At 65.1% G+C, this 110556-nt stretch carries 117 protein-coding genes, 1 other RNA gene and 1 riboswitch (2 of these 119 cut by a window edge); of the genes, 60 read left to right on the top strand and 58 right to left on the bottom strand.

The window, feature by feature from the left end; translation table 11 throughout:
• The 9 genes from WN72_RS37695 to WN72_RS37655 form a co-directional block, all read left to right on the top strand.
• Positions 1–97, top strand: the 3' portion of a protein-coding gene (locus WN72_RS37695; RefSeq protein ID WP_027560745.1) for an ABC transporter permease. It extends 779 nt beyond the left edge of the window; the window shows 97 of its 876 coding nt (coding positions 780–876); its start codon lies off the left edge, out of view; its stop codon occupies positions 95–97.
• Positions 98–133: 36 nt separating this feature from the next.
• On the top strand, positions 134–1462 hold the full coding sequence (locus WN72_RS37690; protein WP_092212810.1) for an NAD(P)/FAD-dependent oxidoreductase: 1329 nt from the start codon (positions 134–136) through the stop codon (positions 1460–1462).
• Between the two features lie 8 nt (positions 1463–1470).
• Positions 1471–2397 carry a 2-hydroxyacid dehydrogenase gene (locus tag WN72_RS37685; RefSeq protein WP_027560743.1) on the top strand — a complete coding sequence of 309 codons (927 nt, stop codon included), beginning with the start codon at positions 1471–1473 and terminating at the stop codon, positions 2395–2397.
• Between the two features lie 201 nt (positions 2398–2598).
• Complete coding sequence (locus tag WN72_RS37680; protein ID WP_092212808.1) at positions 2599–4467, top strand: ABC transporter ATP-binding protein; 1869 nt, start codon at positions 2599–2601, stop codon at positions 4465–4467.
• Between the two features lie 340 nt (positions 4468–4807).
• Entirely contained in the window at positions 4808–5323 is a 516-nt protein-coding gene (locus tag WN72_RS37675) for a hypothetical protein (RefSeq protein ID WP_027560741.1), read from the top strand.
• A 301-nt stretch (positions 5324–5624) separates the two neighbouring features.
• Positions 5625–8954: an AAA family ATPase gene (locus tag WN72_RS37670; RefSeq protein WP_092212806.1), complete on the top strand. Its 3330-nt coding sequence runs from the start codon at positions 5625–5627 to the stop codon at positions 8952–8954.
• Positions 8955–9254: 300 nt separating this feature from the next.
• Positions 9255–11522 (top strand): TonB-dependent siderophore receptor, encoded by a 2268-nt coding sequence (locus WN72_RS37665; protein ID WP_167380622.1) that lies wholly within the window; start codon positions 9255–9257, stop codon positions 11520–11522.
• 20 nt (positions 11523–11542) lie between these two features.
• Positions 11543–12691, top strand: coding sequence for a PepSY-associated TM helix domain-containing protein (locus WN72_RS37660; protein WP_092212802.1), 1149 nt, complete (start codon positions 11543–11545; stop codon positions 12689–12691).
• A complete protein-coding gene (locus tag WN72_RS37655) occupies positions 12688–12882 on the top strand; it encodes a hypothetical protein (RefSeq protein WP_092212800.1) in 195 nt (64 codons plus the stop codon). Before WN72_RS37660 ends, WN72_RS37655 begins: the two co-directional genes overlap by 4 nt.
• 21 nt (positions 12883–12903) lie before the next feature.
• Here WN72_RS37655 and WN72_RS37650 read toward each other — a convergent pair whose 3' ends face one another.
• Positions 12904–14127, bottom strand: a complete 1224-nt coding sequence (locus WN72_RS37650) for a polyhydroxyalkanoate depolymerase (RefSeq protein ID WP_027560737.1) — start codon at positions 14125–14127, stop codon at positions 12904–12906.
• 168 nt (positions 14128–14295) lie between these two features.
• On the opposite strand from WN72_RS37650, the gene WN72_RS37645 reads away from it, so the two are divergent.
• Positions 14296–14952, top strand: a complete 657-nt coding sequence (locus WN72_RS37645; RefSeq protein ID WP_027560736.1) for a glutathione S-transferase family protein — start codon at positions 14296–14298, stop codon at positions 14950–14952.
• A gap of 281 nt (positions 14953–15233) precedes the next feature.
• Here the strand turns inward: WN72_RS37645 and WN72_RS37640 are convergent, their stop codons facing one another.
• Entirely contained in the window at positions 15234–15458 is a 225-nt protein-coding gene (locus WN72_RS37640) for a hypothetical protein (protein ID WP_011089440.1), read from the bottom strand.
• A 182-nt stretch (positions 15459–15640) separates the two neighbouring features.
• Here WN72_RS37640 and WN72_RS37635 point away from each other — a divergent pair, with 182 nt between their 5' ends.
• Entirely contained in the window at positions 15641–15997 is a 357-nt protein-coding gene (locus WN72_RS37635; RefSeq protein WP_027560735.1) for a hypothetical protein, read from the top strand.
• A gap of 9 nt (positions 15998–16006) precedes the next feature.
• Here WN72_RS37635 and WN72_RS37630 read toward each other — a convergent pair whose 3' ends face one another.
• Complete coding sequence (locus tag WN72_RS37630) at positions 16007–17110, bottom strand: mandelate racemase/muconate lactonizing enzyme family protein (protein WP_092212798.1); 1104 nt, start codon at positions 17108–17110, stop codon at positions 16007–16009.
• Positions 17111–17279: 169 nt separating this feature from the next.
• Here WN72_RS37630 and WN72_RS37625 point away from each other — a divergent pair, with 169 nt between their 5' ends.
• The 5 genes from WN72_RS37625 to WN72_RS37605 all read left to right on the top strand — a co-directional run bounded on the left by WN72_RS37625 (position 17280) and on the right by WN72_RS37605 (position 22076).
• Entirely contained in the window at positions 17280–18113 is an 834-nt protein-coding gene (locus WN72_RS37625; RefSeq protein WP_092212796.1) for an AraC family transcriptional regulator, read from the top strand.
• A 136-nt stretch (positions 18114–18249) separates the two neighbouring features.
• A complete protein-coding gene (locus tag WN72_RS37620) occupies positions 18250–19176 on the top strand; it encodes an SMP-30/gluconolactonase/LRE family protein (RefSeq protein WP_092212794.1) in 927 nt (308 codons plus the stop codon).
• Between the two features lie 119 nt (positions 19177–19295).
• A complete protein-coding gene (locus WN72_RS37615; protein WP_092212792.1) occupies positions 19296–19889 on the top strand; it encodes a GNAT family N-acetyltransferase in 594 nt (197 codons plus the stop codon).
• A 16-nt stretch (positions 19890–19905) separates the two neighbouring features.
• Positions 19906–21552 (top strand): GMC family oxidoreductase, encoded by a 1647-nt coding sequence (locus WN72_RS37610; RefSeq protein ID WP_092212790.1) that lies wholly within the window; start codon positions 19906–19908, stop codon positions 21550–21552.
• Positions 21553–21695: 143 nt separating this feature from the next.
• The gene (locus WN72_RS37605; protein ID WP_143130532.1) at positions 21696–22076 is read left to right on the top strand and encodes a hypothetical protein; all 381 of its coding nucleotides are present in this window, start codon (positions 21696–21698) and stop codon (positions 22074–22076) included.
• Between the two features lie 907 nt (positions 22077–22983).
• Here WN72_RS37605 and WN72_RS37600 read toward each other — a convergent pair.
• Together WN72_RS37600 and WN72_RS37595 are read right to left on the bottom strand one after the other, a co-directional pair.
• Positions 22984–23826, bottom strand: a complete 843-nt coding sequence (locus WN72_RS37600) for an AAA family ATPase (RefSeq protein ID WP_027560729.1) — start codon at positions 23824–23826, stop codon at positions 22984–22986.
• Between the two features lie 105 nt (positions 23827–23931).
• A complete protein-coding gene (locus tag WN72_RS37595; RefSeq protein ID WP_092212786.1) occupies positions 23932–24213 on the bottom strand; it encodes a GlsB/YeaQ/YmgE family stress response membrane protein in 282 nt (93 codons plus the stop codon).
• A gap of 86 nt (positions 24214–24299) precedes the next feature.
• On the opposite strand from WN72_RS37595, the gene WN72_RS37590 reads away from it, so the two are divergent.
• The 3 genes from WN72_RS37590 to sseA all read left to right on the top strand — a co-directional run bounded on the left by WN72_RS37590 (position 24300) and on the right by sseA (position 27003).
• Positions 24300–25475 (top strand): vWA domain-containing protein, encoded by a 1176-nt coding sequence (locus WN72_RS37590; RefSeq protein WP_027560727.1) that lies wholly within the window; start codon positions 24300–24302, stop codon positions 25473–25475.
• 128 nt (positions 25476–25603) lie between these two features.
• Positions 25604–26017: a rhodanese-like domain-containing protein gene (locus WN72_RS37585; protein ID WP_092212784.1), complete on the top strand. Its 414-nt coding sequence runs from the start codon at positions 25604–25606 to the stop codon at positions 26015–26017.
• 134 nt (positions 26018–26151) lie between these two features.
• Entirely contained in the window at positions 26152–27003 is an 852-nt protein-coding gene (gene sseA / locus WN72_RS37580; protein WP_092212782.1) for a 3-mercaptopyruvate sulfurtransferase, read from the top strand.
• Between the two features lie 175 nt (positions 27004–27178).
• Here sseA and WN72_RS37575 read toward each other — a convergent pair whose 3' ends face one another.
• Positions 27179–27949 (bottom strand): hypothetical protein, encoded by a 771-nt coding sequence (locus WN72_RS37575; protein WP_092212780.1) that lies wholly within the window; start codon positions 27947–27949, stop codon positions 27179–27181.
• Positions 27950–28316: 367 nt separating this feature from the next.
• Between WN72_RS37575 and WN72_RS37570 the strand changes: the two genes are divergently transcribed.
• A complete protein-coding gene (locus WN72_RS37570; protein ID WP_167380621.1) occupies positions 28317–29510 on the top strand; it encodes a L,D-transpeptidase family protein in 1194 nt (397 codons plus the stop codon).
• 58 nt (positions 29511–29568) lie between these two features.
• Here WN72_RS37570 and WN72_RS37565 read toward each other — a convergent pair whose 3' ends face one another.
• Together WN72_RS37565 and WN72_RS37560 are read right to left on the bottom strand one after the other, a co-directional pair.
• Positions 29569–30531: a D-2-hydroxyacid dehydrogenase family protein gene (locus WN72_RS37565; RefSeq protein ID WP_092213083.1), complete on the bottom strand. Its 963-nt coding sequence runs from the start codon at positions 30529–30531 to the stop codon at positions 29569–29571.
• Positions 30532–30663: 132 nt separating this feature from the next.
• Positions 30664–30879 (bottom strand): hypothetical protein, encoded by a 216-nt coding sequence (locus WN72_RS37560; protein WP_092212776.1) that lies wholly within the window; start codon positions 30877–30879, stop codon positions 30664–30666.
• 235 nt (positions 30880–31114) lie between these two features.
• On the opposite strand from WN72_RS37560, the gene ettA reads away from it, so the two are divergent.
• Positions 31115–32764, top strand: a complete 1650-nt coding sequence (gene ettA, locus WN72_RS37555) for an energy-dependent translational throttle protein EttA (RefSeq protein WP_092212774.1) — start codon at positions 31115–31117, stop codon at positions 32762–32764.
• A 7-nt stretch (positions 32765–32771) separates the two neighbouring features.
• Positions 32772–33998 carry a lytic murein transglycosylase gene (locus WN72_RS37550; RefSeq protein ID WP_092212772.1) on the top strand — a complete coding sequence of 409 codons (1227 nt, stop codon included), beginning with the start codon at positions 32772–32774 and terminating at the stop codon, positions 33996–33998.
• 81 nt (positions 33999–34079) lie between these two features.
• Here the strand turns inward: WN72_RS37550 and WN72_RS37545 are convergent, their stop codons facing one another.
• Positions 34080–34364 carry a hypothetical protein gene (locus WN72_RS37545; RefSeq protein ID WP_027560718.1) on the bottom strand — a complete coding sequence of 95 codons (285 nt, stop codon included), beginning with the start codon at positions 34362–34364 and terminating at the stop codon, positions 34080–34082.
• A gap of 222 nt (positions 34365–34586) precedes the next feature.
• On the bottom strand, positions 34587–34910 hold the full coding sequence (locus WN72_RS37540) for a hypothetical protein (RefSeq protein WP_027560717.1): 324 nt from the start codon (positions 34908–34910) through the stop codon (positions 34587–34589).
• Between the two features lie 139 nt (positions 34911–35049).
• On the opposite strand from WN72_RS37540, the gene WN72_RS37535 reads away from it, so the two are divergent.
• The 3 genes from WN72_RS37535 to bfr all read left to right on the top strand — a co-directional run bounded on the left by WN72_RS37535 (position 35050) and on the right by bfr (position 36403).
• A complete protein-coding gene (locus WN72_RS37535; RefSeq protein WP_092213081.1) occupies positions 35050–35358 on the top strand; it encodes a hypothetical protein in 309 nt (102 codons plus the stop codon).
• Positions 35359–35508: 150 nt separating this feature from the next.
• Positions 35509–35781, top strand: a complete 273-nt coding sequence (locus WN72_RS37530; protein ID WP_027560715.1) for a (2Fe-2S)-binding protein — start codon at positions 35509–35511, stop codon at positions 35779–35781.
• A 133-nt stretch (positions 35782–35914) separates the two neighbouring features.
• Positions 35915–36403, top strand: coding sequence for a bacterioferritin (bfr, locus tag WN72_RS37525; RefSeq protein WP_011089420.1), 489 nt, complete (start codon positions 35915–35917; stop codon positions 36401–36403).
• 177 nt (positions 36404–36580) lie between these two features.
• On the opposite strand, the gene WN72_RS37520 is transcribed toward bfr, so the two are convergent.
• From WN72_RS37520 to WN72_RS37505, 4 genes are all read right to left on the bottom strand, one after another.
• Positions 36581–37183 carry a pyridoxamine 5'-phosphate oxidase family protein gene (locus WN72_RS37520; protein ID WP_027560714.1) on the bottom strand — a complete coding sequence of 201 codons (603 nt, stop codon included), beginning with the start codon at positions 37181–37183 and terminating at the stop codon, positions 36581–36583.
• A gap of 76 nt (positions 37184–37259) precedes the next feature.
• Positions 37260–37604 carry a hypothetical protein gene (locus WN72_RS37515; RefSeq protein ID WP_027560713.1) on the bottom strand — a complete coding sequence of 115 codons (345 nt, stop codon included), beginning with the start codon at positions 37602–37604 and terminating at the stop codon, positions 37260–37262.
• Positions 37605–37731: 127 nt separating this feature from the next.
• Entirely contained in the window at positions 37732–38073 is a 342-nt protein-coding gene (locus WN72_RS37510; protein WP_092212770.1) for an MmcQ/YjbR family DNA-binding protein, read from the bottom strand.
• An 18-nt stretch (positions 38074–38091) separates the two neighbouring features.
• On the bottom strand, positions 38092–39153 hold the full coding sequence (locus WN72_RS37505) for an alpha/beta fold hydrolase (RefSeq protein ID WP_092213079.1): 1062 nt from the start codon (positions 39151–39153) through the stop codon (positions 38092–38094).
• 125 nt (positions 39154–39278) lie between these two features.
• Here WN72_RS37505 and WN72_RS37500 point away from each other — a divergent pair, with 125 nt between their 5' ends.
• Both WN72_RS37500 and WN72_RS37495 read left to right on the top strand, forming a co-directional pair.
• Positions 39279–39545, top strand: a complete 267-nt coding sequence (locus WN72_RS37500; RefSeq protein ID WP_027560710.1) for a DUF2277 domain-containing protein — start codon at positions 39279–39281, stop codon at positions 39543–39545.
• 84 nt (positions 39546–39629) lie between these two features.
• The gene (locus WN72_RS37495; protein WP_027560709.1) at positions 39630–39845 is read left to right on the top strand and encodes a hypothetical protein; all 216 of its coding nucleotides are present in this window, start codon (positions 39630–39632) and stop codon (positions 39843–39845) included.
• Between the two features lie 15 nt (positions 39846–39860).
• Here the strand turns inward: WN72_RS37495 and WN72_RS37490 are convergent, their stop codons facing one another.
• Entirely contained in the window at positions 39861–40364 is a 504-nt protein-coding gene (locus tag WN72_RS37490; RefSeq protein ID WP_092212768.1) for a collagen-like protein, read from the bottom strand.
• A 158-nt stretch (positions 40365–40522) separates the two neighbouring features.
• Here WN72_RS37490 and WN72_RS37485 point away from each other — a divergent pair, with 158 nt between their 5' ends.
• Positions 40523–40768: a hypothetical protein gene (locus WN72_RS37485; protein ID WP_027560707.1), complete on the top strand. Its 246-nt coding sequence runs from the start codon at positions 40523–40525 to the stop codon at positions 40766–40768.
• Here the strand turns inward: WN72_RS37485 and WN72_RS37480 are convergent.
• Positions 40765–41010 carry a helix-turn-helix domain-containing protein gene (locus tag WN72_RS37480; protein WP_027560706.1) on the bottom strand — a complete coding sequence of 82 codons (246 nt, stop codon included), beginning with the start codon at positions 41008–41010 and terminating at the stop codon, positions 40765–40767. The genes WN72_RS37485 and WN72_RS37480 overlap by 4 nt on opposite strands.
• A gap of 330 nt (positions 41011–41340) precedes the next feature.
• On the bottom strand, positions 41341–42108 hold the full coding sequence (locus tag WN72_RS37475) for an SDR family NAD(P)-dependent oxidoreductase (protein ID WP_092212766.1): 768 nt from the start codon (positions 42106–42108) through the stop codon (positions 41341–41343).
• 111 nt (positions 42109–42219) lie between these two features.
• Here WN72_RS37475 and WN72_RS37470 point away from each other — a divergent pair, with 111 nt between their 5' ends.
• Complete coding sequence (locus WN72_RS37470; RefSeq protein ID WP_092212764.1) at positions 42220–42705, top strand: molecular chaperone DnaJ; 486 nt, start codon at positions 42220–42222, stop codon at positions 42703–42705.
• Between the two features lie 132 nt (positions 42706–42837).
• On the opposite strand, the gene WN72_RS37465 is transcribed toward WN72_RS37470, so the two are convergent.
• From WN72_RS37465 to WN72_RS37450, 4 genes are all read right to left on the bottom strand, one after another.
• Positions 42838–43473, bottom strand: a complete 636-nt coding sequence (locus tag WN72_RS37465; protein ID WP_092212762.1) for a hypothetical protein — start codon at positions 43471–43473, stop codon at positions 42838–42840.
• A gap of 94 nt (positions 43474–43567) precedes the next feature.
• The gene (locus WN72_RS37460) at positions 43568–43819 is read right to left on the bottom strand and encodes a hypothetical protein (protein ID WP_092212760.1); all 252 of its coding nucleotides are present in this window, start codon (positions 43817–43819) and stop codon (positions 43568–43570) included.
• A 239-nt stretch (positions 43820–44058) separates the two neighbouring features.
• Positions 44059–44319, bottom strand: a complete 261-nt coding sequence (locus tag WN72_RS37455) for a hypothetical protein (protein ID WP_027560701.1) — start codon at positions 44317–44319, stop codon at positions 44059–44061.
• Between the two features lie 156 nt (positions 44320–44475).
• The gene (locus WN72_RS37450; protein WP_027560700.1) at positions 44476–44859 is read right to left on the bottom strand and encodes a RidA family protein; all 384 of its coding nucleotides are present in this window, start codon (positions 44857–44859) and stop codon (positions 44476–44478) included.
• A gap of 425 nt (positions 44860–45284) precedes the next feature.
• On the opposite strand from WN72_RS37450, the gene WN72_RS37445 reads away from it, so the two are divergent.
• Positions 45285–45719 (top strand): hypothetical protein, encoded by a 435-nt coding sequence (locus WN72_RS37445; RefSeq protein WP_092212758.1) that lies wholly within the window; start codon positions 45285–45287, stop codon positions 45717–45719.
• Positions 45720–45846: 127 nt separating this feature from the next.
• Here the strand turns inward: WN72_RS37445 and WN72_RS37440 are convergent, their stop codons facing one another.
• Positions 45847–46539, bottom strand: a complete 693-nt coding sequence (locus WN72_RS37440; protein WP_167380620.1) for a glutathione S-transferase family protein — start codon at positions 46537–46539, stop codon at positions 45847–45849.
• 245 nt (positions 46540–46784) lie between these two features.
• Positions 46785–47435 (bottom strand): glutathione S-transferase family protein, encoded by a 651-nt coding sequence (locus WN72_RS37435; RefSeq protein WP_092212754.1) that lies wholly within the window; start codon positions 47433–47435, stop codon positions 46785–46787.
• A 272-nt stretch (positions 47436–47707) separates the two neighbouring features.
• Here WN72_RS37435 and WN72_RS37430 point away from each other — a divergent pair, with 272 nt between their 5' ends.
• Positions 47708–48145 (top strand): VOC family protein, encoded by a 438-nt coding sequence (locus tag WN72_RS37430; RefSeq protein ID WP_027560696.1) that lies wholly within the window; start codon positions 47708–47710, stop codon positions 48143–48145.
• 135 nt (positions 48146–48280) lie between these two features.
• The gene (locus WN72_RS37425) at positions 48281–49009 is read left to right on the top strand and encodes an SDR family oxidoreductase (RefSeq protein ID WP_027560695.1); all 729 of its coding nucleotides are present in this window, start codon (positions 48281–48283) and stop codon (positions 49007–49009) included.
• Between the two features lie 293 nt (positions 49010–49302).
• Here WN72_RS37425 and WN72_RS37420 read toward each other — a convergent pair whose 3' ends face one another.
• The 8 genes from WN72_RS37420 to WN72_RS37385 form a co-directional block, all read right to left on the bottom strand.
• Positions 49303–49803 (bottom strand): mismatch-specific DNA-glycosylase, encoded by a 501-nt coding sequence (locus WN72_RS37420; RefSeq protein ID WP_092213077.1) that lies wholly within the window; start codon positions 49801–49803, stop codon positions 49303–49305.
• 75 nt (positions 49804–49878) lie between these two features.
• Positions 49879–50823 carry a hypothetical protein gene (locus WN72_RS37415; RefSeq protein WP_027560693.1) on the bottom strand — a complete coding sequence of 315 codons (945 nt, stop codon included), beginning with the start codon at positions 50821–50823 and terminating at the stop codon, positions 49879–49881.
• Between the two features lie 312 nt (positions 50824–51135).
• On the bottom strand, positions 51136–53034 hold the full coding sequence (gene thiC, locus WN72_RS37410) for a phosphomethylpyrimidine synthase ThiC (RefSeq protein WP_092212752.1): 1899 nt from the start codon (positions 53032–53034) through the stop codon (positions 51136–51138).
• Positions 53035–53213: 179 nt separating this feature from the next.
• Positions 53214–53822 carry a thiamine phosphate synthase gene (locus tag WN72_RS37405; RefSeq protein WP_027560691.1) on the bottom strand — a complete coding sequence of 203 codons (609 nt, stop codon included), beginning with the start codon at positions 53820–53822 and terminating at the stop codon, positions 53214–53216.
• Entirely contained in the window at positions 53809–54591 is a 783-nt protein-coding gene (locus WN72_RS37400) for a thiazole synthase (RefSeq protein WP_027560690.1), read from the bottom strand. Before WN72_RS37400 ends, WN72_RS37405 begins: the two co-directional genes overlap by 14 nt.
• A 164-nt stretch (positions 54592–54755) precedes the next feature.
• Positions 54756–54953, bottom strand: coding sequence for a sulfur carrier protein ThiS (thiS, locus tag WN72_RS37395; protein WP_027560689.1), 198 nt, complete (start codon positions 54951–54953; stop codon positions 54756–54758).
• The gene (locus WN72_RS37390) at positions 54944–55969 is read right to left on the bottom strand and encodes an FAD-dependent oxidoreductase (protein ID WP_092212750.1); all 1026 of its coding nucleotides are present in this window, start codon (positions 55967–55969) and stop codon (positions 54944–54946) included. Before WN72_RS37390 ends, thiS begins: the two co-directional genes overlap by 10 nt.
• A riboswitch (TPP riboswitch) is annotated at positions 55957–56101 on the bottom strand. Its footprint overlaps the gene before it by 13 nt.
• 137 nt (positions 56102–56238) lie before the next feature.
• Entirely contained in the window at positions 56239–56784 is a 546-nt protein-coding gene (locus tag WN72_RS37385; RefSeq protein WP_167380619.1) for a lytic transglycosylase domain-containing protein, read from the bottom strand.
• A 240-nt stretch (positions 56785–57024) separates the two neighbouring features.
• Between WN72_RS37385 and WN72_RS37380 the strand changes: the two genes are divergently transcribed.
• Positions 57025–57234 carry a hypothetical protein gene (locus WN72_RS37380; RefSeq protein ID WP_084334516.1) on the top strand — a complete coding sequence of 70 codons (210 nt, stop codon included), beginning with the start codon at positions 57025–57027 and terminating at the stop codon, positions 57232–57234.
• On the opposite strand, the gene WN72_RS37375 is transcribed toward WN72_RS37380, so the two are convergent.
• The gene (locus tag WN72_RS37375) at positions 57168–58631 is read right to left on the bottom strand and encodes an ATP-binding protein (protein WP_244553661.1); all 1464 of its coding nucleotides are present in this window, start codon (positions 58629–58631) and stop codon (positions 57168–57170) included. The two genes, WN72_RS37380 and WN72_RS37375, sit on opposite strands and share 67 nt — an antisense overlap.
• Positions 58632–58645: 14 nt before the next feature.
• Entirely contained in the window at positions 58646–59401 is a 756-nt protein-coding gene (locus tag WN72_RS37370; protein ID WP_027560686.1) for a response regulator, read from the bottom strand.
• Between the two features lie 180 nt (positions 59402–59581).
• Here WN72_RS37370 and WN72_RS37365 point away from each other — a divergent pair, with 180 nt between their 5' ends.
• Both WN72_RS37365 and WN72_RS37360 read left to right on the top strand, forming a co-directional pair.
• Positions 59582–60148, top strand: coding sequence for a hypothetical protein (locus tag WN72_RS37365; protein WP_027560685.1), 567 nt, complete (start codon positions 59582–59584; stop codon positions 60146–60148).
• Between the two features lie 225 nt (positions 60149–60373).
• Positions 60374–60907 (top strand): PRC-barrel domain-containing protein, encoded by a 534-nt coding sequence (locus WN72_RS37360; RefSeq protein ID WP_027560684.1) that lies wholly within the window; start codon positions 60374–60376, stop codon positions 60905–60907.
• A 227-nt stretch (positions 60908–61134) separates the two neighbouring features.
• On the opposite strand, the gene WN72_RS37355 is transcribed toward WN72_RS37360, so the two are convergent.
• From WN72_RS37355 to WN72_RS37325, 7 genes are all read right to left on the bottom strand, one after another.
• Positions 61135–62346, bottom strand: coding sequence for an ABC transporter substrate-binding protein (locus WN72_RS37355; protein ID WP_092212746.1), 1212 nt, complete (start codon positions 62344–62346; stop codon positions 61135–61137).
• 279 nt (positions 62347–62625) lie between these two features.
• On the bottom strand, positions 62626–63456 hold the full coding sequence (locus WN72_RS37350; RefSeq protein ID WP_167380618.1) for an ABC transporter permease: 831 nt from the start codon (positions 63454–63456) through the stop codon (positions 62626–62628).
• Complete coding sequence (locus WN72_RS37345; RefSeq protein ID WP_092212742.1) at positions 63453–64715, bottom strand: ABC transporter permease; 1263 nt, start codon at positions 64713–64715, stop codon at positions 63453–63455. Before WN72_RS37345 ends, WN72_RS37350 begins: the two co-directional genes overlap by 4 nt.
• A 22-nt stretch (positions 64716–64737) precedes the next feature.
• Positions 64738–65796: an ABC transporter substrate-binding protein gene (locus tag WN72_RS37340; protein WP_092212740.1), complete on the bottom strand. Its 1059-nt coding sequence runs from the start codon at positions 65794–65796 to the stop codon at positions 64738–64740.
• A gap of 54 nt (positions 65797–65850) precedes the next feature.
• Positions 65851–66960 (bottom strand): ABC transporter ATP-binding protein, encoded by a 1110-nt coding sequence (locus WN72_RS37335; RefSeq protein WP_092212738.1) that lies wholly within the window; start codon positions 66958–66960, stop codon positions 65851–65853.
• Positions 66961–67058: 98 nt separating this feature from the next.
• On the bottom strand, positions 67059–68627 hold the full coding sequence (locus WN72_RS37330; protein ID WP_092212737.1) for a DUF4403 family protein: 1569 nt from the start codon (positions 68625–68627) through the stop codon (positions 67059–67061).
• A 130-nt stretch (positions 68628–68757) separates the two neighbouring features.
• Positions 68758–70224, bottom strand: coding sequence for a purine-cytosine permease family protein (locus tag WN72_RS37325; RefSeq protein WP_092212735.1), 1467 nt, complete (start codon positions 70222–70224; stop codon positions 68758–68760).
• A 264-nt stretch (positions 70225–70488) separates the two neighbouring features.
• Here WN72_RS37325 and WN72_RS37320 point away from each other — a divergent pair, with 264 nt between their 5' ends.
• Complete coding sequence (locus WN72_RS37320; protein WP_092213071.1) at positions 70489–71160, top strand: FMN-dependent NADH-azoreductase; 672 nt, start codon at positions 70489–70491, stop codon at positions 71158–71160.
• A gap of 21 nt (positions 71161–71181) precedes the next feature.
• Positions 71182–72069, top strand: coding sequence for a polysaccharide deacetylase family protein (locus tag WN72_RS37315; RefSeq protein WP_092212733.1), 888 nt, complete (start codon positions 71182–71184; stop codon positions 72067–72069).
• Here WN72_RS37315 and WN72_RS37310 read toward each other — a convergent pair.
• Both WN72_RS37310 and WN72_RS37305 read right to left on the bottom strand, forming a co-directional pair.
• Positions 72047–72982: a LysR family transcriptional regulator gene (locus WN72_RS37310; protein WP_092212731.1), complete on the bottom strand. Its 936-nt coding sequence runs from the start codon at positions 72980–72982 to the stop codon at positions 72047–72049. The two genes, WN72_RS37315 and WN72_RS37310, sit on opposite strands and share 23 nt — an antisense overlap.
• A 28-nt stretch (positions 72983–73010) precedes the next feature.
• Positions 73011–73625: a DUF1989 domain-containing protein gene (locus WN72_RS37305; RefSeq protein ID WP_092212729.1), complete on the bottom strand. Its 615-nt coding sequence runs from the start codon at positions 73623–73625 to the stop codon at positions 73011–73013.
• Positions 73626–73741: 116 nt separating this feature from the next.
• Here WN72_RS37305 and WN72_RS37300 point away from each other — a divergent pair, with 116 nt between their 5' ends.
• Complete coding sequence (locus WN72_RS37300; RefSeq protein ID WP_027560673.1) at positions 73742–74617, top strand: LysR family transcriptional regulator; 876 nt, start codon at positions 73742–73744, stop codon at positions 74615–74617.
• Here WN72_RS37300 and WN72_RS37295 read toward each other — a convergent pair.
• The gene (locus WN72_RS37295) at positions 74614–75258 is read right to left on the bottom strand and encodes a Vgb family protein (RefSeq protein WP_027560672.1); all 645 of its coding nucleotides are present in this window, start codon (positions 75256–75258) and stop codon (positions 74614–74616) included. The two genes, WN72_RS37300 and WN72_RS37295, sit on opposite strands and share 4 nt — an antisense overlap.
• A gap of 29 nt (positions 75259–75287) precedes the next feature.
• Complete coding sequence (locus WN72_RS37290) at positions 75288–76508, bottom strand: hypothetical protein (protein ID WP_027560671.1); 1221 nt, start codon at positions 76506–76508, stop codon at positions 75288–75290.
• Between the two features lie 138 nt (positions 76509–76646).
• Between WN72_RS37290 and WN72_RS37285 the strand changes: the two genes are divergently transcribed.
• Positions 76647–77426 carry a DUF899 domain-containing protein gene (locus tag WN72_RS37285; protein ID WP_027560670.1) on the top strand — a complete coding sequence of 260 codons (780 nt, stop codon included), beginning with the start codon at positions 76647–76649 and terminating at the stop codon, positions 77424–77426.
• On the top strand, positions 77419–77673 hold the full coding sequence (locus WN72_RS37280) for a hypothetical protein (RefSeq protein WP_092212727.1): 255 nt from the start codon (positions 77419–77421) through the stop codon (positions 77671–77673). The genes WN72_RS37285 and WN72_RS37280 overlap by 8 nt, the downstream gene beginning before the upstream one ends.
• A 35-nt stretch (positions 77674–77708) precedes the next feature.
• Here WN72_RS37280 and WN72_RS37275 read toward each other — a convergent pair whose 3' ends face one another.
• From WN72_RS37275 to WN72_RS37260, 4 genes are all read right to left on the bottom strand, one after another.
• Entirely contained in the window at positions 77709–78230 is a 522-nt protein-coding gene (locus tag WN72_RS37275) for a GNAT family N-acetyltransferase (protein WP_027560668.1), read from the bottom strand.
• A 24-nt stretch (positions 78231–78254) separates the two neighbouring features.
• On the bottom strand, positions 78255–78983 hold the full coding sequence (locus WN72_RS37270) for a dienelactone hydrolase family protein (protein WP_092212725.1): 729 nt from the start codon (positions 78981–78983) through the stop codon (positions 78255–78257).
• 92 nt (positions 78984–79075) lie between these two features.
• A complete protein-coding gene (locus WN72_RS37265) occupies positions 79076–79498 on the bottom strand; it encodes a c-type cytochrome (protein WP_035730888.1) in 423 nt (140 codons plus the stop codon).
• 110 nt (positions 79499–79608) lie between these two features.
• Positions 79609–80325 (bottom strand): L,D-transpeptidase, encoded by a 717-nt coding sequence (locus WN72_RS37260; protein WP_027560665.1) that lies wholly within the window; start codon positions 80323–80325, stop codon positions 79609–79611.
• Positions 80326–80596: 271 nt separating this feature from the next.
• On the opposite strand from WN72_RS37260, the gene WN72_RS37255 reads away from it, so the two are divergent.
• From WN72_RS37255 to WN72_RS37245, 3 genes are all read left to right on the top strand, one after another.
• On the top strand, positions 80597–81649 hold the full coding sequence (locus WN72_RS37255; RefSeq protein ID WP_167380617.1) for a glycosyltransferase family 4 protein: 1053 nt from the start codon (positions 80597–80599) through the stop codon (positions 81647–81649).
• Between the two features lie 33 nt (positions 81650–81682).
• Positions 81683–82372, top strand: a complete 690-nt coding sequence (locus tag WN72_RS37250; protein ID WP_027560663.1) for a class I SAM-dependent methyltransferase — start codon at positions 81683–81685, stop codon at positions 82370–82372.
• A gap of 154 nt (positions 82373–82526) precedes the next feature.
• Positions 82527–83186, top strand: a complete 660-nt coding sequence (locus tag WN72_RS37245) for a hypothetical protein (protein WP_092212721.1) — start codon at positions 82527–82529, stop codon at positions 83184–83186.
• Positions 83187–83523: 337 nt separating this feature from the next.
• On the opposite strand, the gene WN72_RS37240 is transcribed toward WN72_RS37245, so the two are convergent.
• Positions 83524–85188 (bottom strand): aminotransferase class III-fold pyridoxal phosphate-dependent enzyme, encoded by a 1665-nt coding sequence (locus WN72_RS37240; protein WP_092212719.1) that lies wholly within the window; start codon positions 85186–85188, stop codon positions 83524–83526.
• Between the two features lie 35 nt (positions 85189–85223).
• On the opposite strand from WN72_RS37240, the gene asd reads away from it, so the two are divergent.
• Entirely contained in the window at positions 85224–86087 is an 864-nt protein-coding gene (asd, locus tag WN72_RS37235; protein ID WP_092212717.1) for an archaetidylserine decarboxylase, read from the top strand.
• A 68-nt stretch (positions 86088–86155) separates the two neighbouring features.
• The gene (locus WN72_RS37230) at positions 86156–86725 is read left to right on the top strand and encodes an NUDIX hydrolase (protein ID WP_027560659.1); all 570 of its coding nucleotides are present in this window, start codon (positions 86156–86158) and stop codon (positions 86723–86725) included.
• A gap of 234 nt (positions 86726–86959) precedes the next feature.
• Here WN72_RS37230 and WN72_RS37225 read toward each other — a convergent pair whose 3' ends face one another.
• Positions 86960–88471: a FecR domain-containing protein gene (locus tag WN72_RS37225; RefSeq protein ID WP_244553665.1), complete on the bottom strand. Its 1512-nt coding sequence runs from the start codon at positions 88469–88471 to the stop codon at positions 86960–86962.
• A gap of 313 nt (positions 88472–88784) precedes the next feature.
• Positions 88785–89564, bottom strand: a complete 780-nt coding sequence (locus WN72_RS37220) for a DUF2147 domain-containing protein (protein WP_027560657.1) — start codon at positions 89562–89564, stop codon at positions 88785–88787.
• Positions 89565–89758: 194 nt separating this feature from the next.
• Here WN72_RS37220 and WN72_RS37215 point away from each other — a divergent pair, with 194 nt between their 5' ends.
• The 4 genes from WN72_RS37215 to WN72_RS37200 all read left to right on the top strand — a co-directional run bounded on the left by WN72_RS37215 (position 89759) and on the right by WN72_RS37200 (position 93370).
• Positions 89759–90625 (top strand): DUF2147 domain-containing protein, encoded by an 867-nt coding sequence (locus WN72_RS37215; RefSeq protein ID WP_092212713.1) that lies wholly within the window; start codon positions 89759–89761, stop codon positions 90623–90625.
• 271 nt (positions 90626–90896) lie between these two features.
• Entirely contained in the window at positions 90897–91229 is a 333-nt protein-coding gene (locus WN72_RS37210) for a hypothetical protein (RefSeq protein WP_092212711.1), read from the top strand.
• 346 nt (positions 91230–91575) lie between these two features.
• Positions 91576–92784 (top strand): extensin family protein, encoded by a 1209-nt coding sequence (locus WN72_RS37205; RefSeq protein WP_092212709.1) that lies wholly within the window; start codon positions 91576–91578, stop codon positions 92782–92784.
• Between the two features lie 4 nt (positions 92785–92788).
• The gene (locus WN72_RS37200) at positions 92789–93370 is read left to right on the top strand and encodes a histidine phosphatase family protein (protein WP_092212707.1); all 582 of its coding nucleotides are present in this window, start codon (positions 92789–92791) and stop codon (positions 93368–93370) included.
• A gap of 18 nt (positions 93371–93388) precedes the next feature.
• Here WN72_RS37200 and WN72_RS37195 read toward each other — a convergent pair whose 3' ends face one another.
• Positions 93389–93727, bottom strand: coding sequence for a DUF6665 family protein (locus tag WN72_RS37195; RefSeq protein ID WP_027560652.1), 339 nt, complete (start codon positions 93725–93727; stop codon positions 93389–93391).
• Between the two features lie 53 nt (positions 93728–93780).
• Positions 93781–94416 (bottom strand): TetR/AcrR family transcriptional regulator, encoded by a 636-nt coding sequence (locus tag WN72_RS37190; RefSeq protein ID WP_092212705.1) that lies wholly within the window; start codon positions 94414–94416, stop codon positions 93781–93783.
• Positions 94417–94612: 196 nt separating this feature from the next.
• On the opposite strand from WN72_RS37190, the gene WN72_RS37185 reads away from it, so the two are divergent.
• The 4 genes from WN72_RS37185 (at position 94613) to WN72_RS37170 (ending at position 101312) form a co-directional block, all read left to right on the top strand.
• The gene (locus WN72_RS37185) at positions 94613–95923 is read left to right on the top strand and encodes an HlyD family secretion protein (RefSeq protein ID WP_027560650.1); all 1311 of its coding nucleotides are present in this window, start codon (positions 94613–94615) and stop codon (positions 95921–95923) included.
• Positions 95924–95951: 28 nt separating this feature from the next.
• Complete coding sequence (locus tag WN72_RS37180) at positions 95952–97535, top strand: DHA2 family efflux MFS transporter permease subunit (protein ID WP_027560649.1); 1584 nt, start codon at positions 95952–95954, stop codon at positions 97533–97535.
• Between the two features lie 506 nt (positions 97536–98041).
• On the top strand, positions 98042–99841 hold the full coding sequence (locus WN72_RS37175) for an ABC transporter ATP-binding protein (protein WP_167380615.1): 1800 nt from the start codon (positions 98042–98044) through the stop codon (positions 99839–99841).
• Between the two features lie 64 nt (positions 99842–99905).
• On the top strand, positions 99906–101312 hold the full coding sequence (locus WN72_RS37170; protein ID WP_092212701.1) for an MATE family efflux transporter: 1407 nt from the start codon (positions 99906–99908) through the stop codon (positions 101310–101312).
• Positions 101313–101392: 80 nt separating this feature from the next.
• Here WN72_RS37170 and WN72_RS37165 read toward each other — a convergent pair whose 3' ends face one another.
• Positions 101393–102136 carry a sulfite exporter TauE/SafE family protein gene (locus WN72_RS37165; RefSeq protein WP_092212699.1) on the bottom strand — a complete coding sequence of 248 codons (744 nt, stop codon included), beginning with the start codon at positions 102134–102136 and terminating at the stop codon, positions 101393–101395.
• Positions 102137–102364: 228 nt separating this feature from the next.
• Here WN72_RS37165 and WN72_RS37160 point away from each other — a divergent pair, with 228 nt between their 5' ends.
• Positions 102365–102628 (top strand): hypothetical protein, encoded by a 264-nt coding sequence (locus tag WN72_RS37160; protein ID WP_167380614.1) that lies wholly within the window; start codon positions 102365–102367, stop codon positions 102626–102628.
• Positions 102629–102632: 4 nt separating this feature from the next.
• Here the strand turns inward: WN72_RS37160 and WN72_RS37155 are convergent, their stop codons facing one another.
• Positions 102633–104003, bottom strand: coding sequence for an aminotransferase-like domain-containing protein (locus WN72_RS37155; RefSeq protein ID WP_167380613.1), 1371 nt, complete (start codon positions 104001–104003; stop codon positions 102633–102635).
• 79 nt (positions 104004–104082) lie between these two features.
• Here WN72_RS37155 and WN72_RS37150 point away from each other — a divergent pair, with 79 nt between their 5' ends.
• Entirely contained in the window at positions 104083–104514 is a 432-nt protein-coding gene (locus tag WN72_RS37150) for a DUF983 domain-containing protein (protein WP_027560643.1), read from the top strand.
• A gap of 73 nt (positions 104515–104587) precedes the next feature.
• Entirely contained in the window at positions 104588–105301 is a 714-nt protein-coding gene (locus WN72_RS37145; RefSeq protein ID WP_167380612.1) for an alpha/beta fold hydrolase, read from the top strand.
• Positions 105302–105486: 185 nt separating this feature from the next.
• Here the strand turns inward: WN72_RS37145 and rnpB are convergent.
• Positions 105487–105917, bottom strand: an RNA gene (rnpB, locus tag WN72_RS37140) — RNase P RNA component class A.
• A gap of 148 nt (positions 105918–106065) precedes the next feature.
• On the opposite strand from rnpB, the gene WN72_RS37135 reads away from it, so the two are divergent.
• Both WN72_RS37135 and WN72_RS37130 read left to right on the top strand, forming a co-directional pair.
• Positions 106066–106419, top strand: a complete 354-nt coding sequence (locus WN72_RS37135) for a YciI family protein (RefSeq protein ID WP_092212689.1) — start codon at positions 106066–106068, stop codon at positions 106417–106419.
• On the top strand, positions 106416–107651 hold the full coding sequence (locus WN72_RS37130; protein ID WP_092212687.1) for an RNA polymerase sigma factor: 1236 nt from the start codon (positions 106416–106418) through the stop codon (positions 107649–107651). Before WN72_RS37135 ends, WN72_RS37130 begins: the two co-directional genes overlap by 4 nt.
• Here WN72_RS37130 and WN72_RS37125 read toward each other — a convergent pair.
• Complete coding sequence (locus WN72_RS37125; protein WP_244553664.1) at positions 107648–108583, bottom strand: D-cysteine desulfhydrase family protein; 936 nt, start codon at positions 108581–108583, stop codon at positions 107648–107650. The two genes, WN72_RS37130 and WN72_RS37125, sit on opposite strands and share 4 nt — an antisense overlap.
• Here WN72_RS37125 and WN72_RS47250 point away from each other — a divergent pair.
• The gene (locus WN72_RS47250) at positions 108470–108880 is read left to right on the top strand and encodes a hypothetical protein (RefSeq protein WP_244553666.1); all 411 of its coding nucleotides are present in this window, start codon (positions 108470–108472) and stop codon (positions 108878–108880) included. The two genes, WN72_RS37125 and WN72_RS47250, sit on opposite strands and share 114 nt — an antisense overlap.
• Here the strand turns inward: WN72_RS47250 and WN72_RS37120 are convergent.
• Complete coding sequence (locus WN72_RS37120) at positions 108802–109662, bottom strand: N-acetylmuramoyl-L-alanine amidase (RefSeq protein WP_181411701.1); 861 nt, start codon at positions 109660–109662, stop codon at positions 108802–108804. The two genes, WN72_RS47250 and WN72_RS37120, sit on opposite strands and share 79 nt — an antisense overlap.
• 448 nt (positions 109663–110110) lie before the next feature.
• On the opposite strand from WN72_RS37120, the gene rsmH reads away from it, so the two are divergent.
• Positions 110111–110556, top strand: the start of a protein-coding gene (gene rsmH, locus WN72_RS37115) for a 16S rRNA (cytosine(1402)-N(4))-methyltransferase RsmH (RefSeq protein WP_027560637.1). Its footprint extends 544 nt past the window's final position; 446 of the gene's 990 nt are visible here — the first part of the coding sequence; the start codon lies at positions 110111–110113; the stop codon falls past the right edge of the window.

Raw genomic sequence — 110556 nt, 5'->3', positions numbered from 1 at the left:
TGCGCCGGGCGTCGCCATTACGCTGGCCGTGACCAGCTTCAACTTCCTCGGCGACGGGCTGCGCGATGCGCTCGACCCGCGCCTGAACATCCCATGACACGATCTCGATCGAACTGACCTCCAGGAGTGCCCCATGTCCCCGCCGCTCAACCGTATCAACAGCGATGAACGCCTGCCGGCGCAGGCGGACGTCGTCGTCATCGGCGGCGGCGTCATCGGCGTCTCCGCGGCCTATCATCTTGCCAAGAAGGGCCTTTCGGTCGCTCTGGTCGAGAAGGGCCATGTCGGCGGCGAGCAGTCGAGCCGCAATTGGGGCTGGTGCCGCCAGCAGGGCCGCGCGCGCGAGGAGATCCCGCTGGCGCGTGAGGCGCTGCGGCTGTGGGAGGACATGCAGAACGACGCCGGCGTCGATGCCGGCTTCCGCCGCACCGGCGTCTTGTTCCTGACCAAGAGCAAGGACGAGCTCGCCGGCTGGGAGCGCTGGGCCGCGATCGCGCGCGAGCAGCAGGTGCACTCGACCGTGCTGACGCCGGCAGAGGTCGCCGAGCGCATGCCCGGCAATGCGGACCAATGGGTCGGCGGCCTGCACACGCCGAGCGACGGCCGCGCCGAGCCGTCGATGGCCGTGCCCGCACTTGCCACCGCCGCGCGAAAGCACGGCGTCACCATCCATCAGGGCTGCGCCGCGCGCGGACTGGAGACGACAGGCGGGAAGGTCAGCGCCGTTGTCACTGAGAAGGGCACCATCCGCACGCAAGCCGTGCTGCTGTCGGGCGGCGCATGGTCGTCGCTGTTCTGCCGCCGCCACGGCATCGAGCTGCCGATCGGCCTCGTCAACGCCACCGCATGCCGGACCACGCCGGGACCGGAGATCACTTCGGGCGCGCTCGGCACGGATCTCTACTGCATCCGCCGCCGCCTCGACGGCGGCTTTACGCTGGCGCTGCGCAACCGCGGCACGGTCGAGCTGTCGCCCGACCTGTTCCGCTACGCCTGGACCTTCTGGCCGACCTATCAGCATCGCAAGAACGGGCTCAAGCTGTCGTTCGGCAAGCCGTTCTTCGACCAGATCATGCGCGGCACCGGCTGGAGTTTCGACAAGCCCTCGCCGTTCGAGACTGAGCGCGTGCGCGATCCCGCGCCCGACATGTCGCTGGTCAACGCGGCACTGGCCTCGCTGATCAAGTCCAATCCGGAATTGAAGGAGATCAAGATCGCGGAAGCCTGGGGCGGCACGATCGACTGCACGCCCGACACCATTCCGGTGATCTCGCCGGTCGATGCGCTGCCGGGCTTCTTCCTTGCCACCGGCTTCTCCGGCCACGGTTTCGGCATTGGTCCCGCGGCGGGCAAGCTCGCCGCCGACATCGTCACCGGCTCGACGCCGCTGGTCGATCCCGCCGCCTACAGCCACAAGCGCATGATCGACGGCCGGCGCCTCGCGCCGGTCAGCCCGTTCTGAGGGGCGGCATGACGGTCCTCTACAAGGCCAATCTGGTTCGCGGGGCCGAGTGGGCACGCTTCTTCGCGGAGCGCGCGCCTGATGTGCCGTTCCGGCTCTGGCCCGACATCGGTGATCCCAAGGCGGTACGCTACCTAGTCGCCTGGCAGCCGCCGGACAATATCGCGGCGACGTTCCCAAATCTCGAACTGGTGTTCTCGGTCGGCGCCGGCGTCGATCAGTTCGACATCACAAAACTTCCGCCGCATGTTCCGCTGGTCCGCATGATGGAGCCCGGCATTACCGATCGCATGGTCGAATATGCCTGCATGTCCGTGCTGGCGCTGCATCGCGATCTCGTGCAGTTCATCTCCCAGCAGCGCGAGCAGGTCTGGCGTGAGCTCCCCGCGACCTACGCCGGTGAGCGGCGTGTCGGCGTGATGGGACTTGGCCTGCTCGGCCAGGCTGTGCTCGAACGACTCAAATCATTTGGTTTCTCGCTGCTCGGCTGGAACCGTTCGCCGCGGGAAATCGACGGCGTCACCTGTTATGCGGGCGCGGAGGCCTTGCCGGATTTCCTGGGGCAGTCCGACATTCTCGTCTGCCTGCTGCCGCTGACCTCGGAGACACGCGGCATCCTCAACGCGAATCTGTTCGCGCATCTGCCGCGCGGCGCGCGGCTGCTCAATGTCGGGCGAGGCGGGCATCTGGTTGAGGCCGATCTCATCGTGGCGCTCGACAGTGGGATGCTGTCTGCCGCCGTGCTCGACGTCGCCGAGCCCGAGCCGCTGCCGGCGGGCCATCCGTTCTGGAGCCATCCGCGCATTCTGCTGACGCCGCACATTGCCAGTACGACGAAGCCGGAGACGGCGGTCGACTACGTGCTCGACACCATCGCGCGCCACCGCCGGGGCGAGGCCTTGCCGGGGCGTATCGACCGTGATCGCGGTTACTGAAGGCGCGATGGTGATGATGACATCGGTGCAGCCACGGGCTCCTCTCACCTCTCCCGCTTGCGGGAGAGGTCGGCGCGTAGCGCCGGGTGAGGGCTTTCTCCTCTTGGGGGTTCTTGATTGTGGAGGCACCCTCTCCCCAACCCTCCCCCGCAAGCGGGGGAGGGGGCGGACCTTCTTCGCGGCAAGCGCTGGGGGCATTGCATGAGCACCGGTGCAACGAGACCAGATCAAGTTGCCGCCGAAGCGCACACGCCGGTACTGTCGGTCGCCGGCCTCACCACGTCCTTCATGCGCGAACGTGAATGGATCCCCGTCGTCCGCAACATCTCCTTCGACATCGCGCCGCGCGAGACCGTGGCCATCGTCGGTGAGTCCGGCTCGGGCAAGAGCGTCACCGCGCTCTCGATCATGCGGCTCGTGCCGAAAGAGAGTGGCCGGATCGAGGGCCGCGTTACGCTCGCCGGCCGCGATCTGCTGACGATGCCCGAAGCTGATATGAAGGACATCCGCGGCAACGACGTCGCCATGATCTTCCAGGAGCCGATGACGAGCCTCAATCCGGTGCTCACCATCGGCTTCCAGATCGCGGAAGCGCTGATCCAGCATCGCGGCCTGTCACGTGCGGCGGCGGAGGCCGAGACTGTTCGCTTGCTCGATCGCGTCCGCATTCCCGCGGCGAAATCGCGCTTCCATGAGCATCCCCATCGCTTCTCCGGCGGCATGCGCCAGCGCGTGATGATCGCGATGGCGCTGGCCTGCAAGCCGAAGCTTCTGATCGCGGATGAGCCGACCACGGCGCTCGACGTCACCATCCAGGCGCAGATCCTGGAGCTCTTGAAGGAGCTCCAGCAGGAGGAGGGGATGTCGATCCTGTTCATCACCCACGACATGGGCGTGGTCGCCGAGATCGCGGACCGTACCGTGGTGATGTATGGCGGGCAGGCCGTTGAGACCAACGCCACCTCGCGCATCTTCGCAGCACCCGCGCATCCCTACACGCGCGCGCTGCTCGCCGCTGTGCCGCGCCTCGGTTCGATGGACGGGCGCGCGCGGCCGATGCGCTTTCCGATCGTCGACAAGGTGACGGGCACCTCGGACGAGCCGGCCGAGACGCCCGATACGGTCTCGACGGCCGCGCGTCCGCTGCTCGAAGTCTCCGGCCTCACCACGCGCTTTCCGATCCGCTCGGGCCTGTTCGGCAAGGTTTCGGGCCGCGTCCACGCGGTGGAGAATGTCTCCTTCACCTTGCGCGCCGGCGAGACGCTGGCGCTGGTCGGCGAGTCCGGTTGCGGCAAGTCCACCACGGGCCGTTCCATCCTCAAACTGACGGAGCCGGACGCCGGCACCGTCCTGATCGACGGGCAGGACGTGCTCGCCATGAAGGGCCGCACCTTGCGCGACTTCCGCAAGCACATGCAGATCGTGTTCCAGGATCCGTTCGCGAGCCTCAATCCGCGCATGTCGGTGGGCACGGCGACCGCAGCGCCCTTGCTCGCCAACGGGCTCGCCACGGCGGCGCAGGCCCGCGACAAGGTCGCCGACCTGCTGGTGCGGGTCGGTCTCACCGCCGACATGGCTGCGCGCTTCCCGCACGAATTCTCCGGCGGCCAGCGCCAGCGCATCTGCATCGCGCGCGCGCTCGCGCTCGGGCCAAAGCTGATCGTCGCGGACGAGGCGGTCTCCGCGCTCGACGTCTCGGTCAAGGCGCAGGTCGTCAATCTGATGCTCGACCTTCAGGCCAGCATGGGCCTCGCGTACCTGTTCATTTCCCACGACATCGCGGTGGTCGAGCGCATGAGCCATCGCGTCGCGGTGATGTATCTCGGCGAGATCGTCGAGATCGGCCCGCGCGCGGATGTGTTCGGCAATCCCCAGCATCCCTACACCAAGAAGCTGATGGCCGCCGTGCCGGTGCCCGACCCATCGCGCCGCGGCACGAAGCGCGAGGCGTCGAACGACGAGATCAGAAGCCCGGTGCGCGCACCGGATTACCAGCCGCCGGTGCGGCAATATCGCGAGGTCTCACCGGGGCACGTCGTGCAGGTCTGGGGCGAGGAGTGGTCGGCCTGAGGAGTGTGGTTCACACGTCCTCCGGAAATTGTGACCGGATGGAGCGAGGGCGAACAGCGGTCTGTGAACCGCTTCATAGTCCATCCCTCTCGTTTTGAACTATCACTCTCGCAAGAAATTGCCGCACCCGGACCTGTTCGACAACACGGGTGAGTTGCAATACCTGCGCAGCCGCGTGCTCCGCAGCTGTGGATTGGCTCCTCGCCTTCGCGAGCAAGCCAGCCCCATCACTCAGCACAGAACTTTCAGATATTGGGATCAAGGGCATCGAGAAACGCGTCCCGGCAGATTCGATCTGGGGTCGGCCAGTAGGCTGCCAAGTACTCAGAAGGAATCCCCCATGAAGATAAGCAGCGCAATTTTCAGCTCATTTTCCCTCACGCGGTACGTCGGCAGCCTGGGGATTGCCCGTTCCAGTCTGATCAAGTCGGCACACACCCTTGAAAGGATTGGCCTGGCAGCCGTCGGAGCCTCTTGCGGCCTCTATGTGGGTGCGACCCTGTTGCGTCAGAAAGGCGGACTGTTTGAAAGCGGCTGGATCGTGCTGATCACAATGCTCTATGGAGCGCTCAGCTATTATGTCGGAATTGACTTGTCCGGCAACGTCGCAAAGCGGCCGAAATCGAGCATCTCGGAAGAATGGAACGGCTCGGAGTCGGCTGAAATCATGAGTGCGGCCGGAACGTTCGGCGCGGCGATCGCCGCAACTCTGTCCGTCAGCATTCTTGTCCTTGACCAAAGCCTATCAAACGGCCTGATAAGCTTTGTTGCGGGCTTCTGGGCGGTCGGTTCTTCGCTTCAGGTCGCGGCGGGCACGATGGCGCGCAACCAGGAAGCGCCGATGAACGAGCAATGAAGGAATTGCGCTCACGGAAATACCTCCCGCTGGGCATCCTATGCGAGCGCAAGCCGCAGTGCTGGTCGAAGTAAGTCGTGACGACATATCGCAACCCTGCCGTCCAACGCTGCGCACCAGCGATGTTTGGTCGCGCAGCCGTTCGCATCGAGCCGTGTCCCGATCGAAGCGTCATCGGTACCGAGTAACCTAATTTTCGCAAAACAAGACAAGGCGTGCCATCATAGTGCCGTTGGCATATTGTCTCGGCGCGGCCGTGGTCCAAGAGTCTGCTAATCGCCAGCCATGAGATGGGTGAGCCATGCAGATTGCGGAGTGGCTCGAGAAGCTAGGGCTTGGGCAATACGCGGAGCGCTTTGCCCAGAATGGGATCGACGTAAGCGTCCTTCCCGAGCTGATGGATGAGGACTTTGACAAGCTCGGAGTCCTGCTCGGTCATCGCCGCAAGATGTTGCGTGCCATTGCCGACCTCGATCCGGCCGCGTTGATCGCATCGCCGGCTCCTCCTCACGACGCCGAGCGGCGCCACCTCACCGTCATGTTTTGCGATCTGGTCGGCTCGACCGCGCTCTCGGCACGTCTCGATCCCGAGGATATGTGGGAAGTGATCCGGGTCTACCGCGCCGCATGTGCGCGCGTCATTGCCGCCTATGACGGCAGCATAGCCAGGTTCGTCGGCGACGGAATACTCGTCTATTTCGGCTATCCGCGCGCTCACGAAGATGATGCGGAGCGCGCAGTACGCGCGGGCCTCGATATCATCTGCGCCATTCGCCAGCTCAAGACAGGCGCCGGCGAGCGGGTCGAGCTGCGGATCGCAGTTGCGACCGGGCTTGTGGTGGTCGGCGACCTCATCAGTGGAGATGCGTCAGAGGAGCACGCGACCATCGGCGATACGCCAAACCTCGCTGCCCGGCTTCAGAGCCTGGCCGAACCGGGAGTGGTCGTCGTCGCGTCATCGACGCGCCGGCTGCTGGGAGATCTCTTCACTTTTCGCAATCTCGGCCGCCGCGAAGTCAGGGGGATCGACGAACCCATCGCGGTGTGGGCGGTGGAAGGAGCGACCGCATCCGAGAGCCGCTTCGAGGCGGTCCGCGCCGCGCGCTCGATCGGCTTTGTCGGCCGCAAGGATGAGATCGAATTCATTCTCTCGCGCCAGCGCGAGGCATGGCAGGGCCAGGGCCAGATCGTCTTGATTTCCGGCGAAGCGGGCATCGGAAAGTCGCGCATCGTCGCAACGCTGTCCGAAAGTCCCTCGCTGGGGGCGCACCGTCGGGTGCGATATCAGTGTTCGCCCTACCATACCAACAGTGCGCTTCATCCCTTTGTCGCGCAGCTCGAGCGCGCCGCCGGAATCCGCTCGCACGACACGCCAGAACAAAAGCTCGACAAGCTCGAGGCAATGCTGGCGCTAGGAACCCAGCAGGTCGCCCGGGCAACACCGCTCATTGCGGCTCTGCTTTCGATTCCAACCGCTGACCATTGCCCGCCTCTTGGCTTGAGCCCGGCGCAGCAGCGGCGACAGACTTTTGCCGTCCTGCTCGATCAGCTCGAGGGGCTGGCGCGAGATCAGCCTCTGCTGATCGTCTGCGAGGATTTGCATTGGGCCGATGCTACCACGCTCGAGCTGTTCGATCTCGCGGTCGATCGGATCAGGGCATTGCCGATCCTCGTGCTCATGACATCCCGCCCAGAGTTCGAACCGTCCTGGTCGGGCCTTGCCAATGTCGGCCTGGTGCGGCTCGACCGGCTCGATCGGCAGGACACGCGCGCGCTGGTCGAGCAGGTGGTTGTCGGTCGCCAGCTGCCACGCGAGATGATGAAGCAGATCATCGACAAGACGGATGGCGTTCCGCTATTCGTCGAGGAGTTGACCAAGATGGTGCTGGAGTCCGGCCTGCTCGTCGAAGATGCCGGGCGCTTTCGCCTGAATAGTCCGCTCCCGCCGCTTGCCATTCCCGCGACGCTGCAGGATTCGCTGATGGCGCGGCTCGACCGGCTCGCTCCAGTCAAGGAGGTGGCGCAGATCGGCGCTGCCATCGGCCGCGACTTCTCATACGCGCTGCTGAAATACGTGGCGGGACGCGATGATCTGACGCTGAGCGCTGCGCTGGGACAGCTTGAAGAGGCCGAACTGCTGCTTCGCCGTGGGGCTCCGCCCGAAGCAAGCTATAGTTTCAAGCACGCTCTTGTTCAGGAAGCGGCCTACGAGAGTCTGCTCAAGAGCAAACGGCAGCTGCTTCACACGAGAATTGGCGAGGTCCTGCGTGAGAAGTTTCCGGTCGTCGCCGAGACCGAGCCGGAAGTGCTGGCGCATCACTTCACGGAAGCGGGACTGAGCGAGGTCGCCCTCGAATGGTGGCGCAAGGCGGGCCAGCAGGCGCTGAAACGCTCTGCCTATTCCGAGGCGGTCGCGCATCTCGGCAAGGCCGTTGCGACCGTTGACGACCTGCCTGACGAGCCCCGCCTGATGATGAGCAGGCTGCATCTTCAAATCTCATATGGCCGTGCATTGAGGGGCAGCCTCGGGCACAGCGCCCCCGAAACGATCGCGGCATGGACGCGTGCGCGCCAGTTCGCAGCCGACATCGATGATCCCGTCGAACTTGCGCCTGTTCATTCGGGACTGTTCAATGCCTGCCTGACACACGGCGAACTCGCTCCAATGCGGGAGCTGGCGGATGCCATTAGGAGCGCCGCCGACCGGCGACCGGACTCGCCGGTGGCCGCCATCGTTGCCCATTGGACAGGTGGCGTCACCTGCTGGTTCGCGGGCGATTACGTGAACGCGAGAACGCATCTCGAGCAGGCGCTGGCCATCTACGATGCCGAGCCGGATCCCGCGACATTCCGGGCTTCGGCACTGGATCTGCCGTTCGTGATCATGAGATTCCTTGCCCTGGTGCTCTGGCCGCTCGGTATCACCGCTCGCGCGCGCAAGCTCGCCGCCGAAGCGGTGGTTGCTTCCGGAGAAAAACGGGCGCTTTCCCGGGCCAATGCGCTGGTTCATCGCGCCGTGTTCGACGGCGTATGCGGGGGCATGTTGCAGCAAACGGAGACGATCCTGGCGCTCGGCCTCGCCCGCGACCACACGATGCCGCTGTATGTGGCCGCGGGCACCTACCTGAATGGCCTCGCCAAGTGGCGTGCCGGCGACCGCATGGCTGGTCTTGCGGACATGCGTCACGGCTGGACCTTGCTGCACGAGAACGATTGCTACCTTTGCGAGCCGTTTTGGGGGATGCATGTCGCCGCCGCGAATGCAGAGCTGGGCGAGGTCGAAACCGGGCTGGAAATCCTGAACGAGCTGATCGCCCGGACCGCACAGTCCGGCCAGCATTGGCTCGATGCCGAGCTGTATCGCGTCCGCGGAAAGCTTCTGTCGCGCCACGATTGTTCGGACGAATTCAGTGCCGAAGACGACCTCAAGCGAGCGCTGGACATCGCGCGACACCAGCAGACCAAGACGTTCGAGCTGCGCAGCGCGCTTGGACTTGCCCGCCTGCACAAGACAAATGGCCGGGCAGGTGCGGTATCCGAAGTGCTCGCGCCCGTGCTCGCTGATTTCGAGGCGGAGCGTACTCTTCCTGAATTGGTGGAAGCGAGAGAGCTGCTCACGCAAGAGCACTAGGCGCGTGCCGTTTCGCCCAGCCGGGTTGGGATCAACCAGAGCCGTCTCGATATGCCCCTGGGCGGCGTGTTCCGCGTAGCACGCCTCGACGGGAGTTCGCTCGATCGTGTTCGCGACAGATGTTTCCGCTCAGAAATATTCGACGCCTTCTAAGATAGATTCTAGCAAGCCATTCCGCCCGCGTTCTTCCCACTGCGAAGCCATCAGTTTACCGCTGTTGCGGAAGTGGAATGGGGCGTGCTGGTGGGAATTTCGAGCGGTGGAGCGAAGGCTCCGTTTGTTGCTTTGCTAGGGGTGGCGTTGGCGGGGTATGCGACCGCGGGTGTCGCGCAAACACCGGCGACGAGAGAGGGATCCGCGGCGACGCTGCCTCCCGTTACGGTCGATGCACCGAAGCCGCGTGCGCCATCGCGCGGCCAGGCGACCCGGACGTCGCGCGGTGCGCGCGCCGCCCGACCAAGGGTTGCACCGGGCCAGGGTACCGAAGCGGCACGCGTCGAGACGGCGGCAAGCCGGGGCACGTTCCGGCAGGGGAATGGCCCGATCGAGGGATATGTCGCGCATCGAACATTGGCCGGTACCAAGACCAACACGCCGATCCTCGAAGTGCCGCAGTCGGTCTCGGTGATCGGCAGCGATCAGATCCGCGACCAGGGTGCCCGGTCCGTGGTGCAGGCCGTGGGCTACACGCCGGGTATTGTCACGAACAGCCCGAACGACACGCGCTTTGAATCGCTCCGCATCCGCGGCTTTCAGCCGGTGCTCTATCTCGACGGCATGCAGCTCCCCTACGGCGCCAGCCAGTTCGGCCAGCCGAAGCTCGATCTTGCTTTGCTCGAACGGGTGGAGGTGTTGAAAGGACCGTCATCGTCACTTTACGGACAGGTCGCGCCGGGCGGCATGGTCAACCTCGTCAGCCGTCTGCCGACGGCGACGCCGGTCAACTCGGTCGAGGTTCTCGGCGATAGCTGGGGCAGGGCCCAGACCAATTTCGACGTCGGTGGCGTCAGTCAGAAGGGCGATTTGTACTGGCGCATCGCCGGCACGCTGCATGGCGGCGGCACGCAGGTCGATTTCGTCAACGATTTCCGCGGCGCTATCGCGCCGTCCTTCACCTGGAGGCCCGATCTCGACACGACCTTCACGTTCCTGAGCGGCTACCAGCGCGACATCACCGGCCTGGCGCTGCAGTTCTATCCGGCCGTGGGCACGCTGCTGCCGAGCCCCAACGGACGCATTCCGATGACGAAGTTCCTCGGTGAGCCCGGCTTCGATCATTTCGACCGCCAGCAGGCATGGGTCGGCTACCAGTTCGAGCATTCTTTCAACGAGATCTGGACGGTGCGGCAGAACGTCCGTTACTTCAACCTCCAGACCAACACCTATGCGGTCGCTGGCGGCGGCGCGGCAGGCTTGAACCCCTATCCCAATTCCGCCACGGGCGATTTCGCCACCCTCGCGCGCGCTGCTTTCAAGTTTCCTGAAAACGCCGACGCGTTCACCATGGACAATCAGGCAGAGGCCCGCTTTTCGACCGGCGCGCTCGCCCATACGGTGCTGACGGGGCTCGACTACCGTCACATCACCAGCGAGCTGAATATGGGCATCGGCGCGGCACCGTCGATCAATCTCAACAACACGGTCTATGGTGCGTCGATCGCGATGCCGGCGACCGGCACCAACACGGGCCAGCGCCAGGACCAGACCGGTCTATATGCGCAGGACCAGATTGCGCTCGGCGGATGGCGGCTGACGTTGAGCGGCCGCAGTGACTGGGTCTCCACCGACACGTTGAATTTCATTGCAAAGACGAAGCAGGGCCAGGACGACCAGGCATTCACAGGGCGCGCCGGGCTGAACTACGTGTTCGACTCCGGTGTGGCGCCGTACATTGCCTACGCCACCTCGTTCCAGCCGACCCTGGGGACGACCGCCAGCGGTGCGGCATTGGTCCCGACCACGGCCAAGCAGGCCGAGATCGGTGTCAAGTATCAGCCGGTCGGGACCAACCTGCTCCTGACCGCAGCGCTGTTCGACATGACGCAGGAGAATGTCGTCACGCCGGATCTGAACGTGTCGGGCAAGAGCGTGCAGACCGGCGAGGCGCGGTCCCGGGGTGGCGAATTCGAGGCGACGGCCAGCCTGACCGAGGGGCTGAAGCTGAAGGCATCCTATGCCTACACCGACACACTGACGACCAGGACCAACACGCCGAGCCAGCTCAACAAGCACCTCACGATCCAGCCGATGAACCAGGCGGCGCTGTGGGTGGACTACACGTTCCAGCAAGGCCAGCTCAACGGCTTCGGCTTCGGCGGCGGCGTGCGCTATATCGGCGATTCCTATGGCGATCTCGCCAACATGATCTCGATCCCGAGCTACACGCTGTTCGACGCTGCGATCCACTACGACCTGTCGAATCTCGATCGCAGGCTGCGCGGCGTGCAGCTTGCGCTCAATGCCACCAATCTGTTCGACAAATACTACGTCGCCTCGTGCACGACGCTGAGCTCCTGCTTCATCGGAGCCGGGCGCACCGTGATCGGCAGCGTTCGCTATAGCTGGTGACGAGGGAGAGCCGTTTCGTCATGACGCCCCGTTCGATCCACATCTGGAAGGAAACGCACAAGTGGACGAGCCTCGTCTGCACGCTGTTCCTGTTCATGCTGTGCCTGACGGGGCTGCCGCTGATTTTCCACGACGAGATCGACGCGGCGCTGGGGGCGACTGTCGAAGCGGACGCGGTGGCCGCGGGCACGCCGATGCTCAGCTTCGACCGCGTCCTCGAGATTGCCCGGGCGGCACAGCCGAACGAGGTGATCACGATCGTGGGCGCGGACGATGAGGACCCGATCTGGCACGTCTACATGGCATCGACGATCACTTCGCCGAAGACGGATGTTATCGTCAGCGTCGATGCTCACACCGGGCGCGTGCTCCATGTCGGCGCGACCGTCCGCGGAGCCGTCACCAAGTTTCTGCTCGATCTTCACACCGACCTGTTTCTGGAACAGCCGGGCATGCTGTTCCTGGGTGCGATGGGGCTGCTGTTTCTGACGGCGACGGTTTCCGGCGTCGTCGTCTACGGTCCGTTCATGCGCCGCCTGGATTTCGGCACCATGAGGTCGCGACGCAGGTTGTATTGGCTCGATGTGCATAATCTGTTCGGCATCGTCATTTTGGCCTGGACGCTCGTCGTCGGCGTGACCGGGGTCATCAACACACTGTCCCAGCAGATTGCGCAGCATTGGCAGCGAACCGAGCTCGTGGCGATGCTCGGCCCGTGGCGAAACGCGCCGGTGCCGCCGAAGCTTGCGTCCGCGCAGGCCGCGATCGATACCGCGCTCGCGAACGCTCCAGGCATGAAGGTGCAGTCCGTCGCAATGCCGGGATCGCCATTCGCCGGCGGTCATCATTACGGCGTCTATCTGCGCGGCAACGAGCCGCTCACCTCACGCCTGCTCAAGCCGGTGTTGATCAATGCCGACGACGGCTCCTTTGGCGAAACGCGGGATATGCCGCTTTACGTCAAGGCGCTGTTCGTGTCGCGTCCGCTGCATTTCGGCGACTACGGCGGCATGCCGCTGAAGATCATCTGGGCTCTGCTCGATCTCGTCACCCTCTTGGTGCTCGGCAGCGGCCTCTATCTCTGGGCGGCGCGGCTGCGCAAGGTGCCGGCGCGACAGGCTGCGGCGGCCGCGCGGCAATTGGCAGTGGGTGCGGAGGCGTCGCGATGACGGGCACGAGGCGCCCTTTGGTCCGGATATTCCTGGCGCCCGTCGTGATCGCCTGCGTCGTCGCTTTTGGCCTGATCTCGGCGCTGCTTGGCGACGGGATCTGGGATCAGGCGTCCTGGCTTGCGCTCGCCGTGCCGCTTGCGATCATCGTCTTCTGCATGGGCAAGCGCGCTGCTGGCCGCGGGGCGTGACAGGACGGTGGGAGGACCTGCTCACGAATTGACGTGCACGAAGTCCCGCAGCAGCGGATAGATCTCGTTGTTCCAGCGCTTGCCGGAGAACACGCCGTAATGGCCGACGCCGGCCTGCATGTGGTGGACGCGGCGATAGGCGCGCACGCCGGTGCAGAGGTCTTGCGCGGCCAGCGTCTGGCCGATCGAGCAGATGTCGTCCTTCTCGCCCTCGACCGTCATCAGGCCCATGCGGCTGACGGCTTTCGTGTTCACTGGCCGTCCCCGATGCATCAGCTTGCCCTGCGGCAACAGGTGCTCCTGGAACACGTCGCGCACGGTCTCGATGTAGAACTCCGCGGGCAGGTCCATCACGGCAAAATACTCATCGTAGAAGGTCTTGATGCTCGCGGCCTTCTCCTTCTCGCCCTTGGCGATGTGGTTGGCGAGATCCATGTGCTGCTTGATGTGGCGCTCGAGATTCATCGAGACGAAGGCGGTGAGCTGCACGAAGCCGGGATAGACCTTGCGCAGCGCGCCGCGGCACTGCACCGGCACGTAATTGATCAGGTTCTGCTCGAACCAGTCGATCGGCCGGCTCTTGGCGAACTCGTTGACCCGGGTCGGCTGGATCCGCGTGTCGATCGGGCCCGCCATCAGCGTCAGCGTCGCCGGGCGCGAGGGATGGTTGTCCTCGCACATGATCGCGGCGGCCGCGAGCGCGGACACCGACGGCTGGCAGATCGCCACCATGTGCGGGCGCGGGCCGAGCTGTCCGAGGAAGTCGATGAGATGCTCGGTGTAGTCGTCGAGGCCGAAGCGCCCCTCCTTGCGCGGAATGTCGCGCGGGTTGTGCCAATCGGTGATGTAGACGTCGTGGTCCTGCAGCAGCGTCTTCACCGTGCCGCGCAGGAGCGTGGCGAAATGGCCGGACATCGGCGCCACCAGCAGCATGCGCGGCTGCTCGGGCGCGCCATCCTTCTTGAAATGCAGCAGCGACCCGAACGGCGTCGCATAGGCGATCTCCTCGGTGATGCCGATCTCGCGGTTGCCAACCATGACGCTGTCGATGCCGTAGGCCGGGCGGTCATAGGTGAGGGTGGCGCGCGAGATCAGCTCCAGCGCGGCCGACAGCCGGCCGACCACCTGATCCGACAGGCCCTGCGGTACCAAATGGAGGAATTTGAGTGCGGACGAGGCCCCCGCCCGCCACGGCGCCGTCAGGTCCATATGGTTCTGAAAGGCCTGATAATACATCGACATCATACTGAAAGTCCGGTTGCCCCGTGTTGCTATGCAATATCGACGCCAAGCCGGACGTGGCCGCCCGCAGAATTGGCACGTCGCTTGCTGCTCTTTTCGCGGGAAGCACAGGCAATGCGCACGCCCGCGCGGCTGCGCGATGCCGACGATCAGGCGTGAGGGAAGGGTTCTATGGCGAAGGCGACACTGACCATCAGCAGCAAGAACTATTCGTCCTGGTCGCTGCGTGGCTGGCTGCTGGCAAAATTTTCCGGCCTCGATTTCGAGGAGATCGTCACCGCGCCCGACGATCCCTCGGCGCGCGCGGAGATCCTGCTACTGTCGTCCTCGATCCTGGTGCCATGCCTGCGCCACGACGGCGCGACCGTCTGGGACACGCTGGCGATCGCCGAATACCTCAACGATGTGATGCCGTCAGCCGGCCTGCTGCCTGATGATCGCGTCCAGCGCGCGCATTGCCGCTCGATCTGCGGCGAAATCCATTCCGGCTTCACCACGCTGCGCGCCTCGCTGCCGGTCAATTTGAAAGGGCACTTCCCCGGCTTCAAGATCTGGTCGCGCGCGCAGGCCGACATCGACCGCGTCTGGTTCATCTGGCGCGACTGCCTGGAGAAATCCGGCGGGCCGTTCCTGTTCGGCGAGCGGCGCACCATGGCGGATGCGATGTACGCCCCCGTGGTGACGCGCTTCGTCACCTATGACGTCAAGCTCGAGCCGCGGCTGAAGGCCTATGCCGATACCATCATGGCCATGCCCGAGATGAAGGAATGGATCGCGGCGGCGCGGGAAGAGCCGGCCGAGATCGAGGAGCTCGAGGTCGAATATTAGGCAGGCCGGGCGGCGCCCTGCCTGTTTTGGGAGCGAGGTTTTAGGCGTCGCCCTCCAGCTGCCATGTCGTTGAAGCCGTTAACGTTTAGCGCTCGCCATTGGCTCGACCGTGCCCACCTGCTGCGCAGATATTGTGTACCCGTTCGGGCTACTTGCGACATCTAGCCGTGAACAGCTGCGTACGGGGTGTTCCCGCTGATTCGGACGTGATTCGTTCGGGCCGCGTTCCGATGGTTAAGACGGAGCGCGGCCCCGTCGCGTTTTGAGACAGGCGCGGCCCGTCAGGCCACGCCGCTGTGCTTCACGCGTGGCAGGCGCCAGCCGATCACGGTGGCTTCCACCGCGATGCCGGCCTCGTGGTTCTGCCAGCGTCCCTCGACGTAGCGGCAGGCGAAAGGCAGTTGATACGTTCCGCTGTGGTCTTCGCACAAGACTTCGACCGGCAGGCCGGGTGGCGGTTCTCCGGCGCCGTCGAACTCCGCCAGACGTCTATCGCGCGTTGCCATTCGAAAAATCTCCCCTAAACAAAGCCGCGAAAGAGCGCCCACTTCTCCCGCGCGCGGATCATCGTTCCCCGTCAGAGGGAACAGCGCAAGCTCAACGCGAGAATGCGGTACGAGTGTGGTAGCCTCCGGCGGCTGCGCGCAAACAGCGCACATTGACGTGATCGATTAGATAGGAACCTTTCATGTTGCTTCGAAATGCCGGCGTTTGTTTCGCGATGTTGCTGCTCGCCGCGCTGGTTAACGCGCCGGCCTGCGCGCAGGACGTGCCCGGCATCGAGATCTGCACGGTCGAGAAGACCATGGAGCGGCGCACCAGCTGCCTGCAGAGCAATGTCGACTTTCTTCAGAAGACGATCACCAAGCTCAACCTCGATCATCAGCAGAAGCTCGATGCGGCAAATCGCCAGATCGACGCGTTGAAGACGAGCCTCGCCGGCTTGCAGAAGACGCTCGGCGATCTCCAGTCTGCGCAGACCAAGATCGCTGAGGACGTGAAGAAGAAGCAGGACGCGCCGCCGCCGAAGGATGCGGCGAAATAGCAGCAGCGATCACGCCACGCGATAGCGTTCCATCACCGCGCGATCGGGCTCGTACCCAAGTCCAGGGCCAGTCGGCACCGCGACATGACCGGTGGCATCGGCGTCGGCGCGGCCGCCCCAGAGGCAGGCTTCGCGCTTGAGATAGAACATCTCGACGAGCCCGTCGTCGCGGGTCGCCAGCAGATGCAGCGTCGCCAGCAGGCCGGGACCAAAGTAGGGAGAGTGCGGGACGATCTTGACGCCGAACTGATCGGCCGCTGCGACGACCTTCAGGAATTCCGTGATGCCGCCGACCTTCGTCACCGACGGCTGCGCGTGGCTCACCGCGCCCGCGTTCATCATCTGGCGGAATTGATATTCGGTGCAGGCGTTCTCGCCGGCGGCGATGCCGAGCCCGCCCTGGCTGCGGACGTCGGCGAGCGTTGCGAAGTCTTCCGGCGGCCAGACCGGCTCCTCCAGGAACATCGGCTGCGCGTCCGCGCACGCCCTCGCGAACGCGATCGCCTGCTCGCCTGAGAGCGGACAGTTCATGTCGACCATCAGCGGAATCTTGGGGCCGATCGCCGTGCGCGCGGCAAACACCGCAGGCGTCGTGGTCTCGTGCAGCTTGATGGCGCCATAGCCGAGCGCGAGTGCCTTCCTGCATTCGCCGGCGATGTTCTCGGGCGAGCCGATCCGCAGCAGGCTCGCATAGGCGGGAATGGACGAACGCCTGGTCTCGCCGAGCAGCCGGTGCAGCGGCACGCCCTTGATCTTCGCAGCGAGGTCCCACAACGCGATGTCGAGCCCTGAGATCGCGAACATGGTGATGCCGTAGCGGCCGAACAGATGCAGGTTGCGCTGGATCTGCTCCATCGCCGCTGGAATGCCGGCGGCATCGGGCACCTTCAGCCCGCGCGCTTGCGGCGCGATCATCTCCTCGACGGCGCTCCGCGTGGTGCGCGGGCAGACATAGGCGAAGGCATCGCCCCATCCGGTCAGCCCGGAATCGGTCGTGACCTCGACCAGCACCATGTCGAGCGCGGAGATGGCGGACGCGCCCTGGCGAAAGCTCGCGACGCCGGCGTCATAGGGGATGCGGATATGGTGCGCCCGCACATCGGTGATTTCCATGACGCGGTTCCCCTTTCTGGTGAGCGGTTTCAAGGAGTGTAGCCGCGAACACGCGGGCGTTGCCAGTGGCTATTCCCGGACTATCCTCATGCGGGGACAGCAATGCCGATCAAGCGCGATGGGAGGCATTGGCGCATGATCGCCACGCTTCGAACGAGAGCCGTAACCCATGAACCCAGCCCAGCGCGCACTCTGGTACATCGAGAGCCATCTCGCCGAGCCGATGACGCTCGACGAGATCGCCGCGATCTCGGGCGTGTCGCGGTTCCATATCGTGCGCGCGTTTGCCGCAGCCACCGGCTTGCCGGTGATGCGTTACGTGCGCGCACGCCGGCTGAGTGAGGCGGCGCGCAGTCTTGCGAACGGCGCACCGGACATTCTCAGCCTCGCGCTGGAGGCGGATTACGGCTCGCACGAAGCATTCACCCGCGCGTTCCGCGACCAGTTCGGCGTCACGCCCGAAGCGGTGCGGACCGCGACATGTGTCAGTCACCTCAAGCTACAGGAGCCGATCCTCATGGACTCCACCATGCTCGAAAATCTTGCCCCGCCGCGTTTCGAAACCGCAAAGGCCTTCCTCGTCGCCGGTCCCGCCGAGCGCATCGCCTGCGACAACGGCGCCATGATCCCTGGCCTGTGGCAGCGCTTCCACCAGGAGGTCGCCGACATTCCCGCGCGCGTTGGCAACATCGCTTATGGCGTCTGCTGCAACGGCGATGATGTCGGCAATTTTGACTATATCGCCGGCGTCGAGGTCGCCGATTTCTCCGACCTGCCGCGACGCTTCGGCCGCATCCGCATCCCCGAGCAGCGCTATGCGGTGTTCACGCACGCCGACCACGTCGCCTCGATCAGGCGCACGGTCAACACGATCTGGAATCAATGGCTGCCGGCCTCTGGCCTCAAGGCCGCGGATGCGCCGACCTTCGAGCGCTATGACGAAAAATTCGATCCCGCAACCGGCAATGGCGGCTTCGAGATCTGGCTGCCAGTAAGAGAGTAACGCGCAACGCTGGCATACCATTCGGCTTGCTTGGCAAGGTGGACCTACTTTGCCATAACCTCAGGCAAACCTTGCATGAGGGGCCGTGGCCGGACATCCCGTGCAAGCCATAACAAGTAAGCCGGGAGGGTAGCCCATGTCTGACGTCCGCGTTCTCGCCACCGACCTCGAATTTCCCGAAGGGCCGGTCGTGATGCCGGACGGCTCGGTGGTGCTGGTGGAAATCCGCGGCCAGCGCCTGACCCGCGTCTACCCCGACGGCCGCAAGGAGATCGTCGCCAAGGTGCCGGGCGGCCCGAACGGCGCCGCGCTCGGTCCCGACGGCAAGATCTACATCTGCAACAATGGCGGCTTCTCCTGGATCCCGACCCGCAACATGATCATGCCGGGCCCGCAGCCCGACGATTATCTCGGCGGCTCGATCCAGCGCGTCGACCTGCAATCCGGCAAGGTCGAGACCGTCGTCACCAAATGCGGCGAGCACGATCTGCGCGGGCCGAACGACCTCGTCTTCGACAAGCAGGGCGGCCTGTGGTTCTCCGATCTCGGCAAGCGCCGCCCGCGCGAGATGGATGTCGGCGGCATGTATTACCTCAAGCCCGGCATGAAGGAGATTGTCGAGGTCGTGCACGGCGTGCTGCCGGCCAACGGCATCGGGCTGTCGCCGGACGAGAACACCGTCTACATCGCGGAGACGCCGACCGGCCGGCTCTGGGCCTATGAGCTGTCCGCGCCCGGCACGCTCAAGCCGCGCGACGTGATCTATCGCGGCGAGCGGGGCAAGCCGATCTGCGGCCTCGGCGGCTATCAGATGTTCGACTCGCTCGCGGTCGAGGCCAACGGCAATGTCTGCGTCGCCACCCTCGTCTCCGGCTGCATCTCGGTAATCGCACCCGATGGCACCCTGGTCGAGCAGGTCCCCACCGGCGATCGCGTCACCACCAACATCGCCTTCGGCGGCCCCGAGCTGAAGACCGCCTACATCACGCTGTCGGGCAAGGGCGAACTGATCGCCATGGACTGGCCGCGCGGCGGTTTGCCGTTGAACTTTTTGAATAAGTGACGATGACGTAGTACGCCATCGTCATCCCGGGGCGGCTCGGAGAGCCGAACCCGGGATCTCGAGATTCCGGGTCTGGTCCTTCGGACCATCCCGGAATGACAATCATGAGGACCAATAAAATGCCCTGGCCTGATCCCATCACCCTGCGCGGACAGCACGCCCGTCTGGAGCCGCTGTCGAAAGAGCACCGCGAGGGGCTGATGGAGGCCGTGAAGGAGGGCGAGCTCTACACGATCTGGTATACCGCGATCCCGACGCCGGAGAACGTCGCCAAGGAGATCGACCGCCGCCTCGGCCTTCAGGCCGCGGGCTCGATGCTGCCCTTCACCGTGTTCGACGCCGCCGGCAAGATTGTCGGCCAGACCACCTACATGAACATCGATGCCGCCAACCGCCGCGTCGAGATCGGCTCGACCTGGTATGGCAAGAGCGCGCAGCGCGGCCCGCTCAACACGCAGTGCAAGCTGCTGCTGCTCACCCATGCCTTCGAGACGCTGAACTGCATCGCAGTGGAGTTCCGTACCCACTTCTTCAACCACCAGAGCCGCCGCGCCATCGAGCGCCTGGGCGCCAAGCAGGACGGCATCCTGCGCAGCCATCAGGTCGCGCCGAACGGCACGCTGCGCGACACCGTGGTCTACAGCATCACCGCCGCCGAATGGCCGACGGTGAAAACGCATCTGAACTATCAACTCAACGAAAAGCCGCGCTAGGGGCGGCCGAGGCACCATGGACAGATTTGACTATGTGATCATCGGCGCGGGCTCGGCCGGTTGCATCCTCGCCAGCCGGCTCAGCGAAGATCCCAACACCAGCGTTTGCGTGCTCGAGGCAGGCCCTTCCGACTGGCATCCGTACATTCACTTGCCGGCGGGGTTCATCAAGACCTTCCACATGAAGAGCATCAACTGGGCCTACCAGCAGGAGCCCGGTCCTTACACCGGCGGGCGCAGCATCTATGCGCCGCGCGGCAAGACGCTCGGTGGCTCCTCCTCGATCAACGGCCACATCTACAATCGCGGCCAGCGCATGGACTTCGACACCTGGGCGCAGATGGGCAATCGCGGCTGGGGCTATGCCGACGTGCTGCCCTACTTCCGGCGATTGGAGAAGCGCGTGGGTGAGGGCGAGGACACCTATCGCGGCCGCGACGGCAACCTCATCGTCACCACGATGGACTGGCGCGATCCGCTCTGCGAGGCCTTCATGGAAGGCGCGGTCTCGCTCGGCATTCCCCGCAACCCCGATTACAACGGCAAGACCCAGGAAGGCGTCTCGTACTGCCAGCGCACCATCAACAACGGCCTGCGCGTCTCCGGCGCGACCGCGTTCCTCAAGCCTGCGATGAAGCGGCCCAACGTGCATGTGCACACGCATGCGCATGCCACCGAGATCATTTTTGAAGGCAAGCGCGCCGTCGGCGTCCGCTACACCAAGGGCGGCCGCGGCGGCACGCCGGTCGAAGTGCGCGCCAACAAGGAAGTGATCCTCTCCGGCGGCACCTATAATTCGCCGCAGCTGCTCCAGCTCTCCGGCGTCGGCTCGCCGGACCTGTTGCAGGCCCACGGCATCGCCGTTCGCCATGCTCTGCCGGTCGGCGAGGGCCTGCAGGACCACTATGCACCGCGCACGGTGGCGCGCGTGAAGGATATCAAGACCATCAACGAGCTCCGCCGCGGCTTCTCGCTCTGGATCGAAGCGCTGAAATGGGCGACCGCGCGTCGCGGCCTGCTCTCGCTGTCGCCGACCATGGTCTATTGCTTCTGGCATTCCGGCGAGAGTGCAGAGAGCTCCGATCTCCAGCTCACCTTCACGCCCGCCTCCTACAAGGAAGGCGTGCAGGGCCAGCTCGAGGACGAGCCCGGCATGACGGTGGCTTCCTGGCAGCAGCGCCCGGAGAGCCGCGGCTATGTCCGCATCCGCTCCAACGATCCGTTCGCGGCGCCGATCATCCAGACCAACTATCTCGACGCCGAGCTCGACCGCCGCGTCATCGTCGGCGGCATGAAGCTCGCGCGGCGCCTGTTGAAGTCCGCGCCGCTCTCGCCCTATTACGCCTACGAGGATTTCCCCGGCCCCAACGTCAACACCGACGACGAATTTTTGCACGCCGCCACCGAGCGCGGCACCACCACCTTCCACCCCGGCTGCACCTGCCGCATGGGTCCGGCGGATTCGACCTGGGCGGTGGTCGACGACCAGCTCCGCGTCCACGGCCTCGAAGGCCTCCGCGTCATCGACGCCTCGATCATGCCGCGCATGATCTCGGCGAATTTGAATGCGTCAACGATGATGATCGCCGACCGCGCCTCGGACCTGATCCGCGGCAAGGCGCCGATGGAAGCCGCCCGCATTCCGGATGCGGCGGTGGCGTGACATCTTCGTAGGGTGGGTTAGCCAGCGGGCTGCGCGAAGCGCAGTCCGCTGGCGTAACCCACCACGTCTCCCGATGCGGAAACGAAAGAGGTGGGTTACGCTGACGCTAACCCACCCTACGGTCCTGAAGGCGTCGTAGCCATTTGAGTACAGAGCAAAATCGTTCTCTTACGGATGCCGAGCGTGACCTTGCTCGCTGGATGCTCGAGCACGGCACGGAAGAGGCAACGCAGTATCTCGATCAACTCGAGTTGGCTGAAGTCACGCCTTGGAAATGCCTGTGCGGGTGCGCCAGCATCAATTTTCAGATCAAGGGACATGCCGAACCGCCGCCGGGTGTCCATATTCTGGGTGACTTCATGATCAATCAAGGCGACCACCCTAGCGGCATCTTCATCTTTTCGAGTCGCGGCTTGCTGAGAGGCATCGAAGTCTTCGGCTTGACGGGCGATGCGCCGACTATGCTGCCACGACCTGAAAACTTGTCTTCGTTTGAACCTCCCCGTAGCCCGGATGGAGCGTAGCGCAATCCGGGCTACGAGATTGCCGTCGGGCAAAACACCCCGCAACCCGTCAACCCTCTCCTACAAAAATATTCCACTTTACCGAAATTCGGAATTGCGGCATAAGTCGAAACAGCCCGGCCCGACGGAGAGGGGCGGTTCGCGAGTCGTTCGAAACGCGTCCGGGTTGCGGTGGACGCGGCAGTGCCGTGTGCGAGATGTCTAGGGCAGGGCGGATTGCTCTCCGTGAGCCCGAGGCTTCGTGCGGACGAGCAGCGCTGAACGCGTACGGCAAAACCGTGTGGTCCTGGCCGTCGTTGCTACGGTCAAGCTCTTGCGGATGCGGCGTTTGCGTCAACCGACGCGGTGCCGGCGACTTTCGCGAGAGTGAGGGAGGCCAGAAGGAACTCGGCTCCCGGGAGAGCACGGCATAAGCCGTCCGACCACTGCGCAGGGAAGGCCGTGTGTTGGGCTTCACCTGTATGCTGCTGTGCGGTTTTTCTGCGCTACATTCGCGCAGCAGACCGCGGGTGCCAGCCGGCACCCGGCCTTCCCTGCGCCCTCTCTTTGCTATGAGGGTGAGGAATGAAGCAAAGCTCGGGCGAAATGAGCCGCGAGGATGCGAAGGTGTGTCTGCGGTTCAAGTTGCAAACTGTAAGAGCGAGGCAGATGCCTCATGCTCCGTCATTACGAGCGCAGCGAAGCCATCCAGACTGTCACCGCGGAGGGATTCTGAATTGCTTCGCTACGCTCGCAATGACGAGATCGGGGAGGCTGCTTGCGACACGCTCGATATCGTAGGGTGGGCAAAGCGAAGCGTGCCCACGACCTTGCGTATCGTTACCGAATGGTGGGCACGGCGCTTTGCGCCTTTGCCCAACCTACGACACCGTGCGACGCGTTGCAGCGCGTCCGGGACACGAGAGGCTTACACTTCCCGTCGGCTCAAGAACGCCAGCCGCTCGAACAAATGCACGTCCTGCTCGTTCTTCAGCAGCGCGCCGTGCAGTGGCGGGATCAGCTTGCGCGGGTCGCGTTCGCGAAGCTGCTCGACGCTCATGTCCTCGTTGAGCAGCAGCTTGAGCCAGTCCAGAAGCTCGGACGTGGAGGGCTTCTTCTTCAGGCCGGGCACCTCGCGCACCTCGAAGAAGATGCGCAGGGCTTCCTCGACCAGGCGCTTCTTGATGCCGGGGAAGTGGACGTCGACGATGCGGGCCATCGTGTCGGCGTCGGGGAACTTGATGTAGTGGAAGAAGCAGCGGCGCAGGAAGGCGTCGGGCAGCTCCTTCTCGTTGTTGGAGGTGATCATCATGATCGGGCGCTGCTTGGCCTTGATCGTCTCGCCGGTCTCGTAGACATGGAATTCCATGCGGTCGAGCTCGAGCAGCAGGTCGTTCGGGAATTCGATGTCGGCCTTGTCGATCTCGTCGATCAGGAGCACCGGGCGCTGCTCGGCGGTGAACGCCTCCCACAGCTTGCCGCGCTTGATGTAGTTCTTGATGTCGGAGACGCGGGCATCGCCGAGCTGGCTGTCGCGCAGGCGCGACACCGCGTCGTATTCGTAGAGGCCCTGCTGCGCCTTGGTGGTGGACTTGATGTGCCAGGTCAGCAGCGGCGCGTTCAGCGCCTTCGCCACTTCCTCCGCCAGCACCGTCTTGCCGGTGCCGGGCTCGCCCTTGATGAGGAGCGGGCGCTCCAGCACGATCGAGGCATTGACGGCGACCTTGAGATCGTCGGTCGCAACATAGTCCTTGGTGCCAGTAAACTTCATTGCGCGTCCTTGTTGGTCGTCGGCCGGGACATTGCCAATTTCCTGGTCCCGGTCGCGACATGGGAACGGCCGCGCATGGCGGCCGTTCCTGGTTCGGTCAGGCTTTCAGACCCGTCTTATCAGCGAAAGGATCACCAGCACAATCACCGCGCCGATGGTGGCGTCCACGATGGCGCCGATCGTACCGGTGGCGAGCGCGATATGCAGCTGGGGCAGGACCCAGCTCGCAACTAGCGCGCCGATGATGCCGACCACGACGTTGCCGATGAGGCCAAATCCCGCCCCGTGGACAATCTTGCCGGCGAGCCAGCCGGCGATCGCGCCAATGATGAGCGCTGCGAGAATCCCATTGCAAACGTCCCCAAAACAACCCCTTGAGGACCCCAATTCTAGAGCAAAAAGCCTATCGGTCCAGCGCGCAGCGGAGGTCTCCGCCCCTTGACGTCAGCCACCCGACGGGCAATCTGTCACCCATGTTCCTGCAATTCTTCACTTCTCTGCGCGATGCGCAGGTCCCCGTGACGCTGCGCGAATACCTCACGCTGATGGAGGCGCTCGACGCTGACCTCGCGGACTACACGGTCGAGAACTTCTACTATTTGTCGCGCGCCTCCCTGGTGAAGGACGAGCGCAACCTCGACAAGTTCGACCGCGTCTTCGGCACGGTGTTCAAGGGGCTGGAAAGCCTGCTCGACGCCATGGAGAAGGCGGAGATCCCCGAGGAGTGGCTGAAGAAGCTCGCCGAAAAATACCTCACCGAGGAAGAGAAGAAGCAGATCGAGGCCATGGGCTGGGACAAGCTCATGGAGACCTTGAAGAAGCGCCTCGAGGAGCAGAAGGGGCGCCACCAGGGCGGCTCGAAGTGGATCGGCACCGCCGGCACCTCGCCGTTCGGTGCCCACGGCTACAATCCCGAAGGCGTGCGCATCGGCCAGGAGAAGAACCGCAACAACCGCGCCGTCAAGGTGTGGGACAAGCGCGAGTTCAAGGACCTCGACGGCAATGTCGAGCTCGGCATCCGCAACATCAAGGTGGCGCTGCGGCGCCTGCGCAAATTCGCGCGCACCGGCGCGCCCGACGAGCTCGATCTCGACACCACCATTCGCGAGACCGCCAATCATGGCTATCTCGACGTGCACATGCGCCCCGAGCGGCGAAATGCGGTGAAGCTGCTGGTGTTCTTCGACATCGGCGGCTCGATGGACGCGCATATCGAGCAGGTCGAGGAGCTGTTCTCGGCGGCGAAGAGCGAGTTCAAGCACATGGAGTATTTCTACTTCCACAACTGCCTCTATGAAGGCGTGTGGAAGCAGAACAAGCGCCGCTTCACCGACCGCACGCCGACCTGGGACGTGCTGCACAAATATCCGCACGACTACAAGGTCGTGTTCGTCGGCGACGCCTCGATGTCGCCTTACGAGATCATGGTGCCGGGCGGCTCGGTCGAGCACGTCAACGAGGAGCCGGGCTCGGTCTGGCTCGACCGCATCATCCGCACCTATCCGCATACGGTGTGGCTGAACCCGGTGCAGCAGAAGCACTGGGACTATTCGGAATCGACCACCATCATCAAGCGCATCTTCGCCAACCGCATGTACCCGATCACGATCGAGGGGCTGGAGAATGCGATGAAGGAATTGACGCACTGATTGCTGTCATTCCGGGGCGCGCGTAGCGCGAACCCGGAATCGATCGAGCGGCAGAGTTGGTGGAGAAATGGATTCCGGGCTCGCGACTTCGTCGCGCCCCGGAATGACGAACGAGAAGGTAGAACCACATGCCCCAAAACATCACCCGCGGCATCAAGGCGCTGATCGACGAGGCCAATGCCGAGATCGAGACGCTGAACGCCAAGGACGCTATCGAGATCTCCAAGAACGGCGACGTCGTCATCGTCGACATCCGCGATCCCCGCGAGATCGAGCGCGACGGCCGCATCCCCGGTGCGTTCGCCTGCACCCGCGGCATGCTGGAATTCTGGATCGATCCGCAGAGCCCGTATGCCAAGCCGATCTTCCAGGAGGACAAGAAGTTCGTCTTCCATTGCGCCGGGGGTCTGCGCTCCGCGCTCGCTGCCAAGACCGCGCAGGACATGGGCCTCAAGCCCGTCGCCCACATCGCCGGCGGCTACGCCGCCTGGCGCGATGCCGGCGGCCCGACGGAAGCGTGGGAGCCGAAGAAGAAGGGGTGAGGGCTTCACTCTCTCATCCGTCATTCCGGGGCGCGCGAAGCGCGAGCCCGGAATCCATGCATCCACCAACTCAGCCGCACGATGGATTCCGGGCTCGCCCTCCGGGCGCCCCGGAATGCCACAAGGAAGCACCGATGGCCACCGATCCCCTCGTCTCCACCGAATGGCTCGCCGCCCACATGGGCGACGCCAACGTCAGGATTCTCGACGCCAGCTTCAAGCTGCCGGGCGTGCTGCCGCTGCCGAAGGACGACTATCTCGCCGCGCATCTGCCGGGCGCTGTGTTCTTCGACGTCGATGCTGTCTCTGATCATTCCAACCCGCTGCCGCACATGTATCCGAGCGCGGAGCAGTTCGGCCGCGACGTCGGCAATCTCGGCATCGGAAACAGCGACACCGTCGTGCTCTACGATGCCGGCGGCTGGGTCGCAGCGCCCCGCGCCTGGTGGATGTTCCTGGCGTTCGGCCACAGCAACGTGCGCATCCTCAATGGCGGGCTGAAGAAGTGGTGCGCTGAAGGGCGTCCGGTCGAGAGCGGCGAGGTGACGCCGAAGCCGGCGAAGTTCAAGGCGAGCTACGATCCGAAGCGCGTGCGCAGCATGCAGCAGCTGGTCGCCAACGTCGAACGCCGCGCCGAGCAGGTGATCGACGCGCGCGCCGCCGATCGCTTCGAGGGCCGCGCGCCCGAGCCGCGGGCGGGCATCCGCTCCGGCCACATCCCCGGCGCCCGCAACGTGCCTTACAATCAGCTGTTCGACGCCGCGACCGGCACGATGAAGCCGCTCGAGGATCTCCGCGCCGCCTTCGCCAGCGCGGGCGTCAAGCTCGATGCGCCGATCGTGACGAGCTGCGGCTCCGGCGTCTCCGCCGGCGTGCTGACGCTCGCGCTCTATCGGCTCGGCGTCACAGACACCGCGCTCTATGACGGCTCGTGGTCGGAATGGGGCCAGGAAAACGGCCCGCCGATCGCGACCGGGCCGGCGTGAGATCGCCGCCAAAATGACCATGCGCTCCCTCGCCCCGCGCTTGCGGGGAGAGGGTTGGGGTGAGGGGCCTCTCTCCCCGCGTGAGGTCGTCGAGGGGGCCTGTACCCCCTCACCCGGAATCCGCGCGACGCGCGCATTCCGACCTCTCCCTGCAAGCGGGGAGAGGTGGAGCACATCACCGCGTGCGCGTGGTCGTCGTTGCGAAGGTCTGCTGACCGAACGGATCGAACTGTTGCCGCAACTGCTGAGGCGGCGGGCGGCGCACCTCGCGGTGCCGCTTCTTCGCCTTGGGCTTGGTCGCCTTGCTCTCCGGCTTGCTGGTGTCGGACTTCGCCTTGGCGGGCGCGGCCTTCGCGGCCGCCGGATCGTTCAGCGCCGCCAGCCTGGTCGTCGCAACGTCAAGTGCCGCGGCGGCCATCGCTCGGCTGGGATCAACGGCTGCATCAACCGGTGCGGGCGCGCTGGCGGTCGCGACAATTGCGGGCGTGGCCTCGGGGATCGTGGCCGTGGTGTCGGCGGGGGTGAGGGTGTCGGCTGGCGCTGCGGCTTCTGCCGTCGTCTCGATCTTGGTTTCGATCGTCGCCTCCACCTTGGCCGGTTCGGCCGGCGCGGCGTCGGCCGGCGGCGCGACGACCTGTGGCTGCGCGTCGGTCTCGCTCGTCAGCGCGGCCATCTGCTCGGGCAGTCCGATGGTCGGCACCTGGTCACGCAGCGACGGCGTCGGCTCGGCCGCCGCCTCCGGCTCGGCCCGCAAGACTGCGAGCACCGGCTGGGTGGGCTCGGAGGCTTGCGCGAACACCTTCTCCTGCGGACCGTTCCGCCAGGAGGGGTTGCTGACATATTGCTCATGGGTCGCCCGCAGCAGCGCGGCGGCGCCTAGGCCGAACACCAGGATGGAGGTTGACAGCAGGATCGCGGCAAGCAGGAAGCGAAAGCCGGGAAGCATCGGACGGGTTGCGAATTTCCGCCCCGACGGCGGTGCCGGGGCCCATGAGCCATCTGAACGCGGTGACGGTACTGATTGCCGCGTTCGCCACGCGGGGATCGGAGCTCAAAGCAATGGCGAATCAGGCTGATTCGACCATATCGCAACGCCTCCGCGCCGTTCCCTAAAATTCGGGGCGGAAGACTCCGGCAATTTACGGCGCGATGCGATTTCCCGCCCGTGATGCAACGGGGCAACGGTGCTCTTGCGGATCACAAATCGGCAAATCCGGCGCAGATAACCCTGATATGTCTTGAATGTGCCGCGATCTTCGGTCATCTGGCCGTTAACGGCTCGGACGGGGCCCGGGGGCTATACAAGAGCGATGATGATCAAACACTTTCTGACGATATGCGCTGCCGCAACAGTCGCTGCGGCGGGAACCTCGCTCGCGCAGGCTCAGAGCTATCCGGTCCAGCAGGCGCCGAGCTATGGCGCCCCGGCCCAATATCGGCCCGGCGACCGTACCCCGAATTTCGACGCGCTGGACGAAGACGACGACGCGGTGCCGCAGGCCTCGCTGCCGCCGCCCGGCCCCGGCGGTCCGATCATGTCGCCAGACGATCCGCGCTATGGCCGCCCGGCTGGCGCGCCGCCGGTCTACTCCGCCGCGCCGCAGGGGCCGGTGATGTCGCCGGATGATCCGCGTTATGGGCGCCCGGCCGGCGCCCCGGTGTACTCGGCAGCGCCGCCGCAGGGCCCGGTAATGTCGCCCGACGATCCCCGCTACGGCCGCCCCGCCGGCCCGCCGCCGGTGATCTATGCCGACCGTCCGGGCCAGGCGCCCGCCAATGACGGCCTGCGTCCGCCGGAGGCCGTTGGTGGCCCCGCCGCGACGGGAACGGTTCAGGCTGGCCAGCCGCCGGTCGGCGCCGATGGCCGGCCGATGACGGTCGCTTCGCTGCCGCCGGAGGAGCAGCCCGATGCTGCGCCGGCCCAACTGGCGCCGAATCTGCGCCGCCAGGAGGTCGCGTTCCAGACCAAGGAGCCGGCCGGCACACTCGTGGTCGATACGCCCAACACCTATCTCTATTACGTGCTCGGCGGCGGCCGCGCGATCCGCTACGGCGTCCGCGTCGGCCGCGACGGCTTCACCTGGACCGGCGTGCAGAAGATCACCCGCAAGGCGGAGTGGCCGGATTGGCATCCGCCGACGGAAATGATCGAGCGTCAGCCCTATCTGCCGCGCTTCATGGCCGGTGGCCCCGGCAATCCGCTCGGCGCCCGCGCGATGTATCTCGGCTCGACCGTCTACCGCATCCACGGCACCAACCAGCCCTCGACGATCGGCAAGTTCGTGTCGTCGGGATGTATCGGCATGCTGAACGAGGACGTCTCGGACCTGTTCGACCGTGTCAAGGTCGGCACTCGCGTGGTGGTGATGCCGGGTGGTCCGGCGCCGGGAACGGCGACTGCGTCCGCTGCGCCTGCGCCCGCTCCTGTGTCTGCCCAGGCGGGCCCGGTCCCCGGCACGCAGCCGACGGTGGTGCCGCCGCTGCCCGCGCCGGTCACCGTGCGCTAAGCGCTTCGAAACAGCTCAAGTCGCGAAAGGGCGTGCCAAACGGCACGCCCTTTTCGTTTCAGGCCAGCTTGCGCGGCAGCTCGCCGCGCTCGGTGAAGGCGTCGATCGCCTCGACCATCTGACCGTAATGAATGCGCAGGCCATCCTCGGTCGCGTAGCCCAGATGCGGCGTCAGCACGAGATTGTCGAGCTTGCGGAAGGGATGGTCGACCGGCAGCGGCTCGACCGAGAAGACGTCGATGCCGGCGCCCGCGATCTTCTTCTGCTGCAAGGCCTCGAGCAGCGCCGCCTCATCGACAATGGGTCCGCGCGCGGTGTTGACCAGGAAGGCCGTCGGCTTCATCCGCGCGAGGTCGGCACGGCCGACGAGGCCGCGCGAGCGCTCGCTCAGCACCACATGGATGGTGACGATGTCGGCCTTGGCGAACAGCTCCTCCTTGGTGGCGTAGCCGACGCCGGCCGCCGCGCATTTCTCCGGCGTCAGGTTCGGGCTCCACGCGATCACGTTCATGCCGAACGCCTTCGCAATCCCCGCCATCTTGCTGCCGAGCTTGCCGAGCCCGACGACGCCGAGCGTCATCCCCTCGATCTCGACGCCGGCAAAGGTCTGCCAGGGCTCACCCGCATGCATCCGCGCATTCTCGCGGCCGATGCCGCGGGTCAGCTCCAGGATCAGGCCCATGGTGAGCGGCGCGGTCGGATCGCGTGAATATTGCGTACCGCCGATGATGACACCACGCGCCTTCGCGGCCTCCATGTCGATCGAAGCATTGCGCATGCCCGAGGTGAGCAGCAGCTTCAGCTTCGGCAAGCTGTCGAACAGGCTCTTGGGGAACGCAGTGCGCTCGCGCATCGCGCAGATGATCTCGAAGTCCGCGAGCGCGCTGGCCGCGGCCTGCTCCGAGGCAAAGGGATGGCTGAACACGGTGACGTCGACGCGATCCGACAATCTCTGCCAGTCGGCGACGTCGAGGGCGAGGTTGAAATAGTCGTCGAGAATTGCGCAGCGCAGCCGGCTCATCAGCTTCATCCATGGCGAGAGGGGACGGCGCTGGGCGATGGGCGCCATCGTCGGAACCGGGCCATGGTTGCGCGCAATCAGCCTCGCGCGCAAGCAGCTTGCGTCTTCAAAAATGCGATAGGAGGGAGGCGCTTAGAGGTCGCGGGGCTTCAGCCGGATCGGCGCATCGATGCCATGCTTGGCGCGCCAGGCGGGGCCGGGGCCGCGCATATAGTGCAGCTCGGGCCGGTAGGGGTTGAAGGCGGTGGCGAGGAAGCGCTTCCAGAAGCCCTTGATCTCCGACACGACGCCGGAGACGTGCCCGACTTCTGTCGGAACAGGAAGAGAATGGGTCTCGATCAGGGCCATGACGCTGTCTCGCTGTTCTCCCCGCTCATTCTGAGCGGGTGGCGCTGTTTCCGCGCGAAACCGAGCTTTGGCCTGCTTTATTAAAAAATGGTTTCAATTGTCCGGATCTGGGTCCGGATGGTGTCCGGACCGTATTCATCCGTGGTGAACGGAGGGAAAACGTTGCCCTTTGGGGGCGGGATCGTTACATCGCTGGCTAAGCAAATCTCCTCAAATTGAAGGTTTCACGGGACCGATGGCGCGCCAGTTCATCTATTTCATGCAGGGCCTGACCAAGAGCTACCCGACCCGGAAGGTGCTCGATAACATCCATCTGAGCTTCTACCCGGACGCCAAGATCGGCGTGCTCGGCGTCAACGGCTCGGGCAAGTCGACGCTGCTCAAGATCATGGCCGGCCTCGACAAGGAATATACCGGCGAGGCCTGGGTCGCCGAGGGCGCCCGTGTCGGCTATCTCGAGCAGGAACCGCACCTCGATCCGGCGCTATCGGTGCGCGAGAACGTCATGCAGGGCGTCGCCAAGCAGAAGGCGATCCTCGACCGCTACAACGAGCTCGCAGTCAACTACTCGGACGAGACCGCCGACGAGATGACCAAGCTGCAGGACGAGATCGAGGCCCAGGGCCTCTGGGATCTCGACAGCAAGGTCGACCAGGCCATGGACGCGCTCCGCTGCCCGTCCGACGATGCCGACGTCACGAAACTCTCCGGCGGTGAACGTCGCCGCGTTGCGCTGTGCCGTCTTTTGCTCGACCAGCCCGAGCTTTTGCTGCTCGACGAGCCGACCAACCATCTCGACGCTGAATCCGTGTCGTGGCTCGAAGGTCACCTCCGCAACTATCCCGGCGCGATCCTGATCGTCACCCACGACCGCTATTTCCTCGACAACGTCACCGGGTGGATCCTCGAGCTCGATCGCGGCCGCGGCATTCCCTACGAGGGCAACTACTCGTCCTGGCTGGTGCAGAAGCAGAAGCGCCTCGAGCAGGAAGGCCGCGAGGAGGCTGCGCATCAGAAGACGCTGGCCCGCGAGCAGGAGTGGGTCGCGTCCTCGCCGAAGGCACGCCAGGCCAAGTCGAAGGCGCGCTATCAGCGCTATGAGGAGCTGCTCAAGCAGGCGAGCGAGAAGCAGACCCAGACCGCGCAGATCATCATCCCGGTCGCCGAGCGGCTCGGCGCCAACGTGGTCGACTTCGAAACGCTCAGCAAAGGTTATGGCGATCGCCTGCTGATCGACGATCTCACCTTCAAGCTGCCGCCCGGCGGCATCGTCGGGGTGATCGGCGCCAACGGCGCCGGCAAGACCACGCTGTTCAAGATGATCACCAAGCAGGAAACGCCGGACAAGGGCACCATCACGGTCGGCGAGACCGTGCATCTGGGCTATGTCGACCAGTCGCGCGATGCGCTCGACGGCAAGAAGACGGTGTGGGAGGAAATCTCCGGCGGCAACGAGCTGATCCTGCTCGGCAAGAAGGAAGTGAACTCGCGCGGCTATTGCTCGTCGTTCAACTTCAAGGGCGCCGACCAGCAGAAGAAGGTCGGCGCGCTCTCCGGCGGTGAACGCAACCGCGTCCATCTCGCCAAGATGCTGAAGTCCGGCGCCAACGTCCTGCTGCTCGACGAGCCGACCAACGATCTCGACGTCGACACGCTGCGTGCGCTCGAAGAGGCGCTGGAGGATTTCGCCGGCTGCGCCGTCATCATCAGCCACGATCGCTGGTTCCTCGACCGTATCGCGACCCACATCCTGGCCTTCGAAGGCGACAGCCATGTCGAATGGTTCGAAGGCAACTTCCAGGACTACGAGAAGGACAAGATGCGCCGGCTCGGCCAGGACAGCATCATTCCGCATCGCGTGAAGTACAAGAAGCTGACGCGGTGATGGCGGCATGATGCGGAGGGCGCTCATCGCTGCGGTGATCGCGGTCACCTGCACCTGGTCGCCCGCCCGTGCCGCCGACGCGGTCTTCACGCAGTTCATCACTTCGCTCTGGCCGGAGGCGCAGGCCGCCGGCGTGTCGCGCGCGACGTTCGATGAGCAGACGCGCGGGCTCGAGCCTGACTACAAGCTGCCCGATCTGATCCTGCCGGGCCGGCCCGCGACCGGCGCGCCGTCGCAGGCCGAGTTCGTGCAGGTGCCTGCCGACTACGTCAAGGAAGCTTCGATTGCGCGGCTTGCGGGCGAGGGGCAGCGGCTGCTGCAGAAATATCGTCCGCAGCTGACCGAGATCGAGAAGAAGTCCGGCGTGCCATCTACCGTCATGCTTGCGATCTGGGGACGCGAGACCGACTACGGCCGCTACACCCTGCCTTACGATCTCGTCCGCGTGCTGGCGACGCAGGCCTATGTCGGTCGCCGCAAAGACACCTATCGCAACGAGTTCATCCTCTCGCTGAAGATCCTGGGCGAGGGCGTGGTGACGCGCAAGGACATGCGCTCGTCCTGGGCCGGCGCCACCGGGCTGACGCAGTTCCTGCCATCCGAATATTACAACCACGGCGTCGATTTCGATGGCGACGGCCGCATCGACATCTGGCATTCGGTGCCGGATGCGCTGGCCTCGGCCGCGCAGCAGCTCGTCAACAAGGGCTGGCAGAGCGGCGTGCGCTGGGCCTATGAGGTGCAGGCGCCCGCGAAAGTCGATTGCACCGTCGGCGTGCCCGAGGTGACGAAGCCGATCAGCCAATGGCTGCGCGAGGGCTTCGTGCCGGTGCGTGGGCAAAAGTTGAGCGCCGCCGAGCAGGCGCAGCCGGCCTCGCTGTTGCAGCCGGAGGGCATTTACGGTCCGTCGTTCCTGACCACGAAGAACTACTTCGTCATCAAGGAATACAATTTCTCCGACCTCTACGTGCTGTTCGTCGGCCATCTCAGCGACCGCATGACGAGCCCGCAACCGTTCGCAACGCCATGGGCCGCGTCAAAGCAGCTGCGGACCAAGGACGTCGAGACGATGCAGCGCGGGCTCACACGCGTCGGGCTCTACAAGGACAAGATCGACGGCAAAGCCGGCATGCAGACGCGCGCCGCGCTCGGCGCCTACCAGAAGTCAGCGGGCCTGAAGGTCGATTGCTGGCCGAGCGAAGAGGTGCTGCGCTCGATCCAGGCGGCGCGATAGCGCGGCGGCCAAAAGAAAAAGCCCGGCCGATGGTCTCGGCCGGGCTTCGATCGCGGCGCTCATCAGCGCCTTGCGATCAGATCAGTAGCAAACGCGAACCGGGCGGACGACCCAGCCGTAGCCGTCCCAATAGCGCTGGCGCTGCCAGTAGCAGGGCGGGGGCGGCGGGCCGGGCTCGGCGACGTAGACCGGACCACCATAGGCCGGACGGCTCGACGCGATGGCGCCGCCGACGATCGCGCCGCCGATCAGGCCGGCTGCGATGCCGGCGCCGACGCCGTCACCGGCTTTGGCGGGCGGAGTGGCGGTCACCAGCGAACCGGCAACCGTCGCAACCGTGAGGGCGGCAACTAAAGTCTTCTTCATGCTCTTGGCTCTCCTGGGAGATGGGTTCCTCTTGTTAGAGGCGCCCGGGTTTCAAAGGTTCACGCACACTCTGATGGAATTGGTCTTGCAGCTAGGAAGCGCGCAAATGGTCAATCCACGGTAAACGCACACGGAGCTGTGACGAGAAAAAGCGGTCTTTTTCGGGCCCCGAGATGAACGCCGTGTCCGTTGTGAATCGGCCCACACGCAGCTCAAGTCGCCTTAGCCGCAGACTCGGACGCGGCGGACGCGCCAGGCGTAGCCGTCCCAGAAGCGCTGCTTCTGCCAGACGCAGCCGCCGCCGTAATAGTCGTCGGCGACATAGCCCGGACCCGGCGCGTAGTAGCGGGGCGGGTAATAGCCCGGTTCATAATAGCCGGGGCCTGGTCCGTAATAATACGGAGACGCCAGCGCGCCCCCCACAATGGCGCCGCCGATGATCCCCGCCGCCACGCCCGCGGCAACGCCGCGCTGCGCATGGGCGGGTGTTCCGGCCGTCAAGGCCAGGGTGGCGACGGCAGCGACTGCCAGGAGCGACTTCTTCATAGGCTTGGCCTTTCAACTCTGGGAACTCTTTGGGACCTAAGTTCCATACTCCATTTGAACGGTCGATGAACGGCACCTTTGCGGGGTGCGACCAATTAATATGGGTCGCAGGTCCTCCAAGGAGGCGACCAGGGAGGCGATGATGGGTAATGCGATGATCAATGCCTTGATTGCTGCCGGGGTCATCTTCGCGATCGGCTATGGCTGGATCAGCCATCTGCAGAACCGGGGCCGGCGTTCGCGCGCAGCGGCCGGCACGGATGGCGGAAGTGGCGGCGGCGACACCTATTCGGGATCGAGCGACGGCTTCTCGCTGGGGAACTGGTTTTCCAGCGACAGCTCGTCAGGCTCGAGCGACAGCGGCAGCTGTTCGAGCAGCGATGGCGGCAGCAGTGGCGGGGATTGCGGAGGCGGCGGCGATGGTGGTGGAGGCGGTGGCGGCGACTGATCTTGATCCACCGCAATACCGTATTTTAGAGCCGTTCTAGGCTGTTTCCGGCCTAGTTTGGAATAGCTTCAAATACCGGTTTTTCCCTTTGCATCCGGACGGCCCGTTAAATATCGATGATGACGCATCACCGAAGGGCCTACCGCTTCCATGATCGTTTGTTCCTGTAACGTGCTGAGCGATGACGACATCCGCGCCGCCGTCGCCGAGTCCGACGATGCCGTGCGTCATGCCAAGCAGGTCTATGGATGCCTCGGTTGCAGTGCCGAATGCGGCCGCTGCGCGCGCACGATCAAGACCATCATCGATGAAGCCCTCGGCCCCTGCGCCAAGTCCTGCTGCTCCGGCTGCCCGCACAGCCACACGGTGGCCGCCAATGACGAGACGGCCGAGCCCGCCGAGTTCGCCCTCGCTGCCTGCTGAAAACTTCCGCAATCCCGGCTGAGCTTTTCCCCGGCTGCGTCCCCGTAGCCGGTTGCCCTCATCCTTAAACTGACTTAGAAGCATTCTAAATTCGGTTTAGGGCCGATTTGGACTGCAAGAGCTGGAGTGAACCATGCAGGGCGACGCAAAAGTCATCGACTATCTCAACAAGGCGCTGCGTCACGAGCTAACTGCGATCAACCAGTACTGGCTGCACTACCGCTTCCTCGACAATTGGGGCCTCCTCGACATGGCCAAGGTCTGGCGCAAGGAGTCCATCGAGGAGATGGAGCACGCCGACAAGCTCACCGCGCGCATCCTGTTCTTCGACGGCTTCCCGAACATGCAGGTGCTCGATCCCCTGCGCATCGGCCAGAACGTCAAGGAGATCATCGAGTGCGATCTCGCCGCCGAGATGAGCGCCCGCGCGCTCTACCAGGAAGCGGCGACCTACTGCCACGGCGTCAAGGACTACGTCACGCGCGACCTGTTCGAGAAGCTGATGAGCGATGAGGAGCACCACATCGACTTCCTCGAGACTCAGCTCGACCTGATCGGCCGCATCGGCCTCGAGCTCTACACCCAGAAGCACGTCGGCGGACTCGAGGGCGAGGGGCATTAAGCTCCGGCGTCTACCACACACTCCGATGTCGTCCCTGCGAAAGCAGGGACCCATAACCACAGGGAGTAGTGTGGCGCGAGCAGGTCACCACGAGTCTTCGCCAAACCACTCCCTGTGGTTATGGGTCCCGGATCGCGCTTCGCTTGTCCGGGACGACACCGTGATTGCGGCGGCCGCCTACAACTGCGTCTTGTAGCGCGCTTCCACGATCTCCTGGCTCTCCGGTTCGCCGAGGCCGGTCTGGTCGTGAATGACCTCGCCGATGCTCGGCATCACCGAGCGCTGCACCTTCTCCGGCGACCACAGCTTTGAGCGCATCAGCGCCTTGCCGCAGTGGAAGTAGACTTCGCTGACCGCAACGTTCAGCACCGCGCGCGGCGGCTTGCCGAATTCCACCATGGATGCGAGCAGATCCGGATCGGCCGACAGCGTGCCGCGGCCGCCGACGCGCAGCGTCTCGTCGATTCCGGGCACGAAGAACAACAGGTGCACGAAACCCGAGCCTTCGACGACGTTGCGAAAGCTGTCGATCCGGTTGTTGCCGGAGCGATCGGGCATCAGCAATTGATTGGGCCCGGCGACGTGGACGAAGCCGACGCTGCCGCCGCGCGGCGAGGCATCGACGCTGCCGTCAGCGCCCGACGTTGCCAACACGCAGAACGGCGACATCTCGATGAACTTTTTCGCATGCGCATCGATCGCGGGACGCGCCTTCGCGATCACGCGCGGGCTCGGCTTGGCATAGATGGTGGCGAGGTCTTCGGCGCAAAGATCGGTCAACGGCGTGCCTCCACATCAGCTTGGCGTCAAACTAGCCGATCGCGCCGCCTCCGGCCAATGGAAATACCACGAGGCATTAGACCGCATCCGCCGGCACGAAGCAGCTGATGATGATAGCGCCGCGGTGATGGACGTACCACACCACGGCTTGTCCAACCGGATTGCCGCGATCGCGGATGACGGCGCGCTCGGGCACCTCCATCCAATGTCCTTCGATCGGCACCCAATAGGCGCCGCCGCGCACATCGTAGTCGGTGCGATGGCCATCCGAGATGTCGCAGCACGGCACGCCGTTCGGCGCAATCACGCTCTTGAACCAGGCGCGGATGTCGGGCGGGACGTGATCGTACTGACCGTTATCGAACGCAAAGGCGGTGCTCGTCGTCGCGGCCAGCCAAACGCACAGCGTGAGCCTGTGCATGCGATCCTCCGTCGCGTTTCGATTCGTATCGTTGATGCGATTAAGCCCGAGCTGTCAGCGCATTGCATGCTCAAATAATATGCGGCGCGAGAGGCGGCGCACATGATGCGTTGCGATATGATGTTCGCTATCGCGTCTCGAGCGATGCGAGCAGCGATTTCGGCGCAACATTGCGCCAGGCCATCTCGAGCGCGCTTCGCAGCGTCACCGGATCGATCTTCGCCAGTTTCACATTCGTGCTGCCGCTCTTGCCCCAGGCGCCGGGCACCGGACGAAACATCTCCGGCTCTGCGTCGACGAGCACGGCCTGCTGGTCCGGCGTGAGCTTCACCATACCCCATGTGTCATCGGGGTAGCCCAGGGTCGCGAACACGCGCTTGCCGGCACGAAAGTCGGCGTGGCCGTGATGTGCGCCCTCGATGACGCCGGGGAGCGCCAGTGCAGCCTTGCGAAAGCGAGCCTTCGACATGCTGTCCAGCTGCTCGTCTCACATCGTCCGCTGCGGCGCGGTTTGCAGCAATTGCTTGATCTGCTCGCTGTAGAATTTTGCGCTGCCCGTGGTGCCGTGGCCGCGCGTCTCCGTGCTCGCGGGAATGAGATACTGCTTTCCGTTCTTGACGCGCTTCATCGCAGCGTCCGTAATGCCGGTCTCGGGCGGGTTGCGCTCGTCGTCGGCGGAGTTGATCAGCAGCAGCGAGGCCTCGATCGCCTCCAGCTTCTCGCCGGCATTGTAGTCGTGCGAGGCTTCCCACTGGTAGACGAAGTCGTTGGCATCCGCCGTGATCGGCGTGGCCAGGCGGTCGTCGACGATCTTGTCGGCCTTGGCCGCGGTCGGCGCCTGTTGCTGATAGGCGAGCGTGCCGCCGATGCTGGCGATGCCGTAGGCGGTGATGGCGTATTTCATCATGCGCGGCTGACTGGTGTAGTTGCCGCCGTTGTAGTCGGGATCGTTGCGGATGGTGTCGAGCATGATCCGTCGCATCATCCAGTTGCGCGAGGCCATCTCGGTCGGCTGCGAGGCCATCGGGATCAGCGCATCCATCGTCTTGGGATATTTCTCGCCCCACAGCCAGGTGTGCATGCCGCCCATCGAATTGCCGATGACGAGCCGCAGATGCTTGACGCCGAGCCCTTCGGTCACGAGGCGATACTGCGCCTCGACCATGTCGTCGTAATCGTATTTCGGAAAGCCCGTCTTCATGCCGTCGGACGGCTTTGACGATTTGCCGTGGCCGATGCCGTCGGGAATGATGATGTAGTATTTGGCGGCGTCGAGCGGCTGGCCTGGGCCGAACAGTTCGCCGGCAAAAGCAGGCGTCAGCATGCTCGCCGCTGATCCGCCCGAGCCGTGCAGTACCAGCACTGGCTGGCCGCTGGGCTCACCGACCGTGGTGTAGTGCAGCTTCAGCTCCGGCATCGTCTCGCCGGTGTGGAACTTGAAATCCCTGGCGATCCAGTCGCCCTGCTTCGGCGCTGGATAATCGGCGGCCATGACCGACGTTGAAATCGACAGCAGGATAGCCGACAGCGCGGCCGAAGACGCCTTCATGTTTCTCTCCCCGTGGCGGCTCGTCATCGGCGGCCGCATTGCTGCGGAACTTAGCAGAACTGCGCTTGACGATGTAGGATTTCGTTTCCGCCGATCGTCCTTATGGAAACCCCGGGAGAGATTGTATGTGCCGCAACATCAAGACGCTGTTCAACTTCGAGCCACCGGCGACGGAGGACGAGATCCATGCCAGCGCGCTCCAGTTCGTGCGCAAATTGTCCGGCTTCAACAAGCCCTCGCAGGCCAATGAGGAGGTGTTCGAGCGCGCGGTGGCGGAGGTCTCGGAAGCCGCGCGAAAACTCCTGGCCTCGCTGCATACCCATGCGCCGGCGCGCGACCGCGAGATCGAGGCGGAGAGGGCGAAGGAGCGCTCGCGGCTGCGCTTCGGCTGAGCCGTTCCGTGATCTGGCTCACGGTCGGAGGCGCCTCAAGCTGCGACGATGTCTGCCGGGGTTTTGACAGCCCGGAGCACGATCATGAGCCGCCCCCTTCTTCCGCTGAAAGCAGGTGCCATCATCTTCACGCTGCTGTGGACCGCGTGGATGATGTGGTGGAGCGGCTCGTTCTCGAGCGCGAACGTCGTCATCCTCGCTTTGTGCGGCGCGGCGGTCGGCTATCTCTGGTACCGGGCCATGCGCTGGCAGTTCGAGCGCATGGGCATGCTGTCGCGACGTGAGGATCGGACGGACTAGATTCGCCCGCCGGTCTTAGTGGCCGTGCTTCTTCTTTTTCTTCTTTTTCTTGTGATCGTCGTCATCGTCGTCATCGTCCTCGCCGTGCGTCACGTCAGTCTCCTGCACGGCCGCTTCCAGCGCGGCGCGCTCGGCCGCCTCCTGCGCTTCCCGCTCGGCGGCTTCGCGCTCGCGCTGGCGGCGGCGCTCGTCCCAGGCGTCGAACAACTGATCCAGCCACGGCAGCACCTGCTCGATCGACGGCAGCTGGCCGGGCGGTCCGGCCTCGCCGCGCTCGCCCTGTGGCCCCGCCGGCCCTTGCGGTCCGACCGCACCGGCGTCGCCGGCCTTGCCTGGCAGGCCGGGCTTGCCCTGCGGTCCGGCCTTTCCGGCCAGGCCAGGCTTGCCCTGAGGCCCCGGCTTGCCGCGCGCGCCGTCCGGCCCCCGCTTGCCCGGGTGACCCTGCGGTCCCGGCCGTCCCGGCTCGCCCTGCCGGCCCTGAGGCCCCTGTCGTCCTTGCCGGCCCTGTTCGTCTGCCACGCCACTACTCCCCTCTGCGGAAGCAAGCTACTTAGCGGCGTTTGACGACAGCAGCAATTCCGCCCGCGCCTCGCAGCGGGCTTGATCAACATCAATCGGCGCCATGGGATGCCGTGCCATTGAATGGCACGCGGAGACAAGCTCGCGAGGAGCAGCCGATGCGCGCAGCCTGGAAGATATTCTGCCTGTCCACCGCGACCTTTGCGGCGGCGCTCGGCCTTGCCTATCTGCTGGTGCCCGACGTCGTGCCGATCGCCTTTGCCGAGGAGCCGCAATCGTCATGGGCCGTCATGACGGCCTTCGTGCTCCGCGCCATCGAGCTGATCGCGGCCGCGGTCTCCGTCATCGCGCTTGCGGTTCTCGGCGGCGGAATGATCCGCCTCGCATGGCCGCGCGCGCACTAATCGTGATACGCGGGCACCTCGATGCCGGACGCCGCATAGATCCTGATCTTGTTGCGCAACGTGCGCACCGACAGGCCGAGCACACGCGCCGCGCGCGTGCGATTGCCGTCGCAGCGCGCGAGCGTCTGAAGCACGAGCTCGCGCTCGACCTCGTCGACGGTCGCGCCGATCAGCAGCGGAACGATCTGGTTGGGAGCGAGGAATTGTGCGTCCTGCGGCGCCGCGACATGAACAGTGGTCATCAACACACCCCGATCAACGCCCGCTTCCTTCGCTGGAAGCGGATCGAGAACAAACGACCCCCAAGCCGTAGAACCACGGTGGGCGGGTTTGGTTAATGAAACGTTAACCAAACCCGATGGCACCAGATGACCTCAGGAATGCCGCGATGCGGCCGCGATTGGCACGAGATGCATAGTGATGCGGGACGATCTCGTGCGACATGTTCACTGTCATGCCCCGCGAAGGCGGGGCATCCAGTATTCCGAGACGCGTCCCACGAGGGGCCGCGGCGTACTGGATCGCCCGCCTGCGCGGGCGATGACACGAGCAAGTGGATGGAGCGTCGCGCCTCACACCGTGCGATACCCGCCGTCCACCATCACGATCGTGCCGGTGACGTAGGCCGACAGATCTGAGGCGAGGAAGATCGCGGGGCCGACGATGTCCTCGGGCTTGCCGGTGCGCGCGAGCGGGGTGTGATCGACGAAGGCCTGCACCAGCGCCGGCTTGGTCGCGCGTACATTGGCGTTGATGTTGGTTTCGATGAAGCCGGGCCCGATCGCGTTGACGCGCACGCCTTCCTTGCCGAGCTCGACTGCGAGCGCCTTGGTGAAGCCGAGCACGCCATGCTTCGAGGTGGTGTACGCCGCCGAGCTCGGCGTGCGCAGATGCACGAAGGACTGGATCGAGCCGATATTGACGATGCGGCCTTTGCTCGCGCGCAGGGGGCTAAGGAAGGCCTGCGTCATGTTGAAGACGCCGTTGAGGTTGAGCGAGATGATGTCGTTCCAGTCCTTCGCCACCGTCTCCGTCTCGGCGGTGAAGGCGTTGCGGCGGGTGATGCCGGCATTGTTGACGAGGATCGAGACCTGTCCGACCTTGTCGGCCACTTGCTTCGCCAGCGCAAAGCAGTCCTCGCGCCGGGTCACGTCGAGCGCAAAGCTCTCGGCCTTGCCGCCGGCCTTGCGGATCTCCTGGGCGGCTTCAGCGACCGTGTCGGAATTGACGTCGAGCAGAACCACCTGCGCGCCCTCGCGGGCGTAGCCGGCCGCGATCGCCCGGCCGATGCCGGAGCCGGCGCCCGTGACGACGGCGATGTGGTTTGCGAGCAATGCCATGACAATTTCCTCCCGATTTCTTTTCGAAGTTTCACGAAAGGCTAACTCGAAATTAAGGGGTCGGAAACGGCGGCCTTGGCATACTGATCTTCATTGCTAAACGTTGCGCGCATGATGGAACGGCTGGACTCCTGGAAACTCGCTCTCGAACGCCTGCGCTCGGCACAGTCGGCCGACTTCGCCGAGGCGGGCCGGCTCGTCGCCGAGATCGCGCGGATGAGCACCGAACCGATGCTGCGGCAGGCCGCCGAGCAGGCGCTTCCGGTGCTGCGCCAGGCCGTGGACAATGACGATCACAGCGTCACGCTGGCGGCCCAGCGCCGCCTCGCTGTGGTCCTCGATGTCGTCCATGACCTCGCCGCGCCGCGCTTCGGCCGCCGCAACGCCGCGCCGAAAAAACTCTCCAGCGAGGATCGTGCCCGCAAGATGCTCGGCCTGCCGCTCGCGGTGCAGCTCACCTGCGAGGACATCAACCAGGCCTATCGCCGCGCCGCCAAGGGCATGCATCCCGACCAGGGCGGCAGCACCGAGGCCTTCATCGACCTCGCCGCCGCGCGCGACATCCTGATCCATCCCGGCGCGCACAAGGACGCGTGAGCGCTCCAAGCGAGATCTCCTGGGGTGGGCAAAGGCGCATCGCGCCGTGCCCACGTCTTTCGTGATGGTGGATGGAAGTGGTGGGCACGCTTGCGCTTTGCCCACCCTACGGCAGTCGAGCGTGCGGCCGCCTCAGCTCTTGTTCACGCAGCTCGGATAGGGCGGGGCTTCCCCCGCCACGATCGGGCAGAGCGCGATCGGGCCGAGATCGCTCAGGCGCGTCTGCCAGCGTTCGTCCCTGACCGGCGGCTCGTCGGTCTCGGGGCCGCGCTCGGCCCACTGGATGGTGTAGTAGTCGCGCGTGCCTTTCAGCGTGATCAGCAGCGCGGTCTCGCTGTGGCGGGTCGGGCCGCTGTCGATGCGGCCGCAGCCGATCACCGCAGCGAAAGCCTCGAAGCCGCCGAATGTCATGGCGCCGAGCGGCTGCACCGCAAAGCTGTCGGGGCAGGCGGATTTGAAGCCGCCGGCGATCGTGGCGGCGAATGCTTCGGGCGAGTGACCCGGCGTCAGCGTCATGCCCTTCTCGCCTGTCACTGTGATCATCTGCGTCCAGCGCTCGGGCGTCTCGCCCTTGAGCACGGCTTCGCGGATGTAGTGGCCGCCCTTGGTGTTCTCGAACACCACGTTGAATTGCGAGGGCATCGCGAAGCTGACGAGCTGGCTGAAGATCGGCGAGATCACCCGGAAGGCCTGCGGCGCCTGCGCTTGCGCGGCCGCCGCGAGCAGGAGCGAAGCTGTGAGAACCGTTGCTGTCGTCGTCGGGCGCATCGTTCTGCTCCGAAGGCCGAAGGATAGAAACGCGAGCGGGCAAGGATGCTAGCATCGCATCCTTGCCCGGCCCTTGTCGTCCGCCGATCGGATCTTACCAGCTGCAGTGACCGGCCTTCAGCGCATGGTCCTTCAGCATCAGCGCGTCGACGAAGGTCGGCACGGTCTGGCTGGCGCGGTGATAGCCGGCCGGCCACGGCGTGGTCGGGATGCTCTCGTCCCAGATCTGGCAGAAGCCGGTGTCCTGCCAGCGGATCAGGTGATAGCTGGCTTCGGCAGGGCTCGCGGCGGCGAAGGCCGTGATGGCAAGACCCGCGGCAGCGCACAGCATGGAAATACGACGCATGATAGCTCCTCAAATGAAAGATGTGATGCGCCTCCCGACAATGACGGGAGGAGGTGGCGCGGGACGCTTTCAGGCAGGCGCCCCGGACAAGATGTGAGTAGTTCCATCCGCAAAGCAGGTTCAAAGCGCGGCCGCGGGAAACGCCTGATTTCGCCTGAAAAAGCGAGGGCGCCGGCAAAGCAAAAGGGCGGACCGCTCGTAGCGATCCGCCCTTCCGAACGCGATTCGTCGCGTGAGGCTTACAGCGTGCAGCGGCGCTCGGCGCGCAGCTTGATCTGGAGATTGGAGGCATCAGTGAAGGTGGGGAGCGGCTTGCTGACGACCTTATAGGTCGACACCCCAATCTGGAACGGCTTGTACTTCAGGTCCTCGTTCCAGACCTGGCAGATGCCGGTGTTGTCCCAGCGGATCACGTAATAGCCGACCGCCGCCGACGCCGGCACGGCGAACACGGAACTGGCGATGCCGGCAACGGCACAGAGGGCGAGAACGCGACGCATGAAGTATCTCCTTGTGGGGAAGGGTGAGCGGAAAATTCGTGCGGTAAAGGCAGGTCCTTTGCAAGCCGGGGAGAGCGGCCGTTCACGGACATGTCAGACGCAGCGGCGCACTTGGTCTGGCCGCGTGTCCCGCAAGTCACACGTGTCTGGCGCGGCTCACTTCGCCAGCGAGGCCACCGCCTCGATCTCGATCAGCATCTTCGGATCTGGCAGGGCGTGCACCACGCAGGTGGTGCGCGCCGGGTAGGGCGGCGGGCCGAAGCTGCCTGCATAGAGCGCATTCATCGCGGCGACATCGGAAGCGCGGGTCAGCAGCACGTTGACCTTGACGAGATCGCGGACCGTCGCGCCGGCCTCGTCGAGCACGCGGCGAATGTTGACGACGACGTTGGCGAACTGCGCATCGAAGCCGTCAGGCAGCGCGCCATGGGCATCGAAGCCGGGAATGCCGGACACGAACAGGAGGTCGCCGACACGCGTCGCAAACGACAGCGGCGGCGCCTTGACGTGCGGCGGGGGCGCGAAATGCTGGATCGGCATGGGTCACCTCGGGGTGGCGTCGGCGCTTGAGCGTAGCCAGATGCGGGGGAGTTGCAATCGGCATTGCGAGAGGGGGCCTGAACAAAAATTCGAAAACAACCCCATGCACAGTAGAAACGACGAGATCTGTCAGCTGATTCGGAAAGACAGAAGTTCGGCTTGACGCGTCGGGCAAAACACTGGCAGAATGGCATGATCGCGGCGGCGTCTTGACCGGGGCATCCAGTACGCCGCGGCTTCTCGGTTCAATCACCAACGTCTCCGGAATACTGGATCGCCCGGTCAAGCCGGGCGATGACAGTTGGGGTGTTGCTGGACCTCGCAACCCGCGCCCACCCCGATCATGTTGCCGCCGCGATCGATCGGATAGATTCGTCGCGTCTGATTCGCTTTCCCCCTTGAAAAATAGCCCCCGGAGATTCTCCATGAAGATCGCATCCACCTTCCGCGCCGCGCTGGTCGCCATTGCCGCGCTTGCCGGCCTCTCGACCGCTGCACGGGCCGACGGCGGCACCGTGGTGCTGACGATCTACAAGGCGGGCTGGATCATCGGCGGCTCGGGCGGCTCGGGCGTCCTCAACTTCCGCGGCCGCGCCTATCCGCTCTCCACCGGCGGGCTCGATTACGGCCTCGTCTTCGGCGGCTCCAAGACCGTGCTGCGCGGCCGCGTCTCCAACATCAACCGTCCCTCCGACGTCGCCGGCGTCTATGGCGCTGCCGGTGCCGGCCTCGCCGTCGGCCGCGGCGCCCGCGCCATCGTGCTCACCAACCAGAAGGGCGCGGTGCTGGAGCTGACCGGCACGCAAGTCGGCCTGATGGCGAATGCGGATCTGAGCGGGCTTGCGATCACGATGCGGTAGAAGACGGTGCCGTCTGACTCGGTGCCGTAGGGTGGGCAAAGGCGCGCAAGCGCCGTGCCCACCATTCGCCCGTGATGGATACAGGTCGTGGGCACGCTTCGCTTTGCCCACCCTACGAGACCGCCGATTAGGCCGACACCATCGCATGCACCCGCTCGCAATGCGCGACGAGGTTCTTGTGCGCGTCGACGAACGCCTTCAGCGGCGTCGGGATCGGAAAATAGTAGATGTTCGCGACAAAGCCGTAGATGCCGGCATCGACACTGGTCGGGGCCGCGCCGTGCACGAAACCCGTGGCCGGCACGATCTCGGCCAGCACCTGCAGATCGGCGAGACCCCGCGCGTAAGCCTGCTCGGGCGTATAGCGGCCGATGCCCTGGAAATGATAGCGCTGCGCGTTGTAGGCCTTGGCCTTCTCGAACCCTTCCGCATTGATCTGCGGATGCTGCGCGATGAAGCCGTCGCGGAACGCCGGATAGAAGCGCTCGTCCTTCCAGCGCGAATACGACATCACCCAGTAGAGATCATCGAGCATGCGCGTGACGAGGTGGTTGGTGCGGCGCTGCTCCGCCGACAGCGCGGCATCGATGGTCAGGCGATATTTCGCGATCGCATGCGCGATGATGGTCTCGCTGTCGCCGATGGTCTCGCCGTCGTCGACGATATAAGGCAGCTGTCCGCGCGGCGCCGCGGAGGCATCGAAGATGTGCTCGTGCACGAACGGCACGCCCGCGAGCTTGAGGAAGGCGTAGACCTTGAGGCCGTAGCCGTTGTTGTCGGCGACGCCGAACAGTTCCGGGTAGGAGTAAAGGGTCAGCATGCGGCGGCTCCCCTGTGATGGCGGGGCCAGCATGCAGGGGCGCCGAGATGGATGCAATGGGGAGCGAAATTCTCCAAGCTCACGGTGTCGTCCCGGCGAACGCCGGGACCCATACCGCGTGATCTGTGTGTCGTGGGCGGCCGTAGTACCGAACGACGAATCTTCGCCAAATCTCTCCCTGTGGTTATGGGTCCCCGCTTTCGCGGGGACGACAGTGGAGGGTGGCGCCGCTCCGAACCTTGCTCCTACGAACGCGACGCCGCGGTAAACACCGCCAGCTGCGCATCGAACGCCCGCCTGAACGCCGGCCGCGCCTCGCCACGGGCGACATAGGCGGCGATGTCAGGATATTCCTCCAGCAGCCCCGATGTGTTCAGCCGACGCAGCACCGTCACCATCACGAGGTCGCCGGCGCTGAAAGCGCCGTCGAGCCAGTCGGCCCCGCCGAGGCGGAGGGACAATTCGCCGAGCCTGACACGGACGCGATCTTGCAGCATGGGCAGGCGCGCCTCGTACCAGCTCTTGTCGCGTTCGAACAGCATCGCCATGCCGAGCTCGACGATCGGCGGCTCCAGCGTGTTCAGCGCGGCGAACATCCATGCGATCGCGCGCGAGCGTGCATTCGGCTCGTCCGGCAGCAGCCCGGGATGATGTTCGGCGATGTGGAGCACGATCGCCCCGGACTCGAACAACGCGAGATCGCCGTCCTCATAGGTCGGAATCTGCCCGAACGGATGCCGCGCAAGGTGCGCCGGCTCCTTCATCTGCTTGAACGAAACCAGGCGGACGTCATAGGGCTGCCCGACTTCCTCCAGCGCCCAGCGGACGCGCATGTCGCGCGCCTGTCCCCGGCCGCGGTCGGGCGAGTTTTCGAAGGCGGTGATGGTGGGAGGCATCGGCGGTCTCCGGGGTGATCGTCAGGTCCAGAGGACGAACGAGCAGGGCGGCTTCCGACAGGCTATTCGGTTTTCCGCGTAGCATGGGTAGAGCGCAGCGAAACCGATCATTGAACCGCCCGATCTGCCGTTTTGGCTCGATTGATGGGTTTCGCTGCGCTCTACCCATCCTACGGACTGCGGCCGGTCGAAAAAATCTCGCATCTCAATGTCGGAACGCCGCTCCCGGCCGCGTCCTTGGGAAGCCCCCCTTGCCGAAAGGATCCCCGCCCATGACCTCCATCACGCCGTTCCTCTGGTTCGACAACAACGTCCCCGAGGCCGTCGCGTTCTACAAATCGGTGTTCCCCAACGCCAAGATCGAGACCGTCAGCGACTTCATGGCGGTGTTCGAGCTCGAAGGCCAGCGCTTCCACGCGCTCAACGGCGGGCCGCAACACCGCTTCAACGAGGCGGTGTCGTTCTTCATCAGCGTGGAGACGCAAGGCGAGGTGGATCATTTCTGGGAAGCGCTCACCGCCGACGGCGGTGAGGAGTCGCGATGCGGCTGGCTCAAGGACAAGTTCGGCCTGTCCTGGCAGGTGGTGCCATCAGCGCTCGGCCGCTACCTCGGCGACCCCGATCGCACCAGGGCGAACCGCGTCATGCAGGCCATGATGAAGATGCGGAAGATCGTGATCGCGGACCTGGACAAGGCGTATGCGGGGTGAGGGAGCCCCGGTGCCGTAGGGTGGGCAAAGGCGCGCCCCTCGCGCGCCGTGCCCACGTGCTGTCGACGCCGGCGATCCACATCGCCAATTCACCTGAGGTCGCTATACTGCCGACCTCAGCTGAATGGTGATCTCATGGCAAGAGTATTGGAAGGCAAGGTTGCGGCCGTGACCGGCGCTGCGTCGGGCATTGGTCTTGCGAGTGCCGAGGCGATGCTGGCCGCGGGCGCGCGCGTCGTGATGGTCGACCGCGACGAGGCCGCGCTGACGACGCTCAATCGCAAGCACGGCGATGCCGTGATCCCGCTGGTCGTCGACCTGCTTGATCCCAGGGACTGCGCCACGTTGCTGCCGCGCGTTCTGGAGAACGCGGGCCAGCTCGACATCCTGCATGCGAATGCGGGCAGCTATGTCGGGGGCGACCTCGTCGATGCCGACACCACGGCGATCGACCGGATGCTGAATCTGAATGTCAACGTCGTGATGAAGAACGTGCACGACGTGCTGCCGCACATGATTGCGCGCCGGACCGGCGACATCATCGTCACGAGCTCGCTGGCGGCGCATTTTCCGACGCCATGGGAGCCGGTCTATGCGTCGTCCAAATGGGCGATCAACTGCTTCGTCCAGACGGTGCGGCGCCAGGTGTTCAAGCACGGCATCCGCGTCGGCTCGATCTCGCCCGGCCCGGTCGTCACCTCGCTGCTCGCGGACTGGCCGCCCGAGAAGCTGAAGGATGCCAGGGACTCCGGCAGCCTGCTGGAGGCCAGCGAAGTCGCCGAAGTGGTGATGTTCATGCTGACACGGCCGCGCGGCATGACCATCCGCGACGTGGTGATGATGCCGACCAATTTCGATCTCTAGGCGCGCGTGCTCTCGTAGGGTGGGCAAAGGCGCGCTCTTCGCGCGCCGTGCCCACGTGCTGTCGACGTGGGCACGGCGCTGACGCGCCTTTGCCCACCCTACGAAGCTGCGCGCCAAACCCCCGGTGTCGTCCCGGCCTAGTGCGCAATTGCGCACGGGCGCCGGGACCCATACCGCGTGATCGATCGGCTTGCTGCCGGTAGAAGTACCGAACGACGAGTCTTCGCCAAACGTCTCCCTGCCTGCTTTCGCAGGGACGACGACTGAGTGTGAGGCGCCATCGTCAATCTACGCTATTCGGCAATCCACTTCGCAAGCTCGCGCCACGGCTCCAGCGTCCAATGCCCGGACGCCGCGCCGGACGGCGACGGCAGCACAAAAATCTCCGGCAGGCTTGCATCGCGCACCTGCCGCCCCAGCGCAATCGCAGCTGACGGCCTGCCATAGAACAAGCTCGCCGCCTTCTTGCTCGTGAACGCAACCGTCCGCGGCCGGTACTTTTCCATCTTCTTCCTGAACCCCGGCACGTCGATCGTCTCCGCCGCGATCTGGTGATCCATCCCGGCCCCCGTCTTGGAGAGATCGGTGAAGCCGATCCCAAGCTCGATCAGCGCGGCAAACTCGCCCGGCTGATAGCGCCGCGGCGTGATCCCGGCCTCATGGATCGCGCGCCAAAAGCGGTTGCCGGGATGCGCGTAGTAGTGCCCGAGTTCGGCCGAGCGCGTCGAGGCGGCGGTGCCGACGAAGACGAGGCGGAGGTTGGGCCGGAGCTGGTCGGGGAGGCGGGGGCTCATAGTGTTGAGCAGGTCGCTGTCTTTCAAGAAGCAAAACGCAAATGTCACGCGAGGACATCGGCTTTCATGCTTGCTCTATTTTCGTGGTTTCCACCACAGCAACATCCCTTGGTGAGGTAAGAGGTAATCATTAATTTGATACTCATACGAGCCTTGCTCGACGTCGTTCTTCGCTGAAATGACGTCCCTATCGTGTATCGAGAGGGCTTGGATTAGAAACTGCTTCTTAGTTTCATCCTTTATCGAAACGGTCAGCGCTTCGGCTGGAAGATGTGTCCGGATTAAGTCAGTGTCTTCGGAGGATTTGATTAGCGAATATTCAAGCTCACAGGAGAGCGTGTCCTCCGGCTCGACGGCGAATTCACCAATATCAAATGCGATACGATTTCCGTCAGGCTTGAGAGACGCATTCGCTTTGTCCACGAGCTCGGCAGGTGTTCCGTCAGACGCTCCTTTTCGCAGTCGAACTTCAACGTGATGAAATTTGACTTTTCCACGAGGACCCTTGCTCGTTGGTTCGGGAAGATGTCCTTTCAGGCTATGTTTAGCGACAATGTCGCTCACATTACTTAATTGGTAGCGTGCCTTTACCCGGAGCTCTAGATATTCGGCACTGCCACCCTCTTCAGGGTCAAGTAACCTGATATCGTAACGGAAATTCTTACGCAAAAGGCTTTGTGTCAAAGCTAGTCGATTGGCTACGTGCAGCACGCCCGCTGGTATTTGTCGACGCAAGACGCCGTAAAATACATTCTCGGAGATCGACTCGATACGGGCGTTCCAGATTGCCTGCTCGTGCCTGGCCGCGAGTTGCTCAAATACCATCCAAACAACGGCGGCAACTATGAGGGCGAAGCCGATTTCCTTCGCAACGTGAAGCAAGGCAACCTGCAGTGCAGTCCAACCCTCGGGATGTTCTGTGCCGGTGAAGAATGTCAGTGCACAGCCGACTAGAAACACAACAGTCGCTATCAAGTAGAGTGTCGTAGTCGAAAGCCCGCTTTGTTTCGGTCCAGCCATGGAGCATGTTCCTGCAAATGACTTTCGTGCCAGATTTGCCAGGGCACTTGCGGTGTACTGTTGTCCGCTCGTTTCGGCCAATATGAAAAGATCGTAGAATTCGTACTATTATGCCCGTGGATGCCATCCGGTAAGCTACCCGGAGACACGTTCGCGCGACATAGCTATCTTAGATTGTGAAGTGCGGTAGCGGCAAGCCCTCTGGCTTCATTGAATATAGGTCGCTGCAAGAAGAAATCCGGCTGGTCTCAAGCGAAAGGCCGGGCTGAGCCCGGCCTTGCAACTGTTCAAAAGATGCTCGGGCTGAGCCCCTCACAACACCCGATTACTCTCCTTCACCTTCTCCGCATCCAGATAAACGCTACTCCCCATCTCCTTGAACTTCGCGCTCATCTTCGCCATGCCGTCCTCGGCCGTGCCCTGCATCGACATGCCCACCGAGTTCGGATCGTTCAGGGTCGCCGCGTAGTCCCGCACGTCCTGCGTGATCTTCATCGAGCAGAATTTTGGGCCGCACATCGAGCAGAAATGGGCGACCTTGTGGGCTTCCTTCGGCAGGGTCTCGTCGTGGAAGCTCTTGGCGGTGTCCGGGTCGAGGCCGAGGTTGAACTGGTCGGTCCAGCGGAATTCGAACCTCGCACGGGAGAGGGCGTCGTCGCGCAGCTGGGCTGCCGGGTGGCCCTTGGCGAGATCGGCGGCGTGAGCGGCGATCTTGTAGGTGATGACGCCGGTCTTGACGTCGTTACGATCAGGCAGGCCGAGATGCTCCTTCGGTGTGACGTAGCAGAGCATGGCGCAGCCGAACCAGCCGATCATGGCGGCGCCGATGCCTGAGGTGATGTGGTCATAGCCCGGCGCGATGTCGGTGGTCAGCGGTCCAAGCGTGTAGAACGGCGCTTCGCCGCACTCCTTGAGCTGCTTGTCCATGTTGATCTTGATCTTGTGCATCGGCACGTGGCCGGGGCCCTCGATCATGACCTGGCAGCCCTTGTCCCACGCGATTTTTGTCAGTTCGCCGAGCGTTTCGAGTTCGGCAAACTGCGCGCGGTCGTTCGCGTCGGCGATCGAGCCTGGACGCAGGCCATCACCCAACGAGAAGGAGACATCGTATTTGCGCATCAAGTCGCAAATTTCGTCGAAGTGGGTGTAAAGAAAACTCTCCTTGTGATGCGCGAGGCACCACTTCGCCATGATCGAGCCGCCACGGCTGACGATGCCGGTGACGCGGTTAGCGGTGAGGTGGATGTATTGCAGGCGTACGCCGGCGTGGATGGTGAAATAGTCGACGCCCTGCTCGCACTGCTCGATCAGCGTGTCCTTGTAGAGCTCCCAGGTCAGCGCGACGGGATCGCCGTTGCACTTCTCCAGCGCCTGATAGATCGGCACGGTGCCAATCGGCACCGGCGAGTTGCGCAAAATCCATTCGCGCGTGGTGTGGATGTTGCGACCCGTCGAGAGGTCCATCACGGTGTCGGCGCCCCAGCGGATCGCCCACACCATCTTCTCGACCTCTTCCTCGACCGACGAGGTCACCGCTGAGTTGCCGATATTGGCGTTGATCTTGGTCAGGAAGTTGCGGCCGATGATCATCGGCTCGAGTTCGCTGTGGTTGATGTTGGAGGGGATAATGGCACGGCCGCGCGCGATCTCGTCGCGCACGAACTCCGGCGTGATGAAGGCGGGCACCGCGGCGCCGAAGCTTTCGCCGTCGGCAAGCGCCGCCTCCGCGCGCTCGAGCTGCTGCTTGCGACCGAGGTTTTCGCGCGCCGCGACGTAGATCATCTCCTTGGTGACGATGCCGGCGCGGGCGAATTCGAGCTGCGTGATCTTGTGGCCGTCGAGGCCGCGCAGCGGCTTGTGATAGGCCGAGAAGGCGCGCGCGGCCTTGTCGGTGGAGACGCTGCCATTGTCCTCCGGCTTGATCTGCCGGCCCTCATATTCCTCGACGCCGCCCCGCTCCAGCACCCATTGCTTGCGGCTGCGGGCAAGGCCGGCGTTGACGTCGATGGTGACGGACGGATCGGTGTAGGGGCCCGAGGTGTCGTAGACCGGCAGGTTCGGCTCGCCCGCGCCTTCGGAGAGGATGATCTCGCGCAAGGGCACGCGGATGTCCGGTGCCGCATCCGGCGAGGCGAAGATCTTGCGCGAGGAGGGAAGGGGGCCGGTGGTGACGGCGGGGACGGTCTTGTCGGGATTGGAGCGGATGTTCATGGGATCCTCCTTTTAGTTCGTTGGCATCGCTGCGCGAGCGACAAATACTGCTGTCATCCCCGCGAAGGCGGGGATCCAGTACTCCGAGGCGGTGCGGCTAGAGCCGAGAGGCCGCGGCGTACTGGATCGCCCGGTCAAGCCGGGCGATGACAGTTGAGGGTGTGGAGAGAGCGTGCGCATCACGCCGCCTCCTTCGACTGGCCGAGCCATTGCCGCACACGCGCGTCGGGGTCGGCGTTCTGGGTGACGTCGGACACCACGGCGATGGAATCCGCGCCGGCGGCAAAGATCTCCGCGGCGTGCTCGAACTTGATGCCGCCGATCGCGACCAGCGGGATGTTGCCGATGCGCTTCTTCCATTCCGTGATCTTTGGAATGCCCTGCGGCTCGAAGCGCATCGATTTGAGCGTGGTGAAGAAGATCGGACCGAGCGCGACGTAATCGGGCTCGGCCTTGAGCGCGGTCGCAAGCTCGGCGTCGTCGTGCGTGGAGATTCCGAGCGATAGGCCCGCTTCGCGGATCGCCTTGAGATCGGCATCCGCCAGATCCTCCTGGCCGAGATGCAGGTATTTTGCGCCGGCGACGATCGCCGCGCGCCAGTAGTCGTTCACGACCAGCTTGGTTTGCGTGCCGTTCGTGATCGCCAGCGCGTCGGTGACGATCTGGAGCGCCTCGGCATCGTTCAGCTCTTTCGCGCGCAGCTGGATGGTGCCGACGCCGAGTTTTGTCAGCCGCTCGACCCATTTGAGGCTGTCGACGACAGGATAGAAGCGATCAGGATACGGCATGCCAGAACGGGGTCCCAACGACAGGGGTGGAGGGGGAGGCGAAGTCGCGGGCGTTCATCAGCCCGGCTTCAAAAGCGGTGCGGCCGGCATCACAGCCGAGGCGGAAGGCGTTCGCCATCGCGACGGGATCGGCAGCTTTTGCGATTGCGGTGTTGAGCAGCACGGCGTCGTAGCCGAGCTCGAGCGCTGCGGCCGCATGCGAGGGCGCCCCTAAGCCGGCGTCGACGACCAGCGTGATGTCGGGCAGCCGCTCGCGCAGCAGTTTTAATGCATCGCGGTTGGTGATGCCCTTGGCGCTGCCGATCGGGGCGGCCCACGGCATCACCACCTTGCAGCCGGCATCGACCAGGCGGTTGGCGACCGAGAGATCCTCGGTGCAATAGGGGAACACCTCAAAGCCGTCCTTGATCAGGATGGTCGCGGCTTCGACCAGGCCGACGACGTCAGGCTGCAGCGTGTCGTTGTCGGCGATGACTTCGAGCTTGATCCAGGAGGTGCCGAACAGCTCGCGCGCGAGCTTTGCCGTGGTCACCGCCTCGCGCACGCTGCGGCAGCCGGCGGTGTTCGGCAGCACGGTTACGTCGAGCTCGCGGATCAGCTTCCAGAACGCATCGCCAGTCTTGCCGCCGGCGGATTCGCGGCGCAGCGACACCGTGACGATGTTCGAGCCGGAGGCGCGGATCGCCGCCTGCATGATCGCGGGCGAGGGATAGAGCGCACTGCCGATGAGGAGGCGCGAGGCGAAGGATTTGCCGTAGAAGGTCACCATGGCTTCAATTTCCTTGCAGGCGACTTGCACAGACCGTCATCCTGAGGTGCGCGCACTTGCGCGCCTCGAAGGATGACAGCGCCGCTTGCGGCCATCCTTCGAGGCGAGCCGAAGACGGCTCGCACCTCAGGATGACGGCGGAGTTCGTGGCGGTATTCATCCCATCACCCTCCCTGCCGCGGCGTGATGATTTCGATCTCGTCGCCGGCCTTGAGGCTGGTCTCGGCCCAGCGGCTTTTCGGCACGACGTCGTAGTTGAGCGCGATCGCGAAATGCGTGCCCTCGTAGTCGAGCTCGCAGAGCAGCGCATCGACGCTGGCCGCGTTCACCTCGCGCTGCTCGCCGTTCACGATCACGCGCATTGCATCACCTCATTGTCGATCTGGCCGCGCTCGACGTAAGCGAGCGTCAGCTCGGCGAGCGCCGGCGCGATCAGGAAGCCGTGGCGGTAAAGCCCGTTGACGCTGATCTCTTCGCCGCGAATGCCGATGCGGGGAAGATTGTCGGGGAAGGCCGGGCGCAGGCCCGAGCCGAATTCGACGATGCGCGCTTCGCCGAAGGCGGGATGCACGGCATAGGCGGCGCCCAGAAGCTCAAGTGCGGAGCGCACGCTGACGCCGGTGTCCTCGGCCTCGATCGAGGTCGCGCCGAGCATGAACAGATTGTTCTCGCGCGGGATCACGTAGAGCGGCCAGCGCGGATGGATCAGCCGCACCGGACGCGCCAGCTGCACCTCGTCGGTCTCGATCAGGATCATCTCGCCCTTGACGCCGCGCAAGCCGGGTTGTTCCTCGCGCGCGGCAAGGCCGCGGCAGTCGATCACGATGCCTTTAGGATCAAGATTTGCGAGGTCTTTGGCGGAAACGTCGCTGTCGAACTTGATGGTGCCGCCGGCGGCCTTGATGCGCGCGTGCAGCTTTGGCAGCACGCGGCGCGGCTCGACATGGCCCTCGGCCGGGAAGAACAGCGCATCGCGGAAGCGGCCTTCCAGCGACGGCTCGAGCTCGGCGAGACCGGCGGCGTCGAGCCGGCGGTGGCCCTCGGTCATTCGGGCAAAACGCTCGAAATCGTTGCGCTCGCGCGGATGGGCGACGACGAGGGAGCCGTTGAAGGGGGTGTCGGGCAGCTCGCGCCGCCAGATGTCGAGGGAGCGCTGGCCGAGCCTGGAGATGATGGGTTCCGCGACCTCGGCCTCGCACCAGGGCGCCAGCATGCCGCCGGCCCAGTGGCTGGTGGATTCGGTCATCGCCGCGTCACCGCGCTCGTGTAGAGTCACGGCGTGGCCGGCCTGCGCGAACAGCAGCGCCTGCCAGGCTCCGGCAATGCCTGCGCCGATAATGGATACCGGTGAATCCGGTCGCTTGGTCGTCTGCAACATCCCTGTCCCTTCGCCGGCATGACCCGGATCAGGTTCAAAGGGTCACCGCGGTCCTGGGCCGGCTTGCTGAAGTGCAGGCTTGCCCATTTAGCGGTATCTCAGCTCCTCCTCGGAGCACCCCTCGGAACGGTTCTAATGTATGCCAGTGGGAGCTGGTGTCAACGCGTTAGCCACAGTCATTCCGGGGCAGCTCGAAGAGCCGAACCTATTGCGCACCGGGAATTCTCAAGATTCCGGGTTCGGTCCTGTGGACCGCCCCGGAATGGCGATCAATCGCGTGGAACCTGCGCCCGCGCGTTGCGGACGCCTTGCGCCAGCTTCCTGTGCGGCGCGGTGCCGAACATCGGTTGCGGGTTGCCGTTCGGCTCCAGCCAAACCTGGGAGCTCGTCTCGCTGCTGGCTTGCTGCACCATCTCCTGCCGCTGCCGCTTTGCAACGTAGTAATAGCCGCCCGCGAAATAACGCACAGCTCGCGCGTGGTCGCCATTGGCGGCGTGATAGGCGCCGGCGAGGTATTTCACCGCGTAGGTGAGATTGGTGTTGGGATCGCGCAGGCCGGCAGCATCGCCGGTGTAGCCGAGCCCGCGAGCAGTCGCGAGCTTGATCTGCATCAGGCCGATGGTGCCGCCGCGGCCGACGAGGCCGGGCTGGTAGCGGCTCTCGCGCATGATGACACGGTGCACCAGCGCCTCCGGCACGCCATTGGCGCGCGCATGCATCGCGACCATCTCGGCATAGTCGGCTTCGCCCGCCAATGCGGCCTGCGGTACGATCAGTCCGGCCGCGAGCAGCGCGGCAATGCGTAAAATCTTCATCGAATATTCCTTGGGTCTAGCAAGTGACCTGCACCCGCTGCGGATAGTCGCGCGGAACGCGGCGATGATGTGACCAAACGCCGCCGCCGCCGATTTTGCGGCGCCGAGCCGCCGTGATGACGCAAAGCTGGTCTAGGTGAAGCCTGGGGCGAACGACCCCCGGCCAGCGACAGCACGCCTGTCTATTCGCATCGGCCGGCGAAAGCGAGTATGAAGACGCCTGCGAAGTGGGAGGGTGCCATGACAAAATCAAACAAGGCACATATCGGCGACGTTCCTAGACAGAACCCCTGTGCCCAGTGCGGCACGCCAATTTCCCAGCCGGACTGGATCGAGCCCGGCGAGGGGCGCGTCTCCTATCTCTGGAATTGCCGCGCCTGCGGCTATCGCTTCGAGGCGGTGGCGATCTTCGACGAGACAGCCGTCGAGCATCCGCCGCTCGCGGCCTGAGGCGCATCGCTGCGGATCGCTTTGTCTTCACCACTCCCCGCTGGGGAGAGGTGAAGGAATTGCCCTAGTCCGCTGGACGCTGTGCCTGCCTGCCAGATCGGCAATTGCATCCGCACGATCAGGCCGTGCGGCTCGCGGTCGTGCAGCGAGAGCTCGCCGCCATGGGCGATCGCGATCGCGCGCGCGATCGACAGGCCGAGGCCGAAGCCGGTGGAATCGTCCATGGTGCGGGCGTCGTCGCCGCGCACGAACGGCTCCAGCATCTCCTGCTTGCGCGCGTCCGAAATGCCGGGGCCGTCGTCCTCGACGTCGATGACGAGCGTGGTGGAGGATGCGTCGAGGCGGATCGTGACCTCGGCGCCGAAGCGCACCGCGTTCTCGACGAGGTTGGTGACGCCGCGATGCAAATCGTCGGGCCGCGCGGCGGCGGTCGCGGACGCCGGGCCGTCATAATGCACGACATGGCCCATATCGCCGAACTGGTCGGCGATGAGCTGGAGCGTGCTGGCGATGTCGACCAGCGTCACTGCCTCGACCTTGCGGTCGTTGCGCAGCAGCGAGAGCACGGACTCCAGCATCGAGCGCATCTGGTCGAGATCGATCAGCATGCGCTTGCGGTTGGTCTCGTCCTCGATGAATTCGGCGCGCAGCCGCAGCCGCGTGATCGGCGTGCGCAGATCGTGGCTGATCGCGGCCAGCATCCGCGTGCGATCCGACATCAGCCGTGCGATCCGCTCGTGCATGCGGTTGAGCGCGCGCGCCACCGAGCGGATCTCCTCCGGCCCGCGCTCGGGCAGCGGCTCGGCGGCGCCGTCCAGGCTGAAATTCTCGGCGGCCTTGGCGAAGGACGACAGCGGCGCCGCGAGCGCGCGCGCGGCCCACAGGCCGAGCACGGTGACGCAGATGAAGGTCGTCATCAGCGTCATCAGCCACGGCGAGCCCCAGAACCACGGCCGCGGGCCGCCGCCATCGACACGGCCGGCGATCATGCTGCCGTCGGGCAATTCGACGCCGATGCGGTGCGCGGGTCCCTCGGAGGCAAGCTGCACTACCTTGTAGCCGCGGCCGAGGTGACGGCGCAGGCCGCGCAGGTGCTGGCTTTCGCCCTCCTCGACGACGCCTGCCGTGCCGGGCGCGAGCGTGTCGAGGCCGAGCTTGGGGAAGGCACGCGTGAGATCGGCGAGGAGGCGCGGCCGTTCGCCGGGCTCGGCCGCACCGAGCAGCAGCGCGGCGTCGGTCAGCTGATGCGCGCCGTCCGGCGGGGCATCCTGCCGGTCCGGCCGGCTCATCAGGAAGGCGGTGGTGACGACGAGATGCAGCGCGACGGTGGAAGCCAGCACCAGCGCGGCGATCTGCCCGCCGATGCCCCTGAGGTGGAAGAACCCGAACGGCTTCATCGTCGGCGTCCCTCTCAATTGCTCAGGGGCGCCGCAACCGCTTCAGTATTTGCTGGTTCAGTCCTTGGCGTGAACAGATAGCCGCCGGAGCGCACCGTCTTGATGATGGTGGGATCGGCCGGGTTGGGCTCGATCTTGCGGCGGATGCGGCTGACCAGCACGTCGATCGAACGCTCGAACGAGCCGGTGTTGCGGCCCTGCGTGAGGTCGAGCAGGCTGTCGCGCGACAGCACGCGGCCGGGCCGTTCGCAGAAGGTGCGGAGCAGATCGAACTCGGCGCTGGTCACCGCGACGCGCGCGCCTTCCGGATTGCGCAGCTCGCGCAGGCGCAGATCGATGCGCCAGCCTTCGAAGGCGAGCGTGCTCGCGCCTTCGATCGAGCTTGCCGCCTGCGCTGCGGCCTGGCGGCGCAGCACCGCGTTGATGCGGGCAAGCAGCTCGCGCGGGTTGAAGGGCTTGGGCAGATAATCGTCCGCGCCCATCTCGAGGCCGACGATGCGATCGACGTCCTCGCCGCGCGCGGTCAGCATGATGATCGGCGTCTGCGTCTCCGAGCGCACCTTGCGGCAGAGGCTGAGGCCGTCCTCGCCGGGCAGCATGACGTCGAGGATGATGAGGTCGACGCGGTGATCGGCCATGGCGCGCGACATCTCGCGGCCATCGCTCACGGCGGTGACGTTGCAGGCGTTGTTGCGCAGGTACTTCGCAATCAACGTCCGGGTTTCGCGGTCGTCCTCGACGACCAGGATGTTGGGATTGGGAATAGCCATGCGCTTTGTTTGTCCAAGATTCGGGCCAAAAGGCGAAGATTTTTGTTTCAGATCATTTCTGAGGCTCCTGCCGCAACACCAGGACACGACCGGGTAGCGCTGCGGCAAGGTCTCGTTAAGTCCGTTAACCATACCGTGGCGCAGTCGCGTACGAAACCCCGCAAAACCCACGGAGCCATCATGAGCTCGATTTCGGCGGCCTCCGCCGGTAATTACCAGTCGCCGCTGCAGCGGCTGCAGCAGGAATTGCAATCGGAAGTGTCCGCCGGCACCATCTCCTCGTCGGACCAGTCCGCGCTCTCGACGGCGCTGACCGACATCGACACGGCGCTCCAGCAGAGCCGGTCGAGCGACCAGTCGAGCGGCACGCGTCCCTCCAAGGACGAGATGCAGTCGAAGATCGACAACCTCATCTCGAGCGAGGTGTCGAACGGCACGCTGACCTCGGACCAGGCCGAAGAGCTCAAGGGCGTGTTTCAGTCCGCCTTCGCCAAGGGACCCGGCGGCGCCGATGGCGCGGGCGGACCGCCGCCCGGTCCGCCGCCGTCGGACGACGGCTCTTCGGATTCGTCGACGACGACGGATTCGACCAGCAGCACGTCGACCGACTCCACGACGGCGGAGATCCTCCAGCAATTCCTCCAGGCGCTCCAGCAGTCGCAATCGTCGACATCGTCCTATGGCGCCAATGGCAGCTCATCCAGCAATTCGGATTTCTCGGCGCTTCTGATCGACTACAAGAGCTGACCTGAGCGACGCAGGTCGGCGCGTTCCTCGCCGCGGTCGTGCTTCACCCAGGGCGCATGATCGTCGGCGGGGAACCGTGCGCCGCAAAATGTTCCTGGGTGACGCAGGAACAATTCTCGTCGTTTTCGCGTGCACATCGCGTGACGAAATTGCCGCGTGTAAGGAACTGCGAGTGTGCAGCGCTGTTTTCTCCGCACAAGTTTTCTTGTTGAAGGAGAGGACAACATGCTCATGAAATCGATCGCCGCCGGCCTCGCCGGCACGGCACTTCTTGCGACGGTTGCGTTCGCGCAATCGCCGACCACCACCACCGACAAGGCGGCCCCTGCGGCAACCGCCACGACCACGACGACGACTGCGTCGGGTGAATGGCGTGCCTCGAAGATGTCGGGCCTGAAGGTCTATAACGACGCCAACGAGAACATCGGCTCGATCAACGATCTCCTGATGGACAAGAGCGGCGCCATCAAGATCGCCGTGATCGGTGTCGGCGGCTTCCTCGGCATGGGCGAGCATCTGGTCGCCGTGCCCTACGAGAAGCTGAAGTTCGTCAACGAGGCCGTTGCTTCGACCACGACCACCCGTCCGGCGACGACCACGACCACTGGCGCTGCGACGGGCACCGAGAAGACCACCACGACCACGGCGCCGGCCACTTCATCCACGTCATCTACGTCGAAGTGGTATCCGGACCATGCCGTGTTCAACGCCAGCAAGGACGAGCTCAAGAACATGCCCGAGTTCAAGTACTCGGAGTAATGCGCCTCGCGTGACGGCCTAAACGAAGCGCGCCCGGTTTTCTCCGGGCGCGCTGTCGTGTCTTTTTCTTTCATTCATCATGACGCAATGTCGACCCTCACCCTGAGCAGCGCGCTCTTGGCGCGCATCTCGAAGGGCGAGGCCACCGGCGGGGCCTTCATCCTTCGAGACGCTTGCTTCGCAAGCTCCTCAGGATGAGGAATTGACAGCCCGGCCGAGTGCATCGCTCAGTGCGTCACCAGCGGGCAGCCGCCCTTGTCGAGCGGACGGAAGGCTTCGTCGCCGGGCACGGTGGCGATCAGCTTGTAGAGGTCCCACTCGCCCTTGGATTCTTCGGGCTTCTTGACCTCGAACAGATACATGTCGTGGACCATGCGGCCGTCGATGCGGATCTTGCCGTTCTTGGCGAAGAAGTCGTTCACCGGCGTCTTGCGCATCTGCTCCATCACCTTCGGCGCCTCGTCGGTCTTGATGGCGTCGATCGCCTTCAGATAGTGCATGGTCGCCGAATAGAGGCCGGCCTGGATCATGGTCGGCATGTGCCCGACCTTCTCGTTGAAGCGTTTCGAGAAGGCCCGCGTCTCCTCGTTCATGTCCCAGTAGAAGGCATCGGTGACGATCAGGCCCTGCGTCGCCTTGATGCCGAGCGAATGCGTGTCGGTGATCTCCTGGAGCAGCGCGATCATCTTCTGGCCGCCCTGGGTCAGGCCGAACTCGGCCGCCTGCTTCAGCGCATTGGTGGTGTCGCCGCCGGCGTTGGCGAGCGCGACCACCTTGGCCTTGGAGGCCTGGGCCTGGAGCAGGAAGGAGGAGAAGTCCGAGGAGTTGAGCGGATGGCGGACGTCGCCGAGCACCTTGCCGCCGCTTTCCTTGACGACATTGGCCGCGTCACGCTCGAGCGCCATGCCGAAGGCATAGTCGGCGGTGACGAAGAACCAGGTGTCCTCGCCGCGCTTCACCATCGCCTTGCCGGCGACGTTCGACAGCGCGTAGGTGTCGTAGGTCCAATGCACGGTGTTGGGCGAGCAGGCGGTGCCGGTGATGTCGGAGGAGCCGCCGCCGGAATTGATGTTGATCTTGTTCTTCTCGCGCGTCAGCGCCGAGATCGGCAGCGCCACCGAAGAGGTCGGCACGTCGAAGATCGCATCGACCTTCTCGTTGTCATACCAGTTGCGGGCGATGTTGACGCCGACATCGGGCTTGTTCTGGTGATCGGCGGCGACGACTTGCACGGGCTTGCCGGCGACCTTGGCGCCGTAATCGGCAACCGCCATCTCGACCGCGGCGAGCGAGCCCTTGCCGGTTGCGTCGGCATAGAGGCTCGACATGTCCGTAAGCACGCCGATCTTGACCACATCGTCGGAAATCTGCGCCTGCGCCGCGCCAGACGTGGCGGCAAGCGCGAGACCGGCCGCCACGGCGGCAATGAGTTTTTGCATGGTGTTTCTCCCTCAGCGTTGTTGTTTGGACTTTGTTGCGGGACCGTTGTAGCGACAAACGGTCGCGGCAGCTAAGCGGTGCGCGCCATAGCGGAATGCAAAATCAGAAGGGGCGGCTGGTGTTCCATTCGCCTCTCCCCGCTTGCGGGGAGAGGCCGGAATGCATCGAAGATGCATCCCGGGTGAGGGGGACTCTCCGCGAGTCCAACTCTCACCGTCCGCGCGGAGGCTCCCCCTCACCCCGACCCTCTCCCCGCAGGCGGGGAGAGGGAGAAGTTATCAGGCGCTGCCGCCCTTGAGGCGCTCGTTGCGCCGGCGCAGGCCTTCCAGGGTGGCGAGGAGGATGATCGAGACTGTCGTCAGGATCACCGCCGCGGCCGTGATGGTCGGGCTGATGTTCTCGCGGATGCCGCTGAACATCTCGCGCGGCAGGGTGCGCTGCTCGGGACCCGCCATGAACAGCACGATCACCACTTCATCAAAACTGGTCGCGAAGGCGAACAGCGCGCCCGACGCGAGCCCCGGCAGGATCAATGGCAGGATCACGCGTTGGAACGCCTGAAGCGGCGAGGCGCCGAGCGAGGCGGCGGCACGTGCGAGGTTGGTATCGAAACTCTGCAGCGTCGCGCCGACCGTGATCACCACAAAAGGCGTCGCCAGCGCGGTGTGGGCCAGGATCAAGCCGAGATAGCTGCCGGTCAGTCCGATCGGCGCGAAGAAGAAGTACAGGCCGACCGCGGTGATGACGCCGGGCACGACGACCGGCGACAGCACGAAGGCCAGCACCAACGGCTTGAACCGGCTCTTCCACTGCGCGAGCCCCAGCGCGGCCAGCGTGCCGAGCAACATCGACAGCAGCGTCGAGGCGATGCCGATGATCATGCTGTTCTTCAGCGAATTCATCCAGCGCGGTGAATTGATGAAGTCGTCGTACCAGCGCAAGGAGAGGCCCGGCAGCGGATAAGTGAGGTACGAGCCCGAGCTGAAGGACAGCGGCATGATCGCCAAGATTGGAGCGATCAGGAAGATGAAGACCAGCGTGGAGATGGCGACGGTCGCGGTCCATGCGATGCGCTGGCTGGGCGTGCGGAGTGAAGGATTGTCGCTCAATTCTTCATGCCTCCCGTGACCTGCTGGCCCTGCACCAGCTTGCCGTAGGCGAGCGCGAGCAGAAGCGTGGCCAGCAGCAGCACCGCGCCCAGCGCCGACGCGAGGCCCCAATTGGCCGTCTCGGTCGTGTAGAGCGCGATGAAGTAACTGATCATCTGATCGGCAGCGCCGCCGACGAGGGCCGGCGTGATGTAGTAGCCAAGCGCCAGGATGAAGACGAGCAGGCTGCCCGCGCCGATGCCGGGCAGGGTCTGCGGCAAATAGATTCGCAGGAAGGCGGTGAGGGGCGCCGCGCCGAGAGAGGCGGCGGCCCGCATGTAGGCTGGCGAGATCGCCTTCATGCTGCTGTAGAGCGGCAGGATCATGAACGGCAGCAGCACGTGGGTCATCGCCACGCAGACGCCGAAGCGGTTGTAGATCAGGCGGAGCGGCTCGTCGATGATGCCGAGCCAGTGCAGGCTGTCGTTCACGACACCCTTGCTTTGCAGCAGCACGATCCAGGCGCAGGTTCGGACCAGCAGCGAGGTCCAGAATGGCAGCAGCACGAAGATCATCAGCAGGTTCGACCGGCCCGGCGGCAACGTCGCCAAGAGGTAGGCGACCGGAAAGCCGAGGAGCAGGCAGAGCGCGGTGACGCCGAGGCTGATGAGGAAGGTGCGGGCGAAGATGTCGCGATAGATCGCCTGATCCGGTGGTGCCGCGACGATCGCGCCGTCCGCGTTCCGCGTCAGATCGAGCGCTGCCAGAAGGTAGAAGCCGGTCACGGGCCCGCTGGCGTCCTTGATCGTCGTCCAGGTGCTGCGCTCGCGCCAGGCCGGGTTGATCTTGCCCAGCGCTTCCTTTGAGGTGCCCGGCTCCGGCATCGCCTTCAGATTGCGCGCCGTGCTGGTCAGGATGGTGCGAAAACCGTTCAGTGCGTAGTTGAGCCGCTTGGCCGCGATCGCAATGGTGCCGGAGGCGCGCGCCACCAGGATGTCGCTTGCCAGCGCCACATAGGTCTTTTCGTCCGGCAGGTCCTTGCCGTCCCAGTTGGCGAGAGCCGCGATGGTTTGCGGCAGAACCTGGCGCACCTCCCGGTCATCGACCGCGCGCCACAGCATTCCGATGATAGGTCCGGCGAAAGTGAAGAGCAGGAAGACGAGAAGCGGCGCTACCAGCGCCAATGCCTTGACCTGACGTGTCCGCTCCGCACGCCTCAATCGGCGCTTGAGCGACACCTCGGTCGACGCATTGGCGCCGGTCAGGAGCGCGTCCGTCATTGGTTGAGCCCTGCAGGGTGCGCTATTTCGCGGCCCATTTGTTGAAGCGCTCGGTCAGGCGGTCGATGTTCTCGAGCCAGAAGCCCACGTTGATCTCGACCGCGTTCTTGATGTTGTCAGGCGCCGTCGGCAGGTCCTTCAGGACGGCGGGCGCAAGCCGTCCGGCGGCGTCCTTGTTCGAGGTGCCATAGGCGATGTTCTCCGACAGCTTCGACTGGTTCTCCGCCTTGCCGGCAAAATCCAGGAACTTGTAGGCGGCGTCCTTGTTCGGGCTGCCCTTCAGGATGACCCAGCTATCGAGGGTGAAGAGCGCGCCGTCCCACACCATGCCGAAGTTCTTCTTCTCGTTCTTGTTCGCGGTGTCGATGCGGCCATTGTAGACCGAGGTCATCACCACCTCGCCGGAGGCGAGCAGTTGCGGCGGCTGCGCGCCGGCCTTCCACCAGACGATGTCGCCCTTGATGGTGTCGAGCTTCTTGAAGGCGCGCTCGACGCCTTCGTCGGTCGCCAGCACCTTGTAGACGTCGTTCGGTGCGACGCCGTCGGCCATCAGCGCGATCTCAAGCGTGGTCTTGGGGCCCTGACGCAAAGCGCGCTTGCCCGGGATCTTCTTGGTGTCGAAGAAGTCTGCCCAGCCGCTCGGGGCGTCCTTCAGCTTGTCCTTGTCGTAGCCGAGCACGAAATCGTAGAGGATGGCGCCGACGCCGCAAGCGTTGACCGACGGCGGGATATAGGCGGCCTCGCCGCCTATCTTTGAATAGTCCATCTTCTCGAACAGGCCTTCCTCGCAGCCGACCGCGAGCTCGTCGCTCTCGACCTGGACGACGTCCCAGGTGGCCGCGCCACCCTGCACCTTGGCGCGTAACACGCCGACGCCGCCGTCCCAGGACTCGTCGTTCATGGCAATGCCGGCAGCCTTCTTGAAGGGCTCGAAATAGACTTTCTTCTGCGCATCCTGATACGCGCCGCCCCACGACACTACGGTGAGGTCACGCGCCTGCGCGACCGTCGCCAGCGCAGCGCTGGCGCTGAACGCCGCGGCGAACCCCAGAGCAATCTTGCCAATCTTGCGCTTCAGCATGGTCCTTGTTCCTTCTTCATCTGCGTTGCGTTGTGTTGAGCTCTGATCGCTGGATCAAACGGGATCGAGGGCGAGGCAGTCCTCCGGGCGGAAGGTGACGAAGACGTTTTCGCCGGGTGTCAGGCTGTCATGCGCACCCGGCTGAAGCTTGACCATGAACTCGGCGTTCCCCGAGACATCGAGCACGGCCAGCGCGTGGTCGCCGAGATAGATCGTGCTCTGCACCCTGGCCGGCAGTCGGTTCGGTCCGTCGCTGGCGGCACCATCCGCGACAATGGCGATCCGCTCCGGCCGCACCGACAGCGACGTCAATGCGCCCGCACCTGAGACGTTTGCCGCGCGCGCGGTCACGGCGCCGCCACCGGCCAGCGCAACCCGGCAATAGGTCTTGTCGATCGTCTCGACGGTGCCGGCGAGCACATTGTTCTCGCCGATGAAGTGGGCGACAAAACTGTTCACCGGACGCTCATACAGCGCGTCGGGCCTGTCGATCTGCTGCACGATGCCGTCGTTGAACACGGCGATGCGGTCCGACATAGTGAGCGCTTCGCTCTGGTCGTGGGTGACGTAGACGATTGTGATGCCCATCGTCTCGTGCAGTTGCTTGATCTCGAGCTGCATCTGCTCGCGCAGGCGCTTGTCCAGGGCGCCGAGCGGCTCGTCCATCAGCACGAGCTGCGGATTGAAGACCAGCGCGCGGGCCAGCGCGACGCGCTGCTGCTGACCGCCGGACAGCTGCCCGGGCCGCCGCTGCGCCATGGTTTCCATCTTGATCATGCGCAACGCCGCGCCGACGCGTTCCTGCGCTTCGGCCTTGCCGGTTTTGCGAACGGAGAGCGGGAAGGCGATATTCTCCGCGATCGTCAGATGCGGAAACAGGGCATAATTCTGGAACACCATGCCGATGTCGCGCTTGTGGGGCGGCACATTCTTGATCGGCCGGTCCGCGAGGTAGATCTCGCCCTGGGTCGGAACCTCGAAGCCGGCCAGCATCATCAGCGTGGTCGTCTTGCCCGAGCCCGACGGGCCGAGCAGGGTGAGGAACTCGCCCTTCTTGATGTCGAGATCGAGGTTCTTCACCACGAGGTGCTCGCCATCATAGGTCTTCTGAATGCCGGAAAACCGCACCAGTGCCGGCGCGGGTGTGACCATGCCGGCTTCCATGTTGTCCTCGCGTTGTCCCCTACAGTGCCGCGAGACTAGCATCCTCCGGCGAGAATGCCAGCGGCGCAAGCGACGAGGAGGCGTGTGGGGCCGGTGCGCTACATCCCCGACAGCTTGGTCACGTACACGTTGAGCGAGCCGCCGGCCTCCGCGACGACGCGCAGCGTCTTGGAATCGAAGGCGATGTCGGCAAGCGTCAGGCTGTCGATCTTGGCGTCGACCTTGAGGCCGTCCTCGCTCTTCTGGTAGTCGCCGATCGCGGCTGCGATCTTCTCGCGGGCGTTGGCGGCGATCGGCTTCAGATCGAGCGTCGCCTTCTGGACCAGCGCCTGCTGCATCTGCGGCACCACCGCGCGCGCCGCGGCGCCCAAGAGGCCGAAGGCCGCCTCGGATTCGACCGCGAGCTGGATGTCGGCGAGCCGTAGCGTCTGCTGGGCCTGGTCGAGCATCGGCCGGCCCCAGATGTGCACGGTCGCCTCGGCGCCGAGGCCGAACCAGCTCTTCTTTTCCTTGGCGCGAACCAGCAGCGAGATCAGCAGGCGCTCGCCTGACGGGATCACGTTGACGCTTTTGACGGTGACGTCCACCGGGCCGGAGCCGTCCTCCGGATAGGTGTGGCCGACCATCTGGGCCGCGATCAGCTTGTTGATCTCGGTGAAGGGCACGTCGATCGGCACGCCGATGTTCACGCCGGTGCCGGTCGGCGGCACGATCGAGATCTTCTCGGGGAACGGGCAGTCCGGCTTGGACGGCGCCGAGGTGACGCGCGTCTCGAGCTCGAGGCCGAGCAGGAGTGTCACGTTCTGCGCATCGACGCGCGGCTGCGCCGCGATGGCGCGGGTCGGCTTCATTTCCAGCCACAACGGCGGCAGCGCGGCCGAGCTGCCTGAGCCTTGCAACGGGATCGAGCGGCAGGCCTTGGCCCATTGCAGCTTCGCGTTCTCCCGCAGCGACGGATCGTTGCGGATGCGCTCGGAGACGGCGTTGATCTGCTCGCCGACATTCTTGTCGATCAGCGGCTTGACCTGCGCGGGCACGTTGACCTTGGCGCCGGCGACGTTGAGGTTGGTGTCGCCGAGATTGACCTGGGCGCCGAGATTGGGCTCGAGGTGCCAGGCCGCGGCGAGCTTCGGGCGCGAGGTGACGACCACGTTGCCCTTGATCTCGGCGCTGGCGTTCAGGTTCTTGATGTTGACCGCGCCGATCCGTTTCGCCGCGTCACCGCCGAGCACGCTGCCGAGCGCGTCGCCGAGTGCGCCGGTGGCCTTGGACGATAGCGAGCCCGTGACGTTCAGCTTGCCGCTGAGCGGCGTCGAGATCGTCAGCACGTCCTTGTCGCCGGTGGTCGCCATCGGGCCGCGCACGGCGGACCAGCCGATGTCGGCATTCTCCAGGATCTGCGAGATCGGGTTGTCGGCCTTGCCGGCGAAATTGCGCGGCGCGGCTCGCTCGGCCTGCTCGCGGATCGCCGACAGCGCGATCGCGACCGGCGCGACCACGATCGAGCTCTTCGCGACCGGCGGCAACGGCGGCAGCTGCGCGACCGGCGGCGCCGGATTGGTCGCGCGCGGCGACAGGAAGTCCATCGCCTTCAGGCTGATGAAGAACGACGCCGCGAGCACCGCCACCGCGATCAGGATAGTCTTCAGATTCAACGTCAGACGCATCAATCCCCCAAGCCGCCCCGGCGGGGATTTTACAGGGCGGGCGAGGAGGGCGCTAGAGCGCACCGATGGGTCGGAATTGGGGCGAATGTGTTAACGGCCGCGACCGTGCCGTTAACACATGTTCCGCCCATCACACCGAGGTGGATTTGGCTTCGCCCGAGAGCGAGCCGAGCTTTGACCCTGCGCCGAGGTTTTCGATGGCCCGCCCGCACAGCGGATAAAGCACTGCATAGCTCGCGCCGGCCGCCACCATGCCGGTCAGCCACGAAAGATCGACGCCGCCAGCCCACAGCGCGAGCGGCCCCTGCATCGCGGCGATCGTCCCCATCTGGAAGAGCCAGGCCGCGATGAGTCCGATCGCGAACGCGAGCATGCCGGCCCAGTTGACGTTGCCGTACCGGCTCGTTTCGGGTGAGGCGTAGAGTTCGCCGAGATCGACGCGCCCGCCGCGGATCACGAAGAAGTCCACGAGAGTGACCCCTGCCCAAGGGCTGATCCAGACCACCAGCGCGACCATGAAGCTGTCGAAGGTGTGCGCGAAGTCGCCCGACTGCAGGAACAGGCAGAGGATCAGCGACGCGATCACGCCCGAGATCACGGAGATGGTCCAGCGCGGCCAGCGGATATCGAGCGCGAGGCTCGACAGCGCCGCCGAGTAGATCACGACGATGTTGGTCGCGATCGGCCCGTGCAGCAGCAGAAGCAGCACGGGCAGCGCCATGGCACCGAACGTCGCCACGACAAGCTGGGCCGGGTCGGAACCTGCTCCGCCGGACGCGATCGTTGCCCCGAGCAAGGCGAGCCACACGGTGGGAACGAACATGCCGAGAAACGTCGCGCCAAACACCTTGCCTGCACTGAGTTGCGGCCTGGCGAAGCGGGTGTAGTCCGAGGCATAGACCAGCCACGAAATGCCCCAGCCGATGCCGATGGCGGTCATGAGCTGCGTCATCGCCGCGAAGGTCTTCGCATCCTTGGTTCCTGAGCCGTGCCAGGCGATATCCACGCGCCAGAACGCAAGCACGGTCATCAAGGCCATGATCGCCAGGATCACCGGCATGGTGTAGCGCTCGAACTGCCGGATCGCATTGAAGCCCCAGGCAGCGATGCCGACCTGCAGCACCATGACGGCGGCGGCGATCAGATATTTCAGCTCGGTCGAGCCGCTTACGCCCATCCGTTCCAGGGCGGCGACCGCGAGGTCGAGCACGATCCACGTGTTGGTCGCGACCCATCCCATCGGCATGAGGACCTGCGCGAGCGCCGGCAGACCGGCGCCGCGGCGGCCGAAGGCCAGCCTGCCGAGCACCATCTGCGGCACGCCGGTGCGATGTCCCATCAGGCAGAAGATGCCGAACAGGGTGGCGCCGAGCAGGTTTCCGACCACGACCACGGCAAGCGTTTGCAGCAGGCTGAGGCCGAGCTGGATACCGAGAGCGCCGAGCACCCAGTTGATGGGCGCGATGTTGGCGCCGGCCCAGATCCAGAACTGGTCCGTTGCCGTGGACGTGCGGTGCGCAGCAGGGACCGGCTCGATGCCGTGAGCATCGAAGCCGATTTGGTGTTCGGGCAGGGCGGATTGAGGCTCGGTCGACATGTTTCCTCCATTGTTGTGCTTGCTTGGCGAGGAGGCATCTGAGCAACAAGCGATCCCGCGCGTTAATGAGAAATACTCAAGCCTGGATGAGCCGAAGTGCAGCATCATGCATCGGCAGTGCACGGCAAGCAGCTCGGCCTGCGTGCGGCGAGGCCACCGCTTTGATCTTGAGTTTTTCTCAAGCCCGCTGCCGATATCGTCAATCGTCCTCTGGGGTGCGATCGGCAATGCTGCCGCCGGATGCAGCACAATCGGAGGTCCGTGATGACGACAATCCTGCACATCGATGCCAGCGTGCGCGGCGAGCGCTCGATCAGCCGCCGCCTGTCCAAGGCTTTTGTCGAACATTGGCTCGAGCGCGAGCCCGAAACACTGGTCCTGGCGCGGGACGTCGGCCGCAATCCGCCGCCCCTGGTGACGGAAGCCTGGGTCGCCGCCGCTTTCACGCCGCCCGAAGCGCGCCGGCCGGATCAGGACGAGGAGCTTCGCCTGTCGGACGAACTGATCGACGAGCTCGATCGCGCCGATGTCATCGTGATCGGCACACCGATGTACAATTACGGCATGCCCGCGGGCTTGAAATCATGGTTCGACAAGGTGATCCGGATCGGCCAGACATTCAGCTTCGATCTTGCGCGCGGCGATTTTCCACTCGAGCCCGTCATGAGCGGCAAGACCCTGGTGGTGCTCAGCTCCCGCGGCGAATTCGGGTTCGGGCCCGGCGGGGTGCGCGAGCGGATGAATCACCTGGAGACCCACATCTTCACCTGTGCCCACTATCTCGGCGTGAAGGAGAGCCATGTCATTGCCGTCGACTACCAGGAGTTCGATGACGAGCGCCACCGGCAGTCGCTTGCCGATGCGCTTGCCGCCATCCCCGTGCTGGTCGATCAGTGTCTCGGGGTCGGTCAGGATGATAGGCTTGCGGCCGAGTGAAGCGAGAGCGGCAGAGCGAGCATGATAGCCAATCCCATTCCCTGGCCGAACGGTGCCCGGTGCGCCTGCGCGATCACCCTGGACGTCGACGCGGACAGTCTCATCCACGTCGCGCGGCCCCAGGACAGTTACAACCGGCTCTATCCGATCACGATGGGGCGATACGGTCCGACGGTCGCCGTGCCGCGCATTCTCGAGACGTATCGGCGGCTTGGCCTGAAGCAATCGTTCTTCATGCCGGCCTGGACGATGGAAAATTATCCCGCCGCCGTCGAGGCGATCCTGAAGGATGGGCACGAGATCGGCCACCACGGTTACATTCACGAGGACCCGGCCGAGATCGGGCCGGATCTGCAACGCGAGCGGTTCGAACGTGCACTTCGCACCCACGTCGCGATGACGGGGCGCAAGCCGCGCGGCTACCGCGCGCCGCTCTACAATGCGACGCAAGCGACGCTCGAACTGCTGATCGAGCACGGCTTCAGCTATGATTCATCGCTGATGGCCGACGACATTCCGTATCTGATGCAAACGCAGAAGGGAAAGCTCTACGAGATGCCGCCGCATTGGGGTGCGGACGACTGGCCGCCTTTCGCCCATTATGCCGAAATCGGCTACATGATGCCGGTGCAATCGCCGAGCGCGGGGCTTGCGGCTTCGTTCGAGGAATTCGAGGCACAGTACGAGGCGGGGGGATTTTGGATGGGAATCTGGCACCCCTTCCTCACCGGCAGGCTCGCGCGCTGGCGGGTGGTCGAGCGTTGGCTCGAGGATGTCCTCGCCAACCGCAAGGTCTGGTTCGCCACGCTCGAGCAGATCGCGGCCCATGTCGACGCGCTGGTGAACGCCGGGACCTACCAGGTTCGCGTCGAGAGGCTGCCCTACTTCACGCAGCCCGTGGTTCCCTGAGCGCCCACGATCGCGCGCGGAAGCCTGCCGCTTCCGCGCGCAGCCAGTCGGTGAAGGTGGCCACCGCTTTGCGCCGGCCGACCGAAGCGCCTTCCAACAGCCTGAAGGCAAAGCCCGGCAGGGCAGGTCCTTCGATCTGGCGCATGGTCCCCTGACGGAGTTGATCGTCCACCAGTGCGTCGCTGCAAAGCAGCGGTCCGAGCCCGCGCTCCGCCGCATGCAATGCCAGCGTCTCTTCGCTGAACCAGGACATGGCAAAATTGGCGCGCCGGCCGCGCGGCGCGACGGCGAGCCAGCCCGACCATGCGGGAAACTCCAGCGCCGGGTTCTTCCAGCGAAAGGCCAGCAGCGACCGCGTTGCGAAGTCGTCGATGCGGGGCGAGGCGACGTTGTGCGGACAGATTCCGCTGGCGGCGACCGCGATATAGCTATCCTCGAACAAAACGGCAGCCGGCTCAGCACCGTCCGACCGCCCGTAGCGGATGGCGAGATCAACGCCGCGCGTGCCCGGGGTCACGATGTCTTCCGTGGCGTCGATATGCACGATGATGGCCGGAAACCGCGCGCTGAACTGCTCCAGCCGCGGAACGAGCCAACGTTCCGCGAAGGCGCGTGTCGTGGAGAGGGTGATCTCCTGCAATCCGGCGCGGGGCTGGATGCCGGCAAAGGCATTCGCGAGCTGATCGAAGCCGTCCCGCAGCAACGGAAAGATCGCCCGCCCTTCGGATGTCAACGCAACGGTTCGTCCGCGGCGGTCGAACAATTTCCGCTTCAAGAGCGCTTCCAGTTGCCGGACCTGATGGCTCACAGCCGTGACCGACACGCACAGCTCGGCCGCGGCAGCCGTAAAGCTCTGATGACGGGCGGCGGCTTCGAACGCCCGGATCGCATTGAGGGGCGGTAATTTGCGCATGGGGTTTCTCCCGGGCGGCCTGGTGCGATCAATCGATCAGGAAATGCGCGTCGGTCGGCTCCATGCCGTTGACCGACGTCACGTCCTGGGGGCAGGCGGAGAAGACGATGACCAGATCCATCTCGGCACGGAAGCTCACATACTGGCCGGCCTCGCTGGTCGGCGGCCGGAATTCAAGGGTGCCATCCGCGCCGACCGGGACGTTCATGAAGAGATTGAGCGGCGAGGGCACTTCCGCTGCCTTGCGCCCGATCGCGGCCAGCGCGGCGTGGAGATTGTTCGTGCAGTTGGCGTGATCGGCGCCTGCACCCAGGTCGCGGTAGCGATAGGTATCGCAGGCGGCGATCAGCGTGTCGTGGACGCCGGGCGTGGTGTCAGCGACCAGCGTCAGGATCGCGCGGCGGCGATTGGTCACGAACGTATCGCCGACTTGCGGGGCGATCTTCAACATCGCGGTGCGGCTGTGCTCCATCGACATGACCTCGCTCATGTCGGCCGCGTTGAACGCCCAGGTATCGACAACCTGCTTGCCATGGGTGTTCAGGATGGTCGCGGTCTGGCCGGCCACCATTTCCGCCGCGATGCCCTGCCGCGCCGGAATCCGTCGTGGGTGCTTGCGGCCGATCCTTGCAGTCTCGTTCATGCCAGTCTCCTCAAGGCGCTCTGTGGCGAGAAGGGACCATTGGACGAGATGCAATTCCAATAATATTACTTACATCCGATATATGATTTCCCTATAACCTCTTCCGGAGCCTCGCGATGCGGCTACGCCAGCTGGAATGCTTTCGCGCCTTGATGCTTCACGGCACCATGACCCGGGCGGCCGAATTGCTGGGCATGTCGCAGCCGGGGATCAGCACCATGATCGCCAATCTCGAACATGCGACCGGGCTCACGCTGTTCGTGCGCCGCGGCGGGCGGCTGCAGCCGACGCCTGAGGCCAAGCTGTTCTATGTCGAGGCGGCGCGCGCCCTCGACGCGGTGGAGAACGCCGCGCGCATTGCCGGCGAGATCCGGTCCGGCAGCCGCGGGCACCTTGCGATCGCGGCCTATCCCAGCCTGTCGATCAGCCTGCTGCCGCGCCTGGTCTCCAAATTCTCCGCGAAGCGGCCGCAGCTCCAGGCCAAGATCATCACCCGCAACTCGGCCTCCGTTCGCGAGCTGATGTCGACGCAGCAGTTCGATCTCGCGGTGGCGGAGCTGCCGCTCGATTACCCGACCTCCCACATGGAGGTGTTTTCATACGAATGCATGTGCATGCTGCCGAAGGGACATCCGCTGGCCAGGCGAAAGCAATTGACGCCGCGCGATCTCGACGGGGTGCCGTTCGTGACGCTGTTTCGCGGCGATCCCGTGTATCAGCAGCTTGCGTCCGCCTTCTCCAGCTTCGGGGCACGCTGGAATGTGGTTGCGGAGACGGAATTCTTCTCCACGGCTTGCGAGCTGGTTGCGGCGGGCCGCGGCGTCGGTATCGTCGATCCCGTCGTGAGCCGTTCGTTCACGGCGGACCTCGTCCTGCGTCCGCTGCAGCCGGCGATTTCCTACCAGATAGCAATCCTGTTCCCGACGCACGAGGAGCCGTCGCAGATCGCCCGCGATTTCGCCGGCTTGCTGCGCGAGGCGTTGCGCGGCTAGCGGGACGAGCGCCTGGGACGGCGGACCGCCCTCACATTGCCGCGCTCCCCACCACCGCAGAAGAAGCGATCTGCGCCGTCGGACTCGAGGCCAGAGACCATCGTCCCAGAGGGCAGGTCGAGCTGCTCCAGCACCTTGCCTGTCTCGGGATCGATCCGCCTGATGTCGCTGTCCTCGCCTTCCCAGGTGCCGTGCCAGAGCTCGCCGTCGACCCAAGTGACGCCGGTGACGAAACGCTTGCTCTCGATGGTGCGGAGGATCTTTCCGGTGTCCGGATCGACCTGATGGATTTTTCGTTCGCGATATTGTCCGACCCAGAGCGAGCCCTCCGCCCAGGCAAGCCCTGAATCGCCGCCGCCGCCGGGCGCGGGGATCGTGCTGAGCACCTTGCCGGTCGCGGCATCGATCTTCTGGATGCGATCCTCGGCGATCTGAAACAGATGGCGGCCGTCGAACGCCGTTCCCGCATGCGCGGCGACATCGATCGAGCGCGCGACCTTGCCGCTGGCGGGATCGATCGCGCTCAACTTGTCGCCCGATGCGAACCAGACATGGGTGCCATCATAGGTGACGCCATGCACGGCCTCGACACCCGCAAACGGCCCGTACTCCCTGACGATCTCGGCGGCTGAACGTTTCATGTGCGCGATCCCTGTGATGTGCCGCAATCCTACGTCTTCAGCAGCGGCGTGGGGAGTAACAAGCCTGTCGGGAATCCCGGGACGGGCGGCGTCATCCAGCGTCGTGCCCGTCCGTGTCCGAACGACTGCACCTTGTTCGAGCGCGCCAGCTCGTCGAGCGCCCGCTGCACGGTGCGCGCGCTGGTTCCGAGCGCCAGCGCGAGTGCCGAGCTCGACCACGGCTCGCCGTCGGCGAGAAAGGCGAGGACGGCGGCGTGCTTCTCCTCGACGGGCCGCGCCAGCACGAGAATGTCGCGCGTCTTGCGCGGCGCCAGCACAAAACCCTGCTTCGTCGCGCTGATCTCGGCGAGCGGCTTCAGCTTGGTGCGGAGCCGCCCGACCTCGACGCGCAATCGCGCGCGATGCGATTCATCGGCGTGCTTCGCGCGGAACGCCCCCGCGATCAGCATCTCTCGCGAGACATCCGCGGGCCACGCCTGGGCCAGGAGACGCGCGAGCGCGAACAGCACCGGGCGCGTTCCGAGCGATACGGCAACGCCTTGCCGGCGCACGACGTGATGGAAGGTGTCCACGACCAGTGCCGTCGAGGTCGCCAGCCGTTCGACCTCTCCGAGCAACAACGGATGTTCGTTGCCGCCCGCGATCAGCCGTGCGGCCGGCGTGTCGAGGATGAGGTTCGCGCTGCCGACCTCGGCCACGAGCGCCGGGATATTCGCCAGCCGCGCTGCGCGCGCCGCACGGCCGAGCGCCGCGCGCGCGTCTCTGGTTCTGAGCCGCCTGATTGCGATGCCGGCAGCGACGAGCTCGCGGATGGCCAGAGACGCAGGTGGGAGCGGGGGAGTGCCAAGCCCGGCCAGCGTCCGCTCGGCCTCGTCGACGCGTCCGACCAGGAGCAGGCGCCGCGCTTCGATGTGGCCCGCATGCGCGGCGTTGGCGAGATCGCCGTGCTGTTGGAGCGTTGCGCGCGCGGCCGCGAGCGCCTTCACCGGCCAGCTCAGGTCGCGCGAGACCAGCGCGATCTCGGCCTCGGCCACGACGCATCTTGCCCGCGCCACCGCCTCGCGCGGACCGAAGGCACGCGCGGCGCTGCGCAGCAGCGTCTTCGCCTTGGCGAGATCGCCGAGCTGCGCCATCGCGATGCCGCGCAGCGCCAGCGAGGGTGCATCATTGCGCAGCGCAACGCGGTTCAGCGCGCCGAGCGGATCGCCGGCCTCCAACGCGCGCGCCGCGGCCGTGATCAGCGATTCCATTCAAATCCCGCCACACTTGTTACTCCCACCGCGCAACCGCGAGGTGCCAGAAATCGTTGACGGCCGACGATGTGCGGCGAGGGGCGATCGGTTCCGTGAGACGCGGAATGGTCGTTCAGGGAAGAGCTTTGGAGAACCATGATGACTTCAGCAGACAAACAGACCGCCATGCAGACACCGCCGGTGGTGTCGCCTCAGGACTGGGAGGCAGCCCGTCAGCAACTGCTCGTGAAGGAAAAGGCGCATACCCGTGCCCGCGACGCCCTGGCCGCCGAGCGCCGGCGCATGCCGTGGATGGAAGTGACCAAAACCTATGCGTTCGAGGGGCCCGGCGGCAAGGTCAGTCTGACTGATCTGTTCCAGGGGCGGCGGCAGCTGATCGTCTACCGCGCCTTCTTCGAGCCTGGCGTGTTCGGCTGGCCCGATCATGCCTGCCGCGGCTGCTCGATGGTCGCCGACCAGGTCGCCCATGTCTCGCATCTCAATGCCCGCGACACCACGCTGGTGTTCGCCTCGCGCGCGCCGCAGGCCGACATCGCCAGGTTGAAGAAGCGGATGGGCTGGACCATGCCCTGGGTCACCGTCACCGACAGCTTCGACAAGGATTTCGGCGTCGACGAATGGCACGGCACCAACGTGTTCTTCCGCGACGGCAACCGCATCTTCCGCACCTATTTCGTCAAGAGCCGCGGCGACGAGCAGATGGGCGGCACCTGGAACTATCTCGACATCACGCCGCTCGGCCGGCAGGAGGTCTGGGAAGACTCGCCAAAAGGCTATCCGCAGACGCCGACCTACAAATGGTGGAACTGGCACGACAGCTACACCGAGGGCGCTGCACCCGACAAGAAATGGGTCGAGATCTCGGACGCCGGCGAGAAGGCGTTTCGCGAGGAGGCCGCGGAAGGCCGTGACTAGTCCCGTCAGCGCAACCGCCGGCGCCGGCCGCAATGGCATCGTGGCCCTGCGCCACCTCGCCAGATGGCTGGCCTTGGCGGCGACACCAACCTTCGCGATCATGGCCGTGCTGACGGCGGTGCTCGGCGGCCCGGCAGACATGCTGTGCGCCGCCGGACACGGCTCTGTGCTCGGCGGGATGGTGCCGATGTATCTCTTGATGAGCGCGTTTCATTCGGCGGCGTGGCTGAGGCTGATCGCGGAGTGACCGGGCGCCATCCGGTGAGAACCGGATGGCCTTTTTCACTTGCCGCTTCGGTCAAAGAACAAGGCCATCAGGATCTCATCGAAGTATCGGCCGTCCAGCTTGAGGGCTTTCACCTCGCGGCCGTACTCAACGAACCCGGCGCCAGTGTAGAGCCGGATAGCCGCCGCATTCTCGCTGACGACGGCAAGCTGGAGCTGTTCGACCCGCTCTGCGGCATGTGCCGCGAGCGCGTCGACGAGGCGACGCCCCACGCCGGATTTTCGCGCATCGGGGCGTACATACATGCCCCAGAGAACGGCCTTGTGCTCGGTCTTCGCGCCTTCTTGCCGCCAGAAGCCGGCGACGCCGACAAGCTCCTCCGCGATAAAGGCGCCGAAGACATCCGACGTCGTGAGACGCTCCTCGAACCAGGCAAGCGGCTTGTCCTGCTCGCGCGCGAACGCGCTGGCAAAGGCCTCGGGATGCGCGGCGAGGGCTTCCAGCCTGATGGTGCGGTAAGGAGCTGCGTCGGAAGCCGTGAGCAGCCTGATCGCGACGGTGGTGGGGACGTGCGGCATGACTAATGGATTCCCTGGGTTTGGCTAGCGCAGCTCCACTCCGAAGGCTTCCCCGAACAGGCCGAGCATCGCAGCCCAGGAGCGGCGATCGGCGGCTTCGTGATAGCCATGGTTCGGAAGCCCGGACTCGATGAGCTCCGGATTGGTGAAGCCATGCGGCGCGCCGCCCTGGACAAGGACCTGCCAGTCGACGCTGCTCCTGCTCATGACGTCCTGGAAACTCGCGAGCTGCGCCAGCGACACCAGCGCGTCGGCAGCGCCATGACACACCAGCACCCTGGCCTTGATGTTGACGGCATCGTCCGGTCGTTCGCTGGTGAGCCCACCATGGAAGCTCACGACTGCCAGAAGATTGGCGCCGGCACGCGCCAGCTCGAGTGCGGTGGTGCCGCCGAAGCAATAACCGATCGCGGCGAGCTTGGTGGCATCGACCGCGGCGTGCCCGGCCAGCGCCAGATGCGCTGCCTGTGCCCGCTCGCGCCAGCGCGCGGTGTCGGCGCGGAGCGCGTTTATGAGCTCGATCGCCTGCGGCACGTCGGGCGCCGTTTTGCCGGCGCCGTAGAGGTCGGCCACGAGCACGGCGAAGCCAAGGGCGGCCAGGCGCTCGGCCCGGGCGATGGCCTGGGTGCCGATGCCGCGCGCGTCCGGAAACAGGACGATGCCGGGCCGTCTGAAGGCGGCGGAGTCATCCGCGACCAGAAGGCCTCGGAGCCGGGCGGCGCTGTCCTGATATTCGAGAATGGTTGTGCTCATTCGGCGTCCCTCGCCGGTTCAGAAGACCACGAGGGCCACGGAGGCGCAATTGTCGGTTGTCGCCGTGGAGCGGTTGGCTGCCGATCAGCCTGCTATTGCGCGCTTGGCGCCGCTTGCAGATAAGCAACCACCTTCGCCGCTTCCTCCGCTGACACACCGCCATAGGGCTGCATCTTGTTGCCGGACACGACCTCGTCCGGCTTGACCATGAAGCGGGTGAGCTTGTCCTGATCCCAGACGAAGCCAGCGTCCTTCATCGACGGAGAGTAGTTGTAGTCCGGCAGCGATCCGGCCTTTCGTCCGACGATCTTGTTGAGATTGGGACCGAGGCGGTTGTCGCCTTCCTTCACGGAGTGGCAGGTCCGGCAGGAATTGTTGAAGGCCTGCTGGGCTGCGTCGCCGCCTGCCGGCTGTTGCGCGCGCGAGGAAGGCGCGGACAAGAGCAACCCCAGCGCTCCGGCACAGGCGAGTCCGCGCAGCCAGGTGCCGGGCAAGGCTTGCAGGTGTGGTTGCATATGCACCTCCATGGCGAAACGCGCCGCAGCAGGCGCGCCGGAATGTCGAGGGCAAACGAAAACGGCCCCGGTGGGTTCCGGGGCCGTTTGCGTCACAATGTCCTGTCGCGTTAGCGCGTCGCGGCGCCGAGATCGGCGCGGCGCTCCGACATCGGCAGCACGATCACCTTGGTGCCGACGTTGACGCGGGAATAGAGGTCGGTGACGTCTTGGTTGGTCATGCGGATGCAGCCGGAGGAGACGTGCTTGCCGATGGTCTCGGGCGCGTTGGTGCCGTGGATGCGGTAGATGGTGCCGCCGAGATACATGGCGCGGGCGCCAAGCGGATTGCCGGGGCCGCCGGCCATGTGGCGCGGCAGATAGGGCTGGCGGGCGATCATCTCCGGCGGCGGAGTCCAATCCGGCCACTCGGCCTTCTTGCTCACCGACTGGATGCCGGACCAGGTGAAGCCGTCGCGGCCGACGCCGATGCCGTAACGCAGCGCCTGGCCGTTACCGAGCACGTAATAGAGATAAGTGTTCGGCGTATCGATGATGATGGTGCCCGGCGCTTCACGCGTCGCGTAGGAGACGGTCTGGCGGCGGAAGCGTGCCGGCATCTCGACCGCGTCCTGATCCTCGGACGGCGCGGTCTGATAGGTCGGCGCCTGGTAGGGCTGATAGGGCTGCAGCGGCTGCGGCGCCGCCATCGGCGGCAGCGGCTGGAAGAACGGGAAGAGCTGCACGGGCGCGGCTTTGGCCGGGCCGGCAAATGCGATTGCGGAGATCGCGACTGCGCCAAAAGCAACGGCGCGCGAATACGTCTTGAACGTGTCCAGATTGAACATTGATCGCCCCTGTTTGCTCGGTGTGATGCCACCGCGGCACCGTTTCGGTGCTCCGTTGCCTAAATCCCTAACGGAAAGAAGTTTCGGGACGTTTGCGCGGAAAACCGAAAACGGTTTCGTCGCGGCAAGGATTGTTTCATGACAGTTTCGTGGCCGGGCGCGGCTGTTAACCAACAAAACAGCGGGCCGACATTTATGTGACGTCACACGCCTGAAATATCCTTGGTTGATGGTCCTAAGCCGAGAATCATCAACCTCTCGGGATTTCCCCATGCGGGTATTAATCGCGACTGACGCCTGGCATCCGCAGGTCAACGGTGTGGTCCGCACCCTGACCTCGCTGGCCAACGCGGCCAAGGCGCTCGACGTCGAGATCGACTTCCTTACCCCGGACGGCTTCCGGTCCTGGCCGCTGCCGACCTATCCGGGCCTGCGCATCGCGCTGCCGAGCGGAAAGGAGATCGCGCGGCGGATCGAGAAGGCGGCGCCCGACGCGCTGCACATTGCCACTGAAGGCCCGATCGGCTGGGCCGCGCGGGCCTATTGCCGTCGCAACCGCCTTGCGTTCACGACCTCCTATACGACCCGCTTTCCCGAATATGTCTCGGTGCGGACCGGCATCCCAGCCGCCGTCGGCTATGCCGTGCTGCGCCACTTCCACGATGCCGCCGCCATGACCATGGTGGCGACGCCTTCGCTGCGGCAGGAGCTCTCGGAGCGCGGCTTCAAGCGGCTCGGCTTCTGGGGACGCGGCGTCAACACCGAGCTGTTCCATCCTGATTCACCAGCCACGCTAGACCTGCCGCGGCCGATCTTCATGACCATGGGCCGCGTCGCGGTGGAGAAGAACCTCGACGCCTTCCTCTCGCTCGACCTGCCCGGCACCAAGGTCGTCGTCGGCGACGGTCCGCAGAAGGCGGCGCTGGAAAAGAAGTATCCCGATGCCGTGTTCCTCGGCGAGAAGAAGGGCGCGGATCTCACCGCGCATCTCGCAGCCGCCGACGTCTTCGTCTTCCCGAGCCTGACCGACACGTTTGGCGTGGTGCAGCTCGAGGCGCTCGCCTGCGGCACGCCGGTTGCGGCGTTTCCCGTCACGGGTCCGAAGGACGTCATCGCCGATCATCCGATCGGCGCGATCGACCATGATCTGCGTACCGCGTGCCTGCGCGCGCTCACCATGTCGCGCGAGACCTGCCGCAACTTCGCGCTCGAACGATCCTGGGAGAACAGCGCGCGCCAGTTCGTCGGCAATCTCACCTCACTTCAGCCCAGCCGCGTCTTGCGCGCCTCGCCCGTCATGGCGCGGCGGCCGGTGCGCGGTTGACCATAGCTTTGACCCACAGCGAGAACCTCATCGATGGCTAAGATCATGAACCTTGACGGCACCCAGCAGCTTGACCTCACCCGTGGCTCGGTCGAGCAGGCTTATGACCGCTGGGCGCCCGTCTACGATCTCGTGTTCGGCGGTGTGTTTGCCAAGGGCCGTCAGGCCGCGATCGCAGCCACCAACAAGATCGGCGGTCGTGTGCTCGAGGTCGGTGTCGGCACCGGCATCTCGCTGCCGCTGTACGCTCCGCATCTTCGCATCTTCGGCACCGACATTTCGGACGCGATGCTCGACAAGGCGCGCCGCCGCGTCAGCGAAGGCAACCTCAAGAATGTCGAGGGCCTCGCGGTGATGGACGCCGAGAAGCTCGAATTCCCCGACAATTCCTTCGACGTCGTGATGGCGCAGTATGTCGTCACCGCCGTGCCGAATCCGGAGAAGGCGCTCGACGAATTCGCCCGCGTGCTGCGTCCGGGCGGCGAGCTGATCATCCTGACCCGCGTCAGCGCCGACACCGGCATGCGCCGCTTCATCGAGCAGAAGCTCCAGCCGGTGGTGCGTCCGCTCGGCTTCCGCACCGCCGAGTTCGCCTGGTCGCGTTACGCGAAGTGGCTCTCCGGTGCCAATGGCATCGAGCTCGCCGAGCGCCGCCTGATTCCGCCGCTCGGCCACTTCTCGCTGGTGCGCTTCCGCAAGGTCGACGTCGCCAAGGCAGCCTGAGCAGGGCTGCGTACGAGCGGCGGCTCGCTCCGCCGCTCACGTGTTCGCGTGCGTCATCGCGTCGCTGCACATCGTCATATGACAAAATGATGATGTCACACGGCCTACATCGAATCCCTGTAAATCCTGAACCCGAAGCATTTTGGGGGAGAGCATGATCAAGAACTATCTCGAGCAGCTGCGGATCCAGCGCTGGGACGACCATCGCTACTATCACCACAGCCGCATCAATCAGAGCCTGCACTTCGTCAGCGCGCTGAGCTTTCTCTTCGCCTATGTCTGGCTGTTCGTCGACCCCATGATCTCCGCCCTGGTCGGCTGGCTGGTCTCGATGACCTCGCGTCAGGCCGGTCATTTCTTCTTCGAGCCGCACGATTACGACCACATCAACCAGGCGACGCACGAGCACAAGGAAGAGATCAAGGTCGGCTACAACCTTCAGCGCAAGGTGGTGCTGATGGCGATCTGGGCGCTCTCGCCGCTGGTGCTGGTGGTCGATCCGACGCTGTTCGGCCTGTTCACGCCCTGGGCGACCGCGACCGACTTCATGCGTCAGGTCGCCAATATCTGGCTCGTGATCGGCGGCGGCGGCCTCCTGTTCCGCACCGTGCACCTGTTCTTCATCCGCGACGTCGAGACCGGCCTCGTCTGGATGACCAAGATCCTGACCGACCCCTTCCACGATCTGATGCTCTATCGCTCCGCTCCGCTGGCGCTGATGCGCGGCGAGCTGATGGATCCCGGCCTGCACCTCAACCCCGAGCATACGCTGGGCCTCATCGCCGAGCCCGCGCTCGAAGAGCAGCACGCCTGAGCGCGCAGCTCACACCAAACACTCCGATGTCTGATGGTTGCGTCATGCCCGGCCTCGTGCCGGGCATCCACGTCTTGGGGATGCTTTCAAAGTGACTCTGGCGAGGCGCGCGCTCTCTTCACCTCGCCCCGCTTGCGGGGAGAGGTCGGTTTTGCGCGTAGCGCAAAGCCGGGTGAGGGGGGCTCTCCGCGGGGGCTCTGCTAGCTGGGCGTCCACCAACTCTCACCGCGCGCGCGGGGAGCCCCCCTCACCCCAACCCTCTCCCCGCAACCGGGGAGAGGGGGAAGGGAGAGCGGTGTTGGGGGCGGCCGGTATGCGGTGTGCGCGTAGCGAAGCCTCAGCGCCCGAAGCGCTTGGCCAGCATCTCTTTCAGAATCTGCCGCTTGATGTTCTTATTGGTGAGCACACCGTCGTGCCACCAGAAGCCGTCGGCCTTCATCTTTTCAGCGGCGCGGACGAAGCGGTCGGCGACCTCAGCGAAGTCGGCGTCGGTGTAGTTGAGGCTGAAGATCAGTCGTCCCGTGCCGACCCAGCTCAGCGCCAGCCCTTCGGCGCGCAGATAGTATTGCAGCATCCAGTTGTAACGGGACGGGGTCGTGTATTTCACCGTCCAGATCGACGAGAAGTTGGCGAACTGCACCGGCAGCTTGGCGTCGGTCATCATCTGGTTGAGCCTCGCGACGCGGCCGTTCCAGGTCGCATCCAGGCCATCGTAGATGGCGCGGAAGTTCGGGCTGGCGAGGCGGCTCAAGAACTCGTCCATCGCCGTCATGACGTAGGGATGCGAGTTGAAGGTGCCGCGCGCAAAGCAGATGTCGGCGGGCCGGTCGTCGCGGAAGCGGCGCATCAATTCCTTCTTGCCGCAGACCACGCCGACCGGCAGGCCGCCGGCGAGGCTCTTGCCGTAGGTCACCATGTCGGCCTTGACGCCGAAATATTCCTGGGCGCCGCCGGCGGCGAGACGGAAGCCAACGAAGACCTCGTCGAAGATCAGCACGATGCCGCGCTGGTCGCAGACCTCGCGCAGCTTCTTCAGCCATTCGGTGTAGGCGGCGCGATCGAAATTGCCGCCGCGGGAACTGTCGACCAGCGAGGAATCGCCGGGCGCGTTGCTGTTCGGATGCAGGCCCTGCAGCGGGTTGACCAGCACGCAGGCGATGTCCTTGCGCGTGCGCAGCACGTGCAGCGTCTTCTCGGACATCTCGGAAAGCGTGTAGGTCTCGTGCGCGGGAATCGGATTGCCGACACCGGGCTGCACGTCGCCCCACCAGCCGTGATAAGCGCCGGCGAAACGGACCAGATGCGTGCGCTTGGTGTGGTAGCGCGCAAGGCGCACGGCCTGCATCACGGCTTCGGTGCCGGACATGTGGAACGAGACTTCGTCGAGGCCGGAGATCTGGCTGAGCCGCTGCACGTTCTCGAGGATGACGGGGTGGTAGGGACCGAGCACGGGACCGAGCGCATGCGCGCGCTTCTCGGAGCCCTCGATGCACTCCTTGTAGAAGTCGTTGCCGAAGATGTTGACGCCGTAGGAGCCCGTGAGGTCGTAGGAGGTGTTGCCGTCGACATCGGTGACGGTGACGCCGCTCGAGGACTCCATGAAGGTCGAGGTGCCCAGATGCTCGCGGACGAGGCGCGAGAACTGGAACGGCACGCGGTAGCTTTCGGTGAAGTTGAGGTCGGAGATCGTCTCGGCCGCTTGCTTCGTCATCGCGCGGCCCTTGGGGTAGCGATCGGCGTAGAGAGCTGCGAGACGGAAGAAGGCGTCCTTGCGCTGCTTCACCACGTTGTCAGGCGCGCCGTCGCAGCCGAAATACTTGTCACCCTCGAACTCGTAGAACGGCAGCAGCTTGGCCACCCGCCGCGACATCTTGGAGTGTCCGGCGAGCGAGCGGTGCTTGGCGCGGGACAGTTCGACCCGCGCCTTGATCTTCGGGAGGACGGCGGCAGCAGACGCTGCGGCGGCCACGGACATCGAGAGAATCGGGAGTGTCGTTTCCATGACAACAAGCGCTAACCCTGCGAGCTGACAGATTCATGACAGTCAAAGCCCTCATTGCCTCTTTCACCCAGCAGGAAGACCTCAACTTCCTGTTGACCAACCGCATCCCCCGCGCGGCCCTGACCCGGTTCATGGGTTGGTTCTCCAAGATCGAGAATCCGCTGGTACGGGACTTCTCGATCGCGCTGTGGAAGCTGTTCTCCGACCTCGATCTGTCGGAGGCGCGCAAGACCCATTTCAGGAGTCTGCACGACTGCTTCACCCGGGAGCTCAAGCCTGGCCTGCGGCCCTTTGATCCCGATCCGGCGGTCGTCGCCAGCCCGTCCGACGGCATCGTCGGCGCCCATGGCCGGATCGCCGATACCGAACTGTTCCAGGTCAAGGGCGCGCCGTATTCGTTGCTGGACCTCGTCGGCGACTCCGCGCTGGTCGATCAGCACCGCAACGGAAGCTTCGTCACGCTGCGGTTGACCTCGAGCATGTATCACCGCTTCCATGCGCCCTATGACGCCCATATCGAGCGGGTCACGCTGATCCATGGCGACGTCTGGAACGTCAATCCGATCGCGCTCAAGCGCGTGGAGCGGCTGTTCTGCAAGAACGAGCGCGCGGTGATCCGCACGCATCTTCCGACCGGCGAGGCGGTGACGCTCGTGCCGGTTGCTGCGATCCTGGTCGCAAGCATTCGGTTGCACTTCCTCGACATGGTGCTGAACGCGCAGACCCGCGGCCCGGTCAATTTCCCCTGCGACGTCAACGTGACCAAGGGCGAGGAGCTCGGCTGGTTCGAGCACGGCTCGACCATCATCATCCTGGCGCCCGGCGATTTTACCTTCTGCGACGGTATCGCCGAGGGCACGCGCATTCGCGCAGGTCAAGCGCTGTTGAAAAGAAAGTAGCCTTCAATCTGCCCTGACCCTCGCCTATATCGTCCCCGGGGACGGTTCTGACGACGACGGATTGGGTGATGGCGCGAGCGCCGGTGATGGCGGCGGGTGGTATTGTGCTGCGGCGTGGTTCGACGCCGCTGATCGCGGTCGTGCGCCAGCGCAAGCGCAACGAATGGGTCCTGCCCAAGGGCAAGCTCGACGACGGCGAGACGCCGAAGGAAGCCGCGCATCGCGAGGTGCTCGAAGAGACCGGCCATGACGTGGCCATGCACGAATTTCTGGGCACGCTGGTCTACCAGTCGGGCGGGCGCTCCAAGGTCGTGCATTTCTGGCGGATGGAAGCCGATGGCGGTCCCGTCCGCAAGCTGATGAACGACATCAAGGCGGTGGACTGGCTGACACTCGACGACGCGCTCGCCCGCCTGTCGCGTGAATATGAGCGCGCGTTCCTGACGCAAGTCGGCCCGATCGCGCTTGCGGCCGCTGGGCCGGTGCCCGCGCCTGCGCCCGAGCCGGCGCCAACGCTGGCGGCCGACGACATCGATGCCGCCTTGCAGACGCTGACACCGGCTGAGGCCGCCTCCGTCGACGAACTGCGGCATGGCCTGTTGCAGAAGGTGCGGGCCTGGCTTCGCGGCGAGGCATGAGGGCTCTTTACCTCTCCCCGCTCTTCAGCGGGGAGAGGTCGGATCGCGCAAGCGATCCGGGTGAGGGGCTGGGCACACCGTTGCAAGAATGGAAGTCCATCCGACTCGTACGATTGAGTTGAGTGCTGCGCTTACGATTGAAATCGAGTTCGCGGAAGCAGCCCCTCACCCCAACCCTCTCCCCGTAATAACGGGGCGAGGGAGTGCACCGAGCGCACTGATGCACGCCACACTTCACCGCCGCTCCTTCTCCTTTGGAGCCGACGCCGGTTTGCGCGGGGCTGCGGGGCGTTGCGCGCTGGGGAGGCGCTGCCCGAATCCGCCTTGGCGCTGCATGCCCGGCTGCTGCTGCGCTGGCGGCTGCCCGGGTTGCAGGCCGGTGTGCGGCGTTTGCGGAGCCGGTGCTTGTGGAGCGGTGCCGCCCGGCTGAGGCTGTGTCACGGCTCCGGGCTGCGCCGGATTCTGTCCACCGCGCGGCGGCTGGGTTTGCGGCGTGCCGCCCGGCAGCGTGCCTTGCTGACCGCCTTGCCCCGCGCGCGGTGCACCTGTCGGACGTCCGGCACCTTGCTGCTGACCGGGCTGTTGTTGACCCCGTTGCTGCTGGCCCTGTTGCTGCTGCCCTTGACCTGCGCGTTGGCCACCCGGCTGCACGGCGCCGCCTTGTCCTTGTTGTCCTTGTCCCTGCCGCTGTGGCGGCTGGCCTTGCTGTGTTCCTTGGCGGCCCGGCGTGCCCGGCTGTTGCTGTTGACCGGGACGGTTGTTCTGGCCGGGCTGGCCGTTCGGCCGCTGCGGTTGCTGACCCGGCGCTGTCGTGGGGCGCAATTGCTGCTGTTGCGGCGGCTGGGTGGGACGCGGAATGCGGCTGATCGCGGCCGGATTGGCGCGGCGGAAGTCGCGCTGCTCGGTGACGATCTGGCGGCCGGTGGTCTGCGCCAGATGCACCTGGCTGACGAAGCCGCGGTCGCGCGCGATCTGCTGCGCCGGAATCGTGATCGGCACCGCGGCAAAGCGCATGACGCCGGCGGTGGCGGCGCCGGGCCGGATCGCAAAGCCGCTCGAAGCCCGCGTCAACGCACCGAGCCGCGTGCCGCTGGTGCGGTCGTCGACGTCGATGTGGCCGACGCGGCCGTCGGCATCGGGATAGAGTTTGATGTTGACGTTGTTTGCTTTGTTCGCCGCCGCGCCTTCCGGCACGTCGACGACACCGGTGGTGCCGCGGATGCCGAGCGTCGCGGTCGGCGTCGTGATCTTCATGTCGCCGGTCTTCGCCACCGCCGCGGCGACGAACGCGACCGTGCCCTTGCCGATGTCGAAGATCGCCGAGTTCTGCTTGCCGCCGTCCTCATAGACGTAATTGTCGATGGTGATCTTGGCGCTGGCGGAGAGGTTGAACGTGGTCGCGTCGTTGAAGGTGATGCCGAGCGAGGAGTTCGACGAGGTCTGCACGACGTCGTTGAGATAGATGTCGTCGCGCACGCGCAGCGGATAGGAATTCCTGTCGCGGATCACGGTCGCGATCCCCGTCACGGTCGCGACGTTGCCGATCGGCTCGACGGCGGTGGTCTGCGCGTCTGCCGCCGGCGTCGGCGAAGCCGATGGTGTTGGCGATGCCGATGGCGTCGGGGAGGCGGCAGGTGCCGGCTGCGCCTGCGCGATTTCAATTGCATCGGATGCACAAGCCACGCGCACGCCGGCCAGCGGCAAGGCCAGCACGAGCGCGAACACGAAGCGGCGCCAAGCCACCAATGAAGTCACGAGGAGGTCCCGGTGAGAACGCGAGGCGAGATCGGCCGATATCAGCCGCAGGGAGCTGAATGGCGGATGAACATGAGTCGCGAGGGAGGGGCGAACGTTCGAACGGTGCGGGGCGGTGTCGGCGGAGGGCGGTCTGTTCTTGCTCGTCATTCCGGGGCGCGACGAAGTCGCGAACCCGGAATCTAGGAGTTGTGGTGAGAGTTCGTCGCTCGAGATCCCGGGTTCGATGCTTCGCATCGCCCCCATTGCGCAATTGCGCAATAGGGATGACGCGCTTCGCGCGTCAGCTCACGCGCTTCGCGCGTCAGCTCACGCGCTTCCAGGTCTGGCCGCCGCAGAACATGCCGCCGAAGGCGCAGCCCTGCACGCGCATCGCGTTCGGGCCCTTCATCGCGATCGTGGAGTCGTAGTTGCGGCCGGAGTCGGGATCGTGGATGCGGCCGCTCCACTTCGCGCCATCGGGCTTCATGTTGATCAGGATGCGCTCGTTGGTCTTCTGGGCGTAACCGCACAGATTGGGACCGCACTGCTCGACACGGACATTGCCCTTGTTCTCTTCGGTCGCCCAAACGCCGATCGGCGAGTTCGGTGCCGCCACGGGCGCGGCGGCCACCGGCGCCGGAGCCGCAGCAACGGGCGCGGGCGCAGCGACAGGAACGGGAGCCGCAACGGGCGCGGGCTGCGTATTGTTGTCGTAGCCGGCGGCCGGCGCGGCGGCGACCGTCGTGGCCGGAGCGGGTGCGGCAGGCGCGGCCGGCGCGGTCGCCTGGACCGGCGCCTGCTGCACGGGCTGCCGCTGCACCGGAGCCGGCGCGGGCTGCGTGGTCGTGGCCGGAGCCGGCGTGGTGTCGACATCATCGTCCTTGGAGCCGCCGAGGCCGTTGAGGTTGATGTTGTTCAGCCTGATCGGCTTATTCGACAGGCCAGGGGCGACAATAGTCACGCAATCGAGCGAAGCGCAGTTGCGCGGCGTCTCGATGCGGATGTGCTGGCCGTCGATCTGGAACGAGATCGAGTTGCCGGCATGCGCCGCGGCGGTCGAGGCGAGGAAAAGCGCGGCGGCGGCGATGGTGAGCTTGTTCATGACAACCTCCGAAAATGGCGCGGTCCCGGTATGGACTGGTGTCGCTGGTGGATGAAGCGTGGTTCGACCCTACGCCGCGCCCGTCCCGCCTTCCGTGATGAACGTCACAACGCCGGTGCGCCACTGGGTGAGGCAGCGCACATTCGGCCACCCGTCATCTGCGTAACGTCTCGGGGAAACAGAGGAGAGCACCGATGACGCGGCTTGTGACTTCGGTCGGGACGTTGATCGCATTGATGGCGATGGCGCCCGCGGCGCAGGCCGGTTCCTACTCGTTTTCGGTCGGCGGCCATCGGTTCCATGTCGAGGCGCCGCGCAATTGCCGGTCCACGTCCTGTGTTTCGATGTCCAGCCACAGCTTGCGGAGGACGGACGATGTCAGCACGGCACCGGCCCCGCCGCCCGCACCGGTGGTCCAGGCACCGCAGCCGGTCACTCCGGTTGCTCCGACGAGGCCAGTGCAACCGACGGTCCTCGCGCCTCCACCGGCTCCGCCCGCCCCCGTCCTTGCCGCAACGACATCACAACCCGTCGCGCCGCCGCCGGCCCCAAAAACTGAAGCGCTGAGCCCCGATCCGCCGCGGGTTGAGCTGTCACGCCTGGATCCGCCGAAGACGATTACGCTTGACCCGCCGCGGATGGAGGCGCCGGCCGCGGACCCCGAGATCATGCCGGCCAAACCGAGCGCGAAGCGCAGCGACGATGATCCGGCCTATCTGCCGCTCGGCGAATGGGAGAGCACGGGCGCCAATGGCACCGTCCGCATCGAACGCTGCGGCCCGGCGCTGTGCGGCTTCGCACTCACCGACGCGTCCACCCGCGGCGAGAGTGTGCTCGTCAACATGAAGCCGAAATCGCACGACCTCTGGACGGGCAGCATCTACAGCCGCTCCACCGGCAACACCTATTATGCGACGATGACGCTGAAGGCCTCCGGCAGGCTCCACGTCGAAGCCTGCGCGCTCGGCCGCTTCTGGTGCTCCGGAAACGATTGGACGAGAGTCGAGGAACCGCGCGAGCAGCTGATCACGACGTCGCGGCGGTGGAGTGCGAGGTCGTAGATCTTTTTCTCTCCTCGCGAAGCGAGGCAGGAGAGGGATCTCTCCCCGCGACGACAGTATCGTAGGGTGGGCAAAGCGAAGCGTGCCCACCGCCTCTCGCGTCCGGCAAAAGATCGTGGGCACGGCGCAAGTGCGCCTTTGCCCACCCTACGATTCCGGGCTGGCGGAGAGAAAGCAACGCACCCCTGTCCAATTTGTAATCCCTCGGCTCCGAACCCGCCTCGCGCTTGCATGCGACCGATGGCTGACGACGCATGCAAGGAGAGCCAACATGAAACGTCTCGGCCTGATCGCCGCGCTGCTGCTTGGCAGCGCGATCTCGGCTCACGCCGACACCGACATCTGGGACAACATGCTGAAGCAGAAACGCGGCGACGATGCGCTGCATGTCGACAGCGCGTCTTGCGATGCGCAGGTCGGCGCGCCGCAGAACGGGGTGGCGACATCCGCGCAGTACAAGCGCTGCATGCGCGCGCGGGGCTGGCGCTTCAGTCATACCCGCCGCGAGAAAGATGATCGCTATCCCGACCCTGACAATCCCGGGATGATGTGCCGCGATTTCAAGATCGGCGGCGTCGCGGGATCGGAATGCTCGAACTTCTGATCGTAGCAAAATGTCCGGCGGCTGGATGATCCAGTGCAGGCGGGTGAGCCGGTGATGCGGTCGGTGTCGTCTCTAGATGTCGTCTTCTAGATCATGCCGAGCACGATGGCGCCGACAAAGGCCATGGCGAGGTACGCGGTGACTATACTCAGTCTCCCGGCGAACGTCATGAGATGTCTCCATGCGCGCCTCTTTGCGCGCTGACAGTATGGTTAACAGAAAGTCTCCTTCCTAAAAAGTCAGCCCTGCTGTCGCGCATTCTGCGCGCACGCAGACCGGCATGATTAAAGAACGCTGAAGCCGACACGTTGAAGAGTCTTTAAGTAAATTCACCGAACGTGCGTGCATGACGCGCGGAGTTCGTTTGTATCTCGTCGGCTCCATCGTCCTTGTTTCGCTTGCGGGTTGCGGACGCGGTTTTTTCCAGGCCGAACGTGAACCGTGGCGGGCCGAGGCCGAGGCCGCGTGCCTGAAATCGGGCGCGGTGAAAGAGGGGCCAGACCTCGTCCGCATCGACCCGATCTCCGGCCCCGGCATGTGCGGCGCCGAGTTTCCGCTCAAGGTCGCGGCCATCGGCGAAGCCTCCGGCACCTATGGTTTTGCCGACGAGGCGCTGCGCCCGCCCGGCAGCATCGGCAACCAGCCGCGCTGGCCGGTGAGACAGCCGCAATCGAATTATCCGCAAGGCCAGGCCTATCCGGCATCGTCCTATCCGCAGCGCCCGAACTATCCCGAGAGCGCGGTGCGCCAGCCGTCCGGCTATGGCGCCTCATCCGGCCCGATGTCGCTGAATGCGCCCGGCGTGGCGCCGCAGGAAGACGAGATCGATCTGCCGCCCGAGGGCACCGATGCCGCGGGCGCGGCGCGCTACATGAACGCGCCGAGCTATCCCACCCGGCAGCCGGCCCCTTATTCGCAGCCGCCGGCACAGCAGCCGCTTCCGCGTCTTGGTCCCGCGCAGGGCAATCCCGTCACCGCCGTCGGCCCTGTCGCGATCAAGCCGACCGCGACGCTCGCCTGTCCGATCGTGTCCGAGCTCGACCGCTGGCTCGCCGACACGGTGCAGCCGTCGGCGATGCGCTGGTTCGGTGCCCGCGTCGTCGAGATCAAGCAGATCTCCGCCTATTCCTGCCGCGGCATGAACGGCAATCCGCACGCCCACATCTCCGAGCACGCCTTCGGCAACGCGCTCGACATCTCGGCCTTCGTGCTCGCGGACGGCCGCCGCGTCACCGTCAAGGACGGCTGGCGCGGCATGCCGGAAGAGCAGGGCTTCCTGCGCGACGTGCAGTCGGGCGCATGCGCGCATTTCACCACGGTGCTGGCGCCCGGATCGAACGTCTATCACTACGATCACATCCACGTGGATCTGATGCGCCGCGCCAGCCGCCGCCTGATCTGCCAGCCGGCCGCCGTGTCCGGCGATGAGGTCGCCTCGCGCGCGCAGCGGCGCAGTCCCTATGCGAGCTCGCGCGATCCCTACGTGACCGGCTCGCTCGGAACGCGCAAGAGCACGACGCGCAAGCAGGAAGAAGACGACTACGCCGACGACTAGCGAAATGTCCATCGTCCGCTATCTCACCCATCCACAGGTGCAAATCGATCCCGACGTGCCGGTGCCGCAATGGGGCCTGAGCCCGATCGGACGGGCCCGCACCGAAGCGCTGGCGCAGGCAAGCTGGCTGGCGCGCACCACGCAAGTCATCTCCAGCGGCGAGCGCAAGGCGATCGAGACCGCTGAGATCATCGCTATCAGGCTCGGCATCATGATCGAGATCCGCGAGGCCATGCACGAGAACGACCGATCGGCGACCGGCTTCCTGAAGCCGGCTGAGTTCGAACAAGTCGCTGATCAGTTCTTCGCAGAGCCGCATCTCAGCGTTCGCGGCTGGGAGCGCGCGATCGATGCGCAGGCGCGCATCGTGCGCGAGGCCGAAGCCGTGCTGGCGCGCAATCGTCCGGGCGATATTCTTTTCGTCGGCCATGGCGGCGTCGGCACACTGCTGTTCTGCCACACTGCAGGCTGTCCCATCGACCGCGTCCACGATCAGCCGGCCGGCGGCGGCAATTTGTTCGCGTTCGCGCGCGACGGGCGGCAGGTCGTGCATGGCTGGCGCCGGATGGAGGAGGTCGCGGCGTAGCTCCGCCGACCTAACAACTCATTTCGCGCTCGGCTTTGACGGGGCGGGGGCCAGCCCCATGCAGCGCTGCACCTCGGCGGGGACGTTGTAGGTGCGCATGATGTGGCGGCTGTCGCGCAGGCCCGTCGCCTCGCGTTGCACCACGAACATCCAGAGCGCGTGACCGGCTTCCGCCACCAGCTTGCGCCTTGCCAGTTGCGAGGGCGTCGTCTCCGAGAGCGCATGAGCAGCGTCGAATTCGCGCAAGCGCGTCAGCGCCTGTTCGAGCGTACGGCCCATCCGTCCAAGCGCTGAGGCCTGTTCCTGGACGATCTCGTAATGGAGGATATCGACAGGCGGGCGAAGATCACGCGACATGGCACTCAATATAATGCCGCGCTACCGGCGCGCGCAACGCGGCGCGCTTGCCGCTATTTCGCCTGATACGCCGCCAGAAACATCCGCGTCGCGCTGTCGACGACCTCGGTCATGCGCGCTTCCGACGGCGCGGGCGCGGCCTGGAAGACGAAGGGAAGAAAGAGCGAGGCCTTGCACAGTTCCATGAATTGCGAGGCCGCGAGGTCGCAATCGTCGATCCTGAGATTGCCGGAGGCGACGTGGGCCTTCAGATAATCGGAGAGGCGGTTGATGGTCTTGTCCAGCACCCGCGCATAATAGCGGCGGCCGACATCGGGCATGCGCTCGGCGATCGCCATCACGGTGCGGATCGCCGATCCGCCGCCGGGCCGGCAGAGCAGGTGGATGTAGGCCCGTCCAAAATCCTTCAGCGTGGTCTCGGCATCGCGCGCGGGATCGAAATTGAACACGACCTGGCCGTGCTGGAGCGCCTCCTGCTCGAGGATGGCTTCGAACAGCGCGCATTTGTCGGCGAAGTAGACGTAGAGCGTGCCCTTCGAGACCTGCGCGGCGCGCGCGATCTCGCCCATGCTGGCGCCGTCAAAACCGAGATCCATGAACACCTTGCGGGCCCCGTCCAGGATCTGGCGGCGCTTGGTGCTGTCCTCCTCTTGGACGACGCGGAGATGTTCGCGGTCGACTACAACCATTGGTTCAGGGTCTCGGCAGGTTTTTGGATCGGGTCCAGGGCCATGAACCCGAATAAAGGATTCGGGCCGATACGGTCGACCCGGGAATAAGATGTATATTGACCGAACGGTTCGGTCAATGATATTTGGAATGCACGAGAGGGAGCCGTCCGCAGGACGGCCATCCCTGGTCGTGCTTTTTTATGGGGAGGCCGTCATGGCCGTATCGAGAGACCAGGCTGCGCGCGTGCTTCGCCAGGACACGGTGGAGACAACGCCGGAGCGGGCGGGCAGCGAGGCTGCGACCGAAAACCCCGCCGCCCTTGCCGAGCAGTTGCGCTCTCATGTGGCCGAGGAAACCAAGCGCCGCACCAGTGAGGCGCCGGAGAAGCCCGTGACCGACAAGCCGGCTGCACCTGCTGCCGCCGATGCGCCGAAATCCGGCAAGCGCAAATTCGTGCTGATGGGCGTCGGCCTCGTGCTGGCGCTCGCGGCCGCAAGCTATGCCGGCTATTACACGCTGGTCGGCCGCTTCTACGTTTCGACCGACGACGCCTATGTCCGCGCCAACAACACCATGCTGGGCGCGCGCGTTGCCGGCCACATCTCCTCGGTCCTCGCCGGCGACAACACGCCCGTGAAAGCCGGCGACATCGTCTTCCGCATCGACGATGGCGACTACAAGATCGCGGTCGACGCCGCCGCGACCAGGATCGCGACCCAGCAGGCCACCATCGATCGCATCGGCCGCCAGATCGCGGCGCTCGAAAGCCAGGTCGTGCAGGCCAAGGCGCAGCTGGTCTCGGCCGAAGCCGGCCTCAAGCGCGCCGATCTCGACTATGAGCGCCAGCAGGCGCTGAGCAGCAAGGGCTTTGCCTCGCGCGCCACCTTCGAAAGCTCGGAAGCCGGACGCGACCAGGGCGCCGCCGCGGTGAAGGCCGCGCAGGCCGCCTACGACGTCGCGGTCAGCAATGTCGACGTCACCAAGGCGCAGCAGGCCGAAGCGCAGGCGCAGCTCGCCGAGCTCAAGACCACGCTGGCGAAAGCCCAGCGCGATCTCGCCTTCACCGCGGTGCGCGCGCCGGTCGACGGCACGTTCTCCAACCGTCTCGTCAACGCCGGCGATTTCGTCGCGGTCGGCCAGCGTCTTGGCAACATCGTGCCGCTCGACGACGTCTATATCGACGCCAATTTCAAGGAAACGCAGCTCAAGCGCATCCGCGCCGGCCAGCCGGTGACGATCAAGGTCGATGCCTACGGCATGCGCAAGTTCTCCGGCGTGGTCGACAGCATCGCCGCGGGCGCAGGCTCCGTGTTCACGCTGCTGCCGCCCGACAACGCCACCGGCAACTTCACCAAGATCGTGCAGCGCGTGCCGGTCCGCATCCGCGTGCCGAAATCGGTCGCGAGGCAGAACCTGCTGCGCGCCGGCATGTCGGTCTATGCGACCGTCGACACCAACAAGGGCGCGGCCGACGCCGACAGCGAGGTCGATCTCGACGATCCCACCGCGATCCATCCGCAGTAGCCGCGCCTGAGCGCTGCGAGGTCACACCATGGCCAACGCCACCACCGCTTCCTCCGCCATGATGGCGAACCCCGCCGAAGAGCGCATCGCGCCGAAGCGGCTGTTCGCGTTCATCATCATGGTGTTCGGGATGTTCATGTCGATCCTGGACATCCAGATCGTCTCGGCGTCTTTGAGTGAAATCCAGGCCGGCCTGTCGGCGAGCTCTAGCGAAGTCTCCTGGGTCCAGACCGCCTATCTGATCGCCGAAGTCATCGCGATCCCGCTGTCCGGATTTCTGTCGCGCGCGTTCGGCACGCGGCTGTTGTTCGCGATCTCGGCGGCTGGCTTCACCTTCTCGAGCCTGCTCTGTGGCTTCGCCACCACCATCGAGGAGATGATCCTCTGGCGCGCGCTGCAGGGATTCCTCGGCGCCGGCATGATCCCGACCGTTTTCGCCTCGGCCTACACGGTGTTCCCGCGCACGAAATTCCATATCGTCGGCCCGATCATCGGGCTTGTTGCGACGCTGGCTCCCACGATCGGCCCGACGGTCGGCGGCTACATCACCGACCTGATGTCCTGGAACTGGCTGTTCTTCATCAATGTCGTTCCCGGCATCGCCATCACGCTGGGCGTGCTGGCGCTGGTCGATTTCGACGAGCCGCATTTCGAGCTGCTCGACCGCTTCGACTGGTGGGGCCTGTTGTTCATGGCCGGCTTCCTCGGCACGCTCGAATATGTGCTGGAGGAAGGCCCGCAATATGAATGGATGCAGGACACCTCAGTGGCGATCTGCGCCTGGATCTGCGCGATCTCCGCGATCGCGTTCTTCTGGCGCGTGTTCACCGCGGCCGAGCCGATCGTCAATTTGCGCACCTTCTCCAACCGCAATTTCGCGATCGGCTGTGTGCTCCAGTTCTGCATCGGCATCGGCCTCTACGGCCTGACCTACATCTATCCGCGCTATCTCGCCGAGGTGCGCGGCTACAGCGCGCTGATGATCGGCGAGACCATGTTCGTCTCCGGCATCACCATGTTCCTGGTCGCGCCGCTGGTCGGCCGGCTCATGGTCAAGTTCGACATGCGCTACATGATTGCGTTCGGTCTCGTCGTTTTCGCGATCGGCTCCTACCAGATGACCTGGATCACCCGCGACTACGATTTCTACGAGCTGCTGGTGCCGCAGATCCTGCGCGGCATCGGCATGATGTTCGCGATGGTGCCGACCAACAACATCGCGCTCGGCACGCTGGCGCCCGACCGGGTCAAGAACGCCAGCGGCCTGTTCAACCTGATGCGCAATCTCGGCGGCGCGGTCGGGCTCGCCGTCATCAACACCGTGCTCAACGACCGCACCGATCTGCACATCACGCGCCTGCAGGAACGCGTGCACTGGGGTAACGCCACCGCGACCGAGACGCTGACCATGCTCCAGCAGAAATTCCAGGGGCTCGGCGATTCCACGCTGATGGCGATGAAGCAGCTCAGCCAAATCGTGCACCGCCAGGCCGTGGTGATGAGCTTTGGCGATGCCTTCTTCATGCTGACGCTGTTCTATCTCGGCCTCAGCGTGCTGGTGACGCTGCTGAACAAGCCGGCCTCGCTGGCCGGCGGTGGCGACGCGCATTGAGTGCGCCACATAGTCGGTGTCGTCGCCCGGCTTGACCGGGCGACCCAGTATTCCACCAGCGGCGGTGGGGTACGGAGAAGCCGCGGCGTACTGGGTCCCCCGCCTTCGCGGGGGATGACAGCGGAGGTTCAGGCGAGGGCACTGCGCAAAGTGTCGCGCACCAACGCACCCCGCACCAAATTGCAACACTCATCCGTGATCTCGCACGGGCCCCGTTGCAAACCGGAAACGACACATCTATAAAGCGCACCTCATTCAATCGAACCGGGAGGGATTTGCATGATTTCGTCGCAGTCGCAGATCGTACGCCCGCGCTCGATGATCGCCTGGCTCGGTATGTACGCGGCCTGTTAGAGGCCCTTTCCGCCGGCTTCGATTGGGCACATCGTCCCGATCGCTCCTCTTCCCAAGTCAAAATCAGTTCTCAGTGACGCCGTCTCGGCCCGCGTGGCCGGCTTGCGTCCATCGATGGAGCCGGCCTGCGCCAAACGCAGCCGGATGATGCCATGACCGCTTTGTCAAAGAAGCCCGCGGCGATACGCGTGGTGCTGCCCTTCGTGTTCCGCCACTGGCTGAAGCAGCCGGGGCGCACGCTGATCGTCGCCGGCGGCCTGTTGGGCGCGACCGTCGCCGACCTGTTCATGCCGGTCTTCTCCGGACAACTGGTCGATGCGTTGACGCGCGGTTCAGCCGACCTCGATGCGCGCCACGCCGCGCTGGTCGCATTCGGCGCCATCGTGGCGCTCGGTGCAGTCTCCGTGGTGCTCCGGCTGATCGGCCTCCAGGCCATCGTGCCGTTCACGCTGAAGACCATGACGGAGGTGGCGCAGGACGCGTTCATGCGCGTGCAGCGTTTCTCGACCGATTGGCACGCCAACTCCTTCGCCGGCTCCACCGTGCGCAAGATCACGCGCGGCATGTGGGCGCTCGACCTGCTCAACGACACCATCCTGATGGCGTTGGCGCCGTCTTTGCTGGTGCTGATCGGCTCCATGGTCCTGATCGGCCTGCACTGGGCCTCGCTCGGCGCGGTGATCGCGGTGGGCGCGCTGTTCTACGTCACCATCACCGTGGTGTTCTCGACGCGGTACATCGCGCCGGCCGCGCGCGTCTCCAACGCCTGGGACACCAAGGTCGGCGGCACGCTGGCGGATGCGTTGACCTGCAACGCCGTGGTGAAATCCTTCGGCGCGGAGCTACGCGAGGATACGCGGCTCGCCCGCGTCATCAGCCGCTGGCGCGTTCGGGTGCGGCGGACCTGGTTCCGCTACAACTACACCGCCATGGCGCAGCTTGCGCTGCTGCTGTGCCTGCGGGCGTCGGTGATCGGCGGCTCGGTGCTGCTGTGGATGTACGGGCACGCCTCGCCCGGCGACGTCACCTATGTGCTGACGAGCTATTACGTCATCCACGCCTATCTGCGCGACGTCGGCATGCACATCAACAACCTCCAGCGTGCCGTGAACGACATGGACGAACTCGTGGCGATCCATGACGAGCCGATCGGGATCGTCGATGCCGCGGGCGCCCGGCCGATCGCGATCGAGGGCGGCGAGATCGTGTTCGATGACGTCACGTTCCTCTATGGCGGCCATCGCGCGCCGCTATACGACGGACTGTCGGTCACGATCCGCGCCGGCGAGCGCGTCGGCCTGGTCGGCCGCTCCGGCTCCGGCAAGACGACCTTCGTCAAGCTGGTGCAGCGGCTCTATGACGTCTCCGGTGGTCGTGTGCTGATCGACGAGCAGGACATCGCGCTGGCGACGCAGCAATCGCTGCGCAGCCAGATCGCGATCGTGCAGCAGGAGCCGATCCTGTTCCACCGCTCGCTCGCCGAGAACATTGCCTATGGCCGGCCCGGCGCCAGCCTGGAAGCGATCGAGCAGGCGGCGCGGCTCGCCAATGCGCACGACTTCATCCTGCGCCTGCCGAAGGGCTACGGCACGCTGGTCGGCGAGCGCGGCGTGAAATTGTCGGGCGGCGAGCGGCAGCGCGTGGCGCTGGCGCGTGCCTTCCTGGCGGATGCGCCGGTGCTGATCCTGGACGAGGCGACCTCGAGCCTCGATTCGGAATCGGAGGCGCTGATCCAGCAGGCGATGGAGCGGCTGATGAAGGGCCGCACCTCGATCGTGATCGCGCACCGGCTGTCGACGGTGAGGAGCCTCGATCGGATCCTGGTGTTCGACCGTGGCGAGATCGTCGAGCAAGGCACCCATGCCATGCTCGCGGGCAAGCCGGGCGGCATCTATCGCGGCCTGTTCGAGCGCCAGGTGGTGGAGCTCGGGCACGTCGCGGCAGCGGAGTGAAGGAAGTGCAATGGCGCGTGGCTGACTGACGATCGCCAGCCACGCCGCCAGAGGATGGAATGACATGAAAGACCTGACGCACGGCTCCATCGTGAGACATATCCTGGCCATGGCCCCGCCGATCATGCTCGGCATGGTCACGATCATGATCTGCCAGCTGGTCGATCTGTACTTCGTCTCTGGTCTCGGCGAAGCGGCGGTGGCGGGCGTCGCCGCGGCCGGCAATGCCGGCTTTCTCGTCAACGCGCTGTTGCAGGTGCTCGGCGTCGGCACGGTGGCGCTGGTCGCGCATGCCGTGGGACGCAAGGATCGGCACGATGCCAATCTGATCTTCAACCAGGCGATCGCGATGTCGTTGCTGTTCGGCCTATTGACCCTGGTCATGGGCGCGGCGCTGTCGCGCCTCTACATGCGTTCGGTCGCCGCGGACCAGGCCACGATCGAAGCGGGGACCACATACCTGTTGTGGTTCATGCCGGCGCTCGCGCTGGAATTCGCCATGCAGGTGCTGGCCTCCGCGATGCGCGCCACCGGCATCGTGCGCCCCGCGATGCTGGTGCGGGCCGTCGCGGTCGCGATCAACATCGCACTGGCGCCGGTTCTGATCTCGGGCTGGGGCACCGGCCACGCGCTCGGCGTCGCCGGCGCCGGGCTGGCGAGTTCGATCGCGGTCGCCATCGGCGTCCTGATGCTGCTGGTCCATTTCCGCAAGGTCGAGCGCTATGTCGTCTTCGATCCGGCGCAGTGGCGGCCGCAGCTTCGGCACTGGAAGCGGATCCTCAATGTCGGCCTGCCGGCCGGCGGCGAGTTCGTGATGGTCTTCATCATCATGGGCGTGGGTTATTATGTGCTCAGCATTTTCGGCCCGGCGGCGCAGGCAGGATTTGGCATCGGGACGCGTGTCCTCGGCCTGATCCAGATGCCGGCGCTCGCCGTCGCCCTCGCCGCAGGGCCGATCGCCGGCCAGAATTTCGGTGCCGGCAATGGTGCGCGGGTGCGTGAGACCTTCGTCAAGGCTGCGCTGGTCGCGACTGCCGTGACGATCGTTTTCCTGATACTCGCGCAGGCCGCGCCGGGTCTGTTGCTGACCGGTTTCTCGAACGACCCGGAGACGATGGCGGTTGCCTCGCTGTTTGTGCGCATCATCTCGCTCAACATGGTGGCGCAGGCGCTGATCTTCACCTGCTCCAGCATGTTTCAGGGGCTGGGCAACACCAAGCCGGTGTTGTGGACCTCGGCAATACGGGTCCTCACCTATTCGCTGCCGTCGATCTGGCTCTCGACATGGCCGGGCTTCCGGATGGAGCACGTCTGGTATTTGTCGATCGTGACGACCACGCTGCAGGCGGCCTTGAACGTATGGCTGCTGCGCCGCGAGTTTACGAAGCGCCTTGCCCTGCCGCTGAAGGAGGCGGCGTCCGGGCAGGCGGAGGCTCGACCGGTCGCGCCTCCCGTGCGTGAGCCCGCTTAGCGGCGACTTGTGACCTGCCCACGGCTCCAGCTCACTTGCGGCGCCGTGGGGATGGCGCTCGCCGCGAACAAGGCCGCAAGCTAAATTGCGCCAATGCTGTTCCAGACGAGCGTCAGGCCCGACAGGAACAACAGGCCGAGCACGACGTCGCCAAAGTGCTTGTCGTTCAGCGCGTGATAGACGCGGGCGCCGGCCCATGCGCCGATCAGCGTGCCCGGAAAGGCGACGGCTGCGAGCCAGACCACCTTGAATGCAACGAGACCCGAGGCGGTCTGCAACACCAGCGCGGCTGCGAGCACGGTGAAATTGAAGAGCTGGAAGATGCCGCGCCGCTCATGCTTGTTCCAGCCGCGGATATTGGCCCACAGGATCGGCAGCGGCCCGGACAGTCCGGCGAGGCCGCCCAAAATGCCGCCGGCAAATCCGATCGCGCCGTCGGCGATGCGGCCGCCGAATTTGACGGCGAGCGGTCTCTTGTTCAGGTAGAGCGCCGATGAAAAGATCAGGATCAGCACGCCGACGCTCAGCTTAAACACTTTGGGATCGGCGGAAGCGACCATCATGGTGCCGAGCGGCACGCCGATCAATCCTCCGATCAGGAATGGCCAGACCAGCGACAGGTCAAAACTCTTCCACATCGACGGCAGCGTCGAGGTCTGCGCGATCACCGAGCAGATCAGCACCAGGGGCACCGCGAGCGAGGGCGGCAGCACGTAGAGCCAGATGCCGAGCGCCATCAGCGCCGTGCCGAATCCGGCCAGCCCCGAGACGAAGCCTCCGGCCAGCGCGCCGAACAGCAGCAGCACGTAGGTGAGCGTTTCCAACGGATTGTCCTTGTTGCAATGGGCGATGCCGGATTGTTGATCGCCACTGCCCGCATAGCACAGCCGCAGCCGGGGCGGTCAATTTCAAAACCGCACGCAAGCGTGATCGCCGGTGGCGGGCGCTCGCGGAAGCCGGGCCTACATGGTGGTCGTACTTCAATTGGGGGCCTCCCGACGCAAAGTGCGCTTCGATCGGCCTGTTCCCCGTTTAGATGATGGAGCATGATCATGACCTGCACGAAGGTGGCCATCTCGGCCGCGCTGCTGTCGGCGATGGCCTTGATGCCGACCTTGGCGCAGGCACAGTTTTCGGAGCCCGCGGCCTATCAGGCCGCACATCCCGACCGCGATGTGCTCAATGGCGGCCAGCTCACGCCCGCAGCACGTGCGGCACTTGGCCAGCAGGGAATGCCGAGCAATGCCTATGCGGCCTATCCGTCGGCCGTTGCGCCGGTGGTGCACCCGCGCCATCGCCGTCACCATCAGCAATGAACGCCTAGACGATCTGCCTGGTGTCGGCGGGCTTGTGCAGCGCGCCGACCAGGATGCGCAACGCCTCCGTCAATTCCGCCCTGTTGCGCGCCGCGCCCAGCGAGACGCGCGCGGCATGCGGCGGCATACCGTCCACGGTGAAGGCATCGCCGGCGACCACCGCAAGTCCGTTGCGCAACAGATGCGCCGCGATGTCGGGGCGGCCGTCCGGGAGCCGCAGCCACAGATGATGGGCGGCGGGCTTGGCCAGGAATTGGAAACCTTTCAGCGCCCGCTGCGCCAGTTGCTGGCGTCCGACGGCTTCGTTGCGGATCGCGGTGATGATCCGGTCGGCAATGCCGGTCTCGATCCAGTGCGTCACCAGCGCGACCATCAGCGGCGCCGGCATCTGCACGGTCGCCTGCAAGGAGCTGCGCATCTGAAGCTGCGCGTCGTTATCGGGCGTCACGAGATAAGCGACGCGCAGCGCCGGCGCGATGCATTTTGACAGCGTCGTTGCGAGATACGTCCGCTCGGGAATGAGGTTTGCGATCGGCGATGCCGAGCGGTCGAGCAGGCCGTAGGCATCATCCTCGATCAGAATCGTATCGGCATCGCGGATGATCTTGGCGATGGCGTCACGGCGCTCGGGGGCAAGCGTCGCGGTGGTCGGATTGTGCAGTGTCGGGATGAGATAGACGGCCCTCGGGCTGTGCGTGCGGCAAGCCTTTGCCAGCGCATCGGGCAGGAGGCCGCCGTCATCCATGGCGACACTGACGAGCTTGACGCCGAGCCGCGCCGCGGCCGCCTTGATGCCGGGGAAGGTGAGGGCCTCGGTGAGCACGACATCGCCGGGCCGCGCCAGATGAGCCAGCAGGTTGAACAGGATGGTCTGCGCGCCGGGAAAGATCACCAGCCTGTCGGCATGGGCGTGCGGCACGCGTGCGCGCATCCAGCGTGCAGCGACCTCGCGCTCATGCGCGCTGCCGCTGGGCGGCTGGTAGTTCAGGAACGCGGTCAGGCCCGATTGCGCGCGGAGAGCTTCCATTCCCGCAATGATGCGCTCGTCGAGCTGTGCCTCCAGCGGATGCGGCGGCACGTTCATCGAGAGGTCGATCGCGACGGGATGCGGCAGGTCGACCGCGCGGCGCGCGCTGGTCTCCGACACGAACGAGCCTTGTCCGACGCGCGCTTCCATGATGCCGCGGCGCCGCGCCTCGGTATAGGCGCGCGTCACCGTGGTGAGATCGATGCCGAGCGCTTTGGCCAGCGCGCGCTGAGTCGGCAGCTGCTGGCCGCGCACCAGCCGGCCGGCGGCGATGTCGGCTTCCATGGCCTCGACGATGCGCTGGTAGCGCGGCCCGCTCAGCTCGGAGATTGTAGGAGTCCAATCCATGCAATTTAGGCCCATATCCTTTGAATGTATGGATGCAAGATAGTATTGTATGGATCAGCAAAACGGAAGAGGTTTCGTCATGACGACCGGTTCAGTTTCTCTGGCAAAGGCGATGTGGCGCGGTTTTCGCGGCAAGTGCCCGAACTGCGGCGAAGGACATATGTTCGGGCGCTTCCTGAAGGTCGCCGATAGCTGCGATCATTGCGGCGAGGAGCTGTTCCACCAGCGCGCCGACGATTTCCCCGCCTATCTCGTGATGGTCGTGGTCGGCCATCTCGTGGTGCCGGCGATCCTTGCGATCGAGACCGCCTATGCGCCGCCGGTCTGGCTGCAACTGGCGGTGTGGCTGCCCGTGACGCTGTTCGCCTCGCTCGCGCTCTTGCAGCCGACCAAGGGCGCCATCGTCGGCCTGCAATGGCAGCTCGGGATGCACGGCTTCGAGGCGGCCAAGCTGCGGCGCGAAGCCACCGAGTTCGCTCCGGTACTTGTGAAGGACCGGCGCGCCGCCTGAAGCGGTCGTGAATTTTACTTGGTGCGACCCACCACTACACTCCATCGTACCGACACTAACGATGGAAATGCAGATGGCCGGACGCTCGAAGATTTTTCTGCTCTGTCATGGCGCATGGTCCGGCGGATGGTCCTGGAAGAAGATGCATCCGCTGATGGCACAGGCCGGTCACCGCCTGGTGGCGCCGACCTATACCGGGCTCGGCGAGCGCGAACATCTCGCCAGTCCCGCAGTCGATCTCGAGACGCATATCCAGGACATTCTGAACGTCATCAAGTTCGAGGACTTTCGCGATGTCGTGCTGCTGGGGCACAGCTATGGCGGCATGGTCGCAACCGGTGTCGCCGATCGTGCGCGCGGATATGTATCGCAGCTGATCTATCTCGACGCCTTCGTACCGCGCGACGGCCAGTCGCTGTTCGACCTGCACGACGCCGGCCGCGAGCCGATGCGCAAGGCGGCGGCCGCAGGTGATGGCTACCGTGTCCCGCCAAACCCGCCGCCGGCGGATACGCCGCAAGCCGATCTCCGCTGGCTCGATGACCGCCGCGTCGACATGTCGATCAAATGCTTCGAGACGAAGCTGAAGTTGGAGCGTGGCGAGCCGTCGATGCCGCGCAGCTACATCTACTGCAAACGCATCCCGCCGGGCGATGTGTTCGGGCAATTCGCGAAACGCGCGAAGAGCGAGGATGGCTGGCGCTATTTCGAGCTCGACGCCAGCCACGCGCCGAATGTCACGGCGCCGGAGGCACTGATGGGTGTCTTGAACGAGATCGTGGCCTGACTCGCAGCCGTCATTCCGGGGCGTGCGCAGCACGAACCCGGAATCCATTCCTCCGCATTCTCTGCCGCGCGATGGATTCCGGGCTCTCGCTTCGCGAGCCCCGGAATGACACCGTTTGAACGGCTGCGTGCACTACCCAAAATGGTGAGGGGTCCGATGCGTCAGCATCGAACCCCTCGTTGCAAGATATCAGCCGGCCTGTAAGCCGGGTTCTGTAGGGCACCGTCCGCTTGCGCGAACGATACGTGACGGCCATTCCTCTGGGACCATGTTTGCACATGGCCTCGAGCAACCTACCCGGACGGCGGGCCTGACATCGCCCCGCGGCGTTATCGCTTGCGCGAACAGCCCGCTACGCCGTCCCTATTCGGTTTTGCTCCCGGTGGGGTTTGCCATGCCGGCTCCGTTGCCGGACCCGCGGTGCGCTCTTACCGCACCTTTTCACCCTTACCTCGCCGAAGCCCCGAAGGGGCGAAGGCGGGCGGTTCGTTCTCTGTGGCACTTTCCCTGGGGTTGCCCCCGCCGGACGTTATCCGGCACCGCATGTCAAGGGAGCCCGGACTTTCCTCCCCGGCGGCCTTTCGGCACCTGCCGGAGCGGCCGTCCGGCCGACTGACTGGTAACGCATGGGGCATTTGTGACGGTTCCGTCAAGCCGATATCGCCGCGCGCGCCGTGGCCAAATAATTTATCCTGAAGATGTCGTTTGGCGCCGGCCCCGTTCGACTGGATGTCGGTGATCCCCACGACAACAGGAGTTAAGCAATGCAATATCTGCTGCTGATCTACCGGAGCGAAGCGGAACTGAGCAAGATGAGCCCCGAGGCCCGCCAGAAGATCTCGGCGGAGTACGGCACCTACACGCAGTCCATCGTCCAGAGCGGCCATTTCAAGGCCGGCGACGGCCTTCAGCCGACGACCACGGCGACGACCGTGCGCGTGCGCGAGGGCAAGACTCTCACGACCGACGGCCCGTTTGCGGAAACGCGCGAGCAGCTCGGCGGCTATTATCTGGTCGAAGCCAAGGATCTCGACGCCGCGATCACGCTTGCCGCGGGCATTCCCAACGCGCGGGACGGGTCGATCGAGATCAGGCCGGTCATGATCTACAACAAGTGATCTCCTCTCGCGACATCGAGACGATCTTTCGCGACGAGGCGGGGCGGGCGCTGGCCACGCTGATCCGCCTCGTCGGCGATTTCGATCTCGCCGAGGACGCGCTCCAGGACGCCTTTGCGGTGGCGCTGGAGCGCTGGAGCGCGTGCGAGGTTCCAGACAATCCACGCGCCTGGCTGGTGAACGTCGCGCGCAACAAGGCGATCGACCGTGTCCGCCGCCGGGCCGTCTTCCGCGGCAAGCAGCAGGCGCTGGTGCACGAGCTCGAGCTGAACGCGCAAGGCGACGACGAGCCGCCGGCGATGCTCGACGACGACATGCTGCGGCTGATCTTCACCTGCTGCCATCCCGCGTTCGCGCCCGAGGTCCAGGTCGCGCTGACGCTGCGCACCGTCTGCGGGCTCTCGACCGCGCAGGTCGCGCGCGCCTTCCTCGTCAGCGAGGAGGCGATGGCGCAGCGCCTCGTCCGCGCCAAGCAGAAGATCAGGCTCGCTGGCATTCCCTATGAGGTGCCCGAACGCGACACCCTGGTGCCGCGGCTCGATGGCGTGCTCACCGTGATCTATCTGGTCTTCACCGAAGGCTATGTCGCGACCTCGGGCGCGGATCTGATGCGGCCCGATCTCGTGGTCGAAGCCATCCGGCTCGGCCGCCTGCTCGACCGGCTGATGCCGGAGCGCGCCGGCGTCAAGGGCCTGCTCGCCTTGATGCTGCTGCACGATGCGCGCCGCGCCGGGCGCGAGACGGCGGCCGGCGACATCGTGCTACTCGAGGAGCAGGATCGTTCGCTGTGGGACCGCGCGCAGATCGAGGAGGGCCTGCGCCTGGTCGATGACGCGTTGCGCCTGCCCGGCCGCCCGCAGGCCTATGCGGTGCAGGCAGCGATCGCCGCGCTGCATGCGCGCGCACCGAGTTTTGAGGAGACCGACTGGCCGCAGATCGCCGGGCTCTACGAGGTGCTGCTGCGCATAAGCCCGTCGCCGGTGATCGAGCTCAACCATGCCGCGGCGGTGTCGATGGTCGACGGCCCGGCACGCGCGCTCGATCTCGTCGACGCGATCACCGCGCGCGGCGGGCTCAACGGCTATGAGCTGCTGCCCGCGGTGCGCGCGGATCTGCTGCGTCGGCTGGAGCGGAAGGACGAGGCGCGCGAGGCCTATCGTGCCGCGACGGAGGCGACGCAGCTCGAGCCGCTGCGGCGGCTCTATGCGCGAAGGGTCAGCGAGATGGATTAGATGCCAAGCGCGCTTTGGTAGGCGAACAGGGCGGGCGCGCCGCCGGTGTGAAGGAAAATGACATCCTCGTCGTTGCGCCAACGCCCTTGGCGGATCATCGCGATCAGGCCCGCGAGCCCCTTGCCCGAATAGACGGGGTCAAGCACGAGCGCCTCGGATTGTCCTGCCAGCCGGATGGCTTCGATCGTGGCCTCGTGCGGCACGCCATAGGCTGGTCCGGCATGGCCGGCGACCACTTCGACCATGGCTTCGTCGAAGCCTGTACCGAGCAGATCCGCCGCCTGCCGCGCAAGAGCCACCACATCGGAGCGGACCCGGGCGGGCTCGGCATCGATATCGATCCCGACTATTCGCGTGTCGGGCATGGCCGCGGCCGCGCCGACGACGAGACCTGCCTGCGTACCGGCGCTTCCTGTGCAATGCACGATCGCGGCCGGCTTGATGCCCGATAGCGCCGCCTGCTGCTCGATTTCGCAGATCGTCGTGGCGTAAGCGACCGCACCCAGTGGATTCGAAACGCCGTAAGGCACGAAATACGGTCTGCGTCCCTGTGCCCGGAGATCGTCGACAAGCGCGCGGATGGCGGCATTGCGATCGCCGGTCCACGGCACGTCGTGCAACTGCGCGCCGAACAGCCGATTGAGAAAGGCGTTGCCCGAGGTCTCGTATTCCGGCGTCGGCGGCGCGAGCCGGCCGTGATAAACGGCGAGATGACAGGGGAGGCCAAGCTTGGCGGCAACTGCTGCAACCTGCCGCTGGCTGTTCGATTGCACGACGCCACCCGAGACGATCGTATCGGCGCCGTTTGAAACCGCGTCGTGCAGGACGTAGTCGAGCTTGCGCAATTTGTTGCCGCCGAATCCGAGCCCGGTCGCATCGTCGCGTTTGACCCACAGTCGCGGCCCGCCGAGATGGGCCGTCAGCCGCTTCATCGGCTCGAGCGGCGTCGGAAGATCGGCCAGGCCCAGGCGCGGAAAAGCGGCGAGGCGGTCAATCAGCAGCTTGCGATCAATCTGCATCGTGTCATTGGTCCCGCTCGGAGCCGATCGTCGGACAATAGCCCGGCGGTAGGAGTTGCAGCGACGATCGCGCGATCACTTTCAAGCGAACTGCGGGGGAGGAATTCCTGTCGCGACACAGCGCAACAGCGCTACTTCGAAGCCAGCGTCGTCGCTCCGTCCGCCGGCAAGCTCGCCAGCAGCGCCTGCAATGTCGACAGCGTCGAATGATCGGCGACGCCATCGAGCCGTGCCGGGCGGAAATGGCGCTGGAACGCCGTGATCACTTCCATCGTCGCGGCGTCGTATTTGCCGGTGAGAGGAACGCCGTAGCCGTACTTCGCGAGGGCCTGCTGCATGCTCAGCACCGCGTCGCTGATGGTGCCGAGCATCAGGCTCTCGCCGCGCACGACCGGAGCGGGCGTCACCCAGTGACCGACGCCGGAATTGGCCAGCGAATGCCACGGAAATTTCTCGCCGGGATCCTTCTTGCGGGCGGGCGCGACGTCGGAATGGCCGAGCACGCGATGCGACGGCACTTTTCGCCGCAGCATGATGCCGCGGCACAGCGCGATCACGGCCGCGATCTGGCGCAGCGGAAATTCCGGATAGCCCCAGTCATGACCACGATTGACGATCTCGATGCCGATCGAGCAGGAATTGACGTCGTCCTCGCCGGCCCATGACGAGACGCCGGCGTGCCAAGCGCGCTTCGTCTCGGGCACGCATTGCACGATGCGGCCGTCCTCCAGTACCACGTAATGCGCCGATACCTCGGTGCCCGCCGTGCACAGCCGCGCCAGCGCGCCCTCGACATCGGGCATGCCGGTGTAGTGCAGCAGGATCATGTCCGGCTGCCGGGTCTTGTTGCGCTCGCCGTAGTTCGGCGAGGGAATGATGTCGGAGACGATCGAGGAATCCGGCTCGAACGTCCGCATGTTCGCCGCGGCCTTGGGAACCGGGAGAACGCGTTGACGCTTCGAATCAGACGGTGTTGACGAACCGGACGGCATGGGCAGCTCAGATCGAACGGAGAGTGGGCCAAGCCCTTCTCTTTACTATTCCTTTACCCTCGGCCGTGCGCAATCGCATGGCGCGGTTAACGGATGCATTTTGGCTGGGTGTGTGGATGCAGCATCACCGCCCAGTCGCCCTATCTTACGTCAGACACCTTTTCGACTTGTAACGGGTCGATCAACGCTTTCTTAACGCTGAGGGCCGTTACTGAGGGATGAAGAGCCGACCCGCGTCCGGAGGCGGCCAAAGCGTATTTTGGCTCGAAATCCCATGGCTGCCCGACAAATTCCACTGGGAACTCTGGGTTTGCAGCCCGGGACGACGCGGCTCGGTAACCATGTTGGACTGGGGCTTTGTCGTGGAACCGCCGCGAGCCGGAATTATTCGAGGCGTGATGGGCTGGTTCGCCCCCGATCTGGCATGGTTGTTCGGCAGGCGTTGCGCATGAGCACCGCTCCTCACATTCCCGTGCTCGGCCGCGAGGCGATCGATCATCTCGCGCCCCGCGCAGGCGGGATCTATGTCGATGCCACCTTCGGCGCCGGCGGCTACAGCCGCGCGATCCTCGACGTGCCGGGAACCCGCCTCATCGCGATCGATCGCGACCGCACCGCGATTGCGGGTGGGGCCGAGCTGGTCGAGCGCTTCGCTGGAAGGCTGACGCTGGTTGAAGATCGCTTCTCCAATCTCGCCGAGGTCTGCGCGGCACACGGCATTGAGGCCGTCGACGGCGTCGTGATGGATGTCGGCGTGTCGTCGATGCAGCTCGACCAGGCCGGCCGCGGCTTCTCGTTCCGCCTCGACGGACCGCTCGACATGCGGATGGGGCAGGCGGGCCCGACCGCGGCCGACGTCGTCGCGCGCGCCTCGGAAAGCGATCTCGCCGACAT

This window comes from Bradyrhizobium arachidis, assembly GCF_015291705.1.
Lineage (GTDB): Bacteria > Pseudomonadota > Alphaproteobacteria > Rhizobiales > Xanthobacteraceae > Bradyrhizobium > Bradyrhizobium arachidis.
The sequence above is the reverse complement of the archived record's forward strand: the minus strand, read 5'-3'. Positions and strand labels throughout refer to the sequence as shown.

Bases quoted from the DNA above. Each gene is read 5' to 3' on its own strand.
- thiS (WP_027560689.1), bottom strand. From the start codon at position 54,953: ATGCGCGTGATCGTGAACGGCGAGCAGCGCGAGGTGAACGCGGCCAGC.
- WN72_RS37680 (WP_092212808.1), top strand. From the start codon at position 2,599: ATGAGCACCGGTGCAACGAGACCAGATCAAGTTGCCGCCGAAGCGCAC.
- WN72_RS37435 (WP_092212754.1), bottom strand. From the start codon at position 47,435: ATGCCTCCCACCATCACCGCCTTCGAAAACTCGCCCGACCGCGGCCGG.
- WN72_RS37390 (WP_092212750.1), bottom strand. From the start codon at position 55,969: ATGTTGCAGACGACCAAGCGACCGGATTCACCGGTATCCATTATCGGC.
- WN72_RS37260 (WP_027560665.1), bottom strand. From the start codon at position 80,325: ATGTTCAATCTGGACACGTTCAAGACGTATTCGCGCGCCGTTGCTTTT.
- WN72_RS37255 (WP_167380617.1), top strand. From the start codon at position 80,597: ATGCGGGTATTAATCGCGACTGACGCCTGGCATCCGCAGGTCAACGGT.
- WN72_RS37655 (WP_092212800.1), top strand. From the start codon at position 12,688: ATGACGGGCACGAGGCGCCCTTTGGTCCGGATATTCCTGGCGCCCGTC.
- WN72_RS37440 (WP_167380620.1), bottom strand. From the start codon at position 46,539: ATGCTGACCCTTTACTCCTACCCGGAACTGTTCGGCGTCGCCGACAAC.
- WN72_RS37310 (WP_092212731.1), bottom strand. From the start codon at position 72,982: ATGCGCAAATTACCGCCCCTCAATGCGATCCGGGCGTTCGAAGCCGCC.
- WN72_RS37640 (WP_011089440.1), bottom strand. From the start codon at position 15,458: ATGGCAACGCGCGATAGACGTCTGGCGGAGTTCGACGGCGCCGGAGAA.
- WN72_RS37425 (WP_027560695.1), top strand. From the start codon at position 48,281: ATGGCAAGAGTATTGGAAGGCAAGGTTGCGGCCGTGACCGGCGCTGCG.
- WN72_RS37590 (WP_027560727.1), top strand. From the start codon at position 24,300: ATGTTCCTGCAATTCTTCACTTCTCTGCGCGATGCGCAGGTCCCCGTG.
- WN72_RS37340 (WP_092212740.1), bottom strand. From the start codon at position 65,796: ATGCTGAAGCGCAAGATTGGCAAGATTGCTCTGGGGTTCGCCGCGGCG.
- WN72_RS37240 (WP_092212719.1), bottom strand. From the start codon at position 85,188: ATGGAAACGACACTCCCGATTCTCTCGATGTCCGTGGCCGCCGCAGCG.
- WN72_RS37600 (WP_027560729.1), bottom strand. From the start codon at position 23,826: ATGAAGTTTACTGGCACCAAGGACTATGTTGCGACCGACGATCTCAAG.
- WN72_RS37405 (WP_027560691.1), bottom strand. From the start codon at position 53,822: ATGCCGTATCCTGATCGCTTCTATCCTGTCGTCGACAGCCTCAAATGG.
- WN72_RS37290 (WP_027560671.1), bottom strand. From the start codon at position 76,508: ATGGAATCGCTGATCACGGCCGCGGCGCGCGCGTTGGAGGCCGGCGAT.
- WN72_RS37300 (WP_027560673.1), top strand. From the start codon at position 73,742: ATGCGGCTACGCCAGCTGGAATGCTTTCGCGCCTTGATGCTTCACGGC.
- WN72_RS37245 (WP_092212721.1), top strand. From the start codon at position 82,527: ATGATCAAGAACTATCTCGAGCAGCTGCGGATCCAGCGCTGGGACGAC.
- WN72_RS37125 (WP_244553664.1), bottom strand. From the start codon at position 108,583: ATGAAGCGGCTGACGGCCCATCTCGGCGGGCCGCGACTGTGGGTCAAA.
- WN72_RS37355 (WP_092212746.1), bottom strand. From the start codon at position 62,346: ATGCAAAAACTCATTGCCGCCGTGGCGGCCGGTCTCGCGCTTGCCGCC.
- WN72_RS37170 (WP_092212701.1), top strand. From the start codon at position 99,906: ATGAAAGACCTGACGCACGGCTCCATCGTGAGACATATCCTGGCCATG.
- WN72_RS37370 (WP_027560686.1), bottom strand. From the start codon at position 59,401: ATGGCTATTCCCAATCCCAACATCCTGGTCGTCGAGGACGACCGCGAA.
- WN72_RS37265 (WP_035730888.1), bottom strand. From the start codon at position 79,498: ATGCAACCACACCTGCAAGCCTTGCCCGGCACCTGGCTGCGCGGACTC.
- WN72_RS37460 (WP_092212760.1), bottom strand. From the start codon at position 43,819: ATGCGTCGTATTTCCATGCTGTGCGCTGCCGCGGGTCTTGCCATCACG.
- WN72_RS37220 (WP_027560657.1), bottom strand. From the start codon at position 89,564: ATGAACAAGCTCACCATCGCCGCCGCCGCGCTTTTCCTCGCCTCGACC.
- WN72_RS37500 (WP_027560710.1), top strand. From the start codon at position 39,279: ATGTGCCGCAACATCAAGACGCTGTTCAACTTCGAGCCACCGGCGACG.
- WN72_RS37325 (WP_092212735.1), bottom strand. From the start codon at position 70,224: ATGTCGACCGAGCCTCAATCCGCCCTGCCCGAACACCAAATCGGCTTC.
- WN72_RS37480 (WP_027560706.1), bottom strand. From the start codon at position 41,010: ATGACCACTGTTCATGTCGCGGCGCCGCAGGACGCACAATTCCTCGCT.
- WN72_RS37375 (WP_244553661.1), bottom strand. From the start codon at position 58,631: ATGAAGCCGTTCGGGTTCTTCCACCTCAGGGGCATCGGCGGGCAGATC.
- WN72_RS37400 (WP_027560690.1), bottom strand. From the start codon at position 54,591: ATGGTGACCTTCTACGGCAAATCCTTCGCCTCGCGCCTCCTCATCGGC.
- WN72_RS37495 (WP_027560709.1), top strand. From the start codon at position 39,630: ATGAGCCGCCCCCTTCTTCCGCTGAAAGCAGGTGCCATCATCTTCACG.
- sseA (WP_092212782.1), top strand. From the start codon at position 26,152: ATGGCCACCGATCCCCTCGTCTCCACCGAATGGCTCGCCGCCCACATG.
- thiC (WP_092212752.1), bottom strand. From the start codon at position 53,034: ATGAACATCCGCTCCAATCCCGACAAGACCGTCCCCGCCGTCACCACC.
- WN72_RS37330 (WP_092212737.1), bottom strand. From the start codon at position 68,627: ATGCGTCTGACGTTGAATCTGAAGACTATCCTGATCGCGGTGGCGGTG.
- WN72_RS37230 (WP_027560659.1), top strand. From the start codon at position 86,156: ATGGCGCGAGCGCCGGTGATGGCGGCGGGTGGTATTGTGCTGCGGCGT.
- WN72_RS37565 (WP_092213083.1), bottom strand. From the start codon at position 30,531: ATGAGCCGGCTGCGCTGCGCAATTCTCGACGACTATTTCAACCTCGCC.
- WN72_RS37560 (WP_092212776.1), bottom strand. From the start codon at position 30,879: ATGGCCCTGATCGAGACCCATTCTCTTCCTGTTCCGACAGAAGTCGGG.
- WN72_RS37690 (WP_092212810.1), top strand. From the start codon at position 134: ATGTCCCCGCCGCTCAACCGTATCAACAGCGATGAACGCCTGCCGGCG.
- WN72_RS37155 (WP_167380613.1), bottom strand. From the start codon at position 104,003: ATGGATTGGACTCCTACAATCTCCGAGCTGAGCGGGCCGCGCTACCAG.
- WN72_RS37510 (WP_092212770.1), bottom strand. From the start codon at position 38,073: ATGTCGAAGGCTCGCTTTCGCAAGGCTGCACTGGCGCTCCCCGGCGTC.
- ettA (WP_092212774.1), top strand. From the start codon at position 31,115: ATGGCGCGCCAGTTCATCTATTTCATGCAGGGCCTGACCAAGAGCTAC.
- WN72_RS37465 (WP_092212762.1), bottom strand. From the start codon at position 43,473: ATGCGCCCGACGACGACAGCAACGGTTCTCACAGCTTCGCTCCTGCTC.
- WN72_RS37615 (WP_092212792.1), top strand. From the start codon at position 19,296: ATGCCCTGGCCTGATCCCATCACCCTGCGCGGACAGCACGCCCGTCTG.
- WN72_RS37335 (WP_092212738.1), bottom strand. From the start codon at position 66,960: ATGGAAGCCGGCATGGTCACACCCGCGCCGGCACTGGTGCGGTTTTCC.
- WN72_RS37345 (WP_092212742.1), bottom strand. From the start codon at position 64,715: ATGACGGACGCGCTCCTGACCGGCGCCAATGCGTCGACCGAGGTGTCG.
- WN72_RS37385 (WP_167380619.1), bottom strand. From the start codon at position 56,784: ATGAAGATTTTACGCATTGCCGCGCTGCTCGCGGCCGGACTGATCGTA.
- WN72_RS37470 (WP_092212764.1), top strand. From the start codon at position 42,220: ATGATGGAACGGCTGGACTCCTGGAAACTCGCTCTCGAACGCCTGCGC.
- WN72_RS37195 (WP_027560652.1), bottom strand. From the start codon at position 93,727: ATGTCGCGTGATCTTCGCCCGCCTGTCGATATCCTCCATTACGAGATC.
- WN72_RS37250 (WP_027560663.1), top strand. From the start codon at position 81,683: ATGGCTAAGATCATGAACCTTGACGGCACCCAGCAGCTTGACCTCACC.
- WN72_RS37205 (WP_092212709.1), top strand. From the start codon at position 91,576: ATGACGCGCGGAGTTCGTTTGTATCTCGTCGGCTCCATCGTCCTTGTT.
- WN72_RS37575 (WP_092212780.1), bottom strand. From the start codon at position 27,949: ATGCTTCCCGGCTTTCGCTTCCTGCTTGCCGCGATCCTGCTGTCAACC.
- WN72_RS37455 (WP_027560701.1), bottom strand. From the start codon at position 44,319: ATGCGTCGCGTTCTCGCCCTCTGTGCCGTTGCCGGCATCGCCAGTTCC.
- WN72_RS37620 (WP_092212794.1), top strand. From the start codon at position 18,250: ATGTCTGACGTCCGCGTTCTCGCCACCGACCTCGAATTTCCCGAAGGG.
- WN72_RS37190 (WP_092212705.1), bottom strand. From the start codon at position 94,416: ATGGTTGTAGTCGACCGCGAACATCTCCGCGTCGTCCAAGAGGAGGAC.
- WN72_RS37135 (WP_092212689.1), top strand. From the start codon at position 106,066: ATGCAATATCTGCTGCTGATCTACCGGAGCGAAGCGGAACTGAGCAAG.
- WN72_RS37675 (WP_027560741.1), top strand. From the start codon at position 4,808: ATGAAGATAAGCAGCGCAATTTTCAGCTCATTTTCCCTCACGCGGTAC.
- WN72_RS37270 (WP_092212725.1), bottom strand. From the start codon at position 78,983: ATGAGCACAACCATTCTCGAATATCAGGACAGCGCCGCCCGGCTCCGA.
- WN72_RS37365 (WP_027560685.1), top strand. From the start codon at position 59,582: ATGAGCTCGATTTCGGCGGCCTCCGCCGGTAATTACCAGTCGCCGCTG.
- WN72_RS37215 (WP_092212713.1), top strand. From the start codon at position 89,759: ATGACGCGGCTTGTGACTTCGGTCGGGACGTTGATCGCATTGATGGCG.
- WN72_RS37200 (WP_092212707.1), top strand. From the start codon at position 92,789: ATGTCCATCGTCCGCTATCTCACCCATCCACAGGTGCAAATCGATCCC.
- WN72_RS37450 (WP_027560700.1), bottom strand. From the start codon at position 44,859: ATGCCGATCCAGCATTTCGCGCCCCCGCCGCACGTCAAGGCGCCGCCG.
- WN72_RS37660 (WP_092212802.1), top strand. From the start codon at position 11,543: ATGACGCCCCGTTCGATCCACATCTGGAAGGAAACGCACAAGTGGACG.
- WN72_RS37535 (WP_092213081.1), top strand. From the start codon at position 35,050: ATGATGGGTAATGCGATGATCAATGCCTTGATTGCTGCCGGGGTCATC.
- WN72_RS37275 (WP_027560668.1), bottom strand. From the start codon at position 78,230: ATGCCGCACGTCCCCACCACCGTCGCGATCAGGCTGCTCACGGCTTCC.
- WN72_RS37315 (WP_092212733.1), top strand. From the start codon at position 71,182: ATGATAGCCAATCCCATTCCCTGGCCGAACGGTGCCCGGTGCGCCTGC.
- WN72_RS37360 (WP_027560684.1), top strand. From the start codon at position 60,374: ATGCTCATGAAATCGATCGCCGCCGGCCTCGCCGGCACGGCACTTCTT.
- WN72_RS37180 (WP_027560649.1), top strand. From the start codon at position 95,952: ATGGCCAACGCCACCACCGCTTCCTCCGCCATGATGGCGAACCCCGCC.
- WN72_RS37145 (WP_167380612.1), top strand. From the start codon at position 104,588: ATGGCCGGACGCTCGAAGATTTTTCTGCTCTGTCATGGCGCATGGTCC.
- WN72_RS37210 (WP_092212711.1), top strand. From the start codon at position 90,897: ATGAAACGTCTCGGCCTGATCGCCGCGCTGCTGCTTGGCAGCGCGATC.
- WN72_RS37545 (WP_027560718.1), bottom strand. From the start codon at position 34,364: ATGAAGAAGACTTTAGTTGCCGCCCTCACGGTTGCGACGGTTGCCGGT.
- WN72_RS37685 (WP_027560743.1), top strand. From the start codon at position 1,471: ATGACGGTCCTCTACAAGGCCAATCTGGTTCGCGGGGCCGAGTGGGCA.
- WN72_RS37540 (WP_027560717.1), bottom strand. From the start codon at position 34,910: ATGAAGAAGTCGCTCCTGGCAGTCGCTGCCGTCGCCACCCTGGCCTTG.
- WN72_RS37320 (WP_092213071.1), top strand. From the start codon at position 70,489: ATGACGACAATCCTGCACATCGATGCCAGCGTGCGCGGCGAGCGCTCG.
- WN72_RS37415 (WP_027560693.1), bottom strand. From the start codon at position 50,823: ATGGCTGGACCGAAACAAAGCGGGCTTTCGACTACGACACTCTACTTG.
- WN72_RS37585 (WP_092212784.1), top strand. From the start codon at position 25,604: ATGCCCCAAAACATCACCCGCGGCATCAAGGCGCTGATCGACGAGGCC.
- WN72_RS37650 (WP_027560737.1), bottom strand. From the start codon at position 14,127: ATGATGTCGATGTATTATCAGGCCTTTCAGAACCATATGGACCTGACG.
- WN72_RS37295 (WP_027560672.1), bottom strand. From the start codon at position 75,258: ATGAAACGTTCAGCCGCCGAGATCGTCAGGGAGTACGGGCCGTTTGCG.
- WN72_RS37630 (WP_092212798.1), bottom strand. From the start codon at position 17,110: ATGGAAATCACCGATGTGCGGGCGCACCATATCCGCATCCCCTATGAC.
- WN72_RS37380 (WP_084334516.1), top strand. From the start codon at position 57,025: ATGACAAAATCAAACAAGGCACATATCGGCGACGTTCCTAGACAGAAC.
- WN72_RS37645 (WP_027560736.1), top strand. From the start codon at position 14,296: ATGGCGAAGGCGACACTGACCATCAGCAGCAAGAACTATTCGTCCTGG.
- WN72_RS37305 (WP_092212729.1), bottom strand. From the start codon at position 73,625: ATGAACGAGACTGCAAGGATCGGCCGCAAGCACCCACGACGGATTCCG.
- WN72_RS37185 (WP_027560650.1), top strand. From the start codon at position 94,613: ATGGCCGTATCGAGAGACCAGGCTGCGCGCGTGCTTCGCCAGGACACG.
- WN72_RS37635 (WP_027560735.1), top strand. From the start codon at position 15,641: ATGTTGCTTCGAAATGCCGGCGTTTGTTTCGCGATGTTGCTGCTCGCC.
- asd (WP_092212717.1), top strand. From the start codon at position 85,224: ATGACAGTCAAAGCCCTCATTGCCTCTTTCACCCAGCAGGAAGACCTC.
- WN72_RS37670 (WP_092212806.1), top strand. From the start codon at position 5,625: ATGCAGATTGCGGAGTGGCTCGAGAAGCTAGGGCTTGGGCAATACGCG.
- WN72_RS37570 (WP_167380621.1), top strand. From the start codon at position 28,317: ATGATCAAACACTTTCTGACGATATGCGCTGCCGCAACAGTCGCTGCG.
- WN72_RS37445 (WP_092212758.1), top strand. From the start codon at position 45,285: ATGAAGATCGCATCCACCTTCCGCGCCGCGCTGGTCGCCATTGCCGCG.
- bfr (WP_011089420.1), top strand. From the start codon at position 35,915: ATGCAGGGCGACGCAAAAGTCATCGACTATCTCAACAAGGCGCTGCGT.
- WN72_RS37420 (WP_092213077.1), bottom strand. From the start codon at position 49,803: ATGAGCCCCCGCCTCCCCGACCAGCTCCGGCCCAACCTCCGCCTCGTC.
- WN72_RS37175 (WP_167380615.1), top strand. From the start codon at position 98,042: ATGACCGCTTTGTCAAAGAAGCCCGCGGCGATACGCGTGGTGCTGCCC.
- WN72_RS37285 (WP_027560670.1), top strand. From the start codon at position 76,647: ATGATGACTTCAGCAGACAAACAGACCGCCATGCAGACACCGCCGGTG.
- WN72_RS37475 (WP_092212766.1), bottom strand. From the start codon at position 42,108: ATGGCATTGCTCGCAAACCACATCGCCGTCGTCACGGGCGCCGGCTCC.
- WN72_RS37505 (WP_092213079.1), bottom strand. From the start codon at position 39,153: ATGAAGGCGTCTTCGGCCGCGCTGTCGGCTATCCTGCTGTCGATTTCA.
- WN72_RS37530 (WP_027560715.1), top strand. From the start codon at position 35,509: ATGATCGTTTGTTCCTGTAACGTGCTGAGCGATGACGACATCCGCGCC.
- WN72_RS37160 (WP_167380614.1), top strand. From the start codon at position 102,365: ATGACCTGCACGAAGGTGGCCATCTCGGCCGCGCTGCTGTCGGCGATG.
- WN72_RS37485 (WP_027560707.1), top strand. From the start codon at position 40,523: ATGCGCGCAGCCTGGAAGATATTCTGCCTGTCCACCGCGACCTTTGCG.
- WN72_RS37120 (WP_181411701.1), bottom strand. From the start codon at position 109,662: ATGCCGTCCGGTTCGTCAACACCGTCTGATTCGAAGCGTCAACGCGTT.
- WN72_RS37610 (WP_092212790.1), top strand. From the start codon at position 19,906: ATGGACAGATTTGACTATGTGATCATCGGCGCGGGCTCGGCCGGTTGC.
- WN72_RS37550 (WP_092212772.1), top strand. From the start codon at position 32,772: ATGATGCGGAGGGCGCTCATCGCTGCGGTGATCGCGGTCACCTGCACC.
- WN72_RS37150 (WP_027560643.1), top strand. From the start codon at position 104,083: ATGACGACCGGTTCAGTTTCTCTGGCAAAGGCGATGTGGCGCGGTTTT.
- WN72_RS37515 (WP_027560713.1), bottom strand. From the start codon at position 37,604: ATGCACAGGCTCACGCTGTGCGTTTGGCTGGCCGCGACGACGAGCACC.
- WN72_RS37625 (WP_092212796.1), top strand. From the start codon at position 17,280: ATGAACCCAGCCCAGCGCGCACTCTGGTACATCGAGAGCCATCTCGCC.
- WN72_RS37430 (WP_027560696.1), top strand. From the start codon at position 47,708: ATGACCTCCATCACGCCGTTCCTCTGGTTCGACAACAACGTCCCCGAG.